Consider the following 112,425-nt stretch of genomic DNA (forward strand, 5'->3'; position numbering starts at 1 on the left):
CGCGACGGCGTAACCGGACGATCCATCACCTGACACTGAGAAGGCACCAGCTCAGCAATCTCCTCCTGCGTCATCGGGCGCGTACGAGACTCAGTGGTCACAACCCGGTCACCGACGACCCACTCGAGCTTGTCAGCATCCCACACGAACTCCGTGGTGGTCACCGTCCGCTCCTGATTGAAGGTGCGATCCTCGATGTTAGGAGTCGTGTCCTTCCACTCGGAATACTCGACCTTCACCTCAGGCTGGGCCGGGCGCTCCAACTCAAACTCCCACGAGGTCTCAGCGTCCGCTGCGAGGACATAGCCATCCGCAGCTACGGCAGTTACCGTCACGGTCTGACCAGGCTTCACCTCAACAGTTCCGGTGACCTCCCGATCGCCGACCTTGTAAACCACACCCTCAACGGTCGGGATCGTGATGACACCAGAGTCCTGATCAAAAGCCGGATCCTCCGGAGTGACCTGCGTCGGCAACGCCGGCATCGAGAACTCCCACGAAGCCGGAGCGCCCTCGGCCAGGACATAACCCTCCTTGGCCACAGCAGTCACCGTGATCGTCTGACCCGGCTCCACGTTCACCGAATCCTGGACAACGTCCTCACCAACCTTGTAATCCACGCCCGTAACGGACGGGATCGTCACAACACCGGTCGCCATATCGAGAACTGGCACCTCCGGAGTCACTTCCTTCGGCTCAGGTGCGGCCTTCTCCTGGACGAGCACCACTGCCGAGCGGGCGGGAATCGTCACCGTACCTGTCTCGGAATCCCACGTCGTACCCTGAAGGACCGGATCATCATCCTGGCCGTCGGTGAGAACGGGCGAGAGCGAGAGCGTCAGGCCCTTCATCTCGTCGATGCCCTGGCTCAACTCCACCGGAGAAGCGTTGATCGCCACGAGCAGGCCGTCCGAGTCCGGATCGACGTCGGCGCCGACCGTGTCGTCCACGCGCATGAGGATGAGGCCCGCCTGCTGATCCTTGCCCGCACCCGGGAAGGTCACCTTCTCCTTGACGAGTTCAGCAGAGCCGAGCGTCAAGAGCGGGTGAGCGTGCCGCAGGCGAAGCAGCTCGAGCGCTTGGGCATGCGCCTTGGCGAGGTCCTGCGGGGAGGCCACGTTCGCAGTATTCTCCAGGAACGGCTTCATGGCATTCCACTGCACGTCGTTGTCCCGAGCCGGAGGAAGACCCACACCGAAGTTGTGCTTCTGGCCGGTCCAGTCGATTGCGTTGAAGTAGTCTCCCGAGTTGTAGGAGTTGCGATCCATCGACTTTGAGCGCAGCAGGTCAGTGCCCGCGTGCCAGAAGGACGGGGACTGGCCGAATGTGACCGTCGCGAGCGAGACGGTATTCATCCGCACGCGCGTATCCATGGTCGAATCGGCCGGTAGCTTCCACATGTTCGTGTCAAAGAGCGTCTCGTTGTCATGCGCGTCGACGTAGTTGACGTTCTCCTCCGGCGAGATGGCGTAACCTGCCTTCTGCCCGTTGTAGTCCAACTGATCGCCGCGCTTCTCCTCGCCCGAGCTGGTGACGAACGTGAAGTCCTTGAGGTTGCCCGCCATGCCAAGACGGATGAGGTCCTGGTTATGCCTCAGGCTTGCCAGCTGATCGTCGCTCGCCGAATTGAGCGCGTTCGGGTCCGTGTATTGGCCGTTGCCAAAGCCCTGGCCTTGCGACTTGTTCGAATCGAACCCGCTTCCACCATGCACGGCGTCGCGCAGCCGGTCGTTGAACGAGCCGATCCCGGTCCCGTCCAGCTGCCCCTGCGTGGCCTGCTCGAAGCGCTTGTTGTTCTGAACGTCGTCGCCGAAGTTCCAGCCCTCGCCGTACATGTAGATGTTCTTGCCGTCAACCCCGTCCTTCTCCGGCGTCAGCTGCGCAAGCCCGGCCTGGATGGCCTCCATGTTCGCCCGCGAGTGATGTCCCATGAGGTCGAAGCGGAACGCGTCAATCTTGTAGTCGCGCGCGAGCGTGACCACCGAGTCAACCATGAGCTGTTCTGCCATCGCGTTCTCGGTGGCGAGGTTCTCACAGCAGGTGGAATTTGCCACCGTGCCGTCCGCGTTCAGGCGGTGGTAGTAACCCGGCACCACCTTGTCGAGCACCGACTTCTCGCCCTGGCCAGACTGGGCCGTGTGGTTGAACACCTGATCGAGGATCACCTGGTAGCCCATCGAGTGAAGGGCGCCGACCATCTCACGGTAGGCCATCGTGCGGTTCGCACCCGACTGGTTCTCCTCCGCCGCGTACGAGCCCTCCGGGGTCATGTAGTGGTAGGGGTCGTAACCCCAGTTGAACCCGTCCTCATCGGCCACAGCCATGACCGCCGCCTGCTGTTCCGACGACGCCGCCCCGGCATCCGGCACTGACGCCACCTTCTGTTCGGCGCGCTTTTCGGGAATCGTGGCGATGTCGAAAGTGGGCAGGATGTGAACCATGTTCATGCCCGCCGCCGCCAGCTCGCGCAGCTGCTTGACACCGGCGGAGTCCTCGAGGGCGAACGCCTCGTAGGTTCCCCGGAGCTTCTCTGGGACGGTCGTGTCCCCGATCGAGAAGTCGCGCACGTGCAACTCGTAGATGCTTCGCGCCGAGTCATTCGTGATGACGGGCGCTTCGCTGGTTTGCCAAAGCGTTGGCATATAGTCCGGATCCGACAGGTCAACGAGCACCGAGTGTGTCGAGTCCACCGTCAGGCCCACCGAATACGGGTCGGTCACCACGTTGTGCTCAACCTGGTTGGTCGAGGGCACAAAGACCTCCACGTTGTAGCGGTAGGCGCGGTTCTTCCAGGCACTTTCGCCCGTGATCGTCCACGTGCCATCCGCCTGATGCTCCATCGGCAACGACGCCGGATCGCCCGTCGCGTCCTCAGAGTCGAAGAGCTGCAGCGCGACCGACTTTGCCGTGGGAGCCCACAGTTTGAGGGTAGGAACGCCGTCGTTGAAGTGCACACCGAGCCCGCCAGCCTCACGCGCCGCGGAGGCGTAGAGAGCGTCGAGTACGCCCGGAATCTGCAACCCTGTGAAGGCGACCGGCGTCCCACTGGCGTCCTTGGCGAGGATCGCAAGGTTGCCTCGCAGGGCCTCCTCAACCGCGGAGCGCTCCATGGCGGCCGTCAGCGTCTCATACCCGCGCAGATGCCCGCGATTCTTCAGCTGCTCCGAGGACAGTCCCGAGCTCGAGTGTGTCATCTTCGCCAGCTTGGTCGCGCCATCTCCGGCCACCGCCCCATTCGCCACGGACAGCGCACCTGTGCCGCCCCACAGTTCGAACGTGAGGTCGGTGCGCCCGCCGGTGAGCGCGCCCGGCCAGGCGAAAGTGGACTCATCCACCCAGTAAGCCGTGCGCTCGCCCTGGCCCGCGACCGGGACGTCACCTTCCGAAATCTCCAAGACGTGGTCCGAGATGCGGTAAGTGAAGGTGATGAGCTTGTTCGCGCCGACGGTGAAGTGATAATTATCAGCGCTATTGGGGGTGCCGCCAGGACCGTAGTTCTCTGCCCATCCTCGCCCATGAGCGACCTTCACCTGGTAGTCCCCCTGCGCGATCTTGGACGTGGAGAAGGTATAGGTGCCATCCCCGTTCGGGAACATGAGCGTGGCCAAGCACGCCGGGTTCCAATCCGCGCCGAAATCGCCAGACGGCTGACAGCCGAGCGTGGCATTGAAGTTGCCCGGGAGCGTCACGATCGGATCCGTGGCGGTGTTGAAGAACTTGTGGCTGACGGGGTTGTAGAAGAAGGTGACGTCCGTCTCCTCATCAAGGGTGTAGGCGACGTTCTGCCCCTTAGGCACGCCTCCTGCTCCGTAGTCCACGTCCCACGATCCGCCGATCGCCACCTTGTACTGGTATGAGCCCTTGGGCAGCTTCCACGTGCCCATGTAGAGCCCCGAGGCCTCGTCGAGGGTGAGGCGCGCGTCCACGCACGCAGGGTCCCAGTTTCCGCCGCACCCCATGGCCTGCTGGTGCGTGCCAGGGAGGACGACGTCGTTCGCGCCGATTCCCGCCGGTGCGGGCGCGGCAGAACCCAGGTCGGTACCGACGACCAGAAGGCCGGAGCCGGCCACCTTGCTGCCGTCCGCGTCAACCGAGACCGCGCGCACCTCGACGAGCGTGCCCGCCGGAAGTCCGAGATCGGCAAAGACACGCGGCTGGTCACCCTCGGCCACACCGAGCGGCGCGTATTCTTCGGTCCCCACCGGCCGGTAGGAGAAGGAGGTCTCCGCCCAGCGGTGGTCGGCGATATCCGCGGTCACCGAGGTAAGCCCGTTTTCGGGAGCCCCGGTCGACACCGCGATCGTCTGGCTCTGTCCTGCGTCAGCCACCTGCGTGTTCGCCTTGAACACGACCGCCGACAGCGCCGGCACCGTGAGGTTCACGGTATCCGTGGCAGTGACCGAATCCTGCGTCCCGTACAGCGGCGAGTAGGTTGCACCCGGGGTGAGGGTGGCAAACGTGGCCTCCTTCGCAGAGTCGGAGTTGTTGATGGCCACGAGGTATTCGACTTTCTCCTGGCGATCCACGCGGGCGAAGGCGAAGACGCCCTGGCCGTCGTCGTAGTGGAGAGTGGTCTGCGAGCCGGTGCCCAGCGCCTTGTGCTCGCTGCGCAGGTTAGCGAGCGCGGCGATGTGCGTGCTCATCTCCGTCTCGCCGAAGCGGTCCTGCGAACCCGCGGGCGTGCCGTCGAGCAGCTTGTAGTTCTGGTATTCGCCGGTCTGCGTGGCGAACAGGGATTCGCGAGCGCCCTTGTCCGCGCCGTCGCCCACCAGGCCCTGCTCGTCGCCGTAGTAGAGCACGGGCTGGCCGCGCGTGAGGTACATCAGCGTGTGGGCGAGCTTGGTGCGGCCCATCGGGTCGGAGCTACCACGTAGGAGCCAGCCGATGCGACCCTTGTCGTGGTTGCCCAGGAAGGTGGGCATCGCGGCCGCCGACGAGTGTGGGGTGGTGTAGTAGGAATCAGCCGCGAAAGCCGAGGCGAGCGCCTTGGCCGAGCCGCCACCCGCGTAGCCCTCCGCCCAGGACTGGAAGGCGAAGTCGAGCACCGCATTCATGCGGGTGTCGCGCAGGTAGGGGGCGAGCAGGTGGGTCTGGGCGTCGTAGACCTCGCCGAACATGAAGAAGTCGTCGTTCCCTTGCTTGGCCGCGTAGTCGCGGATGACGTCGGTGAACTCCTGCCAAAACTCGAAGTTGACGTGCTTGACCGTGTCGATGCGGAAACCGTCCACACCGAAGTCCACCCATGCCTTGTAGATGTCGATCATGCCGTCACGCACGGTCTTGTGCTCGGTCATGAGGTCGTCAAGATCGCCGAAGTCCATGTAGGTGGCCGGTTCACCCGCCGGCCACGACGAATCATGCCCGCGGTTATGGTAGAGCGTCGGATCGTTGAGCCACTGTGGGTACTTCGCGCTCTCCATGCCATCCGGGATGAGGGGCTTGTACGGGAACGACGTGGCGGCGTCCATCACCGGGAACGTGTCCGACGTCGCGTAGTCGGCCGGGTCGAACGCCGCGCCGCTCGCGTCCTTGTACGGGGTGTCCTTCTTATAGATATAAGGAGGGTTCTGCCCCTCATGGCCTTCGTAATAGATGACGTCCGCCGTGTGGTTGGCGATGATGTCGAAGTAGACCTTCATCCCCTTCTCATGAGCCGCCGCGATGAGGTCCTTCAGCTCCTGATTCGTGCCGAAGTGGGGGTCGATCTGCGTGAAGTCCGTAACCCAGTAGCCGTGGTAGCCCGCCGACGCATCCGCGCCCGTGCCCTGCACGGGGCGGTTGACGAATGACGGGGTTAGCCAAATCGCGTTCTGGCCCAGACCCTTGATGTAGTCAAGCTTGTCGTGGATGCCCTTGATGTCGCCGCCATGGAAGAAGGCACGGTCGGCCGGGTCGAAACCGGTCTCCATCCGGTCTGTCTTCGTGCAGTCGACCGGTAAAGCGCCGTCGGCACCGGCGTGACCCGTGGCGATACACCGATCATTATCCGGATTGCCGTTGTTGAAGCGGTCGGTCAGCAGGAAGTACATGTTGCGGTCGGCCGCCGGGTCCCTGTAGGGCGCGGCAATCAGCGACGCGTCGGAATCGGCGTACTCCCCCGGCAGGCCCGGGTCGGAGACGAAGACCTTCTTATTGACGTCGTCGAACGAGAAGCGCAGCGTCCGCGCATCGTCCAGGACCAATGGATAGTTGCCGTCCTTATGGCCATCCATCCCGTAGGCGCCGTCCCACGAGTTGTTGATGGTCACCTTGAAGGCGTGCTCCCCCGCCGGGATCGTCAGATCGGCTGTCCAGATCCGATCCCCATCCGGATCCTTCAGTGAGGTGGCGCCACAGGCCTCATCCCAGTTCTTTGGGCAGCCGAGGGCATCTTGGAACGTGCCGGCAACGGTCACGTTCGACGTCGCTGCAACAGCGGGCGTGGCAAAGCCAACAAATACCGGCAGTCCCACCGCCATGGCCAAGAGTAGGCCGAGGGCGCGGATCAGCCGCGAATCCTGTGTGCGTTTCACGGGCAGACTTCCTTGTCTCTTCAACAGTGTGCGTGTTGGAAGACAAGTGTAGAGGGTGGCTCCGACAAAACTACCCGCCGCCTGCAAATTGCAAGCAAGAAACTGCAAGGATATGCACCGCAACGCTGTGACCAGCAAAAACGCCCTCCATGCACGTGCAAGAAGGGCGTTTTTTGTAAGCGTGGACCCTACCGGGCTCGAACCGATGACACACGCGGTGTAAACGCGTTGCTCTACCAACTGAGCTAAGGGTCCGCAGGTTAGTGTAACCGGCAAGCACCCAGTTGGGAAATCTCCCTAGAAGGTACGGCCGTGCGCCACCTGGAACGCGTTCCACCCAGAATCGAGGTGGCGCGTGGTCGTCACCGAAAGTCCGGCCGTGCCCGCGGCGTCATTCACATCCTCCATCGGCACGCTCAGATCGGCCCGCTGATCGGGCACGAGGAGCCAGATGGGCGCGTCGTCGTCGGCAATCCCGCCCGTGCAGTCAACGAAAAGGTCAGTCAGGTCGTCAACATCACCGTCGTCCGCACGCCACCACAGGATCACGCCATCCACGCTCCCGCGGTAGTCCTCATCCTCAAGCTGTTCGCCCGTAACCTGGACGATGCTGGCGCGAAGAGCCATGTCGACGTCGTCGTCGTAGCCGAATTCCTGGATCAGTTGCCCCAACCGGAATCCCAACTCCTTACCGGATAGACCGGACACTGTTACCGCCTTCCCTGAAACAATAGTCACATTCTAAGGTGCCGACGGCGAAAGTACAGCTTTAAACCGTGGCCGCGTCTTACCACGTGGCGCGTGTGAGCAGTCACCCAGTTCTGTCTTCCGTTAACTAGTGGGGTCTTAAGGCCTAAACCGGTACCCTTGAGGTATCGCATGACGCAATCGATCGTACAGAGGAGTAATCGTGAGTCAACAGCCCCTGAGGCCTCTCATTAACGGCTTGCTCAGCCAGGTTCCGGACATCAACCCCGAAGAAACCCAAGAATGGATCGACTCGGTCGATGGACTGATCGATTCCCAGGGTGGGCCGCGCACCCGTTACCTGCTGACCGCGATGGAGAACCACGCCCGCCGCAAGGGCATCTCCCTCCCGCCAAACATTGTGACCCCGTACGTCAACACGATCGGTATCGACGACGAGCCGTACTACCCCGGTGACGAGTCGCTGGAAAAGGAGATCCGCCGTTGGACCCGCTGGAACGCGGCCGTCATGGTGACCCGGCAGCAGGATCCGGACATCGCTGTCGGCGGCCACATTTCCTCCTACGCCGCTCAGGCCACCCTGTACGAGGTGGGCTTCAACCACTTCTTCCGCGGCAAGAACGCCCCGGGCGGTGGCGACCAGGTGCTCTTCCAGGGCCACTCCTCCCCCGGTAACTACGCGCGCGCCTTCCTCGAGGGCCGCCTCACGGAGAAGGACCTCGATTCGTTCCGCCAGCAGGCTTCACGCCGTTCGGGCGGCCGCGGCCTGCCGTCCTACCCGCACCCACGCCAGATGCCGGACTTTTGGGAGTTCCCCACCGTCTCGCTCGGCCTTGGCCCGATCTCCGCGATCTACCAGGCCTGGTACAACCGCTACCTGCACGAGCGCGGGCTGAAGGACACGAGCCAGCAGCACGTGTGGGCGTTCATGGGCGACGGCGAGATGGACGAGGTCGAGTCCCGCGGCGTGCTCCACCTGGCCGCCGGCCAGAACCTTGACAACCTCACGTTCGTCATCAACTGCAACCTTCAGCGCCTCGACGGCCCGGTGCGCGGCAATGGCAAGATCATCCAGGAGCTCGAGGCCCAGTTCAAGGGCGCGGGCTGGAACGTCATCAAGGTGATCTGGGGCCGCGAGTGGGACGAGCTGCTGACCGCGGATAAGGACCGCGCGCTCGTCAACATCATGAACGAGACGCTCGACGGCGACTACCAGACATTCAAGGCCAACGACGGCGCCTACGTGCGCGAGCACTTCTTTGGCCGCGATCCGCGCACCAAGGCGATGGTGGCCGACTGGTCGGATGAGAAGATTTGGGCGCTCAAGCGCGGCGGCCACGACTACCGCAAGGTGTACGCGGCTTACAAGGCTGCCACCGAGCACAAGGGCCAGCCCACGGTCATCCTCGCCCACACGATCAAGGGCTACGCGCTCGGCTCGAACTTCGCCGGTCGTAACTCCACGCATCAGATGAAGAAGCTCAACTCTGATGACCTCAAGCTCCTGCGCGACACGCTCGAGCTGGATATTGCCGACGACCAGCTTGACGATCCGTTCGTGGCGCCGTACTTCAAGCCGTCGCCGAAGAACCCGGCTCTGGAGTACATGCACGAACAACGCCGCAAGCTCGGCGGCTACCTGCCCGAACGCCGCGTGGTGGAGCAGGGCGTGACCCTGCCGGCTGAGAAGCATTGGGGCATCCTCAAGGGTGGTTCGGGCAAGCAGAAGGTGGCCACCACGATGGCCTTCGTCCGCCTGCTCAAGGACCTGCTGCGAGACAAGGACTTCGGCTACCGCTTCGTGCCGATCATCCCCGACGAAGCCCGCACCTTCGGCCTGGACGCTATCTTCCCCTCGGCGAAGATCTTCAACGTCCTCGGCCAGAACTACACCGCGGTCGATTCGGACCTGCTGCTCAACTACAAGGAGTCCCAGCAGGGCCAGATCATGCACACGGGCATCACGGAGGCTGGCTCGAACGCGGCGTTCACCGCGGTGGGCACCTCGTACGCCACCCACGGTCTGCCGATGGTTCCGATCTACATCTTCTACTCGATGTTCGGTTTCCAGCGCACGGGCGACCAGTTCTGGCACGCCGCCGATCAGCTCACGCGCGGCTTCATCGTGGGCGCCACCGCCGGCCGCACCACGCTGACGGGCGAGGGCCTGCAGCACATGGACGGCCACAGCCACGTGATCGCTTCGACGAACCCGGCTGTCATCCAGTACGACCCGGCCTACGCCTACGAGGTCAGCCACATCTTCCGTGATGGCCTAGTGCGCATGTATGGCGACGGCTCGGATGGGCGCGACCAGAACGTCATGTACTACATCACGATCTACAACGAGCCGATCCACCAGCCGGCCGAGCCGGAGAACGTGGACGTTGAGGGCATCGTCAAGGGCATGTACAAGCTTGACGAGGTCGAAGGCGAGGGCCCGAAGGTCCAGCTCTTCGCCTCCGGCGTGGGTGTGCCGTGGGCGCGTGAGGCCCGCCAGATGCTGCGCGACGACTGGGGCGTGGCCGCGTCCGTGTGGTCGATCACGTCGTGGTACGAGCTTCGCCGCGACGGCCTCGCGGTCGACGAGTACAACTACCTGCACCCCACCGAGGAACCTAAGAAGGCCTACGTCACCCGCAAGCTTGAGGGCGAGTACGGTCCGATCATCGCCACCTCGGATTGGGAGAAGCAGGTCCAGGATTCGATCCGCCCGTGGGTCCCGGAGGCCTACTACACACTCGGCGCGAACGGCTTCGGCATCGCCGATACCCGCGCCGCCGCGCGTCGTCACTTCCGCATCGACTCCGCGTCCATGGTGGTACGCGCCCTCCAGGCGTTGGCCGACCGTGGCGAGGTCGACCGTTCCACGGTCCAGGCGGCGATCGACAAGTACCAGCTCCTTGATCCGGAGGCCGGCGACGACGGTCAGCCGGTGGCGAACGAGCCGGCTGTCTAAGCCCTGATTTCCCCGGTGCCTCGCGGTTAATCGCCGCGGGGCACCATTTTTTGTGTGGCACAGTTGGATTTATTAATCCAGCAAAGTTGTCGGACCGTGGTTGTAGTCTGACATGGACGGTACGAGCTAAGGAGAGCTGTGACTCTAATCCACATCAGCTGGGAGTTTCTCAAGCGAAAGAAGGCGGCGTTCTTCTTTATTTTTCTGCTGCAAGTAGTGCAGATCCTCCTCAGCCTCGTCCTGCCCGCCTTGAACGCGCAGATTATTGACGACGGCATTTTGGGCAACGATCAGGCCCTCATTTGGCGCGTGGGCGGGGTGATGCTCGCGATCGCTATCGTGCAGATCATCTCAATGGCCGGAGCGATCTACCTAGGCGCGCGCACCGCCATGGAGCTCGGTCGGGAGCTGCGCGGGCGGGCGTTCCGCCACGTGCAGTCGTATTCCGCCACCGACCAGCACAAGTTTGGCGCGCCCACGCTCATCACCCGCGTGTCGAACGACGTGACACAGGTGCAAAACGTCGTGCTCCTCACCTTCACTGTCATGATCATGTCCCCGCTCATGGGCTTTGGCGGCGTGTTCATGGCGATCCAACAAAATGCCCGGCTTTCCCTTCTGCTCGTGGTCATCGTGCCGCTACTTGGCCTGCTCATTTTCTTCGTTATGCAGGCGCTCGCGCCGCGCTACACGGTCCAGCAGGAACGCATCGACCGGATCAACACCTTGTTGCGTGAGCAGTTGACGGGCGTGCGCGTGATCCGCGCCTTCGTCCGTCAGGATACGATCCGTGCCAAGTTCGACGACGCCAACCACAAGCTTCGCAAGATCTGGCTGGAGATCGGTGTGCTGTGGGCGTTCCTCATGCCGGCGGCGTCAATCATCATCGGCATCTCGTCCGCGGCCGTGGTCTGGTTCGCCGCCCACCTCATTTCGCAGGGCGCCATGCAGGTCGGCGCGCTGACCGCCTATATCTCCTACCTTATGATGATCATGATGTCGGTGATGTTGTCGGGCATGATGGTCATGCTGTTCCCGCGCGGCGAGGTCTCGGCCAAGCGTCTCCAGCAGATCTTCGACGTCGTGCCCGCTATCCAGGCCCCGGCCGATCCCGTGGCGTTGCCCGAGGGCCCGCTCACGTTCGAACTTGACCACGCCGGTCTGCGCTACCCCGGCGCCGAGGAGCCGGTCCTCTCCGACATCTCGATGACCTTCGCCCCCGGCACACAGGTGGCGCTCATCGGCTCCACCGGTTCGGGCAAGTCCTCGATCATCAAGCTCCTCCCCCGGCTCATTGACGCCACTTCGGGCGAGGTCCGTGCCGGCGGCGTGTCTGTTACCGACGTCGACCCGCAGGAGTTGCGCGCCCGCATCGCGCTCGTCCCCCAGCATGCCTTCCTTTTCTCCGGCACAATCGCCACGAATGTGGCCGGTTCGCCCGACGAGCACGCGCCCTACGACGCCGACCGGGTGGTCCTTGCCCTGCGCGCGGCTCAGGCGTGGGACTTTGTGAGCGAGCTGGAGGGCGGGATTGAGTCCAGTGTCGAATCGGGCGGTAAAAACTTCTCCGGCGGCCAGCGCCAGCGCCTGACGATCGCTCGTGCGATCTACCGGTGCCTGCCGGACGCACAGGGCCGCCGGCAGGCTGACCTGCTGATCTTCGACGATTCCTTCTCAGCGCTCGACTACCAGACCGACGCGCGGCTGCGGCGCGGCTTGCGCGCCTTCATTGGTGACGTTGCGGTGTTCATCATTGCCCAGCGCGTGTCGACCATCCGCCAGGCCACCCACATCCACGTGCTCGACCACGGCCACATCGTCGGAGTGGGCACCCACCATGAGCTACTTGATTCCTGCGAAACGTACCAAGAGATCGTCGCGTCGCAGCTGACCGCGGAGGAGGCACGATGAGGGGCGGACCTCACGGGGCGAACCCGTATTCGACCGAGACTCGCGACACGAAGGGAGCGCTGAAGCGCCTGCTCCGCATGCTGCGGACCGAGCGGCTGCGCGTGTTCGGCATCGCCGTCCTCATGTTGTTCGCGGCGGGCGGCAGCGTGCTCGCGCCGAAGTTCTTGGGCGACGCCACGAACGTGGTCGTCGATGGCATCTCCGGAAGCGGCGTGGACTTTTCCAAGCTTGCGCGGGTGTTGCTTTTCGTCGTCGGGCTGTACGCGGTCTCAGGCATCACGAACTTCGCCGCGGGCTACATTATCCGCTACACGGTCCAGGACCTGGGCTACAAGCTCCGCCACGACGCACAGGCCAAGATCGACGCGCTATCCCTGTCATGGCTGGATAAGCAGCAGCGCGGCGACCTCCTCTCCCGCGTCACGAACGACATCGACAACATCACCCAAACCCTCATGCAGACCCTCAACCAGGTGATCCAGTCGGTCTACCTGCTGATCGGCATCGTGGCGATGATGATTTGGGTTTCGCCGCGGCTGACCGTGGCCGCCCTGTTCGTCATGCCGCTTGGCGTCGTCGCTCTGCTCGTCATCCTCAAGAAGGCCCGGCCAGAGTTCCGCGCCCAGTGGGCGAAGACGGGCGAGGTATCGGCCATCGTGGAGGAATCCTTCACGGGCTTCGACGTGGTGAACGCCTATGGCCTCCAGGACGACTTCGAGCGCATCTTCGACAAGGCCAACCACGGCCTGTACGAGGCGGGCTACAAGGGCCAGTTTCTTTCCCAACTCTCCCAGCCGATCATGGGTTTCGTGTCCAACCTCGGCTTTGTCATCATCGCGGTGTGGGGCGGGTTCCAGGTGATCAACGGCCAGCTAACGATCGGCGGCCTGCAGGCGTTCATCCAGTACAGCCGCCAGCTCAGTCAGCCGGTCTCTACGCTCGCGTCCATGACGGCGATGCTGCAGTCGGGTGCCGCCTCGGGCGAGCGCATCTTCGACTTCCTCGACAGCGAGGAGATGGACCATGACGCCGCCGTCGATTTCCACGACCTCATTCCTGCTGACAAATTCCATGGCCACATCACGTTCGAGAGCGTGGAGTTCTCCTACGAGGAGGGCATCCCAGTGATCAACGGCCTGTCGCTGGACGTGCATCGCGGGGATCAGGTGGCGATCGTGGGTCCCACGGGCGCGGGCAAGACCACGCTGGTCAACCTGCTCATGCGCTTCTATGAAATCAACGGGGGCCGGATCGCGCTCGACGGCGTGTCCACCCGCGACTTTTCCAAGGATTCGCTGCGCTCCCAAATCGGCATGGTATTGCAGGACACGTGGCTGTTCGAGGGCACGATTGAGGAAAACATCGCGTTTGGCAAGGAGGGCGCCACCCACGACGAGGTCGTCGCGGCGGCGAAGGCCACGGGCGTGGACCGCCTGGTGCGCCAGCTACCTGAGGGCTATGACACGATCATCGACGACGAGGGCGGCAACATCTCCGCTGGCGAGAAGCAGCTCATCACGATCGCCCGCGCCTATCTTTCCGACCCGGCCGTGCTCATCCTTGACGAGGCCACATCGTCGGTGGACACCCGCACAGAGATGCTGGTCCAGCGCGCCATGGGCGAGCTGCGCGAGGGGCGCACGTCGTTCGTCATCGCCCACCGTCTATCCACAATTCGCGACGCCGACCTCATCATCGTCATGGTTGACGGCGACGTGGTGGAGCAGGGCACACACGAGGAACTGCTCGCGCACCACGGCGCCTACTACGATCTGTACCAGTCGCAGTTCAGCGGGCCGGAGGAGTAGGGCGGCCTAGAAGCCGTTCGCCCGGGTATCGAGGATTAGTTCGCGTAGCTCGTGCGGGGTGGAGACCGTGGCCCAGGCGAGCTCGCGCTCCTCGGGCCACGAGTCGGCCCATTCGACCAGGATGGTCCGCACGCCGTGGACGCCCGCGCCCTCGATGTCGTAGATGCGGTCGCCCACCATGATGACGTCGTCGCGCCACGGGCCCGACGTGGGCGAGCTCGCTGGCACTTCGGCCGAGCCCGTGAGCTGCCCGGCACCGGCGGCGAGGACGCCCTTGGCGCGTAGCTCGTTGAGCGCGGATTGGACCACCTCGGCCTTGCCGAAGAGGTTCTTTTCGGTGGTATCCCCGCACACCGCGGTGAAGAGGTGGGCGATGCCGAGGTGCTCGCACACGCCACGGGCGCTGCGCTGGAACTTGGAGGTGGCAAGGCCGAGCGCAAAGCCGTCGTCGTGAAGGCGCTCGAGTAGTTCGCGCGTGCCGGCGAAGAGGTCGACGTCGTTGCCTACGGCCGAGTAGCGGCGCCGGTATTCGTCGATGTAGTCCTGAACCTGGTCGGCGGGCACGCCGAGGTCGCCGAAGCTGGCCTTGAGCGGCGGGCCGAGGTACTTGCGGAACGCCTCGAGCGGGAGGTCGACGCCAGCGAGCGCCTTCATTGTGGCGGCGAGGGTGGAGGTGACGACGGGCGCGGAGTCGGTCAGCGTTCCGTCGAGGTCGAAGAGAACGGCTTTGATCATGAGACGTCAAACATCGACAGGTCGCCGGCGCCTTCGCGCGCGATGACGGCTTCACCGCTGGACAGGTCCACCACTGTAGTGGGGCCGCGGCCGACCGGGCCGTCCACCACGACGTCGACCGCGTTGCCCAGGCGGTCATCGACCACCCAGCCCTCCTCGAGGGGCTCCTCCTCGCCCGGCACGATGAGGGTGGAGGACAGCAGCGGTTCACCGAGTTCGGACAGGATCGCCTGGACGATCCGGTGGTCTGGGATGCGCACGCCCACCGTGTGCTTCTTCGGGTTCAACGTCATGCGCGGCACGTCCTTCGTGCCCTTGAGGATGAAGGTATACGGGCCGGGCGTGAGCGACTTGACCAGCCGGAAGAAAACGTTGTCAATGATGACGAAGTGCCCCAGCTGGGCGAAGTTCGCGCACAGCAGCGTGAAGTGGTGCTTGGAGCCGACCTGGCGGATTGTACGGATGCGGTCGAGGCCCTCCTTGTTGGCCAGGGTGCAGGCGATCGCGTACCCCGAGTCGGTGGGCAGGGCGATCACCTCGCCGCGCCGGAGCCGGTCAACCACCTTCGCCACGAGCCGGGGCTGTGGGTCTTGCGGGTGAAGTTCAACGTACGTCGCCATTTTTCGCCTTCCTCGTTGCAATCGCGATTTCCAGATCGTCCACGAGTTCGCCGACCTGGCCCGATTCTTTGAGAATCCGGACGTAAGAGCGGGCCTCATCGATCTTGTTGGCTGCGAGCGCCGCGCTCACGAGTTCCTCGGCCACGCCCAGCACCTGCTCGGCGGGCTTCCAACGGCCGAGTCCGAGCTGGATCGCCGCCTCGTTCTGGCCGGTTTCGCGTAGGAGCTTGATGCCTTCAGCGAGCGCGATTCCGGTTTCTTCCCGGTCCGCCGCCGTCTCAAGGTAACGCTGGGCCGCCTCCGGGTCCTCGGGACCGGAGAGCCGGGCGAGCTGAATGAGCGGGTACCAGGCCCGCGAATCCGAGCCGATCTCCTCGCTTAGTGCCCAGAGCACCAACTCCGGGTCCGCCTCGCTCGAGTCGCCCGTGAGCGGATCGGCGGGTTCTTCGGAGACCGCGAAGCCCTTGATGAGGTCTGCGAGCTCGTCGAACGAAACCACATCGTTGGGATCCTCCGCCAGTTTGTCGCGCAATTCGAGCGCTTCGGCAATGATGCCCGGTTCCTCGTCCTCGTGGGACGCGTTGACGAACCTACGCATGAGATCTAGAAATGCCATACTCTTAGCCTAGCTGATTCTGTTACCGATCGGCTGTCGGCTTCATCCAAGGAGTGAACATGGTGTCCCGCGAAGACCTTGCGCTCGCACGCGCCCGCGTGGTGTTGGCCGACGTCGCCCCCGAAATCCCAACATCTGAGATCGCCCCGGGCGCGCGCCTTTCCGAGGACCTCGAACTCGACCAGGTCTCCATTTGGGCGCTTGCCGCCGGGCTCGAGAAGCTGGCGAAGGTCCAGATTAACGACGCCGACATCTGCGCCTCCACGACGCTCGACGACCTGCTGGCTCACGTGCTGACGGACTTGCCGGCCGATTACGCCGAGGAGGTCGGGCTTGCGGGCGGAGCCGAGCCGGACGAAACCGAGGCCGGCGGTGGTGCGGGCGCGGACGGCGTCGTCGAAAACGCGCAGGAGGACGCGGCCGACGACGCCGAGGACCTCGCCGCCGCCATGGAGGACCTGGCCAACCTTTTCAAGTAAAGCCGGAGCAGGCCCACGGCAGGGGCGGCGGGCCTAACCGACCCGGTGCAGCCAGCGCACGGGAGCGCCCGCGCCGGCGTAACGGAAGACTTCGAGCTCGTCGTCCCAGGCCTGACCGAGGGCGACGTCGAGGAGGCGGCGCAGCTCGTCGGCGTCGCCGTTCGAGTCCTCAATCGCCGCGCGGATGCGGTTCTCAGGGACGACGACGTTGCCGAGCAGGTCGGTCTGAGCGTAGAAGATGCCGAGTCCGGGCGTGCAGGACCACCGGCCGCCGTCGCTGACCGACGTCGGCTCCTCGGTCACCTCAAAGCGCAGGTGCTCCCAGCCGCCAAGGGCCGAAGCGAGCTGCGCGCCCGTGCCGGACTCCCCTGCCCACGACACCTCGCCGCGGTTCATGTTGGGCAGAGCCGGCTGCTTGGTCCACTCGAAATGCACAGGGTATCCAAGCACGCTTGTGACCGCCCATTCAACGTGAGGTTGAACAGCCGGTGTCACTGAATGAATAAATATGACGCCACGTGTGGCTTTGTTGTTCACCGTAACCTCCTGCTTGGGTGAAATTCCCCTTGACACGCAAGCGAGGTTCGTTAGTTCAAGGATGCCACACGACCGGGCGAAAGTCACTCCAGTGGAAGCTCGCGGGCGAAGATCTCCTCAATGGTTGGCGCGAGGAAGGTAAAGCCGTGGTCGGTGAGCTCCTGAGGGTAGACGCGCTGGGAAGCGAGCACCGCCTCGCGCGCCATCTCCCCCGCAAGCCGGAGCGCCGGCGTCGGGACTGAAAGGAAGCCCGGCCGGTGGAAGTGGCGGGCGAGAGCCTCGTGCCAGTGCGCGTTACGGACCGGCTCGGGCCCGACCATGTTGACTGGCCCGGACACGTCGCGGGTAAGGAGGAAAAGGAGCGCGCGGACGTAGTCGTCGCGGGCGATGGCCGACATCCACGCCGAGCCATCCCCCAGCCGCGCGCCCATGCCCGCCCGGTACAGATGTTGCAGGATCCCGAGCATGCCGCCGTCCGCGCCCATGACCAGGCCTGTGCGCAACTGTACCGTCCGCACGCCCAGGTTTTCCGCCGCCGACGACGCCGCCTCCCAGGCCTCGCACAGCTCCGCGAGGAAACCCGACCCGGCCGCCGAGCTCTCCGTGAGGACCTCATCCCCGCGGTCCGGGCCGTAGTATCCGATCGCCGAACCGGCGAGGAAGACCTGCGGCCGGTGGGAGCCCATGGCACTCACCAGGGTCTCGACCGAACCCAGCCGCGATTCCCACAGCGCCCGCTTGTACGAATCGGTCCACGGGCGCGAGAGCAGTCCCGCACCGTTGAGGCAGATGATGCCGTAGGCACCGGCGAGGGCGGCGTCATCGATCGTGCCGGCCGCCGGGTCCCACGTAAACTGCGTGACGCCGGCTGGAGCTTGACGGCCCGGCGTGCGCAACAGTTGGCGCACCTCATACCCGCTCGCGACGGCGGCATCCACCAGGCGCGAACCGATGAAACCGGACGCGCCCGCGAGCACAAGGGCTCTTCTCATTGCATTTCCCTGAGCTTGCGGAAGGCCTCACGGCGCAGGTGGCGCTCGAGCCGGTCGATGAAAAGGTGGCCGTCGAGGTGGTCGATCTCGTGCTGGATGAGGCGCGCCCAGATCTCGCGGCCCTCCACCACCACTTTCTTCCCATCCAGGTCCGTGCCTTCCGCTCGGGCGTACATGGCACGCTTGGCGTGGAACCACAGGTCGGGGACGGAAAGGCAGCCCTCGTCACCGTCCTGGATCTCCTCGGACAGCTTCACGATCGTCGGGTTAAGGATGTACCCCAGCTCGCCCTCGATGTTCCAGGAGAAGGCGCGGAAGGACACGCCGATCTGGTTCGCGGCCAGGCCAGCGCGGCCGTCCTCGTTCACATTCTCCAGCAGGTCCTCCACCAGCTGCTTGATGCCAGGGGTGACCTCCCGGATCGGTTCGCACGGGGTGCGCAGGACGGGGTCGCCAACTACACGGATGTCTCGGTACGTCATGGACGTATTGTCTCACTTTCGCCTGGCGCGCGAGGGGACGGCTGGGTGGCAGCCGCCGGCGGCGTCGAGGGCGAGCACGAGGGCGAGCCGGGCGTCACTAAAGGCGGCACACATGTTTTCTTATTCCACGCCTATTCCACGGCGGGGAAAGAAAGAACCCCGGTTTCTCACTTTTCGTTGAGATTCCGGGGTTTTGTATGGCTCCCGCGGTTGGACTCGAACCAACAACCCTTCGATTATTCGTTGCCGCTGGTTAACGGCATGAAATTAGCTATCGTGGCCTAATGATTAACGAGTTCATCCAGCACCTTCGCGCCGCCCGGCGTGGAGAAGGAACGATCAAGCTACGACGGTACTACCTCGAGCGGGCCCGCGCCGACGGTGTTAACCTAGCCAGTTGCACGGCCGCGAATCTCGAGGACTGGCTAAGTCAGCCGGGGTGGAGTATCGAGACGGCGCGCTCGGCGCGCTCGTCCCTTGTTGTGTTCTTCGCTTGGGCGGCCAAGGCCGGCAAGCGGCTGGACAATCCGGCCGTTGACCTACCGATCATCTCAGAGCGCCCGCCATGCCCGCGCCCGCTACCCGAGTCCGCCTATCGGAACGTGGTGGCTACGGCGCCCGCGCTTGAACGTCTCGCGATACGGCTTGCCGGTGAGGTCGGCTTGCGCCGCGCGGAGGTCGCGTGTATCCACGCCCGTGACATTGAGCGTGACTTGCTCGGCTACTCCCTGCGTGTCCACGGCAAGGGCGGCAAGACGCGGCTTGTTCCCCTATCAGATAACCTCGCGGCCGTCCTGCGCCGCGCCGTCGATGACGGGGGCGGGTGGGCGTTCCCCTCCCCCGTCACGTCGTCCCACCTCACGGCGGGCTGTATCGGTAAGCGCGTCGCGGACTTACTCCCGGCCGGCTACTCGATGCACTCCCTACGTCACCGATTCGCGACGGTCGCTTATGCGAGGTCGAACGATATCCGGGCAGTCCAAGAGCTTTTGGGTCATGTGTCCTTGGCAACCACTCAGCGCTACGTTGCTACGAGCGCCGAGCGGTTGCGCAAGGTTGCCGGGCTCGCCGCTTAATTGCGACGGCGGCGTCGAAGGTCTCTAAACTCTCGATCGTGCCCGTCGAGCCGCTTCGAGAGCAGATCGTGGGTTGTCGCCGACGCGCGTGTAAGGTGATCGACCTGCCGGGCGAGCTCGTCAATCTTATGCGTCAGCGAGCCCGGCCCCGCCGAGATTTGTACCGTATCGCGCTTCACATTCCGGAAACCGGCGAACGCGGTCACGAGTGCGGCCAGTCCGGCAAGGCCGCCGAAGGCGTTAATCAGTTCTGCCACTCTCGCCGCCCTTCCGAGGTGTCGTGAAGCCCTCGAGCCAGTCCAATAGCCCGGTTGGCTTTAGGATGGTGAATGCAATTTGCCCGGCGCCGGCGAGGGCGGCGAACTGGACAGCGACCGTCTCGAACGTGGCGGGGTAGACCTTCGAGAGGAACACGCCAAGAGTTACCGCGCCATAGATGGCGAGCGCGGCGGCGCGCTTCTGTCTTGAACTCCACCCGGCCCGCGTCATGAACGCTGTCAAGAGTGCCGCGGCGGTGCCCAGCACGGCCGTTAGTGTCGCTTCCATCACTCCCCCTTCTCGTAGCGTGCGGCCACATCGGCTTGATTGGTGCCGGTCATGCACGCGCGCTCGATGTGCTCCCAAAAGCTCTCACTGACTTCAAGGGCGGCGACGTCACGGGCCGCGATTTGCCGGATGAGGTTATTCGCGGCGGACTGGCCAGTGAATACAAGGAACATGCCCGGCGCACACACCGCGTAGAGTGCTTTGCCGTCCTTCTGTCGCTTCCAGATCATAAACATTGGATTTTCTCCTAACTGTGGTGGTGTGGTGGCCGTGGTCGCGGCCGTGGTTGTGGTGGTGGCGCGGCGGTAGATCTCGGGGATCTGCCTAATGCGCGTGTCGTAAGGGCAAGTCTTGCCCCGCGCGTTGCTCCACACTTGGCCGGTCTGTGCCCGGCTCCACGTGGTGAGGTCGTCTAGGCTGAACGGGCCGAAGTTTCCACTACAGCCGAGCCGGTGCCATGCGAGGCCCCGTGTGTCGGTTGGTGAGGCCATGCGGCACGGAATGGTGGGGTGGGCGCGGGTTGCCCAGTCGAAGAGACGGGCGAGCGCGCTCATCTGCGCGGGCGTCCACGGCCGTTCGCGGCCGCCGTCCCATGTCTCCACGCTAATAGTCCCGTAATTGCCCTCGAGGTCAGCGCGGGCGGCTTGGGCGGTGTCACGGTACTGGTAGACGTGGCCGTGTTCGTTCACGTAGAAGTGGGCATAAGTCCCGTTGGGGGCGGCGCGGCCCTTGTAGAGGTCGATCGCGCCAGATACGGCCGTGTGTAGGGTGAGCCGTACCGGGGTGTGATAGCGGCCGGGGTCGGTGGTGATGAGCTTGACGGCGTAAGCGCCAGGGTAGATAGCCAAGGTCAGCCCTCCCGAATGAGTGTCCACGCGATATACGTGCCCAAGGTGGCGCCGGATGAGCCGATCTGCAAGATACGTAGCGTGTCAGTGGTGCTTTTAGTGGTGCTCTCGCCGGTGGAGAGGAATGTTAGGCCGTTGGTCTGCTGGATCGAGTAGTTAAACTTCCAGCCGGGCGGCGGGGTGTAGGGGCGGTTGACGTAAGCGGTGCGATAATAAACGCCGTTTGTCGCGGTCGTGAAAGCGCCCGCCGGGTAGGCCATGGTGCCGGATTGCTGATACCACGTTCCATCGATGCGGATCTCACCGTTATTGATATGCTTTAGAGTTTCTTCAATGAGGTCGTTCGCGGCTTCCTTAAGGGCCGCGTTGAGGGCGTCCGCGGTGAGGGTCTCGCCCTCGTAGAACACTTTCATGTGTGTGCCTTTCTAGTAGAGGTCGATGTGTGTTGTGATGGTGGTGGGCGTGATGGTGTAGCGGATGCCGGAGACGGTTACGGGGGTTGTCTCGCCGCGAAAGCTGACGCGGTGCGTTTGGCCCAGGTCGAGCGTGCCGAGTAGCTCAAGCGTTTGTGTGTCGCGGTGGGCGGCCGTCTTTTTCCAAGGTGTTATCGCTACTGATTGCACGATTTGGCGGGGCTTATATTCCGCGACGCGCTCGGCGAGCAGTGCGTGGAGCTGGTCACGGGAGTAGGCGCACGTGTCGATCGAGACGCGGCTCATACCGTAGGACGCCGCGAGTGTGTCGTTCGTGGCGCGCACGGTCTCGGTTGTGTCTTGCCACTGTCCATCTTCTTTTGCGCCGGTGTGGTTGGTGGCTTCCAGGGTGGAGATGAATTGCTCTGTGTCGATCGCGGCGTGAGCGTCATGAATGTGGACTAGGGCGCCTTGTGGGTTGCCGGTGCCGCTGGTGAACTCTAGAAGTTCCGGTGGGGTCTCGCCGCGCTGGTCGATGAAGCGGAGCGTGCCGTCGGCCGTGGCCCACCATGTGACCCCGGCCGTTGCACACACTACATCTAGGTACTCGGTGAGAGTGGCGTCCATGACGAGCGAGCCAAGCGCGGGGCACTTGCGGCCGGGGGTGACTGCCGTCGTGTAGGGGAAGTCTTTCAGTAGTGTGTCGATAAAGGTTACCCAGTGGCGGGGATTGTCCGAGGTCTCTTGATACTTCTGGACGGCCGACAGCTTCCCTATTGTGTCGACGGCTTCTATTGTGACTTCGTAGGTGCCGACTTTGTGGGGCGTGGTGATCGTTTTACGGATGGTGCCGGTGAATAGGCGTCGGCGTGTGGTGAGGTCGATCAGGATTAGCGGGGTGCCGCGAATGAGGCCAGTCGCGCGCGGCTCGAGGGCGTTATAGATGCGGGCGGAGAGGGTGCCTATCTCGCCTTTGCCGGTGAAGCCGTTCCAGTGGTAGCCGCGCCACGTAGTGATTCGGGTTGCCGGGCCGGTGATGTCTTGCCACCACTTGAGCGAAGGTGTTTCGCGGAGAATGCCGCGCCCTAGTCGGCTCTTGCCGAGAATGAAGTACTCGGTGACGTAGGACAGATCGGGGAGCACGAGCGAGCCTAGTCGGGCTTCCCCGAGTTTTGCGGAGCGTGTTTCGGGGCGTGGCGCCCATGCAAGCAGAGCGAATCGTTCCGGGCCGTCGAGCTCGGCATCGAGGTGAATATCGAGCCGGATTGAGATTCGACTGTAGCCGGGTGCGAGCTCGCCGGCGAACTCGACGAGCGGGGGCCGTGTGGGGTCGAGCTTGAACTCTTTCCAGACGCCGGCGACAGTTGATCCAGCCGGGAACGCATAAATGGTGCCTTGGACGCGGATGTATGTGGCGCCGCTTGAGCGTTTGGCCGAGTTGGTGAAGGCAAGGCGGAGCCGGTACGGGCGCGCCGGGGATAGGTTGCGTGGCTCGAGCCGTCCGCGGGTCGGTGTGGTCAGCGGGGCGGTAATGGTGTTCCCGGCGAACGTCCAGCCGTCGCCTTCGAGCGTGTCCGCGAGATTAGCGGGGGCAATGATCATGCGAGCCGCCTTCCAGATGTGTTTTCGTATTCGCGAATGGCGTTCACAATTTGCCGCCCGGTTTCGGGGGTCGTGGCGAGCTGGTGAACGTGAATCTCGTACACGGCGGCGCGGCCGGCGCGGGCGTCGGTCGTGGTGAAGGCGGTGGAGAGGGTGCCGGAGGTGCTCACCATTCCAGGGATAGCGGAGGTCAGCCCGCCAAGGGTGCGGCGGACTTTCCCGAAGCGTGATTCTAGGCCGGTCACGAAGCCGTCGATCACGAGTTGGCCGTTCTTGGTGAGGAGTTTCGCGTCGCGCGGGGCGGGCCCCTTCCAGTCCGGGAGCCAGGATGTCAGCGTCGATAAGGTGTCTTTGACCTTGCTAAAACCGGACGTGATGCCGGAGATAAAGCCCGAGATGATTTTTCCGCCGGCGTCCCACAGTAGGCGGCCAGTGTTGCCGAGCGCGGAGACGATTTTGGAGGGCAGGGAGCGAATGGTAGCTAGCACGCCACTGACACCACTCGAGATAGCGGACTTGACATTGCTCCACGCGGTCGAGACAGTGGACTTGAAGATGTCCCACGCGCCGCGCCAGTTGCCAGAGATAAGGGCGCGAATGGCGTTAAAGATACCGGAGACATAGCCCGAGATACCTCGGATGATGCCAGACACGATCGCCCACGCGGTCGAGACGGCCGTGTAGAAGATGTTCCACGCAACTGACCACACGGCGGAGGCAACTTGACTGACAGCGCTAAAGATTCCCGAGATGAATCCAATAATCGGGGCGAGTACAGCGCTAATGGCGCCGACGGCGATACTGACCGCTGTTGAAATGTTATTCCAGATCACGGTGAAGATGTCGGCAAGCAGTCCAAGGCCGGCCGTGATAGCTTCCCAGACCGCGGACAATGTGGGGCCGACATAGGTGGCAACCCAGTTCACGACGGCGCCGACACAGGTCTGGATCGCGGATAGCACCGCTTGGACAACAGTCCGAAAAGTCTCGCTAGAGTTGTAGGCCGCTACGAGGCCCACGACTAGGGCCGCAATCGCCGTTACGAGCAAGAAAATAGGATTGACGGCCATTGTTGTAGTGAGCAGTTTTTGAGCGAGCGTGAAAGCGGTAGTGAGCGCCTTGGCAGTGTTTATCGCGGCGTAGTAGCCCTTCAAAGCAACAACGATGGTGCCGACGGCGGCCGCGATAGGCAAAATGATGTCACGGTTCTCCCACAGTGCCTTTGTCAGGCTCACGACGCCGGGGACGAGCGTGGAGGTAACCCACGTGCCGGCGGACTGTAGGGCGGGTAGCACGTTGGTCTTGATTTGCGCGCCGAGCTCGCTTAGAGCGGGTAGCACGTTGGTCTTCACTTGTGCCCAGAGCCGGGAGAGCGCGGGCATCACACGTGTTTCTATCCACGTCTTGATGTTCTCGAGCGCGGGCCCGAGCCGGGCGGAGACGGCTCCCACGACGGCAGAGACGGCGGGCAGTAGATATGTGCCTATCGTGGCCTTCACGTTTTCAAACTGCGCGGCTAGCACTTGTTGCTTGTGTGCCAGCGTGTCGGCTTCACGCCCGAATTTGCCGTGCATGTCTGTTGTCTGTTCCATGATCAGCGCCAAGGTAGCGGCGTTTGACGCTTCTTGTGTCAGGGAGCCGCCTACCTTGGTAAATCCCAGCTCGGCGGCCTTGGCATCGATCGCGGCTTGGCGAAGACTCACGCCGTACTTTTCAATGGGATCGCGCTCGCCTTTGAGGGCAGATGAAATAGCTTCCACGGCTTCTTGGGTCGAGCCACCAAAACCGGCGGCAAGATCAGAGCCGAGCGTGATAAGCTCGTTCGTCTTTTGCCCAAGCTGGTCGATCGCGGTTCCACCGTTCTTGAGCTGTGTCCCGATGATGAGAGCGAGCTCGTTATAGGAGTTGCGGGACAGTCCCACAGCGTTCGCCGCTTCCTTCGCGAGCCCGTGCATCTGCCCCGCCGCGCCCTTAAAGACATCATCGATCGCGCCGATACTCTGCTCGAGGTCGCTCGCGGCGCTGACGGCCTTCGTACCGAAAGCGACGGCGAGCGCGGTCGCGGCGGCGGTGGTGGCCACGATCGCTTGGCCGAGCTTCTTCACTCCCCCGGCAAGCTTGGTTAGCCCTGATTCGCGGCCAGCTTCTCGCATGGCAGATTTGAATTTGCGTGTGTCTGCCAATACAGAGATGATGACTTTTTGATTAGCCACGGTTCACCTTTCGATAAGCGTCAGCGATGGCGTTGCGGGCGGAGACGGTCAGCTCCCAGTAGTCGATGGGCCGCCAGTGGAGCACGGAGACAAATTCCGCCATGTCCTCGAGCTCGGCGGCGCTCATTTTGAGATGCGTTCGAGCAGGGGGGTTAGGACTTCGGGAGTGGTCGGGTTGACGCGGGCGGCGGCGTCGATCAGGGCGGCGAGCTTCTTCACGGGCAGGTTGCCGAGGTCGTCGCGGGTGAGGTGTCCAAAGCCGAGCCGGTTGGCGGAGATAACGGCGATGTTCATGAGCGTGGCCGTCTCGTCGTCTTCATCGGCGGCGAGGACGGCGAGCTCGGCCGTAGTAATGGAGTTCATGAACTCGGCGAGCGTGTCGGGGTCAAGGTCCATCCCGTAATCGCCAAGGGTGGGCGTGGTCTGGTTCATGGTTGGTGTCTCTTTCTATATCAGATCGTTTTTCTTAAGGATCTCGTCAAGGCCGGTCACGAGCCGGTTGTAGACGGCGGGCTGTGTGCCCTTAAACGCCTTGAGTAGCCAATGATTCTTTTTGATATTGAGCGGGCGGCCGTTCGAGCGTTTCCAGCCCGGCGCGGCCCCGTAGTGCACAACGGGCGCATAGGGCGCGGGCGAGCCGCCGGCTATGACAACGGCTTTTGTCTTGCGGCGGCCCGAGCGTAGCGAGTTGCGCGTGGCTCGGCTTTTCGCGGGGGCGAGAGGGCGGGCGGCGCGAACAACGATCATGCCCAATTCATGCATGAGTTGGCGCATGTCGTCCGCGTCCGCGCCGGCCTTGTCAAGCTTGCGGGCGAGCTTTCCCCAGTCCTGCACGACGAGCTTAACGTCGCCCTCCCGGATCGTAATATCGCCGTAGCTCATTAGAGTGCGGCGGTCTTAAATGCCGGCTTCTCAGTGAGTTCACACTTGACAGAAGACGTGTAGGGGGTCTTGCCGGCCGCACCGCCCATCTCAGGGGCGCGCGGGATAATCAGCTTTCCCGTAATGTGGGGCTGTTCCTTCGTCGGCTTGTCGTTACCGTGGGGAGCAAGCACGAATTCACATTCCTTGCCCTCGTTTTCCCACAGCTTCATGAACAGTGAAGCAGAATCGGTGGACTGGACAAAACCTAGCTCGAGATAGTGCTGTGCAGAGTTGCCAGCTTCCATGTCCTCGAAGGTGGTAACGTCGGAGTCCTTATCGTCGTTGCTGAACTTGTATTCAGTAACGTCACCTTTGTATTCGGTGGCGTCGATCTTGAGAGAGAGCTTGGAGCCGGTCAGTCGCTTGGAGCCCATCGTAGTTGTCCTTTCAGTCGGTGGTGAATAGAGAAGTGATGGTGAAGGGGAAGGCGGGGAAAATTCTGCCCGCGCCGTCGGTGAGGTTGATCAGGGCGCCGGCGGTCTCAATGTCGCCCGCGTCGGAGTTGGCCAGCGCGTCCCAGATAGCCGCTACGGCGTCGGCGTGAGCGGCGTTAGCTGATTCAGCGTCGAAGGCATCGAGCACGACGTGCCCGGCGTAGGTGGCCTTGACGTGCTCGAAGATGTCGGCCCACTCGTAGGAAACATCGTCGATAAGGATCGTTCCGCGGTCGATGATTTCCGGTTGGGTATCGTCGACGGTGTAGCCGGTGGTGTTGAGCGCGTCAATGAGGGCGGCGCGGTCTTTCCTGTAAGGGTTCATTAGGCGAATCCTCCCGGCAAGTAGGGGCGCATGAGCGGATAAGCAAGAGTCATAGGGTCGCGGGCAAGTCGGATAGCGCCGTCGTGCTCGCCGAAAGCGGCGAAGATACCGCCGGGTGACTTCTCGCGGGTCTCAAGCTCACGGGCGACGGTGGTCAGTACTTGATTCTGGACGCTGGTCGGGATGTGATCCCACCACTTGCCGGCGTAGTTGATGACGAGCTCGCTCGCGGTTGTGACGAGGGTGGTTAGAGCTTGGCGGCGCTCGGTGCTTAGCTCGGTCTTCGAGCTGTGTGTCGAGGTGACGAGCGCCGCCAAGCGCTCTTGGTCTAGCTTGGCTAGCACGGTGCTTACCCCTTTAGCCCGCGAACTTCACGGGGACGATCGCATCGGGCGCCGTGGCGATATGGGCGGCGTAACCGTAGACGCTGAAAACGTTCGTCAAGTCGGTGACGTTTTCGTCAGAGAGTCGGAGGGGCGCGCCGCCACCTTCGAGAATCTCGAGGGCTTGCGATGAGTACCCGGCGAGGAGTCCGGTCGGGACGGTGGCCGCGTTCCCGGCCCTGTAGACCGCGATGCCACCAATGTCGCCACGAGGGCGGTTGATCGTGAGCGTTCCGAGCTTGTCGTCCGGGGCGGCCGTGAACTGGAGCGCCTTGGGCATCTCGTCGAGCTTGGCCAGGGCCTTAAACACGTCGGTGGAGACGATCAGGCCGTCGAACGGGTAGACGATGTTGTCGGCGTAGTAGTCGACAAGATCGATCAGGAGGTCGGCAAGCGTTTCGGCGGTCAGATTGGCAAGGGTCGCCGTGGTGGTGATATTGGCCTTGGCAAGCTGTTGCTTGTAGGTGTTGGCAAAGAGGGTGACCGTGGCGTCTTCGATGGCGCCCGCGTACTGGATGGACTGCGCCCGGTGGACGGTGGAGAGGTAGGACGCCGGGGCGCGGTCGATGGTCTGCCGGGAGATAAGGGAGTAGCCGCCGTAGGTCTTGACCTGTCCCGTACCGTTCTCAACTTCCAGACGGCCTTTAGGGAGCGTGGCGCCCTCGTTCTTCTGCTCGCCAACCTTGACCGTGTTGGCCTTGATTTTGGGATACTCGATACTCATTCCCTGTGCCGGGAGGGTCTTGGAGTGCTCGAAAAGATTTGTCAGCGTCTGCTTGGCATCCATAAGCGCGAGCGTCTTATCTACCCACGCCGGGCGGGTGCCCGATTCCTTGGTGGTGATGTCCTCACTTGCGGAGAAAGCACGGAGAGCGTTGTCGTCGCCAGCGGCCAGCGCCTTGACGTATTCGCCGCTGGTGCGGAACTCGGCGAGCGGGTCGGCCGGGGCGGGCGGGGCGGTGCTCAACAGTGCGACGGATCGCTCAATTTCGGACAGCGCGGCGCGCATTTCCGCGAGCTCGCTCACATCTTGCGCGGAGACGGTGCTGGTTGCCATGTTGGTTGTTTCCTTTCGGTTGCGGACTTCTTCAACGGTTGCGGACTTGTAGGCGGGGAAGGTGACTAGACTTACTTCGATCAGCTCGGCGGCGCGGCGCGTGATGTAGGTGTTGCCGTTGTCGTCGTAGGTGATCTCTGTTCCGTCTTTGGTGGGGATAAACCCGATTGACATGGAGGACAGCGCGCCGTCTCGTGCGAGGGTCAGCGCATCGTTGCCGGCTCTCGTTTCGGAGATACGGGCGACGATCTCGAGCCCGGTATCGGTCTCGGCCAGCGAGTCGATCGTGCCGATGGTTTCGGAGTGCTCGAGCCGGAGCTTGACGCCTTGCTCGCTCGCGGTCAGCGCGCCGCGAGTGAATTGTTCAAACACGCCGGGGTAGAGCTCTGTCCACTCGTCGAAGGGGACGGCTCGGGCCTTGATGGTTCGTTCGGTGTCGAGTTGCTCGTCAAGGCGAGTGGCGAGCCGGGCGGCTCTGATTTCAAGATTCATGCGTCTACCTTTTCGCTGGTGATGGTGGTGGGCATCGGGCCAAGCCCTTCAATTTCTCGCACTTCGTCGACGGTGAGAAAACCGGCGTTAAGACCGATCTGGTGGGCTTCATAGCGCGTCTTCGTGTCAGCGCGGAGCAGACCGTCAACGTTAAAGCGGACGTGAGTCCCACGCGGTGCGAGGTAGGTTAGGGCTTCTTCAATTTCGCGCAAGTACCCCATGAGGGTTTCGCGGTAAAATTGCTGGTTTTCCTGTTCGGCGTTCGAATAGGTGTCGGACGATCCTTCGAGGGAGACGAGGAGCTTTTTAGCGGGGATGCCAAACATGCGGGCGATAGCGGCGGTGTTCTCCCGTTGAGTTTCAATGAACTCGAGTTCTGCCGGCGTAAAATAGAGCTTTTCGTACTTCAACCCGTTACCCAAGACCGCGATACCGTTCTGGTATTGCATTGTTGCGTTCGCTTGTGCCTTGTACTCGTCGGCTTGCGCCTTGGATAGCGATTGGTCGGTGATCAGTAGGCCGGGCGGGGCGCCGCCGGTCTTTGTCCACGTGTTGCCGTAGTGTGCGGTCTCGAGCGCGCCCGTGATCTTCGCCGCGCACGCTTGAAGCGGGCCGAGCCCGTCGAGCGTTCCGGGCTGTCGGAGTAACCGCAAGTGAACAATATCGTTGGTGGGAATGCGGCGCCCTTCATAGACGTAGTTTGCCGTGCCGTCCTCGAGGTAGGCCGCCATGTGTAGCGGGTTGAGGTTGACCACATCCACGACGTCATAGCCCGCGCGTTTTACGTGCCAGTACGCGTTTCCCCGTTGCGCCATTGATGAGACTGTTTCGGCAACGAAAGCGCCGAAAGAGTATAGCGCGAGGTTGGGCAAGTTCAAGAATGATGGACGGTCTTTCACGCCGAGCAACTGCCCTCCCCTCCAAACATCGATGGAGAGTTGGCGGGCGGCGGTCTGGATAATGAAAATCGAGCGATAGACGGCATCGAGTGAGGTCGGGGCGGTGGTGTAGGGTGCCCGCGCCGGGAGACTCAAGACCGGCGCGGGCGGTGTAAGTTCCTCAGTAGGGCTACTCTCGCGCGCTACTACCAAACCTAGCGAGGTAGCTAGCCGAATGAAATTCGATCCTGTGGAACTCATGGCTATGAGCATGACCGATAAGCTCGAGCACGGTCTAGACGTTTAACACGCGCCGTATGATTTTTGCACAGCTAGTAGAGTTGGAACACTTGCGAGTTAAGTCGGGTAATCGCGGCATCTTGAGCGATAGCGAGAGCGCGGAGAGCATCGACGGGCCCGGCGGACTTGCGCGCGTCAATGATTCGCACCTTGCCAGAATCGCGTAAAGCGGACGCCCTAATCTGGTCATAGATGATGGGGTTACCGTCGTGTTCAATACGGCCGGTGCGAACACGATCGAGAAATGTCTGGCACGCGGTGGAGTAGGCCGTGAACGTGATCAGTTCGGTGCGGACGTTCTCGGTTTGCAGTGTTTGGTAGACGGTGCGGTTGGGCCCGGCATCGTCGGCGAGGATAGAGCGGTAGCCGAGCCGGTCGAGCTCGTCGAGCTTGCCCGGTAGCCACTGGTAGCCCGGCGCGGCGGCGACGAGGGCGACCGCGGGCTCGTTCGTGGTCTGTTGGAGCCATGCGGCATAGATCGCGGCTTGGCTCCCGTCGGCGGCGATATCCCACGTGATCACGATGTCTTCGGGGCGGGCGGGGCGGTAGCGCTCACTGGTGCCGGGCTGGTAGTTCCAACGTAGGGAGTCCCACGCGGCTAGATCAATAATGGTCTCTTGCGTTTGGGTTGCCAGATTCAAGAATGAGCGACGCCATTCGCCCAGCGGAATATCCTTGCCAAGATCACGTATGCGGCGCGCGGATTGAGTGAAGCCAATGGCGGGGTGAAATGCGAGCGTGGCGTCGGAATAGGGGTCGGACTCGGCGAGCTGTTCGTCGGCTGACCACTCAAAATAGAATCGCCGCGCGCCGGGATCTTTTGTTGCGAGCCGACCGGCCTCAACATTCCGGTTCATATATTCAGAATTGGCCGTGCCCATCGTTGACACGCGGATGAGCTGTGAGAATGGGACAGTGAGCATGGTCGGCTTAGCCGCGGTCTCCAGGGCGATACCCTCGGCGAGGGTGAAGGCCCATTGCTCATCGATACTAATCATGTTGCGGTGGTCGCCGTGCAAGGCGTCCTCAACGGGCGGGAATGGGCTTATGGATGCGTTTTGCGGTAGGTAGATCGCGTTTTCAGCACCTTTGCCCCTGTTGACTTTCCAGTCCCCCGAGCGGGTTCCGCGGGGCAGGTCGAGGGAGTCGACGAGCGCGGCCCATCTCGCCCCGGCGGCCTTGCCAGTTTGTGCGGTCATGGATGATGTCCAATTCTTAAACATCATTGCCCCGGCGATATGGAGATTCTCGAGCAGATCAGACTTGCCCGATTGGCGCGGAACAGAGATATCACCCTCGTGATAGTAGAGCTCGCCGGGGTGGTCGGGGTCGAGTTCCCACGCAACATTTACGACGTACTTTTGCCACGGCATGAGTTTATATCCACGTACCGCTTCTGAAATGCGGGCGACTACCGGGCCGAGAGTCGGGCGGGCGGGATTGCGCGGGGTGAAGTATTTGGGCCGGGCCGGGCTAGTATTCGGGGGCGTCATCGTCCAACCTTCCCGTGATTGCGTCATCGGATAGTTGCCCGATAATCGCCGTTAGCGTGTCGTAGGCGTCGCCAGAATTGGAACGCCTGATCTCTGGAAGCTCTGCTAGGCCCTCGTGCAGGGTCTTCGTTAGCGTTGTCGTCGCAATTGATACCTTGGGGGCGTTCATCCCCCGATCCACAGCGTCAGCGATAGAGCGGAGCGAGTTACCCAAGACGGCGGCCTTGCCGGTTAGTAGCCCGTGCTCTTCGAGCTCGGCTAGATAGACCTCGAGGGCTTGCCGATTCGGGCCGGGCTCATGGTTGGCGGCCGGGGCGGGGATGGAGAATATTTCCCCTTGCAGTTCATGGGCTTCCATCGGTTCTTGTTCCTCGTTTTTTTCTTGGGCGTAGCGACTTTTCGGCGGTTTTCCGGGCGTTTCTAGCTCGTTTTGTGGGGAATTGGGGAGGGGAAAAAGTGGGCGGCGGGGGTTCCTGTGGTCGGTGTCAGAAGAAACTGGCATCGATGAACGCCGCCCGCGGTGGTTGGCGTATCGTGTCTTGCGCTTTGACGTTGCAGTCGAGGTGTTCGGGCCGTAGGTTTCCTATCTCGTCGCTTCCACCCTTGGCTTGCGGTAGCTGGTGGCCGATGCTCCCGCTCTTCTTGTCGGGGTAGCGTAGTCGCGGGTCAATGGGCAGACCACACTTCGCGCACCTCGTACCGTAGATAGAGTAGAGAACTTGGAGTGTCCGCTGTACGTTCCTCCCGGTGATTGCCATGTCTACTGCCCGAGTTCGATGTCCATGACAAGGTTGTTCACGGTGCTTAGGAGCGTGCGCACGTAGTCGCCGTACTCCCTACTGTGGTCATGCCAGATCGTGCCTGACAGTTCCCGCTCAAGTGCGTTGGTGGCACCGATAAGGCACTGATGAAGTGACCATATTTGTTGCCCTTCGCGTGTCACTGGTCGGCCGGTGGATAGGTGGCGTGCTCGCGTGTGTGCCTGGTGTGTCATGGTCGCCTTCCGTAGGTGTTGAGTAGGTTAGTGATGATTGCTTGTGTTCGGTTCATTCCGGTTGCTTCTAGGTGGTCTATCTGTGCTAGCCGCGCCTTGTCCTTCTCACGTAACGCGGACGCTTCACGCTCGCGTCGAGCGCGTTCCTTCTCACGCCATGCGGCGCGCCGCGCCGCGAACGCCATAGGGGATAAGTCTTCTTTTCGGGGTGACTCCCTAGAGGAGTCCCCCGAAGGGGAGAGAAGGCTATAAGACTGTTCCGCATGGTCTGACCTGCGATTACTCTGACGGCTGTTTTTAATGGTGACTCCCTGATTCACTTTCGCGAGCCGGGCGGCGGTACGAGCGCGCCGAGCGGCTCTGATCTCGTCGATAGTTGCCCGCGCTGTCTTAATCAAGCCCACTAGCGCGCGCTTTGACACCTCAATGAATGAGGGCACGGGGCGGCCGGCTTGGATACCTCCCCGGTTCCACCTGATAATTCCAAGATCCTCGAGCCGGTTCAGACAGTCCCGTGTCCATCTCTCAGACAGCGCTGTCACATCGGCCAGTTGCGGGGCGGTGACGAGGGCACGCCCAGTACGATCGTCAAGCAGATCGGCAAGCCCACGTAGGACAAGACGCACGCCGGGCACCTCAGCGGCTAGCGGCCCCCATCCCGATCGAGATAGAGAGCGCACTAGTGAGGGTAGTGGCCAGTGAGCGGAAGGGGCTTTAGCGCTCATGACGGTTGTCTTTCCCCGCGTGGTTAGCGGTGTAGAGAGCCGCGCCGATCCCGATACCGATCAGGCCGCCCGCGCCGAGCCAGGCTAGAGCTTGAAGCATGGACACGGTGCCCTCGTCATTGATGAGCGCGCCGAGCAGGACGCCACACGTGAAGATCACGGCACTGATCGCGCCAGCCGTGAACAGTACGGGCCAATTCACCTTGTATTCAGTCATTTGATCTCACCTTCGTTGCAATTCGCGGACAATCGCGATTCGATTCGGTTAACGGGGATACGCGGAATGCTCACGCCGAGCGCGCCCAGCGCGAGCAGGTCGTCTAGTGACCACGTGCGGGGGTTAGAGAGAGCCATTTTCGCGTTCACAGCGGACACAGATAGGCCCATCCGGGCGGCGAGCCACTTCGCCGTTACGCGCCGCTCGGCCAGATACCGCTTGACAGCGAGTGTGATCATTGCTTGGTAGTAATTCACGGCCGTGCGCTCTCGAGCGTCTCGAACAGAGCTGTCGCGGTGTCGATCGCATAGCCAAGAGCGTCGAGCACGTCGCAGAGGGTATCGACAAGGTCAGTGGCGGTGCCATAGTCTTCGCCGGTCAGCTCGGCGAACTCTTCACCAAAACACTCACCACCCGTCAACACCATCCATGCTTCGCTGACCCGTGTGTTCGACTCGTACAAGTCGCTCAAAATGCGAATAACGGCGTCGTAGGAGTCGTTATTGTTCTCGTTCATCGGTGAAATGCCTTTCGGTTGTGGTAGTTGCGGGGCGTTCCTCGGCGTGTCTCATCTCTATTAAGATGGCTATGAACTCAGATATGGAGGGGAACATATGAACGCTCTCGAGATGATGAAATACGGCCTTAATGCCGTTCGCGAGATGACAACTAAGCACGATGAGAAGCGTCGACAGAAGTGGGCCGTCGAGCAGTGGGATTTGACTGGCTACCCGGATATTTCCGAGTTCCAAAGCTCGAAAGCTCTCAAGGTAGTCGGCATCACGCGCCATAAGAAAGAAATCAAGCGAGTTTGTAAGTCTCTTGGCTTCAGGCCGAGCATGAAGAATGATCGGCGCTCTATCACGGTAATTCTTCGCCAAGAGGACAATTCGAAAGCTACCGGCGGCATCGCGGTCGGCGTCTGGTACTACGGTTTGCAACGCGGTTATGTTGCAGAAAGAGACTTGCGTCGGGTAAAGCAACGGATGAAGAAGCTCAGTGAGGGGAAGGACGTTAGAGCAGACGCGCGGCTTATCTACTTCGACAAGATCGACGCGCCGATTAACGTCTGGATATCCTTCGATGCCTAAACTACGGCACGCTTTCAGCCGGTTGCGATTCAACACGCAACCGGCTGAACTGATAAGCGCCGACAACTCCATCACGCGAGCCACAATATCGCGTTTTGCGATGCCCTAGAGTGATTCCCGATTCATGGCGTGTCTTTAACGCTATCGGGAATCCCAATCTGCAAATGCGATTTACGATTCGCGATAATCTCGCTAGAATTGCGCTATGACTACTACCGCAATCAAAAGGACAACCGCCAGCGATTTCGCTCTGCTCGTCGCCGAGAACATTCGTGCTCTTGCGGCGCGACGCGGGATTACTCAAACACTTCTAGCCCGTGAGCTCGGCGTTGCCCAGAGCATTATCTCAATGCGCTGGAACGGCAAGCGCCAGTGGCAACTCGAAGATATGGAGCGTGTCGCCGAGGTGCTCGGCACGACGCCGTGGGCACTGTGCCAGCCGACTGACGAATACGAAAGTGGCCAGTCTAAGCGACTGGCCACCGTGTCCCAGCTCCCGCGGTTGGACTCGAACCAACAACCCTTCGATTAACAGTCGAATGCTCTGCCATTGAGCTACGCGGGAAAGCAACGTGAATACTTTAACCACAACCACCTGCGAAAGTGAAATCCGAAAGGGCCGTTTTCGAGCATTGTGTGTTTCTGCACAAGCGCAGGCTAGGCGGGTGGGCCGGCGTCGTTGGCACGACGCCGGAGCGGCCGCGGCACGCCCAGGAATCGCGGGCGCTAGTCGATGCCGACGGCCTCGCGCAGCTCGGTGTCGAACACGTCGAGGGCGAGGCGGTCAGCCTCGGTGATGTCGGAGTCGACGATGATCTGAGTGAAAAGCGAGTCGTCCGGGTTGCGCCGCACCTGACCGCGTGCCACGGCGCCGCTCGGCAGCTCGGCGACCTGTGTGAAGACGATCGAGCGGTCGATGCGTTCGCGGATCATCATGATGGCGAGCCCGTCGGCCTCGCGCGGAATGAGGAAGGACAGGGGCGGCGTGCGGGGGTCGACGAAGGTGAGGGTGAGCGTGTTCGTGTCATCATCCCAAGTGCCGGTTTCGAAGTCCGACCACACGAAGGTGGCCCGCTCCCCCTCGGCCGGGATCACGCCGAGGTAGCCGTCCCAACCGCCGATCCACGTGCCCTCGACTTCCGGCTCGACGGGCGTGGCGGCTGCCGGCATGCCGTTCTCATCCGCTAGGTAGCGGGGTAGCTTAGAGCGGCCAAACATTCATGGCCTCCCACGCTGCCGCGCCGCCGCTGATGTTCTGCGCGGCGAAATACCCCATGACCGCGAGGACGATCCCGCCCACGATCGCGAGCGCAAAATAGCGCTTGCGGGCGCGCATGAGCGTGGCCATGTCCTCGTCACTGAGCCCGTATTTGTTCGTGGGCTCCTGGGTTTGGTCTTCGGATCGCTCGTCGTTCGACATCGGCTTCCTTCCGCTGGGGTTTGTGCCCAGCCTACTGGAGAGACGCCGCGGCTAGCGATTCGCCGTGAGCACCGCCTCTGCCTCCACGGCCGTGAGCGGCTCGGAGGTCACGGCGGTGAGCGCCTGGCCGGGAACCGGGTACCATCCCGGCGAGCCCGCCACGCGGATCAGCACCTCCCACCCCACGCGCACGCTCGGCGTATACGCGCCCGGCTGGGTGTAGGTGTAGGTGACGCCGCCGTCCGGGTACGTCCCGCCCGGGTCGGAGGTCACGAAGCTGGACTCATCGCCCGGCAGCCACTCATACGACGACGGCGTGAACGCCAGCTCCACCTGCGTGCCCAGCACGGTCACCGACGTCGTGTAGTGCGCCGCCGACGAGGCAAAGTAAACCGGCTTGTTGATGACCACCTGGCCCGACGCCGGCTGCAAGGACATAACGCCGCCATCGATAATCGTCTGCGCGTTGGCCTGAATGTAATAGCCCAGGTCAGCCACGGTCATCTGCGGGGCCGGCGCCGCCGCATCAGACTCCCCCGCCTCGCCCGGCTCCTTCGGCGTGCGATACAGGCAGTACTCCGCCAGGGGGCCCGACATCCGCCCCGACTCAAAGTACGACGCCCCCGTATTCGACCAGTATCCCTGGTCGCACATCTCGTCCACCGTTAGCGCCTGCAGCTTGCTCGTGTCACCGCCGGAGCCGTGCCCGACGCCGGTGGCCGGCACGCCCGACTGTCCGCCGTTAGACCCAACGGTTCCATCCCATCGCGTGTTCGAGGCATCGATATTGATCGCCCCACCACCAGCGTCAATACCCCAGTCAACTGTGGTGCCGTCGGGTGTAACGACGCCGGTTAGCAGGATCGATGCCAGTGCCAAGACGTTCACGTTCACGGCAATTGCTCCTCACCGAAGTAAGAAGAACCAATGATGTCGAAGGAACGAACGAGCAGTGAATCGCCTTCCGCCTTAAGGCCAATTACTAACGTATTCTGGCCCGGATCGACCTTTTTGGCTTCGTCATCCGTGTAGTAAGTGATTTCACCACGTTCAATCAGGAAGTCAATCCTGAAGTCGATATCCCCAGTGGAATAGAAACGTTCAGAGTTCAGGATCCCAAAGTGGACGTCAGACCATGCCCCAATTTCGTTATCTTTCTCGGCATTAGCCTGAACCTTGGCACAGTAGTCGCATTCTGGATGAGCATACTTCTGCCAGTTAGTCGTGTCCCCCGTAGCTACAACGTACTGATAAAGCTCGAAGTAATACTTCGCAAGAACGTATGCATTTTCTATGTCGACGCCGGTCAACTCCGGCTCCGCCGGTGCCTCCATCGCCGGGCGCGGCGGGATCGTGTAGGTGCTAGAGGGCTCGGCGGTGGCAGTGCCAGTGGAGGTGCCAGTGGAAGTTGTTTCGGCCGGCGCCGTCTCCTTGGTGGTACACCCGGCCAGCCCGCTGGCCAGCACGGCGGCAGTCATAGCCATCGCAAAAATTCGCTTCTTCATGAAGCCAACTTATCCCCGGGGCCGACGGCCGTGCTTTCGTTATCCACAGGCAGACGTGGGTACCGGGCATACCCGGCTCGACGCCGCGCTTCGCCTTGCATGCCACGACGACGTCCGCCCGGCACACTGGTGCCCCCACCAGGACTTGAACCCGGGACCAAAGAATTATGAGTTCCCTGCTCTAACCATCTGAGCTATGGGGGCTTGCCCCGTAAGTGTACCAGCGGCCACCGCCAAAATGACATTTCCGCCGGTCACCCCGGCACCGGCGACTCCGGCTATGCAGGCCCGAGCCTCCCCGCCTGCTCGGGAGCCGCCTGCCCGGGAACCGCATGACCCGGCGGCATCATCGAGCCGAAGGGGTTCGCCGCTCGATAGGCGCACACTTGGCACAGCTCGCCTTCCTCGGCCGGGTGGGCGGCCCCGCACCGGGCGCAGCGTGCGCTGGCTACTGCGGCGAGCCGGCGTTCGGGTTCGTCGAGCAGGTCGCCGAGCCGCATCGGGCCCTGCACCCACACGGCGCGCACCGGGCACAGGCTCACGCACTGCTGCTCACCCCGGCACAGTTCGGAGTGCTGCCACAGCTCGGATCCACCCGCGCGGTGGCGCAGTTCGAGGGCGCCCGTGGGGCACGCCTGCACGCACACGCCACACGCCGTGCATCCGGTCACCCCCAGCCGCACGCCGCCCAGCTGTGCCTGGAGTCCTTCTCCCCTGCCGATCTGCCCGCGTTCGGTGAGTAGCTCGATCGCGGCGAGTGTGCGCGTGGTGTCGTCTGCCTTGAGGGGGATCGGTTGGGCGTCGCGCAGGCCGAGGCCCAGCAGCACGCGCCGCGGCATCGCGATCTTCCCAAGGTGCAAAGGTTCGGGTCCGGGCCAGATCGCCCGCTTGACCTCTGCCTCGCCCACGAGCCCCGGTGTCAGCGACTGCCACCTCGCCACTTGCGCGCCCACGCCCGCCGGGTCGACCGGGCAGGGCAGTACGCTGACCTTCGCAATCCCCAGCGCCAGCAACTGGGCCGGCACTCCAATTGAGGAATCCTTCAGGCACCCGTCCCACACCACCAGCTGGCGGCCCCGCCCCAGCTTGGGCGCCACCGTGTGCTCGCACACCACCACGACCTCCTTGGGCAGGTCGTGGGCGTGCAGCCAACGCAGCAACGCGCCGACGTTGTCAGCCATCGGCACCCGTCAGCTCCTCCACGCCGGCCAGAGCGGCGCGGGTCAGGGCGACGACGCCGCGGTACGTCGCGGTCGTCGCCTGTGCCTCGAGCTCCTCGAGGAGCTCGGGAACAAACCTGTCGAGGTGCTCGCCGCGGAACCGACGAATTTCCGCGTCCTTCTCGCGATCGGCCGAGCCGATCACGAGGTGGGCGAGGAAGGCCAGTTCCACGGCCACGTGGTCACGCGGATAGCTCTCGGTCTTCTGCGAGGCATACCCCGCCGCACGGTACTGCTCGGCAAGCTCCTGCACGAGCGGCAGCGGGTCCTCGCCCGTGAACTCCGACTCCGCCATCCGCAAAGAACCCGACGGCCCAATCAGCGAGTTGAACTCGGCGTTGAGCACGTAGACGCTCTCGCCGGCCTGCCCTATCTCAGCCAGCGCCACTAGCGATTGCGGGTCGCGAAGTGGCCACGTCTGCGCCATCGCTGGGTCCGAAAACCGGCCCACCACGTCGTGATTCGGCGCCTCCACATAGAAGCGCGCTAACGAATACAAGGCTGTTGCGAGCTGCACCGAACGCATCTTGCGCTCTGGTAGCGAGTCCTGCCACGGCGTCGTCATCCTACCTCCTGATGTTACTGGCTCACTCTACAACGACGCCGTCCCCCGCGCCCACGCCGACCCGGACAATCGCCGAACGAGACGATAGGATCGGGGCATGGAGTTTTTCGGGATCTCTGGAGGGGAGTTCCTCATCATCCTCGTGGTGGCCGTGATCGTGCTCGGGCCCGAGGCGATCATCAGCGCCCTGCGCGGCCTGCGCAAAGCCATCGACGCGGCCAAGGGCTTCTCGGCGCGGGTGCGCGAGGAGACCTCGGCGGACCTAAAGTCGGCGGGGCTATCCGACCTTGACCTGTCCGCCTTCGACATGCGCGACCTCGACCCTCGCCAGATGATCCGCGAAGCCGTCCACGAAGAAATGCAAGCGTGGATGCAGCAAACCAACTCGCTCAATCAGAAAAAGAACTAAAGACCATTCGCTACACTGGTGTCCCTGGTCATCGGAAAGGAAGCTCTATGAAGCCGACCCACATCCTCATCCTCGTCATCGTCTTGCTCATCATTTTCGGAACCGCGAAGCTGCCTGACATCGCGCGCTCGCTCGGCCAGTCGGCCAAGGTGATGAAGAAGGAACTGCGCGAGCTGCAAGACGACGAGCCGAAGCAGATCCCGCCGCAGGGCCAGCCCTACCAGCAGCCCTACCAGGGCCAGCAACCGTATCAGGGCCAGCAGTACCAGCAGCCCGGCCAGCCGCCCTACCCCCAGCCTGGTCAGGCACCGCAGCCCGGCCAGGCACCGCAGCAGGACGGTTACGCGCCCGGCGAGCAGATCCCGGGCCAGGCGCTACCCCAGCAGCCCTACCCGCAGAACCCGCCCTTCCCCACGGGCCTTGAGGGCCAGGCGGATAGCCAGCAAAATCAGTGAGCGCCCGTAGACGCAAGAATCCCGAAGGGATCATGCCGATCCGCGAACACCTGCGCGAGCTGCGCAAACGGCTCATGTGGGCACTGCTCGGCATCGGGATCGGTTCGATTGCCGGCTGGTACCTGTACGGGCCGGTCATGGACTACATCACGGCGCCGCTCGCCGAAATCACGAAGCAGCAGGCCCTGCTCAACTTCGACACGATCGGCGCGGCCTTTGACCTGAAGCTGAAGGTGTCGATCTGGATTGGCACGATCATCACGAGCCCGTGGTGGGTCTACCAGATCTTCGCCTTCATTTCCCCCGGCCTCAAGCGCCGCGAGAAGATCCACGTGCTCGCCTTCGGGTTCGCGGGCGTCATCCTGTTCGCCGCGGGCGTCGTCTCCGGCATGCGGATGGCGCCCCTTGCGGTGGATATCCTCACCAGCTTCAACCCCGAAAACTCCGCCAGTCTGCTCCGGGCCACCACGTACGTGACGTTCTACATGCGTCTGGTCATGGCCTTCGGCCTGTCCTTCCTGGCACCGGAGGTGCTGGTGGCGCTCAACTTTCTTGGAATCCTCGGGTGGAAGCCGATGCTACGGCACTGGCGCTGGGCCGTGGTGCTCTGCTTTGTCTTCGCCGCGATCGCCAACCCGCTACCCTCCCCCTGGCCGATGACAATCCAGGCGTTCGTGCTCATCGGGCTCTACCTCCTGGCCGTCCTCGTCTCCTTTATCCATGACAAGCACCGCGAGAAGAAAACGAAAGAAAGGATCAGTCATGACTGATGAAGCAACCAAGATGGCGATCATGGGCAAGTGGCTCGACGCCGTCGCCACCGAGGTCGACGCCGACCCCGCCCTCATCAACACCCACCGCGACGAGCTGCTCGACCTGGTGAGCACGATCGCGCACGGCCCCTCCCGCCCCGGCGCGCCGATGACCCTGTTCCTGCTCGGCATGCGTGCCGGCCAGGGCGCCGACGTCAGCGAGCTTGTGGCCAAGGTCGAGGCCCTCGCCAAGAACTACGAGGAGCGCTAACCGCCTAGGTGTCGGTTTCGTCGAAGGCCCGCCTCTGATTCTCCAGTTCGATCAGGCGCGCGAACAGCACGTCCTGATCGGGGGAATCGGGGGCGGTTCTGCGCATCTGGCCGCGCACCTCCGCGATCTGCCGCGTAATGCCCTGCCGGATGAGCGACATCATGATCCCTCGCACGTACGGCCACTGATCCCCCGCCTCGGGTAGCGGTTCCACGGACAGCTGGGTGACCGCCTGGGCGACGACGCCGTCCGCGTGCTCCATCACCTGGTCCACGTACCACGCGGCCGCCCGCTCCTCGGGTGCCGCATCGCCCTGCTCGCGTAGCTGGGCTAGGCGTTCGTCGTAGATAAAGACGCCGCCTGCCGCCCGGATCGCGTCGTGAACCGCCTGGTGGGTGGGGACGGTGAAAGTGCGCGCGGGGAGCTCCTGGGCGTTGGCTGCGCGGGCGAGCCCGGGCAGTTGCAGCATGACCTCGAGGGCCTGGCGCTCGATCCGCTCGAGCGGGTCGCGGATCCGGTGGCGCGGGGGGAGCGCGCTCGGCATCGGCGGGAGCACCTCCTCGTATTCGGGCACCGGCGCATGCGGCGCAGAACGCACACCCTGAGCTACGATCCGCTCGTCCATCCCCAGGTAGCCGGCGAGCTCCCGCACGTACTCCGCACGCAACACCCTGTCCCGGATCGAGGCGACCACGGGCGCGGTAGTGCGCAGTCCGGCCGTGCGGCCCTCGGCGGTATTGAGCGGCAGGCCGGCAAGTAGCGAGCGCAACACGAAGGCGAAGAGCGGCTCGCGCGCGTCGATCATGTACCGCAGGGCTTCGTCCCCGTAGGCAAGGCGGTAATCGCACGGGTCGAGCCCGTTCGGGGAGACGGCCACGAAGGTTTGCGCACCGAAGCTCTGGTCTTCGTGGAAGGCGCGTAGCGCCGCTTTCTGGCCCGCCTCGTCGCCGTCGAAGGTGAAGATGACCTCCCCACCGAACGCCCGGCCCGAGGACAGGATGACGCCCGCGGCCGGATTCGCCGAGTCCCCCAGCAACCGGCGCACGATCTTCACGTGCTCCTCGCCAAAGGCCGTGCCGCATGTGGCCACAGCGTGCGGAACGCCGGCGAGGTGGGCGGCCATGACGTCCGTATACCCCTCGACCACCACGATCCGCCGGTCCTTCGCAACGTCCTTCTTCGCCAGGTCCAGCCCGTAGAGCACCTGGGACTTCTTGTAGATCATCGTTTCGGGGGTGTTGAGGTACTTGGGCCCCTCCTCGTCCCCCAGCTTGCGGGCGCCGAACCCGATTGGCTCGCCCGTGATCGAGTGGATCGGCCACATCACCCGGTTGCGGAAGCGGTCGTAGTGCCCGCGGCTTCCAGCCGTGACCAGTCCCGACGCCGCGATCTCCTTTTCCGTAAAGCCCTTGCGACGCAGCTCGGACAGCATCGCGTCCCACGAATTGGGCGAGTAGCCCACGCGGAAGTACGCGATCGCCTCCGCGTCAAAGCCGCGCCCCTCGAGCAGCTCGCGCGCCTGCGCGCCCTCGGGCGTGTGGAGCTGCTTGACATAGAAGTCCTCGGCCACGCGGTGGGCGTCGATGAGCCGGGCCCGCGTCACGTCGCGCGGACCGCGCTGAACCGGTGCGCCCTCCTCATATTGCAGGGCCACCCCAAACTTCTCCGCGAGGTGCTCGACAGCCTCCACAAACGAAATGTGTTCGATCTTCTCGATGAACGAGATCGCGTCCCCGCCCTCGCCGCACCCGAAGCAGTGCCAACGGCCCACGTGCGGGCGCACGTTAAACGAGGGCGTCTTTTCGTCATGGAACGGGCACAGCCCCTTCATCGAGCCCACCCCGGCGCTCTTGAGCGTCACATACTGGCCGACCACGTCCTCGATGCGCGCGCGATAGCGCACCTCATCGATACTCTCCCGTTTGATCAGCCCAGCCACGCCCCCATCTTAGCGGCAAGCGACCGCCCCTGCGCGCCCGAGTGCCCCGGCTCGCGGGTTTCGCCCCCGCGAGCGCGCCCGGTGGATAACTAATTCCTCAGCATCCCGCAGAACCGGGCGTGCCACAGGCGGGCCGACTGGTCGGTGAGGGAGGCAATCTGGTCGACGACCACCCGCAGCTTCGCGTCCTCCCCCGCCGCCTCGCACCACTGGTCGAGGAACTGCCGCTCGAGGCGCTCCTGCGGATTTTCCGTGATCGCGTCCACGAGGTCCATGAGCAAGGTGCGCTGCTCGTAGTAGACCGGTTCGAACTCGCGCGGGGCCATGACGTAGTGGACGGCCAGGCCCTTGAGGAACGTGATCTCGGCCAGGGTCTCGCGCGGCACGGTGAGGCCCGCAGCGTGGCGGTAGATCGGCTCCCCGCCGCTCGCCTCCAGGCTCACGCTACACACAGCCGACACGAAGCGCCCGATCAAATCCGAGGTAAGATCCTTGAGGCGGGCCAGGTCGCGTAGCGTGCCCTCGTAGCTCGCGGGCCAGGATTTCATGGCAAACAAGCGTTGGGAGGCGGCCACCAGCTCGTCAGCCGGAATCGCCGTGCCGTACCACAGGGTGGTTGCGGCGACGACGTCGTCGACCTGCCGCGTCCGGTCCGCCTGCAACGCCGAAGGGTCGAGCTTACCGCGCACGATCGCATCCTCGATGTCGTGGACGGAGTAGGCGATGTCGTCGGACAGGTCCATCATCTGCGCCTCGGCACACCGGCCCTCCTCGCCCCCGCGCACCCACGCGAACACGGGCTCGTCGTCGGCGTAGTAGCCGAACTTGGGGCTCAGGCTCCCAGCGGGCCCGCCGAAGAGCGGCCAGGGGTACTTGATCGTGGCGTCGATCGTGGCGCGCGTGAGGTTAAGGCCGGCCGGGCGGTCGTCGTCGTGAAAACGCTTCGGCTCGAGCCGCGTAATGACGCGCAAGGTCTGGGCGTTGCCCTCGAAACCGCCGATGCCGGCGCAGATGTCGTTGAGCGTGTGCTCGCCGTTGTGGCCGAAGGGCGGGTGGCCGATGTCGTGGCACAGGCAGGCGGCCTCCACCAGGTCCTGGTCCGCGCCGAGGTTCTTCGCCAGGCTCCGCCCCACCTGGGCCACCTCGAGAGAATGGGTGAGGCGGGTGCGGATGAAGTCGTCTGACTCAGGGCCGAGCACCTGGGTCTTCGCACCCAGCCGCCGCAGCGCCGAGGAATGCAGCACCCGGGCCCGATCGCGCTCGAAGTCGGTGCGGGACGGATTCTTCGAGGGTTCGTGCGCCCAGCGCTGGGTATCGATAGAAGAATAACTCACGCCCTCACCTTACCCGCTGTGGCACAATGGAACACGTGATTGCATCCAACCAGGGTTCTCCAACGGCCTCGCCGCTGTACCGCGCGCCGCGCGTTCCCGGCCCCTGGGCGCGACATCACCTGTGGTACCAGGCCACCCCTCAGGAAGTCCACACCACCAACGTCGCCCTCGGGCTCATCTCCGAATGCGCGCGCTTCGGCATGAACGTCATGTCCCTGCCCGCCCTGATTGCCGACGCCGAACCGGACTACATCGAGAAGGTCACCCGCGCAGCCTCGCGGCGGGGTGTCCGCCTCTTGCCGCACGTCGGCGCCGACGTCGTCGCCCGCGCCCCCGCACTCGCCGCGGAACGCTATGCCATCCTTAACCAATGGTTCGACCACGGCGCCTACGGCGTAGAACTCGGCACGATCGACCTCACCGACCCCGAAGAGCTCACCGACTCCGGCGCGCACATCCACGCCGGCTGGGACACCCGCGAACTCCTCGCCTACGTCGAATCCCACCAGGACGCGATCGTGTCCGCCAACGTGCGCTCCACCTCCTTTGCCGAGGCCAGCACCCACGCCCTCGAAGACTTCTTCGACGTGGTGCGCTTCCAGATCGCCACCCCACACGCCTTCACCCCGGACACCTTCCCCGGCGAGGTCGCCAACATCCTGCAATTCTTCGAAATCGCCGGCGCAATCCCCTCCTGGAACTGCTCCTTCGACGCGCTCGAAAACCGCGCCGGAAACCTGAGCGAGGGCGCGATCCTCCTCGCCTCGTGCTTCTTCCCCGGCTTCCTCCACTTCGAGCAGAACATCCCGGGCCGCTCGCCGTCAGTGCGCCACGCGCTGCGCCTGCGCAACTCGCTCTCGCTCCATCACTCCTCGATCCTCATCTCCACCGACAAGGCGGCCGACGGCTTCATCTGGCTCGTCACCGACAAGGTGAGCATGCTACTCAACTTCGGCCCCTACCCCTACCTGGTGCCCAACGACGGCCGAGTGCTCGTCTCCTCCCTCATCGAACTCCCCGAGGAGGGCACCAACCTTGTGATCCCACCCGGGGAAGCCGCCTGGCTGCGGCGCTAGGGTTGCCCCCGAATTGAGCGCTGCCCCCGAATTGTGCGCGGGCCTCACAGCGGGCGTCAGCCGCCCGAGATCCCGAGCTCGGCCTCGTGCAGGCGCGCCTTCTGCTCGGCGGTAAGCTCGTGGGAGTCGAGCCAGAATTCGGGCAGGTGTGGCTGCTTTTCCCCGCCGGCCCGGCCGCGCGGCCCGCTGGCCGCCTCCGGGTAAGGCTGGTCAAGGTCGAGCTGGCCGAGGCGGGCGCGCAGGTCCTCCAGCGTCTCCACCAGCCCCAGGTCGCGCCGCAGCTGCCCGCCCACGGCGAAGCCGCGCATATACCAGCCCACGTGCTTGCGCATCTCGCGCATCGCCCGGCGCTCATCCCCAAAGTGCTCCACCGCGAACTCGGCGTGGCGCATGATGATCTCGCACACACGAGCCAGGTTCGGCCGCATACGCCGATCCGAGCCATGCATAGCGGCCACGAGGTCGTAGAACAGCCAGGGCCGGCCCTGGCATCCGCGCCCCACCACGGCTCCGACCGCTCCCGTTAGCTCCATCATCGCTGCCGCATCCTCGGCCTCAAACACGTCGCCGTTGCCGAAGACCGGCAGGGACGATTCGCGCACCAGATCGCCAATGACCTCCCAACGGGCCGTACCCGCATAGTGCTGGGCGGTGGTGCGGGCGTGCAGGGTGAGGGCCGCGATCCCGGCATCCTCGCAGATCCGGGCCACGTCGCGGAAGGTCTCGTGGTCGTCGTCGATACCGATACGGAACTTGGCCGTGACCGGCACGCGCCCGCCCGAGGCCTCGTTGGCCGCGCGCACGGCCTCGCTCACGATCGCCTCGAACAGGTCGTGCTTCCACGGCAGCGCAGAGCCGCCGCCCTTGCGGGTCACCTTGGGCACAGGGCAGCCGAAGTTGAGGTCGATGTGGTCGGCGTACCCGTTCCCGACCACCAGCCGCACCGACTCCCCCACCGCCGCTGGGCCCACGCCGTAAATCTGGATTGAGCGCACCGGGTCGCCCATGTCGGGCTGGATCATCCGCATCGTCTCTGGCGTGCGCTCCACCAGCGCCCGCGACGTGATCATCTCGCACACGTACAGCCCCGCCGGCGCAAACGTTCCCTCCGCGTGATCAGGATTCACGACGCCGTCCGGCCCGGCCGCGCCCGAATCGCCGGCGACGTCGGCCAGGGCCTGCTCGCCAAACTGCCGGCACAGCTGGCGGAAGGGCGGGTTGGTCACGCCCGCCATCGGGGCGAGCATGAGCGGGGTGCCGAGCCCGAGGGAGCCGATGCGCACGGCAGGGACGCCGCGCTGCGGCGTCGTGAGGCGAGCGGACGCGGACGGGAAGCTCATGCGTCCGCCTTCCGCGAGGGCGCAATGGGCGCAAGCAGGGTGGCGATCGCCGTGGTCATCGGGATGGCGAGCACCAGGCCGATCGAGGCAACGAGCGTACGGACGATCTCCTCAGCGATCTGGCCCACCGTGAACAGGTCGAGCACCCCGCGGTTGACCAGCGCCGCGCTCATGAGGAGCGGCAGCGAGGTGCCCACGTAGGCGAAGGCGAGGGTGTAGACAGTGGAGGCAATGTGGTCGCGGCCGATCACCATCGCCTGGCTGAACACCTTCGCACGGCTCGCCGCCGCGTTCGCCGCCTGCAACTCCCACACGGTGGAGACCTGCGTGATCGTCACGTCGTTAAGCGCGCCCAGGCCAGCCAGGATGATCCCGCACAGGAGGATGTCGCTCATGTTGAGGTAGGTCAGCTGCCCGGCCAGCGAAATCGCGTCGTCCGACAGCGTGCCCGTGAGGTTATTCGCCCGCACCGACACCGCCGCCAGAACACCCGTAATGAGCAGGCCGGCAAAGGTGCCAAGCACCGCCGTCGTGGTACGGATCGAGACACCGTGGGCGAAGTAAATGGAGGCGAACATCATCGCCGATGCCCCCACCACGATGACGGCCAGCGGGGCAGTACCCACCATGAGAGCCGGCAACATGAAGGTGCCCACCACCGCGAGCGAGGCGGTCAGGCCTAACAGCGCCGCGAGCCCCTTCCAGCGGGCCACCGCCACCACGACGATGACGTAAAGCGCCACCAGCGCCGACAACGGCACGTCGCGCACGAAGTCCACAAAGATATAGGGAGAGCCAAACTCCACCGCGCCGGGATTGAACAGGGCCTTAATCTTATCGCCCACGTCCAGCCCGTTGCCCACCACCTCGAACGGCACGTGGACCGGCACCTCCACCCCGTCCACCACCATCGTGACCGGGTACTGGCCCACCTCGTCCATTGCGCCGATCGACGTGACCGTGCCGATCGCAGTCGACGAACCGGAATAGTTGAGCTCCACCGAACCCACCGGGGTCTCACCCCGCGGCCACAACCACACCAGGCCAACGAGGGTGGCCACCGCGAGCGGCACCACGATCGCCGCAAGGATCAGCCGTACCTTCCGGCGCTGCTGCGGGCCCATGGAAAGGTGGGCCGCGTGCGAGTGCACGTGGCCCACCCCGTCGTGAGAGCTACCCACTAACAGCCCGCCAGCTTCTCAGACAGGAAGGACTTGACCTCATCCATTGGGATGCGGACCTGCTCCATCGTGTCGCGGTCGCGGATCGTCACCGCCTTGTCATCCAGGGAGTCGAAGTCGATCGTCACGCAGTACGGCGTGCCGATCTCGTCCTGGCGGCGGTAGCGGCGGCCCACGGCCCCGGCGTCGTCGTACTCGATGTTCCAGTACTTGCGCAGGTCAGCCGCGAGGTCTTTCGCCACCGACGTCAGCTCCTCCTTACGCGAGAGCGGAAGCACGGCCACCTTGACGGGGGCCAGGCGCGGGTCGAGCTTGAGTACAACGCGCTTATCCACGCCGCCCTTCGTGTTGGGCGCCTCGTCCTCCGCGTAGGCCTCCACGAGGAAGGCCATAAGCGAGCGGGTCAAGCCCGCCGACGGCTCGATGACGTACGGCGTGTAGCGCTCGCCGGACTGCTGGTCGAAGTACTCCAGTTTCTTGCCCGAGGCCTCCGAGTGGGCCGAGAGGTCGAAGTCCGTACGGTTCGCAATCCCCTCGAGCTCGCCGAACTCGGAGTTCGGGAAGCCGAAGCGGTACTCGATGTCCACCGTCCGCTTGGAGTAATGCGAGAGTTTCTCCTGCGGGTGCTCGTAGAGGCGCAGGTTGTCCGGATCAATGCCGAGGTCGGTGTAGAAGGCCAGGCGCTCATCAATCCACGCCTGGTGCCATTCCTCGTCCTCGCCCGGCTTGACGAAGAACTCGATCTCCATCTGCTCGAACTCGCGGGTGCGGAAGATGAAGTTGCCCGGCGTGATCTCGTTGCGGAAGGACTTGCCCGTCTGGGCGATGCCGAACGGGGGCTTCACGCGCGCCGACGTCATGACGTTGGCGAAATTAACAAAAATGCCCTGGGCGGTCTCCGGGCGCAGGTAGTGCAACCCCGCCTCGTCGTCGACCGGCCCGAGGAAGGTCTTGAGCATGCCGGAAAACGCGCGCGGTTCAGTCCACTTGCCGCGGTTGCCACAGTTGGGGCAGGCCACGTCCGCCATCGTCACGTCCGCCTCGTCCACGCCGTTCTTGGCGGCGTACTGCTCGATGAGCTCGTCCTCACGCAGGCGCTTGTGGCACTCGAGGCACTCCACCAGCGGGTCCGAGAACGTGTCCACGTGCCCGGACGCGTGCCAGACCTGGCGCGGCAGAATGATGGAGGAATCCAGGCCGACGACGTCGGCGCGCCCCTGCACGTTCCGCTTCCACCACTGGCGCTTGATGTTTTCCTTGAGCTCGACGCCGAGCGGCCCGTAATCCCACGCGGAGCGCGTGCCGCCATAGATTTCACCCGAGGGGAAGACGAAGCCGCGCCGCTTGGCGAGGGAAATTGCTTGATCGAGACGCGAAGGTGCCTGCTTGGCCACTGTTTCGCTCCTTTCTTTGCCGCACCTGGATGGTGCGGAATACCACCCCGCAGCTGGCTGCTGCGGGTCACCGGAAACCCGGTGGCCAGACGAAGGTCCACTTTTATTCTATGGTGAACGCCCCCTTTCCACGGCCTCGCCCCATGTGGAAGGCATCACCGGAGATTGACTGTCATTCTCAAATACTCCGATAATAGTTCCCATGAAGATGTTAAAAACTGCTTCAGTGTTCTTCGCCAGCGCCCTCGCGCTGAGTGCCTGTTCCTCCGCGCCCGATGCCGGCAGCACCGATAGCGCCGACTCCTCGGCCCTCAAGGTCACCACCTCCTTCTACCCGCTGACCTACCTGGCCGAGCGCATCGGCGGCGAGCACGTAGCTGTCACCGACCTCACCCCGCCCGGGGCCGACGCCCACGGCGTCGAGCTGTCCCCCAAGGAGGTCTCCGAGCTGTCGGACGCCGACCTCGTGCTCTACATCACCAAGCTCTCCCCCGCCATCGACGACGCGATCGATGCCTCCGACGTCTCGGCCGTCAACATCGGCGATTCGGTCAACCTCCTGCCCTTCGCCGAGCTCGGCACCGACCCGCACGAGGGCCACGATCACGACGCCGAGGCCGAAGATCACGATCACGACCATGACCACGACGCCGAGGCCGAAGGTCACGATCACGACCATGACCACGAGGACGGCGACGGCCACGACCACGGCACGCACGATCCGCACTTCTGGACCGATCCGGCCCGCATGATGCTCGCCGCGGACACGATCGCCCAGCAGCTCATCAACCTGGACGAGGCGAACAAGGCCACCTACGAGGCGAACGCCGAGGCCGTCAAGGCCGACCTGCAGGGCCTGTTGGACGAGCTCGAGGGGATCGACGCTACGCAGTGCCGCACGGATTCCTTCCTCGTGTCGCACAAGGCCTTCTCTTACCTCGCGCTTGAGGCCGGGCTCAACCAGATCGGCATCGCCGGTTTCGACCCGGAGATTGAGCCCTCGCCGGCCCGCATCCGCGAGATCCAGGAGCTCGTGACCGAGCACCAGATTGACACGGTCTTCGCCACCTCGGATGGCGAGACGAAGACCGCGAAGGCGATCGGCGATGACCTCAACCTCACGGCCGACGTCCTCGACCCGGCCGCCACCCAGCGTGACCCGAACATGGATTACCTCGACGTGATGAAGCACGACATCGAACTGCTGCGCACGTCCATGGGGTGCTAATGACGCCCGCAGTTACTGCGAGTGGCCTGCACGTCCAGCTCGGATCGGCCCACATCCTGTTAGGGATCGACTTCGAGCTGGCCCAGGGCCGCACCCTCGCCGTGCTTGGTGCGAATGGCTCCGGCAAGTCCACGCTTGTGCGTGCGCTTGTCGGGGCCATCCCCACGTCTGCGGGCACGATCACGCTGTTCGGCACGGACCTCACCGCGCGCCGCAAGGTGGACTGGGCCCGCATCGGATTTGCTCCCCAGCGCACGACGGCGACCTCCGGCGTTCCCGCTACCGCGCTCGAGACCGTCATGGGCGGCCTTGTGTACGGCAATCTCCTGCGCCCCCGGCGCGGCGGACGGGAAGCCGCGATGGCCGCGCTCGAAACAGTCGGGCTGGCCGATCGCGCGAACGAGTCTGTGCAGACCTTCTCCGGCGGCCAACAGCAGCGCATCCTCACCGCCCGCGCCCTCGTCCGCGACCCGGACCTGCTCATCCTCGACGAGCCCTTTGCCGGCGTCGACAGCTCTTCGCGCGAAACCATCCTCGCCACGCTCGCGGCTGAGAAGGCCAAGGGCAAGACGATCATCCTCGTCTTGCACGAGGTCCACGAATACCGCGAGCTGGTGGACGAGGCGCTCATCCTCGACGCCGGCCGTGTACTCGAGCACACCACCGACATCGCTGACCTCCACGGCTCTGGCCACCACGCCCTGCCCGGGCACGACCACGTCCACGAGCACGGCGACAACGCCCCGCACTACCGATCCCCCTGGCTTGGAGGCCCTCTGTGATTGTCGACATGCTCTCCTCCACCTTCATGCAGCGCGCCCTCATCGTCGCGGTCCTGGTGGGGCTCGCCGCCCCGGTGGTCGGCACCTACCTCGTCCAGCGACGCCTCACCCTACTCGGGGACGGGATCGGCCACGTGGCTCTGACCGGTGTGGCCCTCGGCTGGCTCGCGGCCAGCGCCGCCGGCGCCATCGACAAAGATGCCTGGGCCGTCCCCGGCGCGATCATCGCCTCGGTGGTCGGCGTCCTCCTCATCGAGTGGATGCGCACCCACGGCCACGCCTCGGGCGACGTCGCCCTCGCCATGCTCTTCTACGGCGGCATCGCCGGCGGCGTGCTCCTTATCGGCATCGCCGGGGGCACGACGTCGAACCTCAACGCCTACCTCTTCGGCTCCATCTCCACCGTCACCAGGACCGACACCTACCTCACGATCGGACTGACCATCGTCATCCTCGCCGTCGGGATCGGGTTGCGCCCCGCGCTCTTCGCGTTGTGCCACGACGAGGAGTTCGCTCGCGCGTCGGGCCTGCCCACCGGCCTGCTGTCGATCCTCATCTCCGTCACGGCGGCTCTCACCGTGGCCCTGGCCATGCGGATCGTGGGAGCGCTCCTCGTCTCGGCACTCATGGTGATCCCGGTGGCGATCGCCCAGACGCTCTCCCGCTCGTTCAAAACCACGATGCGGGCCGCTATGGCCATTGGGGTGGTCGTGGCAGTCGCCGGCCTCGTCATCACCTACGTCAAGCCCTGGTCCCCCGGCGCCACCATCGTCGTGCTCGCGGTGGGCCTGTACGCGATCGTCGTCGCGTTGCGCCCCCTCGTCATGCGGGCCCTCAAGCGCGATGTGCACCGCCACCCGCACCCCCACCACGCTCCCGACGTCAAGGTCAACGTTGACTGCGACACCGCGCCGCTACGCTAGGATAGAGGCGGAGGTTCCCCATGAGAATGACTAGGCAGCGCAACGCGATCGCCACCTTGCTGGAAGAGACGGAAGAATTCCTGCCCGCCCAGCGCATCCATGAGCTGTTGCTCGAACGCGGCGAGAAGGTGGGGCTGGCCACCGTCTACCGCAACCTTCAGGCACTCGCCGAGCAGGGAAGCGTGGACGTGCTACGCCAGGAAGGCACCGACGTCCAGCTCTTCCGCCACTGCAAGGACGACGGCCACCACCATCACCTCCTGTGCCGCAGCTGCGGGCGCACGGTTGAGCTTTTCATCCCCCAGCTCGAGGACCTAACCAAGGGTGTCGCTAAGGAACACGGCTTCACCGACATTTCGCATGACATCGAAATCTATGGCCTATGCGCTAATTGCGCGGAAGACGCTGCCAGCTAACACTTTCCTTTTTCCCTGAGTGTCGCGTAGTGTAGGCCTGGTGGGACTTATTGACGCGATCGCCGAATTCGTCCGGAGCGGGCCGGTGGCTTTCGTGTACCTCTTTTTCCTTTTCGGCGCGTTTTCCCGCTCGCAGGCGATCTACTGGCTCGGCCGCTACATGGGGTCCTTCATCATGAAGCGGGGCCGGCCGCACGGCGGCTGGCGCGTGCGGATGTACAACCGCATCCACGCCGATTCCACCCAGAACGCGATCGCGGCACTTCGCCGGCGCGGGTGGCCGATGATCCCGTTCTCCTTCGTCACGGTAGGCCTCCAGACTCTCATCCAGCTCTCCGCCGGGGTCATCGCCATGCCCTGGCTGCGCTACTCCATTGCGAGCATCCCGGGCGCGATCGCCTGGGCCCTCATCTACACCACGATCGGCTGGGCCGTGTGGTCCGCCGCCTTCCGCGCGGCCACGGGCTCACCCTGGGCCCTGCTCGCCCTCCTCGTCGCCGCCCTCGCCCTCGTGTGGCGGCGCACCCGCAACACGCCCACCGCGGCGTAGCCCTGGCCGGCTTCGGGCCGTGCCCGTGAGACAATAGAGTCATGGAAGAAATACCCGTACGCCTGCCGATTAAGCTCAGCCAGTTCCTCAAGCTCGCCAACCTTGCCGAAACCGGCGGGCACGCCAGCGAACTCATCGCCGCCGGCGAGGTTGCAGTCAACGGACAGGTGGAGACCCGCCGCGCCCACAAGCTCGCCGCTGGCGACGTGGTCGAGGCCGGCGGCTACCGCGCCAAGGTGATCGAAGGCTAACTACACCACGCAGTCCCGCCCGAGTAGCACCTTGAGCTCCGTGTAGAGCGACGGCTCCGGGGAGACCCAGAAGTTGCTCGCAACCTCGGCCACCACGGTCTTGTTCGGCGCGGCACACCACACGTGTAGACGCACCGGCGACTGGCCCGGATAGCGGGCAAGGATCTCCGCCAGCTGATCCATTTTCACCGCGCTACACGCCCGCTCGTCGATCTTGATGTCGATCGGGTGGTCCAGCTCGATTTCGCCCGCCGGCGGCAAGGTCATCGTCCTGGCAGACAGCTTGACCGGCCCCTCATCTTCGATCTGGGCCCGGGCCTCTACGATGACTACCGCGTCCGGGATCAGGATCGAAGACACCTGCTGATAGGTGGCCGGGAAGAAGTTGACGTCGATCGGGCCGGTGCGGTCCTCGATCGTGGCGATCGCCCACGCCTTGCCCGACTTCTTCGTGATCTTCGTTTGAACGGCGGATATGAGGCCCGCGATCGTCACCATCTGCCCGTCACGCACGTTGTCTGATTCGAGCAGGTCAACCACCGTGGTGTCCGCGGCGCGGTTGAGGAAGTTCTCCATGCCCGATAGCGGGTGGTCCGAGACATACAGGCCGAGCATCTCCCGCTCGAAGTTGAGCTTTTCGCGCTTGTCCCATTCGGGGATGTCAGGGATCGCCACGTCGAACCCGTCGCTACCGCCAACCCCCAGGTCTCCGAAGAGATCGAACTGGCCGGCCGCCTCGTTGCGCTTGACCGGGATGACCGCATCGATCGCCTCCTCCACGATCGCCACGAGCGCCCGGCGGCACTCCCCCAGCGAGTCAAAGCCACCCGCCTTGATCAGGCACTCGATCGAGCGCTTGTTGCAGGCCGACAGCGGGATCTTGTCCAGGAAGTCCTGGAACGAGGTGAAGGGCCCCTTCTCCTCGCGCGCCTTGATGATGCCGTCCACTACGTTCGCGCCCACGTTGCGTACGGCCCGCAGGCCCACGCGGATCTCATCGCCGACCGCCGTGTAGTCGGCCAGCGAACTGTTGACGTCCGGCACCTGCACCTTGATGCCCATGCGCCGGCATTCAGCGAGATACGTGGCCACCTTCGTCTTATCCGACATCTTCGAGGTGAGCAGGGCCGCCATGAATTCGGCCGGGAAATGGGACTTGAGGTAGGCCGTCTGGTAGGACACCAGCGCATAGGCCTCCGAATGCGACTTGTTGAAGGCGTAGGAGGAGAAGGGCAACAGGATGTCCCACAGGGTGTCGATCGACTCCTGAGAGAACCCGTTGTCCCGCATACCTTGGGAGAAGCTGGCGAACTGCTGCTGGAGCACCTCGGCCTTCTTCTTGCCCATCGCCTTACGCAAAATATCTGCCTGGCCCAGCGTGAAGCCCGCCAGCTTCTGGGCGATACGCATCACCTGCTCCTGGAACACGATGAGGCCGTGGGTAACGCCCAGGATGTCTTCGAGGGCCTCCTCCAGCTCCGGGTGGATCGGCGTCTTTTCCTGCAGCCCGTTCTTGCGCAGGGCGTAGTTCGTGTGCGAGTTCGCGCCCATCGGGCCCGGGCGGTAGAGGGCGGAGACGGCCGAGATGTCGGCGAAGCTGTCCATCTTCATCTGGCGAAGCAGCGTGCGCATGCCGGCGCCATCGAGCTGGAAAATGCCGAGCGTGTCGCCGCGAGCCAGCAGCTCGTACGTCTTCGGATCATCCAGCGGGATCGCGTCAATATCCGGGGCATCCTTTCCGTTGACCCGGATGTTTGCCAGGGCCGCCTCGATCACCGTGAGGTTCGACAGGCCGAGGAAGTCCATCTTGATCAGGCCCAGTTCCTCGCACTCAGGGTATTCGAACTGGGTGAGGATCGCGCCGTCCTGCTGGCGCATCATGACCGGAATGACATCGGTCAGGGGCTTGGAGGACATGATGACGGCGCAGGCGTGCATGCCCGTCTGCCTAGTCATTCCCTCCAGGCCACAGGCCAGGTCATAGACCTTCTTGCAGTCCGGATCGTTGTCAATCAGTTCGCGGATCTCCCCCGCCTCCGCATACCGCGGGTGATCCTTGTTGAACAAGTCATTGACCGGGATGTCCTTGCCCATCACCGACGGCGGCATCGCCTTGGTGAGCCGATCGCCCATCTCGAACGGGTAGCCGAGCACGCGAGAGGCATCCTTGAGCGACTGCTTGGCCTTGATCGTGCCGAACGTGACCACCTGGGAGACCTTGTCCTTGCCGTACTTGTCCTCCACGTACTCGATCACCTCGTCCCGCCGGCTATCGTCGAAGTCGATATCGAGATCGGGCATGGAGATGCGCTCCGGGTTCAAGAACCTCTCAAAGAGCAGATCGTGCTTGATCGGATCGAGCTGGGTGATTTCGAGTGCGTAGGCCACCATCGATCCCGCACCCGATCCGCGCCCCGGGCCCACGCGGATCCCGTGCCGCCGCGCCCAGCGGATGTAATCCGAGACCACCAAGAAGTAGCCGGGGAAGTCCATCTGCAAGATGACGTCCATTTCGTAGTCCGCGCGCTTGCGCACGTCATCCGGGATGACATCCCCGTAGCGGCGGTGCAGCCCGTCATTGACCTCCCGCACGAACCACGACTTCTCATCTTCCCCGCTCGGCACCGGGAACTTGGGCATGTAGTTCACGCCGTCGGCCGTGGTGTCGAAGTGGACGTTGCAGCGCTCCACGATCTCCAGCGTGTTCTCGCACGCGCCCTCGAGGTGGCCGAAAGAATTCCACATGTCCTCCGAGCTACGGATGTAGTAGCCCGTACCCTCGAAGCGGAAGCGGTCCGGATCCATGAGCGTGGAGCCCGAGTTCAGGGCGAGCATCGCGTCCTGCACCGTGGACTGATCCTGGGTGACGTAGTGCGAATCGTTCGTGGCCAGCAGGGGCGCCCCGATCTGGCGCGCGATCGCCAGCAGATCGTCCTTAACCCGGCGTTCGATATCCAGGCCGTGGTCCATGAGCTCGAAGTAGAAGTTCTCCTTGCCGAAGATGTCCTGGAACTCGCCCGCAGCCTTCAGCGCCTCGTCAAACTGGCCCAGCCTCAGCCTGGTCTGGATCTCCCCCGACGGGCATCCCGCCGTGCCGATGAGCCCGTGATGGTATTTCTCCAGCAGCTCCCTATCGATGCGCGCAGCCTTGCCGAGCGTGCCCTCGATCGAGGCGAGGGACTGCATGCGGAACAGGTTGTGCATGCCCTCCGTGGTCTCCGCCAGCAGCGTCATGTGCGTGTAGGAGCCACGCGCCGACACGTCGTCCTTCCGCTGGGCTTCCGTGCCCCAAAATACGCGTGTCTTATCGTGGCGGGAGGTGCCCGGCGTCATGTAAGCCTCCAGCCCGATGATTGGCTTGATCCCCGCACCGTTTGCCGCCTTGTACAGTTCGTAGGCGCCGTGCAGATTCCCGTGGTCGGTAATCGCCACGGCAGGCTGGCCAAGCGCCGCCACTTCCTTGACCAGGCGCCCGATCTTCGCCGCTCCATCGAGTAGCGAGTAATCGGTGTGGACGTGAAGGTGCGCGAAGTTCTTAGCCATGGGATTCAGTCTAGCGAGGGCCTCCGGCAAAGTTCTCGGAGCCCGATGTGATCCCACCTAACCGCACCGCCGCCCGCAATTCTACTGGGCCTCGGCGCGTCGCAGTGTGAGGACCATGTCCTGGTGCCAGATCCCCTCGTCCAGGTAGCGCTCCCGGTTCACGACGCCGTAGCCCAGGCTTGCGTAGAAACCCATCGCGCTCTCCTGGGCCGACAGCTCCACGCGAACGTCGTCACCCGCCACATCAAGCGCCAGCTCGTGCATCGCGTTCATCAGCGCACGGCCCACCCCGGTGCCGCGGGCCCAAGAATGGACCGCCACGCGGCCCACGTGCACGTGCCCGGCCTCGTCGATCAAGAGCCGGGCAGTGCCGGCGTCGTGCCCGCCCACCTCAGCCAGGACGTGGCGGGTGGGCGGAGCGAAATCGAGCGCGTCGATCTCGTTGGCCGCCTCCACGTGCTGCTCGTCGACGAACACGGCCATCCGGATCGCGAAGCAGCGCTCGAGCTCCTCGCGGGTGGTCACCTGCCAGACCCTCACGGCAGGCCGTATCCCTCACGCACGGTCGTGAGCGCCCGGGCCAGATCCTCCGCGTACGGCGACTCGAACTCGATGTAATGCCCTGTGGTTGGATGCTCGAAGCCGAGCTTGACGGCGTGCAGCCACTGCCGCTCCAACCCGAGCCGCTCGGCCTGCACCGGATCCGCGCCGTACATGACATCGCCCAGGCACGGGTGCTTGATGGCGGACATGTGCACGCGGATCTGGTGCGTGCGCCCCGTCTCCAGGTGAACCTCCACGAGCGAGGCCCCGGGCATCGCCTCGATCACGTCGTAGTGCGTGATCGCATGCTTGCCGTCCGCGCGCACGCCCATCTTCCACTGATGGCGCATGTCGCGCCCGATCGGCGCCTCCACCGTGCCCGACATGGGATCGGGGTGGCCTTGGATGAGCGCGTGGTAAACCTTCGTGACCGTCCGCTCCCGGAACGCGTGCTTGAGCCCCGAATAGGCCCGCTCGGACTTGGCCACCACCATGGCCCCCGACGTGCCTACGTCCAGCCGGTGCACGATCCCCTGGCGCTCTTGTGGGCCCGACGTCGTCAGCCGCACCCCCGAGGCGAGCAGTGCGCCCAGCACGTTGGGCCCCTCGAAGTTCTGGGAGGCATGGGCGGCCACCCCCGCGGGCTTGTCCACTACGATGATGTCCTCGTCCTCGAAGATCACGCCCATGCCCGCCACCGGCGTCTCGCGCACGAGCGGCTCCTCAACCGGCAGTTCCACCTCGAGCACACTACCCGGGCCCACCTTGGTCGAGTTCTTAGGGCGGGCACCGTCGAGCAACACGTCCCCGCGCTCCACGAGCTCTGCGCACTTGGCCCGCGAGAGCCCGGTCATCGTGGCAAGGGTGGCATCGACGCGGCCGCCGGCCAGCCCGTCGGGAACGAGGTAGGTGTTCACTGGGTTTTCTCCGGGGTGCGTCCGAATTCGTAGGCGAGGAGGGCCACCACGCCCACCACCAGCGCGATGTCGGCCACGTTGCCCACGAAGTAGCCGTTGTAATCGATCATGTCCACCACGTGCCCGCTGGGGAATCCTGGCTCCCGGAAGAGCCGGTCGATCAAGTTGCCCACGGCGCCGCCCCAGACAAAGCCGAGGATGATCGCCGGCACCTGCGCCGAGCGCGCGATGACCACGGGCAGGCCCACGCTCACCACCGCGGCGATCGCCGTGATCACCCACGTCATCGAGTTGCCAAGCGAGAACGCGGCTCCTGAATTGAACACGAGGCGCAGCGACAGGAAGGAGCCGAGGAGCTCAATGCGTTCCCCGCCGCCGAGTGCGCCGAGTGCCCACTGCTTGACCAGCTGGTCGATCGCAATGGTGAGAAGGCCAAGAATAAAGGGAAGGGATTTCTTCATCTCACAAACAAGAAGAGGAGGACACAGCCGCGCCCTCCTCCCCCGAAAAACGAGTTACTGGTTACCCTGCATCTCAACGTTCTGCAGCAGCGACTCGAGGTAGCTGCGCAGGCGCGTGCGGTAGTCACGCTCGAACTCACGCAGCTCGGAGATCTTGCGCTCGAGCAGGGAGCGCTCCTCCTCCAGCTTGGTGAGCGTGCGGTTGTGGATGTCCTCCGCTTCGGTGATGATGCGGGTGCGCTCGGCGTTCGCCTCGGAGATGATGCGCTCCTCCTCGGCCTTGCCGTTAGCCACGTGCTCGTCGTGAAGACGCTGGGCCAGAGCGAGCATCGAGGTGGCGTCCGTGACCTCGTTCACCGGCTGGTCAACCTGGGCGAACTGGGCGGTGGAGGTGGCGTCCGACGGCGCGGCCTGATCGGACTGCGGGGTGGCAAGGCCAAGCTGGTTCTCGAGCTCCGTGATGCGAGCCTTCGCTGTCTGCAGCTGGGCCTCGAGCTCAGCCTTCTCCTTCGTCAGGGCCGCGATCGTTTCGGCGACCTCGTCGAGGAAGAAATCGACCTGATCCTTATCGAAGCCATCCTCGGCGCGCTGGGGTTCATTGAAGCGCATATTGACGACATCGTGCTCGGTTAGCTGAGCCATGTTCTTCACCTCGTGATCAATAAAGAATTGTTGCGGAGGGCATACCCGCGGTATAAACCCTCGTCTCGGCTTAGACTACTAGACCTGCGCCCCTTATACATAACGATTAATCGACTACCCGCGCGCCTCAACCGTTTAACACGTCACAGTTTTCGGCCCTAGCACCCGAGCGAAAGCCCACGTCCCACTCTCGCTACCGCGCGGATCCTAGAGCAGGTAGGCGAAGCGCTGGATCACCTGGACAGCAATGAACAGCACGATGAAGCCCAGGTCGAGGCTGACCCCGCCGAGGTTGAGCGGGGGAATGAACTTCGCCAGGAGCTTCAGCGGAGGGTCAGTCAGCTTGTAGATAAGGTTGGCGAGGACCACCAACGCTCCCGAGGGATACCAATCCCGCGAGAGAATCTGGACGAAATCCAGCACAACACGCCCGATGAGGACGAGGATGTAGAGCTGGCACGCCCAGAACAGGACTAGCCCAAAGATCGTCATCAGGAGAAGGCGCGCGGGGCTTCAGTGCCGTAGGAGTCGATCTTGACCGACTTCGGGGTCAGAAGGAAGACGTCCTCGGAGATGGAGTTGAAGGAGCCCTCGAGGCCGAAGGTGAGGCCGTAGGCGAAGTCCACGATGCGCTTGCGCTCGTCATCGGCGGCCTCGGACAGGTTGAGCACCACCGGCAGACCGTTGCGGAACTCGAGCGCGAAATCGGCGGCGTCGCGGAAGCTAGAGACCCACACGGTGACGATGCGCGCTACTTCGGGAGCCTGGGAGACCGGGCGGATCGGGCTCACGCTTTCGTAGTCCTCATCCTCCGGGTAGTCTTCGTACTCGTCGTAATCGACGTCGTCGTACTCGTCCTCCGGCATGGCCTTCGCTGCAATCTTGTCAAACAGACCCATGGGTGCACCTCTCTCGCATTGGCTGACTCTAAACTATTAGAGAAAACCGGGATTTCCGTGAGCGTCACGGGCGTGTCGCAAGATCTGAAGCACACCGGCGAAGCGGCCCGTCTGGGTTCCGGCGTGCGTGGCGCGGCGGTGTGAAAAATGGTCGGCGGATTCGTACGTGCACACGTCCGAGCGGTAAATCTGGCGTACACCGCACGCGCGCAGCTGGGCCTCCAGGCCCGCGGGGATGTCGAGCGAGGGTGTTCCCGACGACGTCGTGGCGAGACTTTCCGGCCACCTCCCACCGACCTCCTCGGCCAGTTCCTCCGAGACCTCGTAGCAGCGCCCGCAGATCGACGGGCCGAGGATCGCGATGACCTCCCCCTCGAGGTCGGCAACTGCGGACGGGCCGACGCCGAGGTCGAGCCCCGCGCGCCCCACGTGCACCACGGCGCCGCGTTGTCCGCTTTCCTCGACGAGGATGAGCGGCACGCAGTCGGCCACCATGACGGCGCCCACCTGCCCCTTGCCAAGGGCGATCGCGTCGGCCTCACCCACCTCGAGCCAACCGAAGCGCAACCGCGCGTCGAGGGCGTCGACGATGCGGGACCCGTGGACCTGGTCCATCCACGTGATCTCCTGGCCGATGTAATGGCCCAGTGCCAGGCGGTTGGCGTGGACATGAACCGGGTTGTCCCCCACGTGTATTCCCAAGTTGAGCGAGGCGTACTCGCCCGTCGACGACCCGCCGTGAACCGTGGTGAAACCGGCCCTCACGCCAGGCGGCAGCGGGCCCTCGAACCAGTCAATCATGGAAGAAGACACCCTCTCATTTTGCCAAAAAATCCCCGGCGCACATTCGCGCGCCGGGGAATAGGTTGGAGGAAGAAACTATTCGTCGCCGAACAGGAAGGGCGGGATGTCGAGGTCCGGGCGCTGGCGCTTCGGCTCCTCAACCACGGGCACCTCAAGCGGGGTGCCGCTGACCGCCGGGCGGTGGGCCGTCTGCACCGGCTCCTCCTGCTGGTAGGCCTGGCCCGGGGTGCGCTCCTCGGTGGCGGGCGGCACGGTCGGGACAGCCGGGGCGGACGTGGCGGCCTGCTGAACGGGAGCCGCCGGGGCGGCCGGGGTGTCGAGTAGCACGTCGTCGGCCTCGTCGAAACCAGCGGCGATCACGGTCACGCGCACGTCGTCGCCCAGCGACTCGTCCACGATGATGCCGATGATGATGTTCGCGTTCGGGTCCACGGCCTCCTTGACCATCTGCGCCGCCTCGGACTGCTCGCGCAGGCCCAGGTCGGTAGAGGAGGTGAAGGCGAGGAGCACGCCGTGAGCGCCGTCGATACGGGCCTCCAGCAGTGGGGAGGAGATTGCGTTCTCGGTGGCGCGCAGCGCGCGGTCCGGGCCATTGGCGGTGCCGATGCCCATGATCGCGGTGCCGGCGTCCTTCATGATGGTCTTCACGTCCGCAAAATCGACGTTGACCACGCCCGGCATGGTGATGAGGTCGGAGATGCCCTTCACGCCGTTCTGGAGCACCTCGTCCGCCAGGCGGTAGGCCTCGATGATCGACAGGTCCTCCTCGGTCACCTCAAGCAGGCGATCGTTGGGGATGACGATCAGGGTGTCGACGGCGTCGCGAAGCTCTCGGATGCCGTCGTTAGCGTTGCGGGAGCGCTGGAGGCCCTCAAAGGAGAACGGGCGGGTGACCACGCCCACGGTGAGCGCGCCCTGCTCGCGGGCGGCACGCGCGATGACGGGAGCGGCGCCGGTGCCGGTTCCGCCGCCCTCGCCGGCGGTGACGAAGACCATATCCGCGCCCTCAAGGGTGGAGACGACGACGTCGAGGTTCTCCTCGGCAGCGCGCTTTCCCACCGTGGGGTCAGCGCCGGCACCCAGGCCGTTCGACACGTCGCGGCCGATATCAATCTTGGTTTCGGCCTCGGACTTGGCCAGGGACTGGCTGTCGGTGTTGACGGCGATGAAATCGACGCCGGCAAGGCCGTCCTGGATCATGCGATCGACAGCGTTGACGCCGCCTCCGCCGACCCCGACAACCTTGATGCTTGCAGAGTTGTTCAGAGCGTACATGTATCTTCCTTCCGAACTTCAAGTTCTACTTGAAGTTTTCTGTCTCCAACCTCGCGAAAAAGGTAGAGATCTCGGAAGGCAAATTCAATGACCTCGCCGGTGTGTTGCGAGATTCATCGGCTCACAGGCGCGTCCGGCACGGACACGTCGAAGAAGCTCGCCTGCTGGGTGAGCAGAACGGCCAGCACCTGGGCCTTGAACTCCCCGCGCTCGAGGCTACCCCAGTAGACCTGGCGCCCCTCGGTAAGGTTGAGCGTAACCAGGTTGCCCTTGGCCACCGACACCTCGGTCACCTGCGCGAGCACGGCCTGATCGAGCGCGCTCAAGACCTCGAGCCCGACCGAGATGGCCTCGGCCGGGTCCAGCCCGTCGCTCGCCCCGATGCGCGGCAGTCCGGCCGCAACCTCGGGCGGCACCGTGAGCTTCGTCCCGTCCGCCGTCACGGCGCTACACGAATCCTTCGGGCCCAGGCATGCCACCGGCACCGACTCGGTGATCTCGATGCTCAGCGCGTGGCGGTAGTCCTTGGTCACCGTGGCCGAGGCGACCTCCGGGATGTCCCGGATATCTCCGGCGAGGGCCTCGGCGTCGAGAAGTACGAGGTTCTGACCGTCGTGTGCAGCCACGAGCTGTTCGAGCTGCGTTCGGTTGACGATCGAGGTTTCTGCGTATCCCGAGATCTGGTCTGTTGAGTACTGGTAGCGCAGGAGCGGGGAGGCGAGCACGATCCAGGCGAGCAGGGCGAGAAGGCCGACGACGCCTGCGCCGAGCCCAGCCCGCCGCAGGCGCACCCGCCGCGCCTCACGCTTGCGCTCCACGCGCCGGGCATCCAGCTCCCCCTCGTCCGCGCGCCTCGACGCCAGACGGCCGCGAAGCTCACCCCCGGCTGCCCGGGCCGACTGCATGAGGCGGCTGAACGCCCCGGGGCGCGCGAGCGCGCCGGGGTCCTCCGCACGGCCTCGCTCCCGCCGCATCTCCACGGGCTCGAGGTCTTCAGCCTCGGGATCCTCAGAGGCGGCGGAGTCCCCCGCCTCCGCGCTGTCCCAGTCGCCGCTCGCCCAATCCTCGGCCTCCCACTCGTCGGCGTCCCACTCGTCGTCGAGCGGCACCATCGGTGCCGTGGGGATGTAGTCCTCAGCGCTCGGACGCGGCCGGCGCAGCTCACCCCCGCCGTCACGATCGGTGGGACCGGTGAGCTTGCGCGGCTTCTTCGGTTGCCGGGGAGCCCTCATAGCGCCTCGAGTACGACGTCGGCTAGCTCGGTCACGTCGCCGGCGCCCATCGTGATGATGATGTCTCCAGGCGCCGACAGCTCGGCAATCCGGCGCGCGGCCTCAACGCGATCAGGCACCAGCTCCGCACCCGGCAGCTGGTCGGCGATGACATTCGACTCCGCGCCATCCTCCGGCACCTCGCGCGCGGCGTACACCGAGGTGAGGACCACCGAGTCCGCCAGCGCGAGCGCCTCGGCAAACTGCGTGGCGAAGATCTGCGTGCGCGAGTACAGGTGGGGCTGGAAGAGCACCCGCACGCCCGCGGCGCTCTGCTGGCGAGCAGTCTCGAGCGTGGCGCGCACCTCCGTGGGGTGGTGGGCGTAGTCATCGATGACGCGCCGGCTCGCGACCTCGCCGCGCAGCTCGAAGCGCCGCCCGGTGCCGTGGAAGGTAGCAAGGGCCGCGGCCATCTGCGCCGGATCCTCGCCCAGCTCGATGCCCACCAGCAACGCGCCGGTGGCGTTCAAAACGTTGTGCTGGCCCGGAACGGACAGCGCCAGGTCGATCGGCTTGCCGCGGAAGCTCACGCGTGCCCCATCGCCCGTGTCCTCGATCCGGGCGTGGTTCTCCAGCCCGTCCCCGCGCCCGTATGTCCACACGCGGATCCCCTCGGAGCGCGCACGCTCCCCCAGCTCAAGCGCGTCCTCACTGTCCGCACAGCACACGATCAGGCCGCCAAACTCGATCCGGCGGGCAAACTCCACGAAGGCCTCGAAGAAGGCCTCCTTCGAACCGTAGTGGTCGAGGTGGTCAGGCTCCACGTTCGTCACCAGCGCCACGCGCGGGCGGTAATTGAGGAAGGAGCCGTCCGATTCGTCAGCCTCCGCAATGAACATCTTGCCCGTGCCCAGGTGCGCGCCGGAGGCACCGCCGGCCAGGCGTCCCCCGATCGCGCGGGAGGGATCGCGCCCCAGGGATGCGAGAGCGACCGCGAGCATACCCGACGTCGTCGTCTTCCCGTGTGCCCCGGCCACCGCCACGAAGTCTTTGTCCGCCGCCGCGATGGCGAGGGCCTGGCTGCGGTGGATGATCTCCTGGCCGCGTTCGGTGGCAACCATCAGCTCGGGGTTGTCGGCCTTGATCGCGGTGGAGACCACCACGGTGGCAGCCGGATCCACGTGCGCCGCGTCATGGCCCACAAAAACCGTGGCGCCCGCAGCCTTCAACCGCTGCAAGTTCGCCGAATCCTGCCGGTCAGAGCCTGTGACGGCCTCGCCGCGCTCGAGCAACAGCTCACCCACAACGCTCATGCCCGCGCCGCCCGCTCCAATGAGGTGGTACATCATCGCTCCTCCGCCAGGCGCATCGCGATACTGGCCAGGCGGCTGGCCGCGTTTAGCGGCGAGACGCCCTTGGAGCGCTCGGCCATCGTCTCCAGCTGATCGCCCTCGAAGAGGGGAAGGATCGCGGAGCGCACCTTCTCGGCCGTCAGCGCCTTGTTTTCGATGAGAATCGCTCCCCCGGCGCTCACCACGTCGCGCGCGTTGAGCGCCTGCTCGCCATTGCCCACCGACAGCGGCACGAAAACGGCCGGGATGCCGAGCGCAGACAGCTCCGCCACCATGCCCGCCCCCGAACGGGAGACCGCCAGGTCCGCCACCGCGTAGGCGCTCTCCATGTCGGACAGGTAGTCGAGAACAACGTAGCCCGGGTCGGGCGCGGCCGCGCGGACGGCGTCGTCCTTGTCCTTGCCCGTGATGTGGAGGACCTGGACACCGGCGGCCCGGATGTCGGCGGCGGCCTGGGCGAACACCTCGTTCATGTGGAGGGCACCGGACGAACCGCCCGTGACCAGCATGATCGGCGACGCCGGGTCGAGCCCGAAGCGCGCGGCGGCCTCCTCACGCAGGCTCTTCCTCCCACCCGGGCGCGCCGAGAGCTGCTCGATCGCACGCTTGAGGGGAAGGCCCACGCTCACCGTGATGCCCTTCGCAGCGCGCAGCGGAGTGGAGGGGAAAGTGAGGGCCACCGTGGCCGCGAAGCGCGCTCCAAGCTTGTTCGCCATGCCCGGGCGGGCGTTGCCCTCATGCACAATCACCGGGATCTTGCGCTTGCGTGCCGCGAGGTAGACCGGGGTGGACACGTAGCCACCGAAACCAATGACCACCTCGGCGTCGTGGCGCTCAAGGATCTCCCCCGCCGCCGCGATCGCACCACGGAAAATCATGGGAAAGCGCACCACATCCAGGGAGGGCTTGCGCGGCAACGGCACCCGCGGGATGGTCTCTAGCCGAACGTCGGCCGCAGGAACCAGGGTGCTCTCAAGTCCGGCGGCAGTGCCCACGGCCACTACCTGCGTGCCCGGGTATTCCTCCGTAATGGCGTTGGCCGTGGCCAACAGAGGGTTGACGTGGCCGGCCGTTCCCCCTCCCGCAAGTATGATTGCCATTATCGATTGCTCCTCACTACGGTCCGGATTCGTTGCACAAGCCTACCGCGAACCCGCCAGCTCTCCCGAACCCCCGGCACGGCCAGTGCGGCGGACATGACGCACCCCACCATCGCCAGCGTGGCGAGCATGGACGATCCGCCCATGGAGATGAAGGGCAGCGGCACGCCGAACACGGGAGCGAGGCCGGTGACCACGTACATGTTGGCCAGCGCCTGCCCGCACAGCCACAGCGCCGCACCCGCGGTCATGAGCTGGGCGTACCTGTTGGGGTGCTTGCGGCAGATCTCCACCAGGCTCCAGCCAAGCGCGAGGAAGAGGACGATGACGGTCACCGTGCCGAGCAGGCCAAGCTCCTCGCCGATGACCGCGAAGATGAAGTCGGTGTGGGCCTCGGACAGGTCGCGCCACTTCTCCTTGCCCGCGCCGATCCCGGCGCCCGTCAGCCCGCCCGTGCCGAAGGCGAACTGGGCGAAGTCGGACTGCTTGGGCAGGTGGGTGTCGGGCAGGGTAAACAGGTCAGAGACGAACTCGCCGATGCGGCGCAGACGCGAGGGGTTGGCCGCCACCATGGCACCCACGCCCAAGCCGCCGAAGAACGCCACGATCCCCAAATGCTTGAGCCGCAGGCCCGCGAGGAAGAACAGGCCGCCGGCGATGAGAATATAGATGAGGCCCGTTCCCACGTCTCCGCCAGCGAGCACCAGGCCCACCGCCACGAGGAAGCCGAGGGCTGGGATCCACAGCGTGCGCAGGTCCTCGACTTCCTTCAGCTGAAGGCGGGCGAGCATGTGGGCGAGCCACAAAACGAGCGCGAGCTTGATGAACTCCGAGGGCTGGACCGTGATCGGGCCGAGCGAAAGCCAGTTGTTGTTGCCGGCCACGCCCCCACCCTGGGCGAGCACGCCAATCTGGAGCAGGCAACCGATGGCAAGGAAGAGGTGCACGAAGCGCCTGGTCACCTGGTACGGGATGAGCGCCATGACGATGAGGCCCACGATCCCGATGAGGGTGGTGAGCGCCTGGCGGGTCGCCACAGAAAATAGCGTGAGGTCCGGGTTGGCGTCCACCGCCCGGATCGAGCTAGGGGCCGTGGCCGAATACACCATGACCACGCCAAAGATCGTGAGGAGGAACGTGGAAGCGACGACCACCACGAGCGCCCGCTGAATGTCATCGCGGCGGGTGAGCTCGCGCTCCGAGAGCGCCGGACTATCAATGCTCGTCATCGTCACCGCCCAGCCTCGCCGCCGCCGCAGCGAACTTCTCCCCGCGCTCGGCGTAGGAGGCGAACTGATCCTGGGAGGCGCAGGCCGGCGCCAAAATGACCGTGTCGCCCGGCTGGGCAAGGTCGGTGGCCGCCCCGACCGCGTCATCCATCGGCGCGTCAGCATCCTCGGCCACGTAGTGGACCGGTACCTCGAGGCCGGCAAGCGCCGAGCGCCACGGCTCCTGATCACGCCCGATCACGACGACGGCGCGCAGGTTCGCGGCCACCTTCGCCACGAGCGCCTCGAAGCGGGCACCCTTGGCCAGCCCGCCCACGATCCACACGGCGTTTTCGAGCGCGCGCAGGGAGGCCTCGGCGGCATGGGCGTTGGTGGCCTTCGAGTCATCGACGTAGCGCACGCCGCCCACGTGGGCCACGGTCTCGATGCGGTGGTGGCCGCCCGTGAACTCTCGTAGCCCCTGGCGCACCGCCTCCGGCTCCACCCCGACCGCGCGCGCGAGTGCCGCGGCGGCCAGTGCGTCCTTGGCGATGTGCACGGGCAACGCCGTGCCCTCGGGGGCGAGGTGAGCGATGTCGGCAACATCGAAAAGCACCTCGGCGTGCGTGTGGCGGCGGGGAATGAAGGCGCGGTCCACGGCGTGCTCGTCCACGAAACCCAGCTGGCCCACGGACGGCACTCCCATCGACAGCCCGATCGCACGGGCTCCCTCCACTACATCGGCGCCATCCACCATCGCCTGCACCGTCTCATCCCCCACCGGGTAGAGGCACGCCGCGTGCGTGTTGGTGTAAATCCGGGCCTTCGCATCCCGGTAGTCGGCGAAAGTGCCGTGCCACTCGAGGTGGTCGTCGGCGATGTTGAGGCACACGGCCGCGGCCGGCTCCATTGAGTAGGTGGCGGCCAGCTGGAAGGAGGACAGCTCGAAGGCGAAGACCTCCGGCGCGTCCTCACTCGTCTCGCTCACGGCCGTCACGGCCGGGGTGCCGACGTTTCCGACGGCGAGCGCCCGGCGCCCGCCCGCTCGGAGGATTGCCTCGGTCATGGTCACGGTGGTCGTCTTGCCGTTTGTGCCGGTGATGCAGAGCCAAGGCGCGAAGACACCGTCGTGCGCGGCACGCAGGTGCCAGGCAAGCTCGATCTCGGACCACACGGGCACGCCGGCTGCGCGTAGCGCCTGCCACTCGGGGCCGACCTGCCGGAAGCCCGGGGCGATAATCACTAGGTCCGGGCCCCAGGAGAGCAGCGCCTCAAGCAGGGCGGCCGGATCCGCCTCCGAGCCACCGTCCAGGTGGGCGTAGGGTTCGCGGGCCGACGGATTCGCGTCCCACGCCGACAGCACGGCCTGCGTGTGCCGCGCGAGCGCGTCAAGGGAGGCCCGGCCGGAAATCCCCAGGCCGAGCACCGCCACGCGCATGGAGGAAAACTGCGCCGCGCCGGGAATCGAACGCGTCATTGCCGCGCCAACCATTCTGCGTAGAACAGGCCAATACCGGCGGCCGCCATGAGAGCCTGGATGAGCCAGAAGCGCACCACGATCGTCACTTCCTTCCAGCCCTTGAGCTCGAAGTGGTGGTGCAGCGGCGCCATCCGGAACACGCGCTTGCCCGTGGCCTTAAACACACCGATCTGGATGACGTCCGACATGACGATGATGACGAACAGGCCGCCCAGCATGACGCCGAGGATCTCGGTGCGGGTGAGGATGGTGAGCCCGGCGAACGCGCCGCCGAGCGCGAGCGAACCGGTGTCCCCCATGAAGATCGCGGCCGGGGAGGTGTTGTGCCACAGGAAGCCCAGGCACGCGCCCACAATCGCGGCGGCCACGATCGCCAGGTCGCGCGGGTCGCGCACGTCGTAGCAGCCCGGAGCGGGGTTCACCACTGACGAGCACGTCTGGTAGGACTGCCAGATCGTGACGAAGGCGTACCCGGCGAACGCGATCGCGGATGCGCCAGAGGCAAGGCCGTCCAGGCCGTCGGTGAGGTTGACCGCGTTCGACCAGGCCGTGATGAGGAAGTTGGCCCAGATGATAAAGAGGATCAGACCCACCACGATCCCGAAGTGGGCAAGATTAATGTTCGTGTCGCGCACGAAAGAGATCCGGGTGCTTCCGGGCGTGCGGTTGTAATCGTTGCGGAACTGCAACACTGCCGCGGCGAACGAAATGCCCACCACCGCCTGCCCGATGATCTTCGCGATCGGGGTCAGGCCGAGCGAGCGTTCGTTGCGGATCTTGGCAAAATCGTCGAAGAAGCCAATGAGGCCCATGCCCACCATGAGGCCGAGCAGCAAGACGCCCGAGGCGTTCGGGCCGCGCCCGGTGGCGATGTTCGCCATCGTGTAGCCAACGATTGTGGCGAAGATGATGACGATGCCGCCCATCGTGGGCGTACCACGCTTAACGAGGTGCGTGGTCGGTCCGTCCTCGCGGATGAACTGGCCATAGGAGCGTTTCCGCAAGAAACGCACAAGCACCGGCGTGCCGAGCAGCGCCACGAGCAGCGATGCCGCCACCGAGATGAGAATTGCGAGCATTTAGTCCTCTCTCACCAGCGCGTCAGCCACGCGCCACACGCCCGAACCGTTCGAACCTTTTAGCAAGACTACGTCACCTTTGGCCAGGATCGTGGTAGCCACGTCGAGCGCTGTTTCAGATGAGGCGGTCTGTGTGGCGAGCCCGGCCGCGGCCGCGGCGTGCGTCAGGGGCCGTGTTTCTTCGCCGACGCCGATCACGACGTCGACCCCGCGGGCGGCGGCATAGTGCCCGATCGCCTCGTGCTCGGCATCCGCGTCCGCACCGAGCTCGAGCATGGCGCCAAGGATTGCGACCTTGCGCCGGCCCTCCCCAAGCCGCTCGAGGGCGTCGAGCCCGGCCCGCATGGAATCGGGGTTGGCATTGTACGAATCGTCGATGATGAGGATGCCGCCGCGCTCGGAGACAGACATGCGGTGCGGGCTAGCCGCGCCCGTCTCGCTCAGCACGCGCGCGACCTCCTCCACGCCAATCCCGTAGTAGTCGGCCACGGTTGCGGCGGCCAGTGCGTTGGACACGTGGTGCTCGCCCACGAGCGCCAACGTCACCGGCGCACGGCCGGTGGAGGTGACGAGCACGAAGGTGGCCCGACCGGCGTCGTTAACGCTCACGTCCTCGGCATGAACGCCGGGAAGGGCCGGGTCGCCGAAGAAGAGCAGGTCGCGATCGGTGAGCTTGGCCATGGCCCGCACTCGCTCGTCAAGGGCATTGAGGATGACGGTGCCGCCCTCGCGCACGCCTGTCACCATCTCCGACTTGGCCTTGGCCACGTTCTCGATCCCACCGAAGTGGCCCAGGTGCGCGCGGGCCACGATGAGGACCACGCCCACGTCGGGCGGCGCGATCGAGGTCAGGTAGTCGATGTTGCCCATGTGGTCGGCGCCCATCTCGAGGACGAGGGTGGCGGTATCGGCGCCGGCGCGCAGGACGGTGAGCGGCAGGCCGAGCTCGTTATTGAAGGAGCCGGGCGGGGCGATGATCGGCCCGCGGATCGCCAGCAACGCGGCGAGTAGGTCTTTCGTGGTGGTCTTGCCCACCGAGCCGGTCACAGCCACCACCTGCAGGCGCGGGTTCGCCTCGCGCGCCCGACGCAGGCTTTCGCGGGCCAGACGGCCGAGGGCCGCGAGCACGTCGTCGACCACGATGAGGCGATTGGCCGGCGCCCCGGAGGCGAGGGCCACCTCGCGGCCGGCGGTCATGACGGCGCTGGCCCCGGCCTCAATGGCCTGGCCCGCCAGCGTGGAGCCGTCCACGCGCTCGCCTGCGATCGCCACGAAAAGCTCCCCGCCGCGGATCTGACGCGTGTCGGAGACAACCGCCACCACCTCGCCGGTGGCCGGCGCCTCGATGCGGCCACCGGCGTCCGCCGCCGCCTGTTCGATCGAGATCGGAATCATTCGCCCTCCCTGAGCCTCAGCGCCGTGCGTGCCACCACGCGGTCATCGATGTCGATGGCGCGGCCCGCGACGTCCTGAACCGTCTCGTGCCCGCGCCCTGCAATAAGGATAGTGTCATCCTCCCCCGCGCCCATGATCGCCGAGGTGATGGCCCGCTCACGGTCGCCGATCTCGGCGTAGTCAAAGCCCGCCGGAATCCCCTCGATCATCTCAGCCCGGATTCGAGCCGGGTCCTCGGTGTGCGGGTCGTCGTCGGTGATAATCAGGTAGTCGGCGTGCTCGGCCACGGCAGCAGCCATCATCGGGCGCTTGCCCCGATCCCGATCACCCGCCGATCCCGTCACGACGACGAGGCGCCCGCCACGCGCGGCGCGCAGCGACGTCATCGCCTTGACCAGGGCGTCGGTGTTGTGCGCGAAGTCCACCACGGTGTAGGGACGCTCCCCCACCAGCTCCATGCGACCCGGGATCGCCGGGCTGATCCCGCGCTCGCCGAGGGCTGCCGCCAGTTCCTGCGGGGCCACCCCCGATTCCATCACCATGACGGCGGCCAGCGCGGCGTTGGCCACGTTAAAGTCGCCAGGCAAGCGGGTGAGCGTCTCCAAGCTTCCGAGCGGGCCGGTCAGGCTGATCGTCTGCACGCCCGTCTCGAACGCCGAGGTGCCCTGCCAGTCGGCGTCGTTACCCCGAACGGAGAGGGAGACAACCGCGCCCGGCCTGCGCCCCGATACCTCGCGAAAGAGCCGGCGCCCCCACTCGTCGTCGACCATGATGACGCCGCGCGCCGAGTGCTCCTCGTCGAAGAGCAGCGCCTTGGCCTGGAAGTACTCCTCGAAAGTCTTGTGGTAGTCGAGGTGGTCCTGGGTGAGGTTCGTAAAGCCCGCCACGTCGAAGCGGATGGGGTTCGTGCGGCCCTGGGCGAGGGCGTGGGAGGAGGTCTCCATGACGAGGTCGGTGCCCCCACGGGCCACGAGGTCGGCCAGCATGCGTTGGAGGTCCACCGGCTGGGGCGTGGTCAGCTGCGCCGGCATCGCCTCCCCCGCGATCCGCACCTCGACCGTGCCGATGAGGCCGGTGGTGCGGCCCAGGCGGGCGAGCGCGTCCTCGATCATGTAGGCCGTGGAGGTCTTGCCGTTCGTGCCGGTCACGGCGAAGGTGGTGAGCCGCTCGTCCGGGCGGCCGAAGCAGAAGGAGGCCACGAGCCCGGCCACGCGCGCCGGGTCGGCCACAACGAGCACGGGCACACCGACGTCGCCCGCAATCTCCGCGCCCTCGGCGTCGGTGAGCACCGCGGCGGCACCCGCATCGACAGCGGCGCGCGCAAAGCGGGCGGCGTGCACAGTGGCGCCACGGACTGCCACGAAGAGGTCACCCGGGCGGACCTGGCGGTTGTCGGCGCACACCCCCGTGACCGATCCGACCGCGGGGGCGATGTGCAAAAGCTCGGCGAGGTCGGCGAGCTCAGTGAGCGATGGAGGCATCATTTTTCCCTACTGCTGCGACTGCTGGGATTCGATCAGTTCCGCCTCGGTCCACGGCAGGCGCACGAGCGGCACCTGGGACGGGGCCACCTTCATCTGGCGCATGGCGAACTCGGCGGTGCCGCTGAAGACGGCCGCGCCGGTGTCGCCACCGTAGCCCGCGCCCGCGGCGTTGTAGATGATGGAGGCGAAGATGATCTTCGGGTCCTCGGCCGGGATCGTCCCCACGAACGTTCCGGCTCGCTTGGTGAGCGCGCCCGAAGCATCCGGCACCTGCGCCGTGCCCGTCTTGCCCGCCACGTTGTAGCCCTCCACGCGCGCCCGCCAGCCGGTGGAGTGCGGGTCGGTGACCGCCTGCATCATCTCGAGCATCGTGTGGGCGGACTGCTCGGTGATGACCTGGCGCGATTCGCCGACCGCCGTGGGCGTGTAATCACCGTCCACGCTTTCCACACCATCCACCAGATGCAACGGGATGTAGACGCCCTTATTGGCAATGACGCTCATCATCTGGCCCAGCTGGAGCGTGGTGGCGCTCCACGCCTGGCCAAACATCGTGGTGTAGTGGGTGCGTCCGGCCCAGTTTTCATACGGGTAGACGACGCCGGAGCTCTCGCCCGGCAGCTCGATGCCGGTGCGCGCGCCGAGGCCGAAGTCCATCATGTACTGGTAGCGCACCGAGTCCTCGATCGTGTCGCCGATCTGGACCAGGCCCGTGTTGTAGGACTTCGCCAGCGTGCCGGCCACCGTGAGGCGCTCGGTGGGGTGCTCGTCGTTGTCCTTGATGACCTCACCGTTCGGCATCTCCAGCCGGCTCGCCACCGTGAACATGTCGAGCGGGGTGACCGTGCCCTCGTTGATCGCGGCAGAGTACGTCACCAGCTTGCCGGTGGATCCGGGCTCGACCACCGCCGAGACCGCCCGCGAGTTCCAGTCTTTCGGATCGGAGGCAGACAGGTTCGCCGGGTCCGGCGATCGCGAATCGGCCAGGGCCAGCACTCTCCCGGTGCCCACTTCGATGACGACGGCGGCGCCCCACTCAGCGCTCTGGCCTGTCACCACCTCGTTGAGGGCGTCCTCGGTGGCCTTTTGCAGGTCGGCGTCGATCGTGAGGTGGACCGAGCCGCCGTCGACGGCGGGGGTCTCGCGGCGCTCGGAGTTGGGGAAGACGGCGCCGCCGGCCGCCACCTCGTATTGGATCATTCCCTCGGTGCCGGAGAGCAGGTCGTCATACTGCTGCTCGATGCCGGCCCGCCCGATCGGGTTGCTCGATTCTTCGGTCTCACCCAGGTAGCCCAGGATCGTGCCGGCCGTGGTACCGCCCGGGTACTGGCGCTGCATGAAGCGCTCGGGGTAGATCCCGCGGATGCCGAGCGCGTTAATCTCCCGCCACTCGTCCGGGGAGATGTCAGAGGCGATGAGCTGCCACTTCGACTTCTTCTCCCCGCCCAGCAACAGGCCGCCCAGCTCGGCCGGGTCGGCGTCGAGCAGGGGCGCGAGGATCTTGGCCGCGGCCGCCGCGCCCGACCCTGTGACGTTGCCGTCGTCGTCGCGCGTGACGAACTCGGCGATCTCGGTCTGGTCGGCGCGCACGTTGTAGCGCTCAACGGAGGTGGCGAGCACGGCGCCATTGGCGTCCACGATGTCGCCGCGCTTGGCTTCGAGGGGGTAGGTACGCCAGCGGAATTCGCGCGCGGTTTCCGACAGCGCGCCCGCCTGGATCACCTGGAGATAGAAGAGGCGAAGCCCCAGGATCGCGGCGAGGACCATGACCACCAGAGCGGTTGCCCGCATCCGGCGGTTGGTCGTCTTCCGCGCAGCGGTATCGGGCCCCTTCCCGGTTCCCAGACCTCGCCGGATGCCGGCGCGAATCGCCGAAGCAACCGATTGGTCTTGTGCCATCTCATCCCCTAGTCCTGGGCCGGAGCGGTGATCACCCCGGTTTCAAGGTCGACGTGCAGCGCGTTAGTGGCGGGAACCAGGCCGAGTCCCTCCGCGCGCGCACGTAGCTGTTGCGGAGTCGCAACGGCGATGACGTCCTTCTTCAAGGTCGCCTCGCGCGCCGCGGCTTCATTCAGTTCCACACTAATGTTTTTGATCTCGTATGCACCCTGCACCATCCGCGTGTTGAGGTGAAATGCGACGCTGAAAGAGCCGATGAGCAGCAGCGCACACATGAGCACCGCCCCCCAGAAGCCGCGCGCGGGCGCGGGAGTGGGCACCACAGACAGCCCCGGCATCTCGATAACGGGACGGGAGGTGGGCGCGTTCCATGCGCGCTGGCGATCGACAGCGATGCTCATAGGTGATCTCTCCGGTGGTCGGGGTTGGACAGGTGGGATGGGGTGGGTGCGATGCGCTCCACGGCGCGCAGGCGCACGGAGGCACTTCGGGGGTTGGCGGCGATCTCCGCCTCGGTGGCTTTGATCGCACCACGGGTGAGCGCCTTGAGATAGGGTCCATGGCCCTCAAGTTCGAGCGGAAGGCCGGCCGGGGTGGTGGACCTGGTACCCGCGGCGAAGGCGTCCTTGACGATGCGGTCCTCCAGTGACTGGTAGGACTCCACCGCGAGCCGCCCGCCCACCTTGAGCGACTCGATCGCGCGGGGCACGGCCAGTCGCAACGAATCGAGCTCGCCATTGACGGCGATCCGCAGGGCCTGGAAAGTGCGCTTGGCGGGGTTGCCGCCCGTGCGTCGTGCCGGGGCCGGGATCGACTCGCGCACAATCTCCACCAGCTCGCCCGTGCGGGTCAGCGGCTCCTTGTCACGACGACGAACCACCGCCTCCGAGATCCGGCCGGCGAACTTCTCCTCGCCGTACACGCGCAGGATCCGCGCGATCTCGGCCTTGGGTTCGGTTGCCAGGATGTCGGCGGCCGTGCGCGGGCTGGTGGTGTCCATCCGCATGTCGAGCGGGGCGTCAGCGGCGTAGGAAAACCCGCGCTCCTCCTCGTCCAGCTGGAGGGAGGACACGCCCAGGTCCATGAGGATCGCCTCGACCTTCCCGCCCTCGCCGAAGCGGGCGGCGACCTGGTCGACGTCGTCGTACGTGGTGTGCACGGCGGTGAAGCGCTCGCCGAAACGCGCTAGGCGCTCGGAGGCGAGCCGGATGGCCGCCGGGTCGCGGTCGATGCCGACCACGCGGATGTTCGGGAAATCGGTGAGGAACGCCTCGGAGTGCCCGCCCATGCCGAGCGTACAGTCGATGAGTACGCCGCTCTCCAGCGCGGGCGCCAGCAGATCAAGGCAGGTGCGGGCAAGGACCGGCACGTGCAGTGCGTTGTTCGAAGCGTCTGCCACGGCCGCTCCTTTCTTGTTGTGGCCCTCCACCGCTGGCCTGAAGCTGGGGAATTGCCGCAGGACACCGGTGGAGGACCGGCCGTTAGAAGAGCCCGGGGATGAGCTCGTCCTCCCGATCCGCAAACTCGGATTCGTTCGATTCGAGGTACGAATTCCACTTGGCCAGGTCCCACACCTCGACGCGCGTACCAGATCCGATCACGGCTACCTCACGGCCGAGGTCGGCGTATTGACGCAGCGAGGCCGGGATGGTGACCCGGCCCTGCTTGTCAGGAATCTGATCGTTGGCCCCGGAGAGGAAGACGCGGGTGTAGGTGCGTGCATCCTTCGAGGTCATGGGCGCCTGGCGCAGGTTGTCCAGAATGCTTTCGAACTCCGACATGGGAAAGATGTACAGGCAGTGCTCCTGCCCGCGCGTCATCACGAGGCCGCCCTGAAGCTGGTCACGAAACTTCGCAGGGAGGATCAGACGACCCTTGTCGTCCAAACGTGGTTCGTACGTGCCAAGGAACATCTACACCCCCTTTTTTCCCGTTGCCACCACTTTACCCCACTTTGCTCCCCTGGCAAGCATTAGACGCGCCAATTTCACGATCTTTTCCGGAATTATCAATGAAAGATCGGGTGGAGGGATTTTCTCACAACGGGCCGGCGGACAGGCCCGCGGGCGGGCCCAATATCCGACAACTCACATATTTCGGGCGAGCGCGGGCAAAGAAAATGCGGCCGAAGCCGCATGTGGTGGAAAGTGGAGGGCTAGCCTTCCTGACGCTTACGCCACTGCTCGCGCTGCCTCTCCATGAAGTCCGACTGGCCAGCCTGCTTGCGCGGCGCCGCCGGCGCGCTGACCTTCGTCATCCCCGCCGACAGGTACCACAGGCCACCGAACACGACGACCACGCCCGCCACGCCCACGATCACCACTTCGCTCGCCACGCCACCGAGCACCACGAGCAGGCCCAGCACGGCCACGATGAGGCCAATCACCAGGTGCTTGGGCGAGAAGCTGGTCTGAACCGCGCCCCTTTCCTCGGACTTCAAGGATTGCGCGAGATGCGGATCGTCGTCGGTCAACTGCGCCTCGAGCTGCTCGAGCATCCTGCGTTCGTAGTCGGAAAGAGCCATGGTTTCTCCCTTGGTCGGTCCGCACATTCTATCAAATGCCCTGACCCGGACGCTCGGCGCTTTCGCCGCGCGGATAACCGCCGCCCTCTCCGGCCCGTTCCACCAACGACGCCGGCCCGAGCACCCCGGCCCCAAACCGGGAGCGGACCTGGTCCATCGCCGCCTCGGCCCGCCCGCGCCGGCCGTCGTCGCCGATCGAAAGCTGGATCCCCTCCTCGATCCCCGCGAGGTTCTCGGCCCGCACCCCGAGCAGACGGATCCCGCCATCAGGCACGCCAGCCGAGTCGAAGAGGCGGCGCGCGGCGTCGAAGATCTCAGCGGCGAGCGCGGTGGGAGCCCCGAGGGTGACCGTGCGGGAGATCGTGGAAAAGTCCGCCGCGGAGCGCAGCTTGATCCCGATCGTCCAAGATACGAAGCCGGCGGCGCGGAGCTTGCGGGCGACGTCGTGGGACAGCTCGAGCAGGGCCCGCTCTCCCTCGGCGCGCGCAGTGAGGGGTTCGAAGTAGGTCTGCTCGCGGCTGATCGACTTTTCCTTGCGGTGCGGGGTGACGGCGCGCGGATCGTGGCCCATCGCGAGCGTGTAGAGCTGGGAGCCGGCCGCCTCCCCGAGCAGGCCGCGCAGGCGGTGCTCGCCGAGGGCGGCGAGGTCGGCCACGGTGTAGATGCCCTTGCGGTCGAGCTTTTCGCGGGTCTTGTCTCCCACGCCCCACAGCGCGCCGACAGGCAGGCCGTGGAGGAAAGGCACGGTTTGGTCGTAGGGAATGAGGAGGAGGCCGTCGGGTTTGGCCTGGGCCGAGGCGATTTTGGCCACGTGCTTGGTGGCGGCAACCCCGATGGAGGCGGTGAGGTGCTCTTGGGCGTAGATGCGGCGACGGATCTCGGTGGCGATGGCCACCGGCGAGCCGAAGATCTTCCGGGCGCCGGCCACGTCGAGGAAGGCCTCGTCCACCGACAGCGGCTCGACCCGCGGGGTGAACTCGTGGAAGATCGCCATGATGCGGGCCGAGACTTCGCCGTACAGGCCCTTCGAGTGGGGCAGGATGATGAGGTTCGGGCACAGGCGTTTCGCGCGGGCCACCGGCATCGCCGAGTTCACCCCGTAGCGGCGGGCTTCGTATGAGGCGGCGGAGATGACGCCGCGATCCTGCCCGCCCACTGCCACCGGCTTACCCACCAGCTCCGGCTTGGTCAGCAGCTCCACGGAGACGAAGAAGGCATCCATGTCCACGTGCAAGATGGGGGTGCGTGAATCGTCACTCCCCCAGTCTCGCTTGGCGTTACGCGAACGCGGTGCCCGGGACATGGTGCCCTCCTTTCCTTTCCTCTTGAGTTTAGACTGTGGCCATGGCCCGCAAATCGAATGCAGGAATCACGCGCGTCCAGACCGCCATGTCCACCGTGGATCTCGTGGAGCTCGACGGTCTGCTCACCTTGTACGTGGACGGCGTGGAGTCCTCCGCGATCGACCCGAAGGATCCCGCCCACCTCGAGTTCGAGTACATGCAGCACATCCGAATCGCGCTCGACGCGATGATCGAGGGCCCCGTACGCGCCCTACATCTGGGCGGGGCCGGGTGCGCGCTGGCACGGGCGATCGACGCCGAACGGCCCGGCTCGCGCCAGCTGGCCATCGAGATCGACCCCGAGCTCGCCACGCTGGTGCGCGAGTGGATCGACCTGCCCTCCGCGCCGCGCCTGCGCATCCGCGCCGAGGACGCCCGCGTCACGCTCGAAACGAACCAGGGCTCGTGGAACCTCATCGTGCGCGACACCTTCGCCTCCGGCCGCATCCCCCGCTACCTCACCACCGTGGAGGCCCACGCTCACGCCGCACGCCTGCTCGCCGACGGCGGGCTGTACGCACTCAACATCGCCGGCGAGGCGGGCCTGGCCCCGGTCTACCGGGAGGTGCGCGCGTTGCGGGCCAGCTTCGCTCACATCGCCGCGATCGCCGACCCCGCCATCGTCAAGGGCCACCGCTTCGGCAACGTCATCCTGCTCGCCTCCCAGGCGCCGCTCCCGCTCGAGACCATCTCGCGCGCCGTGCGTCGCCTGCCGCTACCCACGGTGGTCGTGGGCCAGGCGCGCCTGGAGGAGTCGGCCGTGGGGGCCACCCTTCTCCACGACGCCGATGTGGGATGGCCGCCGCAGGCCCAGGCAGCGCAGAGCTAACTATTCGCCTTTAGGTGCCTCAGGATCGTCGTCGTCGCGCGAACGCCGGCCGAGCCCCACGCGGAAGCCCTTGCCGATCCGGCGCAGGTCCGAGGTGAAGCCGCGCTCGGTCTTGGTCTTGTGCACGCGGTCGAGCGGCGAGGTCTCCTGCGAGGCGAGGAACTGCTCCACGGCCTGGCCGATCTCATCCGAGGACGGGATGACGGGCGCCGATTCCTCGTTCGTGACGAAGCCGATGTCGGAGGAGTCGTAGTCCTTCTCCAGTGAAGCGACGAGCTCGTCAAACTCGGAGCCCTCCGTGCGCATCTGTTCGATGGCCGCGCGCTGGGAATCCTCCAGCTGCTCCAGGTCACCGAGCGGGAAGGTGGGACCACCGCGGGCCGCCAGCATCTTGATCGCCGCGAGCGCGCCCGCGAAGAACGGGCTCTCCCCGCGCACCAGGTAGAACGGCACGCGCACCCGGATGTTGATCACGGGAACCGAGCGCTGGGCGGCGGCGTGCTCGAAGATGTCGGATAGTTCGGCAAAGTGCTCGGCGAAGCCCTCCACCACCGGGTGCTTCCCCGCCGATTCGGTGGTGCGAATAAGCATGTCCACCGGGCGAGTGTGCGGCACGGGCGCGGGCATCGCGGCGAAGGAGTAGACGGTCTGAACCCCGAAGTGCTCCACGATCTCCAGAACGTCCTCCGCCAGGGCGTTCCACCGGAAATCGGGCTCGGCGCCGCCGAGGTAGAGGAAAGATTCGCCGTGGACGTCGGTGACGAGCATGAGCTCGATGCCCGGCATGGTCATCCCCACAATGTGGCCATCGGAATAGCTGACGATGGGGCGCTGGGCGCGGTAGTCAAACAGCGGGTCCGGGTCGAAGGTGCCGATCCGTTCGGCGTCGAGGGTCTTGATGGTCGCGTCGATGGCGTGGGCCGTGTTGCCGGCATCTACCAGCGGGTCGACCAGGTTGAGCACGAGCGTGCTGACACGCAGGTCATCCGTGCCCGGCTCAAGTGTGTAGAAATGTGCCACGTTCAATCCTCCTCGTTCTACATTCTCACAACGTGTCCGCCGCCGTGAAATATTCCGCGCGTCGGCTTTGCTCACGGCCGAACGTGCATCCGCCGGCAAAAAGGAGGATAATTGAAGCCTTAAAAAGTTTGGGGGTCACCATTGCACACATCCGCCATCGAACGTGCCATTGCCGAGGAGCAGGAGTTTGTTGACGTCGCTTACGCGGCGCTCGACCGCCAGCGCGAGTACTACCGCGACCAGCTCACCCGGGTGCGGGCGGCCGGCGGGCGCGGCACCCCGGGCGCCGTCTCCGAGCGCGACTCCTTCGCCACGCACTACGAGGACAACCTGCTGCGCCTGCGCAACTTGGAGAACCGCCTCGTCATGGGGCGCCTCGACCACAACGACGGGGCGGTGACCCACATCGGGCGCATGACGTTGCGCGACGAGGACCAGCGCATCCTTCTCACCGACTGGCGGGCCCCGCAATCCGAGCCCTTCTACCAGGCCACCGCTGCCCAGCCGGGCACCGTGGTGCGCCGCCGCCACATCCAGACCCGTATGCGGGACGTGACCGGGGTGGAGGACGAGCTGCTCGATAAGGCCACCTCCTCCGACCTCAACCTCACGGGCGAGGGCGCGCTCATGGCCGCCATGGCCCAGGCGCGCGATGGGAAGATGGGCGACATCGTGGGCACCATCCAGGCCGAACAGGACCGGGTGATCCGCTCCGAGGACGCGGGCGTCCTCGTCGTCCAGGGCGGGCCGGGCACGGGCAAGACGGCCGTGGCCCTCCACCGGGCCGCCTACCTGCTCTACACCCACCGCGAGCGCCTGGCCCGCTCCGGTGTGCTCATCATCGGCCCCTCCCCGCTCTTCCTGCGCTACATCGACCAGGTGTTGCCCTCGCTCGGCGAGTCCGACGTCGTGTCCACCACCATCGACGAGCTGCTGCCCGGGATCAGCCCCACGGCGAGCGAGCCGGTGGAGGTGGCCGAGATCAAGGGCCGGGCGGTATGGGCAGACATCGCCAAACGGGCGGTGCGACAGATCGTGCAAAAGCCGCTTCCCGCGCCCGTGTCCTTCAAGGTGGACGGCAAGACGCTCACGCTCACCCCGGACATGGTCGAGGACGCCCAGCGTCGCGCCCGCCGCTCGGGCAAGCCACACAACCAGGCGCGCGAGGTCTACGCCCGCCGCCTCGTCACGGCCCTCGCCGAACAGCTCGCCGCAGCGCTGGAGACCACCGTGGAGGACTCGGACTGGCTCATTTCCGACGTCGCCGAGTCGATCGATGCCCGGCGCGAGATCAACCTTCGCTGGCTGCCCTCCTCCTCGGTCACCCTACTCGAGCGCCTCTACCATTTCCCCGAGCTCCTCGAGCGGGTGGCCCCGCAGCTGAGCCCGGCCGAGCGCGCCGCCCTACGCCGCGAACGCGGCAGCGGCCTAACCCCGGCCGACATCCCCATCCTCGACGAATTGTCCGAGCACCTGGGCGCCTTCGCCTCCGACACCGAGCGCCACGCCAAGACCGCCAAGGAGGCCGAGGAGCGCCAGCTGGGCGAATACGTCAGCTCCACCATGTCCGCCATGGGCCTCGGCGGCGGTATCGTCAATTCCGACATAATGACGCGAAGGGTAGCCGACTCCGACTCCGACTCCGGGGTCACGCTCGCCGAGCGCGCGATGAACGACCGCACGTGGACGTACGGACACGTGGTGATCGACGAGGCCCAAGAGCTGTCCCCCATGCAGTGGCGAATGATCGAGCGACGCAATCCCTCGCGCTCCATGACGATCGTGGGAGACCTGGACCAGCGCCCGGCCGGCGCTCCCGAGGGCGGCTGGGCCAGCGCACTCGGCCCGCTCGCCCAATACCACCGGGTTGAAAGGCTCACCATCTCCTACCGCACGCCCGCCACCGTCCTCACCAAGGCCGCCGAAGTCATGGGCGCTCACGGCCACCCCGTGGGCTTCATGCGCGCCGCGCGCGACTTGGAGGGCTCCCTCGCCTACCACAAGGGTGGGGATGACCAGCTGATCGAGCTGGTTGCCAAGGCATGCGCCGAGCTCGACGCCGACTTCGGCGCTGGGCGCGGGTCGATCGGCGTCGTCGTCGCGAAAGCGGACCACGAGCGCGCCGGGGAGCTCCTCAAATCCTCCCCGCGTCTCAAAGACTGGACGTTGGACCGGCACGGTTTCGATATTTCGGCGAGAATACATGTGTTGACCGCGGGGATGTCGAAGGGGCTGGAGTACGACGTCGTCGTGCTGGTGGAACCTGAGGCCATCCTTGCGGACGGGCCGGGTGACCTGTACGTCGCAATGACTCGCCCCACCAGGCGACTCGACGTCCTGACGCGCGGCCCACGCCCAACTGGTTTCTAGCGAAAGAGTAGACGGTGGCACGGGTCCTGCTTCTTGAAAACCCACACGAGGTCGCAAACGAGGTCTTCGGACAGTACGGGATCGAGGTGGAACGCGTACCCGGCTCCCTGGACACCGACGAACTCATCGCCCGCCTCCAGGGCTTCGACATGGTTGGTATACGCTCCAAGACCAACATCACCCGCGACGTCATCGAAGCCTGCCCGCAGCTGACCGCGATCGGCGCCTACTGCATCGGCACCAACCAGATCGACCTCGAGGCCGCCTCCGACCACGGGGTGGCCGTCTTCAACGCCCCCTACTCCAACACGCGCTCCGTGGTGGAGATGGCGATCGGCGAGCTCATTGCACTCGTGCGCCGCATCCCGCAAAAGAACGCCGCCCTCCACAAGGGCGTGTGGCAAAAGACCGCCGAGGGCGCCCACGAGGTGCGCGGCAAGACGCTCGGCATCATCGGCTACGGCTCGATCGGTTCCCAACTGTCCGTGGTGGCCGAGGCCCTGGGCATGAAGGTCATCTTCCACGACATCGCCGAGCGCCTGGCCCTCGGCAACGCCACCCGGGTCTCACTCGACGAGCTGCTCGCCACCGCCGACGTCGTCTCCCTCCACATCGATGGCCGCCCCGCCAACACGGGCTACTTCGACGCGGAGATGTTTGCAAAGCTCAAGCACGGGGTCATCCTGCTCAACCTCGCCCGCGGGCACGTCATGGATCTTGACGCCCTGCGCGAGGCCCTCCTGTCCGGCCAAGTGGCCGGCGCCGCAGTGGACGTCTTCCCTAGCGAGCCCCTGAAGAACGGTGACCCGTTCTCCTCCGTGCTCATCGGCTTCGACAACGTCATCCTCACCCCGCACATCGGCGGCTCCACCCTCGAGGCCCAAGAGTCGATCGGCAGCTTCGTTAGCGCCAAGCTCCTCAACTACTGGCGCAAGGGCTCCACCGAACTGTCGGTCAACACGCCCAACATCGCCACGGCCCCCGCCGCCGAATCCCTCCACCGCGTGGCCTGGTACCACTGGAACACGCCAGGCGCCCTGGCAGACGTCAACCGCCTGTTCGCCGACGAGGGCGTCAACGTCACCTTCCAGTCCTTGGCCACCCAGGGCGAGTACGGCTACATGGTCACCGACACCGCGGCCGAGGTCCCGGAGGTTATCCTCGAGCGTCTGCAGGAGGCCAAGGCCCACATCCGCCTGCGCCTGCTGACCCGAGAATAGGCTTGCGCACCTCTCCGGGTGCCTCCACGCGGTACTCTTATCCCTAAGTGGGAAGGAGCCCCTATGGACCACATGACACTCGCGCACTCGTACTACGCCGATGGCGTGGCGACCACGATCGAGCCTGTCTCGACCACGATCGACCAGCTGCTTGTCGACGCCACGCGCGATTTTCCCGACCGGGTGGCCATCGACTTCCTCGCTCGCGAGTTCACCTACGCCGAGGTCTTTGACGAGGTGCGCCGGGCCGCCCAGGTGCTCACGATGTGCGGCGTGCGCAAGGGCGATGTCATCTCGGTGATCCTGCCCAACTGCCCCCAGCACTACGTGTCCTTCTACGCTGCCCAGTTCCTCGGGGTGACCGTGGCCGAGCACAACCCACTCGCCCCACCCTCTCAGATCGACGCCCAGATCGACCTGGTGGGATCGACCGTGGTGATCGGCTGGGAGCAGACACTGGAAAAACTGCTGGCAGGCGGCGATTTCAAGGACCGCACCTACCTGGCCGTCAACCTCACCAAGGCCCTGCCCGCCAAGTCCCAGTTCCTGCTCAAAATGCCACTCAAGGCCGCGAAGGCCCAACGCAACAAGCTACGCGGGCGGGTGCCGGACGGGGTGCACTCGTGGGACAACCAAGTCAAGCACAACGCCCCGCTCGACCTCAGCCGGGCGGAGGGCCCCGCGCTCGATGACGTCGCCGCCCTCCTCATGACGGGCGGCACCACGGGCACCCCGAAGGCCGTGGCGCTCAGCCACCGCTCCCTCCTGTCGAACACCAAGCAGATCGAACTGTGGCTGTCCGACCTGGTCTATGGCGAAGAGACCGTGGGCGCCGTGCTGCCCTTCTTCCACGCGTTCGGCCTGCAGCTATCCATGCTCACCTGCGTGGGCCTCGCCGCCACACAGGTGATGACTCCCTCCTTCGACGTCGACATCCTCTTCGCTGCCCACAAGCGCCACCCGCTCACCTTTTTCGGCGGCGTGCCGCCCATGTTTACGAAGATGCTCGACGCAATCGACGCCGGCAAGGTCGCAGACCTTTCGACCATCCGGTATTCGGTGTGCGGCGCGATGGCGCTCGACCCGGAGCTCGCCCGGCGTTGGGAGGAAAAGTCGGGGTTGATGATCGAGGGCTACGGCATGACCGAGGCCTCCCCCGTCATCGCCGGCTCGCCCCTCACCGAACGACGCCGCCCCTCCACCCTCGGCCTGCCCTTCCCATCCACCGAGGTGAGGATCGTCGACCCCGAAAACCGCTCGGTGGAGGTTGCCGACGGGGAAATCGGCGAGCTTGCCGTGCGCGGGCCGCAGGTCTTCCAGGGCTACTACAAAAACCCCGAGGAGACCGAGAATACCCTCAAGGACGGGTGGCTGTACACGGGAGACCTGGGGCGCTGGGATGACGGCTTCCTCGTCATGGCCGACCGGCGCAAGGAAATGATCATCAACTCTGGCTTCAACGTCTACCCCTCCGAGGTGGAGTCCGCCGTGCGCGACATGCCGGGTGTGGTGGACGTGGCCGTGGTGGGCATACCCACAGACACGTTCTCCGAGTCCGTGGTGGCCGCGCTCGTGCTCGAGCCCGGGGCCACGGTGGACCTGGAGGCGGTGCGGGCGTGGACGGAGGACAAGCTCTCCCACTACGCCATGCCCAAGTCGATCGCCATCTTCGACGAGCTGCCCCGCTCCCAGCTGGGCAAGGTCATGCGCAAGAACGTGACCGAGCGGCTGGCGAACCTCGAGCTGGTCTCCGGCCAGTGGCGCGAGCGCGTCTCGGAGGCCACCGCGAAGCGCGCCGAGCGCCTCGACGAGTACGTGGCCTCCGTCAAGGAGCGGGCCGCGCGGATGACTGGTAGCGCGCCCGAAGAACCCCAGACGACCGAGGAGCCTGGGGCGAGCAACGCGCCTGAGAAGCACGAGGCAACCGAGGCGCCTAAGGCGGCCACGGACGGCGAGACCTCACCCGCTGACGAGTAGACAAGTAGGAGACCGTCTCACCCGTGCGAGCCTCCGCCCGCGGCGAGCGATCACGACGAGCAGGTACGGCTAGTTCTTCAGCGCGGCGATCGCCTGCTCGAAGTCCTCGAGCGATTCGAAGTTGGAATAGACGGAGGCAAAGCGCAGGTAGGCCACCTTGTCGAGATCGCGCAGGGGCTCGAGGATCGCCAGGCCCACGTCCTGTGAGTCGATTTGGGCAACGCCGGAGGCGCGGATCGCCTCCTCCACCTTTTGGGCGAGGACCGCGAGCTGGTCGGACGTCACGGGCCTGCCCTGGCAGGCCCTCCCAACGCCCTTGATCACCTTGTCCCGTGAGAAGGGCTCGGTGGCACCCGAGCGCTTGGTCACCATGAGGGTCGCTGTCTCCGTGGTGGAGAATCGGCGCCAGCACTGCGGGCATTCACGGCGCCGGCGGATGAGTTGGCCGTCGTCAGAGGTGCGCGTGTCGATCACGCGCGAATCTTCATAGTGACAAAAGGGACAGAACATGGTCATAAAGCTACCGCCCGCACTGAAGGATCGGCAAGACAGCGCCCCATGTCCGCGCTGATCCACCGCTGCCCGCGCGATGACCCCAACCATGCGCCGGCCCTCGATCAGTACGCCGGCAGGAGCAGCTGGGCGCCGGCTTCGATGTGCGTACCATCGAGCGCGTTGAGCGACATGATGTCACGCACCACCTGCTCAGTGGGCAGGCCGCTTCCCATGGCACTGGCGATCGACCACAGCGAGTCCCCCGCCATCACCGTGGTGACCGCGCCTGCCTGGGGGCCGACGCCGAGGGCGGCGTAGAGGAAGATGGCCAGGGCGAAGGCGAAAATTGCGACCGCCGCAACGGCGAGCCCCGCGAGCACATTGCGCTGGCGAGCGTTCATCCTGGAACGCTGCTGTGCCACCGATCGTGCAGGCGCCGCGCCCCGAACCGCGCGCGCCGCGCCCGCCCGCTGCGCCCGAGCAACCACGGGTACCGTGGCCACGCGCTCCACGGGCCGCGAAGCTACCACCCGCCGGGCCGGCGCAGTATCGGCAGAACCGGGCGTGGGAACAGCACGCAGGATTCGAGCTGAGCGATCGGGCCGCACGGCCACCTTGCGCTCGCCGGCGCGCACCGCGCGCAACGTGGGCCGCGACGCAGGCCGGACCTCAATGGTGGCATCGCTTCGAAGTGCAGTCATGTCTCCTCCTCGAACATACGTTCGTCGAACATCTGTTTGAATCTTACCGGAGGAGCTCCACGGTGTCTAGAACCTGTGTTCGACACACATTAGAACAGATGTTTGAACTCGCTTTGCTCACCCGATAACCTGTAGGAGAAAGTCAATCAGGCCGCTCCGACAACTTTTTCTGGAGCCGTGAGGGGGAGCCATGAGCATCTCGGATCGCCAACTCGCTATCCTGCGCGCTATCTGTTCGGCGATCGCCGAACGGGGCTTCCCTCCCACCGTGCGCGAAATCGGCCTAAGCGTTGGCCTCAAGTCCTCGTCCTCGGTCAAGTACCAGCTAGATCTGCTCGAGCGCGAAGGGTACCTCGCGCGTGATCCACGCCGCCCCCGCACGATTGAGGTCACAGAGCGCGGCCTCGAAATCGCCGGCTTCGAGCTGCAAATCCCCGCAATCCCCACCAGCTTCCATGTGGAGGGCACCGCCGTCTACCGGCTCAACGATACCGATATCGCCATCAACGCCCCCGTCAACGTCCCGGCGGTCGGCCGCATCGCGGCCGGCGGCCCGATCCTGGCCGAGCAGCACGTGGAGGACGTGTTCCCGCTCCCCCGCCAACTCACGGGAGACGGGGATCTGTTCATGCTCTTGGTCTCAGGCGATTCGATGATCGACGCCGCGATCTGTGACGGGGACTGGGTGGTGGTGCGCCGCCAGCCCGTGGCCGAGAACGGGGAGATCGTGGCCGCGATGATCGATGGGGAGGCCACGGTCAAGACCCTCTCGCGCAAGGACGGGCACGTGTGGCTCCTGCCCCGCAATTCGAATTACGCGCCCATCCCGGGCGACGAGGCCCAGATCCTAGGCAAGGTCGTTACCGTTCTTCGAGCCCTGTAGCCAGCCGCTCCAGCGCTGTGAGCACCACGGCCCGGTCGGTCGTGCGCCACATGTCCGGCAACGACGCCAATAGAAAGCCCGAGTAGCGCGCCTTACGCAGGCGCGAGTCCAGCACGGCCACCACGCCCCGGTCGTCGATCCGGCGCAGCAGCCGGCCGGCCCCTTGGGCAAGCAGGAGCGCCGCGTGCGTGGCAGAGACGGTCATGAACGGATTCCGCCCTGACTCGCCTGCGGCCTGGGTGCGCGCCTGAATGAGCGGGTCGTCCGGGCGCGGGAACGGGATGCGATCGATGACGACCAGCCGGCACGTGGGCCCGGGTACGTCCACGCCCTGCCACAGCGAGAGCGTGCCGAACAGGCTCGCGCTCGGGTCGGCCGCGAACTGTTCGAGCAGAGTCGGCAGCTGGTCATCCCCCTGGCATGCCACCGGAAGGTCGATCCGCTCGCGCACGTACTCGGCTGCCCGGGTCGCACCGGCACGCGAGGTGAACAGGCACAACGCCCCGCCCCGCGAGGCCTCGATGAGGTCCACGATCTCCTGCAGGTGCTCATCCCCGTAGCCCTCCCGGCCGGGGGCGGACAGGTGCTCGGCCACGTAAAGGATGCCCTGGCGCCGCTCGTCGAATGGCGTGCCGACGTCGAGCCCGCTCCACTCCCCCTGGCTGGGGAAGGTGAAGCCCACCCGGCCGGCCATCGCGTCGAAGCTCCCACCCAGTTGTAGCGTGGCCGAGGTCAGCACCACCGGTGTGTCCTCGAACAGGCCCGAGGCGATCGCGCCCGACACGTCGAGCGGGGCCAGGTAGAGCGCGCGGTTGTCGTTGTACTCACTGACCCACGCCACGAGCCGCCCTTCACTCACCGCCCCCGAGATCAGGTCAGCACACAGGTTCACCAGCTCCGTCAGCCGAGAGCGCAGAACGTTCTTGGTGGCGTTCGCCTCCTCGTTCGAGCTCGAGAGCGAGGCGACTTCGCCGCCCGCGGTCTGCGCTTTGCCCATGATGCGCGCGATCGTATCGGAAAGCGCGTCGCCGATCCGGATGAGCCGACCCTCGTTGACGGCGCCGAGCGCGTCGGCCAGCTCGTCGGCGACGTCGCCCAACCCCTCGTCGTCGAGCCCAGCCTGGCGCAGCATTCGCGCGATGCTACGCAGCTCGTAGCCGGTGAGCGAGCGCGTGAGCTGGCCGGTTACGCGGTCGACCAGGTCGTGGGCCTCGTCCACGATGTAGGCGTCCGACTCGGGCAGCACGGGCGTGCCGGCGGCCTGGATGCCGAGGAGGGCGTGGTTTGTTACCACGATGTCGGCCTCCTCCGCCTGCGCGCGGGCCATGCGCGGGAAGCACTCGTGGCGCAGCGAGCAGTGCTCGCCGATACACTCGCGCTTTTGGATGGAGATCTGGTTCCATGCCCGGTCGGACACGCCGGGGACCAGGTCGTCGCGGTCGCCGGTATCGGTGGCGAGGGCCCACTCGCGGGCGCGCACCACCTCCTCGCCTGTGGCGGTCGCCCCCACCTCACCCTCGGCGCGCGAAAGCAGCGCGTCTTCCTCGGGAAACCCGCCATCGGCCTTGCGCAGGCAGGCGTAGTTGTTCCACCCCTTAAGCAACGCGACTTCCACGTGCGAGCCCATCGTCTCCCGGATCGCGTCGGCCACCGCCGGCGCGTCCTGCGTGATGATCTGGCGCTGGAGCGGCAAGGTGGCCGTGGAGATCGTGGCGCGCTTGCCTGTGGCTGCCGACCACACCATCGCCGGCACGAGGTATCCAAACGACTTGCCCGTGCCCGTGCCCGCCTCCACCATGAGGTGGGATTCCTCCGTCAGCGCCTCGTAGACGGCGTCGACCATCCGTTCCTGGCCCTCGCGCGGCTTGCCGCCGATTCCTGCCACGAGGTGGGCGAGCACCTCGCGCGGTGTCGCCTCGCTCACGCCTGCCCGCCCAGGGCCTCTACCGCCGCGGCCACGTCCGGGTTGACCCGCGCCACCATATGCGTGCCGGCCTCCTCGTGGGATTCGTGCAGGATCTCCCCGTCCTCGTGGATGCGGCTGACGAGGTCACCCCGGTCGTACGGGATGACGACGTCGACCGCCACCTGCGGGTGCGGCAGCAGCTCCTCGATGCGGGTGCGCAGCTCCTCGATGCCCTCCCCTGTTACCGCCGAGACGACCATCGCGTCCGGGAACCGGCTCCGCAAGGTTGCCACGGTCACCGGGTCAGCAATATCGACCTTGGACAGCACGATGAGCTCGGGCACGTCAAGCGCGCCGTCGACGTCGGCAAGCACCTCGTGGACGGCGTCGACCTGGGCCACCGGGTCGTCGTGAGCGGCGTCGACCACGTGAAGCAGCACGTCGGCGTCGGCGGCCTCCTCCAGCGTGGAGCGGAACGCCTCGACGAGCTGGGTGGGCAGGTTGCGCACAAAACCCACTGTGTCGGTCAGCGTGTACTCGCGCCCGTCGCGCGTGAGCGCCCGCCGCACCGTGGGGTCGAGCGTGGCGAACAGTGCGTTCTCCACGAGCACCCCGGCGTCCGTCAGCACGTTCATGAGCGAGGACTTGCCCGCGTTCGTATATCCCACGACCACGACCGACGGCGTGCGATTCTTGCGCCGGGCGGCACGCTTGGTCTGGCGCGCGTTGCCCATGTGGGCGATGTCCTTGCGCAGCTTGGCCATGCGCCGGTGGATGCGCCGGCGGTCGAGCTCGATCTTCGTCTCACCCGGGCCGCGAGAGCCGATGCCCTCGCCACTGGCAACGCGGCCGCCGGCCTGCCGGGACATCGATTCTCCCCAGCCGCGCAGGCGCGGTAGCAAGTATTCGAGCTGGGCGAGCTCCACCTGGGCCTTGCCCTCGCGCGACTTGGCGTGCTGGGCGAAGATGTCGAGGATGAGGGCCGTGCGGTCGACGACCTTGACCTTGACGATGTCCTCCAGGGCGCGGCGCTGGGACGGGCTCAGCTCGGAGTCCGCGATGACCGTGTCCGCGCCCGTGGCCGCCACAAGCTCGGCCAGCTCGCGGGCCTTACCCGAGCCGAAGTAGGTGGCCGGGTCGGGGTGCGGGCGGCGCTGGAGAGCGCCGTCGAGAACCTGGGAACCCGCCGTCGTGGCCAGCGCCGCGAGCTCGCGCAACGACTCCTCGCCGGCCTTCATGTCATCATCCACCACGCCGATGAGGACCACGCGCTCGAGGCGCAACTGGCGGTATTCAACCTCGGTAACGTCGGTCAGTTCGGTGGACAGCCCCTCCACGCGCCGCAACGAGGAGCGCTCCTCGCGATCCAGCGAATCGCCCGCCCAGTGGCCCCCGTAGGCCGGGTCTTCCTGAAGCGCCGTGCCCTCGCGGGATGTGAAGTTGCTGTTAATGAGTCTCTCCTCGTCTTTCCTCTATTGTCTATCAGCGGGGAAAAAATGGGAAACGCGCCGCCGCCGCGGTATCGTTAGGCCGTGAGCGAGCACTACTTTTCTTCCCATCCCACCTCTGATTCGGCGGTGCGCCAGATCGACGTCCGCCTTCTGGGTGAAGACTACCGCGTGAGCACCACCGCCGGGATTTTTTCACCACAGGGCCTGGATAAGGGCACCGCGGTCCTCCTCCACAAGACGCCTTTGCCCGAACTACCCGCCGGCTCCACCATCGTCGACCTCGGCTGCGGCTGGGGCCCGCTCACCCTCGCCCTCGCCCGCCACTACCCGGCTTCCACCGTGATCGGCATCGACGTCAACGAGCGCGCCCGCGCGCTCACCGCCAAGAATGCCGACGACGCCGGCCTTGCCAACGTCCGCGTGGCCGAAGGGCCCGACAACGCCACCGCGCACATCGACCTGCTGTGGTCTAACCCGCCGATCCGGATCGGCAAGGAGGCCCTCCACGAGCTGCTCACCACCTGGCTCGTACGCCTCGCCCCCACCGGGGTGGCCTACCTCGTGGTCCAGCGCAACCTCGGCGCCGACTCCCTCGCCTCCTGGCTCACCGAGCAGGGGTTTGCCACGTCGAAGCTGCGATCACAGAAGGGCTACCGGGTGCTCGAGGTGCGCCCGAGCGCGCCGTAGGCGGCTCGCGCCACCTCGCTCAGATCGCCTTCCACGTCGATCCACGTGATGCGCGGGTCGCGCCCGAACCACGTGCGCTGCTTCTTGGCCAGGCGCCGGGTAGCCTGAGCGACCGACTCGACCGCCTCGTCCACGCCCATCTCGCCGTCGATGACGGCGATGGCCTCCGCATACCCCGTAGCCTTGCGTGCCGTCTCCCCCTCGCGTAGCCCACACTCAAGCAGGGCGCGAGTCTCCTCGAGCAGCCCGCCAGCGAACATTTTCGCCGCCCGCTGCCCGATCGCCTCGTTCAGCACCTCGCGCTCGCGCCGGACCCCGAGCATGACGACGTCGTCGTAATGGCTGGTGTGGCGCGGAAAGACGGGGGTGTAAGACCGGCCCGTCAGGCGCACCACCTCAAGCGCGCGGATGACTCGCCGCGGGTTTTTCAGGTTGATGGTCTGCGCGCTCACCGGGTCGAGGTCGCGCAACTCCTCGATGAGCGGGCTCAGGCCGCTCTCGGCATGGACGCGCTCGAGCTCGGCGCGGATCTTTGGGTCGGTGCCCGGGAAGTCGAGCTCATCGAGCAGGCCGGAGACGTACAGGCCCGAGCCGCCCACCACCATCGGGATCTTGCCCCGGCCCAGGATCGCCTCGAGTTCGGCCCGCGCGTGGCGCTGGTAGCCGGCAACGGACGCCACGTCGGTCACGTCGAGCACGTCGAGCTGGTGGTGTGCGATACCGCGCCGCTCTTCTACGGGTAGCTTGGCGGTGCCGATGTCCATGCCGCGGTAGAGCTGCATGGCGTCAGCCGAGATGATCTCCACCTCGCCGGGCCCACCCAGCAACTCGGCTAGCTCGAGCGAGAGCGCGCTCTTGCCTGCCGCCGTGGACCCCACCACCGCGATGATCACGATCGCGGGCGGATGGTCGGCAGTCCAAGTCTGACGGGCGCGATGCCCGCGGCCTCATTGGCCAGCTCGGCGCGGCGCTTGACTCCGCGCTCCCAGGCATCCCCGGCGCGCGTGCGGCGAATCGAGAACGTGCCGCCCTCGAGGGCCGAGTCGGCCAGCAGGTGGTGGGGAGCACCATACGTGACGGTGGCCCGCACGCAGTCGCCCGGGCGCGGGCGCTCCGATTCCAGCAGACCCTCCGGCAGGGCCACGTGGACCAGGCGGTTGTCCTCGGCGCGGCCCGTCACGCGCTCGGTCGCCCCATCCTTGCGACCCTCACCCTCGGAGATGAGGACCTCCACCGTGGTGCCTTCGAGCGCCTTCGCGTCCTCGGCGCTGATGCGCTCCTGGAGGGCGACCAGCCTGTTGAGCCGGTCCTTCGCCACCTCCTCCGGCACCTGGTCGGCCATGTCGGCCGCCGGGGTGCCCGGGCGCGGCGAATAGATGAAGGTAAAGGCCGAGCTGAAGCGCGAGGCCTCCACCACGTCGAGCGTGGCCTGGAAGTCCTCCTCGGTCTCTCCGGGGAAGCCCACGATGATATCGGTGGTGATCGCGGCGTTCGGGATCTTCGCCCGCACGCGGTCCAGGATCCCAAGGAAGCGCTCGGAACGGTACGAACGGCGCATGGCCCGCAGGATCCGATCCGAGCCGGACTGCAGGGGCATGTGAAGGGAGGGCATGACGTTCGGGGTCTTAGCCATCGCGGCGATCACATCGTCAGTGAAGGCGGCCGGGTGCGGTGAGGTGAAGCGCACGCGCTCCAGGCCCTCGATCTCACCCGTGGCCCGCAGCAACTTGGCGAACGCGCCGCGGTCACCAAAACCAACGCCATATGAATTGACGTTCTGGCCGAGCAGAGTCACCTCGATGGCACCCTCAGCCACCACGGCCTCGACTTCGGACAGGACCTCCCCCGGCCGCCGGTCCCGTTCCTTGCCGCGCAGGTGCGGCACGATGCAAAACGTGCACGTGTTGTTACAGCCCACCGAGATGGAGACCCACGCAGCGTAAACCGACTCGCGATGCGTGGGCAGGGTGGAGGGGAAAACCTTGAGCGACTCCTCAATCTCCACCGCCGCCTCATCATTGTGCCGGGCGCGCTCGAGCAACGCGGGCAGCACGTCAAGGTTGTGGGTGCCCAGGACGACGTCAACCCACGGCGCCTTCTCCACGATCCCGCCACGCAGCTGCTGGGCTAGGCACCCGCCCACGGCGATCTGCATGCCGGGGCGCTGACGCTTGACGGCCGCGAGCTGGCCGAGGTTGCCGAACAGCTTGGTGGCCGCGTTCTCGCGCACGGAGCACGTGTTGATCACCAGTACATCCGCGCCCTCGTCCCCCGCGTCGGTGGCGCGCGCCGCCTTGTCGGGCACCTCGGACACGGGCACATACCCGGCCGCGTCGAGGAGGCCGGCCAGGCGCTCGGAATCGTGGACGTTCATCTGGCACCCGAGGGTGCGCACCGCGTAAGTCTTCAGCTCAGTCATCCCCGCCAGTCTACTGGCAAACGTCCGCGGCCCCACCTCCCACATCTGCGAGATGGCGCACCTAACCGAGAGCCGCCTCCATCGCCTGCCGAATGTGTTCCGGGCTAAACCCGCGCCGGCCGAGCGCGCCATAGAGGCGCCGGCGCTTCTTCTCTTCCTCCAGGCCAGCCATCGATGCCGCCTTCTTGCGAGCAAACGCGATGGCCGCCGCCAGCTCATCCTCCACCGTTATCTGCTCCAGCGCCCGCTGGGCCAGCTCACCCTCCACGCCCTTGGCGCGCAGTTCCTGGGCAAGCACGCGCCGTGTGGTCACCTTCCCCTCGAACTTCGAACGCACGTACATGTACGCAAAGCGCTCGTCATCCACAAGTCCCGCGTCCACGAACGCCTGGAGCGTTGCCTGCGCGATCTCATCGGGCACGAGGTTGCGTTCCATCGCATCACGGAGCTGCCGGCGCGAGCGCTCCTGCGCCGCGAGCAGCCGGTAGCACAGGTTGCGGGCGTAGACGTGCCAGTCCTCTTCGTTGCGGGCCGCCGCCCGCGCAGCCCGGCGCTCCACGAAGTCGCGCCGGCGCCGCGGGCGGGGGTCCTCAGAGTAGTCGACCACTACTCATCAACCTCAGCCATCTCCTCCTCGGTGGCCGCGCCTTCGCCCACCCCGAGCTGGGCCTTGACCTTAACCTCGATCTCCTCGGATATCTCCGGATTGTCCTTGAGAAACTGGCGCACCTTCTCCTTGCCCTGGCCCAACTGGTCACCCTCATAGGTGTACCAGGAACCGGACTTGCGGATGACGCCGGCATCCACCGCCATGTCGATGATGCCGCCCTCCTTCGAGATGCCCTGGCCGTAGAGGATGTCGAACTCGGCCTGCTTGAATGGCGGGGCCATCTTGTTCTTCACCACCTTCACGCGCGTGCGGTTGCCCACCGGCATCGAGCCTTCCTTCAAGGTCTCAATGCGGCGCACGTCCAGGCGCACCGAGGAGTAGAACTTGAGGGCGCGCCCGCCCGTGGTGGTTTCCGGGTTGCCGTAGAAGACGCCGATCTTCTCACGCAGTTGGTTGATGAAGATCGCGGTGGTGCCCGAGGCGGACAGAGCGCCCGTAAGCTTACGTAGCGCCTGGGACATGAGCCGGGCCTGGAGGCCGACGTGCGAATCGCCCATGTCGCCCTCAATCTCGGCCTTCGGCACGAGCGCCGCCACCGAGTCAACCACGATGATGTCCAGCGCACCTGAACGGATCAGCATGTCCGCGATCTCAAGCGCCTGTTCGCCCGTATCGGGCTGGGAGACGATGAGCGCGTCCGTATCCACGCCGAGCTTCTTGGCATATTCCGGATCTAGCGCGTGTTCGGCGTCGATAAAGGCGGCAATACCGCCAGCCGCCTGCGCGGAGGCAACCGCGTGCAGGGCCACGGTGGTTTTACCCGAGGACTCCGGGCCGTAGATCTCAACGATTCGACCCCGCGGGAGGCCGCCGATGCCGAGTGCGACATCGAGTGCGAGCGAGCCGGTGGGGATCACCTTCACGCGCACCTCCGGCGCGTCCCCGAGGCGCATTGCCGATCCCTTACCAAATTGACGATCGATCTGCCCGAGCGCGGTTGCCAGTGCCTTTTCGCGATCGGCGGTTTCCTTCTTTGCCATGTTTCTCCTCACGTATTGGGGCCGTGTGGGCCGGTTGATAGAACAGGTCTTTTTTGGTGTGCGCCCTCCCCGAGCGCCATACCAGCAACGATATGCCCGACCTCCGACATTCTTTTTCTGCACCCCCTGAAATTGGGGTTAGGTGTGCGAAACGAGTTGCCGTGGATAACTTTAGCCGAACATTCGTTCGAGATGGCAAGCTCCCCCGCGTGTCGCGCACAACAAAAGGGGCGACCCCGCAGGATCGCCCCTCTCATTGCTATTTGCTTTTCCTATGCAGGTATTCGTAGGATTCCGGCAGGTCCATCGCCACGCGCAAGGCGTGCCACACCTCCTGCGGATCGGTGTCCGCGATCGCCTCCGCCGCCGGCCGCGACCCCAGTTCCGGGATCACGAGGTCATGTGCGAGGGCGAGGCCACGCACATTCGGAAACGCCCGCTCAACAACCTCCCAAAATTCGGAGTGCCTCATCGAGTGGGCGCGAGCTCACCGGCGAGGAGGGCCTCGGCAGTATCCGGGATGCGAACCCCGGCCGCGCGCGCCGCCTGCATCTTGCGCACCATCGGCGGGGTGCGGCCCTCGGCCACGTCGATGCGGTCAGCAACGAGGCGCAGCACGTGGCTCATGGGGACATTCAACGCGCGGCAGATCGAGTGCAGCAGCTCCGAAGATGCTTCCTTCTGCCCACGCTCAACTTCCGACAGGTAACCGAGGGAGACTCGCGCGCCTGACGACACCTCGCGCAGGGTGCGCCCCTGACGCTGGCGGTAATCCCGCAGGACATCCCCCAGTTCGCGGCGGAACAGGACGGTCTCAGTGCGGGTGGCTTCATTCATCATGTCTACTCTCATTCTGCTAGTAGCCTTCACTCATGGCTAACTTCGCGTCTTGAGAAGATATTCCCATTCGAAGCTGAAAGTTCCCTGAGAGGCTCGTTGGAGTTTACCGCTACTTTGCACTTGCGCGTTCGATTATCCCCAGGGCTTCCAAAACGGCGGCGTTGCGCACCTCATCGCGGTTTCCCGCGAAGTGAAACAGCTCCGACGTCGTGCCCTGCGGCGTGCGAATGCCGATCCACACGGTCCCGGCCTCGTGCCCGTCCGCGCTTCCAGGCCCGGCGACGCCCGTGGTGGCCACGGCGTAGTCGGCGTCGAAAAGTTTGGCCACGCCCGCAGCCATCTGCTCGGCGACGACGCCGTCCACCGGTCCCGTCTCCTCCAGCCGCGCCCGGCTCACCCCGAGGATGACAGCTTTCGCTTCGCTCGCATAGGCGACGACGCCGCCCTGGAAGCACGCCGAGGCCCCCGGCACGGAGACGATGGCCGACGCCACGCGCCCGCCGGTCAAGGATTCGGCCACCGCGATGGTCCTCCCCCGCTCCGTCAGCGAGGCGATGAGGGCGGGGAGGTGGGTGACGGCGTCAGTCCTCGCCAATGTTGCGCGCCTCCCGGATGTATTCGACCGCCGAGGTCAGCGCGAAGAAGAGCGCGATCGCGATGAGCCCGTAGGACATCCACATGATCGCGGTGGCGAGTGCGGAGGGGAGGAACGAGTACCACGGGATGATGAGCATACCCGCGCCCACCGACTGTGCCATCATCTTGATCTTGCCGCCGCGGCCCGCGGACATCACCTTCTTCTTCACCACCACCATGCGCATGATGGTGATGCCGGCCTCACGCACGATGAACACGATCGTCACCCACCACCACAGGATCCCGTGCGCCGAAAGCATGACGAGGGCGGAGATGATCAGGAACTTGTCCGCGATCGAGTCGGCGAGCTTGCCGAAGTTCGTGATCAGGCCGCGGCTGCGGGCCAGGTGCCCGTCGAGCTTGTCGGTGAAGGCGGCGAGTGCGAAGATCGCCCAGGACAGCCAGCTGCGAGCAGGCGTGGGGTCAAGAAACGCCCAGATGAAGACGGGCACCAGCACGAGCCGGAGTACCGTCAATGCGTTTGCGATGTTGACCAAAGGTACCTGACGTTTCTCTTCCACTCCTCTACTGTAGATCATGTCCACGTTAAATAAAGCTCACTGGAGGCCGCGTTGAAAAAGCCCGTCACACTCGCCGCACTGACGATCGTGCTCGCCCTCGGCGCGTGTAGCGACTCAACAGGCTCCGCCTCCTCGCCCACGACGCCGTCTGGCCCGTCCACGTCCAACGCTCCGGCCATGCCCACCCCGACGCCGAGCCCGACGCCGACCGCGGACCCGGAGTACTTCACGGTCAGTTCGGGCGGGGACATCCTTTTGCACCTGTCGGTCAACGAGGCGGCCCGGATCGCCGGGGAGACCTACGACTACACCCCGTACTACGCCCCGATCAAGGATTACATCGCGAACTCGGACGTGGCGATCTGCGCGCTTGAGATCCCGATCGTCGGCCCGGATCAGATGCCCTCGAACTACCCCAACTTCGGCGCGCCTTACGACCTGGCGGCGTCACTTGCCGAGATCGGCTTCGACGGTTGTGCGTTCGCCACCAACCACACGATGGACCGCGGCTTTGGCGGGGTGGAGACCACGATCGAGGCGCTGTCCGGCGCGGGGATGGGCTGGGCCGGCGCGGCCCGAACCCAGGACGAGGCCGAGCAGATTCAGTTCTACACGGTCGAGGGCGTCAACCACACGGTGAAGATTGCCCACATCTCGGCCACCACGCTCACCAACGGCATCCCGATCCCGGACGATCACCCCTATTCGTGGAACGTGGTGGGTGAGCTCGGCTCCCCCGTCGAGACGGTGGTGGAGGACGCTAAGCGGGCGCGCGAGCTCGGGGCTGACATCGTCATCGTCTCCATGCACTGGGGAACCGAGTACGTCTCCGAACCCATCGCCGAACAGGTCGATATCGCCCAGCTCCTGGCCGACTCCGGCGAGGTCGACCTCGTCTTCGGCAACCACTCTCACGTCCCCGAACCGCTCGCCAAACTCCCGGGCGGCCCCACCGGGGACGGCATGTGGGTGGTCTACTCGATGGGCAACCAGATCTCGGGCCAGACGGTGGAAAACCACGGCTACCGCGTCACCACGGGCCTCATCACCACCGCCACGATCGAGGCAAACGACGACGGGGCGGCCGTCGTCGACTTCGACTGGATGGCCGTCACCCAGGACCGGCGCGCCGGCGAAAAGCTACACCCGCTCCTGCCTCTCACGCTCGGCGAATATCCCGAGGACCTGCGCCTGTCGGCCCAGGAGATCGCTGGGCGGGCCGAAGTGACCTACCCCGTTATGGAAACCTCCGGGCCCGAGCGCACCGCTCCACCCGAGGCCACGGGGGCCACGGTCACCAGCTCACGCGAGTAGCTAGTCGCGGCCGGTGAGCTGCCAGGCGTCCTCGTCCGGGTCATCCTCTTCCGGCTCGTAGGCGAGTGGGTCGGTGGCGTAGCGGTCGTTGTTGAGGACGACCGTGCGGTCGGCTGGCACGTCCTCGCTCGCCCCGTCCTCGTCCAGGTCCACGCCCGCACCCGCCTCCCCGTTGGCATACGGGCGGGATTCGGCGTCGGGTTCGCGGGCCACGTCGGCGTCGCCGAAGTCGGCGTCGGCGTAACGGTCCTCGCCCTCGGGATCGTGAAGGGAGACGTCCTCGCCGCGGATCATCGCGAGCACAGTGGGCAGCTGTTCGGGGGTGGCGAGCACCTCGCGTGCCTTCGAGCCCTCCGAGGGGCCGACCACCTCGCGGGCCTCGAGCAGGTCCATCATGCGGCCCGCCTTGGCAAAGCCGATGCGGAGCTTGCGCTGGAGCATGGAGGTCGAGCCGAACTGGGTGGTGACCACGAGCTCGGCGGCCTGGAGAAGGATGTCGAGGTCGTCACCGATCTCCTCGTCGATCACGCGCTTTTCAGCCTTGGGGATCACGTCCTCGCGGTAGACCGGCTGCATCTGGACCTTGACGTGCTTGACCACGGCCGCGATCTCGTCCTCCGTGACCCACGCGCCCTGCACGCGCATCGGTTTCGACGCGCCCGACGGCATGAAGAGCGCGTCACCCATGCCGATAAGCTTCTCGGCGCCCGAGGAGTCGAGGATCACGCGGGAGTCAGCGAGCGAGGACGTCATGAACGCCAGGCGCGAGGGGATGTTCGCCTTGATCAGGCCCGTCACCACGTCCACCGACGGGCGCTGGGTGGCCAGCACCAGGTGGATGCCCGCGGCGCGCGCGAGCTGGGTGATGCGCTGAATCGAGGCCTCCACGTCGCGCGGGGCCACCATCATCATGTCCGCCAGCTCGTCAACCACCACCAGCAGGTAGGGGTAGGGCTGTAGCTTGCGCTCGGAGCCCGGGGGCGCGGTGACTTTGCCGGAGCGGACGGCGTCGTTGAAGTCGTCGATGTGCTTAAAACCGTAGTGGGACAGGTCGTCGTAGCGCTGGTCCATCTCCCGCACCACCCACTCGAGGGCCTCGGCGGCCTTCTTGGGGTTGGTGATGATCGGGGTGATGAGGTGCGGGATACCGGCGTAGATCGTGAGCTCCACGCGCTTGGGGTCCACGAGGATCATGCGCACCTCCTCCGGGGTGGCGCGCATCATGATCGAGGTGATCATCGAGTTGATGAACGACGACTTACCGGCACCCGTGGCGCCCGCCACCAGCAGGTGCGGCATCTTGGCTAAGTTCGCGACCACGAACTGCCCGCCCACGTTCTTGCCCACGGCGACGACGAGCGGGTGGGTCTGCTTGCGGGCCACAGGGCTGCGCAGCACGTCGCCCACCATGACGGTCTCCCGGTCCGTATTCGGGATCTCGATGCCGATAGCGGACTTGCCGGGGATCGGCGACAGGATGCGAACGTCCGCCGACGCCACCGCATAGGCGATATTCTTCGACAGCGAGGTGATGCGATCGACCTTGACGCCCGGGCCGAGCTCCACCTCATACTGGGTGACCGTGGGGCCGCGCGAGAAGCCGACCACCTCGGCGTCCACGGAGAACTCGCTGAAGACACGGGTGAGGGCCTCGACCACCGTGTCGTTCGCGGCGGAGCGTTCCACACCCGGAGGGCCCTCGACCAGCAGGTCGGCGGCCGGCAGGGTGTAGGTGATGTTGGACGATAGCTCTAACTGCTCGACGCGCGGCGGCAGCGGCTCGGGCTTCGGGGCCTTCTTCACTATCTTCCGGGCCGGGCGCGACGGCGTGGGCTCGGGCTCGGGCTCGGGGGCACTGCCCTCAGCGGCCACGACGGTCTCTGCCTCCGAGGCATCGTCGGCGGCGGATTCGATGGTGGCCACCTTCGTCGCCTCGACCTCGGCGGCCGGCTTCTTTCCTCGCCGCACGCGCGAACGCACCGGCTCGGTCAGGGCGACGGTGGGGGCGTCGTCGTCGGCACGGTCCAGGCGAGCCTCGCGGCGGCCCTTGACCCAGTCGATGATGTCGCGCACCGAGGTGTTGAGCGAGAACAGCATGGCGTACACGCCGAGCAACACGAGGAGCGGGACGGCACCCCAGACCGACACGAGCAGGGCGAGTAGCCCGCCGGAGACCAGGCCGACGATGCCGCCCGCGCTCTCCAGGCCTCCAAATCCATCCGAGATCGCCGGCTGGCCCATCGACACGTGAAGAATACCCGTGATCGAGATAGTGAGCAGGGCAAGGCCGATGACGAAGCGCCGGTTCGTGTTGCCCACCGATCGGCGGAAGAGCTTGACCGCGACGCCGATCAGCATGATGGGCACGAAGATGGACAACGCGCCGACCACGCCGGCTGTGGCGTGATGGATGATGTCGCCGAGCAGGCCAGACAGGGAGAACCACTCGCGAAGCGCCACGATGATCGCGAGCGCGAGCATGATGAAGGCAAGCCCCTCGTAGCTGCGCTGCGCCTCTTCCGCGGGCTTGGGTTGCCGTGAATTGACGGGCTTATTCGTCCGAGCCATGTCCCCTCTTTCGTGCATGAATCATCTTGAGCCTAACGGCCCTACCCGAGCGGTGCCCACAGGCGCGCGCAAACGTGGCGTAAATGTGACTTGTTGCCACCCCCGTGATCGGATTGACTAGACTCGAAGCCATGACTGTCTCTGTGAGCATCCCCCAGCCCGAGTTCCGCGCCCTCGTGGAGAGCTACCCCGGGGAGGTGGAGATTGTCGAGTGGAATATCAAGAGCCCCGCGCCGCAGCGCCACATCGACATGGTCCTCACCCCGTTCGTCACGTACAAGCCCGACTTCCGCTTCCTTGAGGGGATGGACGCCTCCCTCATTCAGACCACGTCGATCGGTTTTGACCAGGTGATTGGCCACGTGGGCGACATCCCGCTGGCGAACGCCGCCACGGTTCATGAGACCGCCACCGCGGAGCTCACGCTCGGCCTGCTGCTCGTCATGCAGCGCCAGCTCCAGCGGGCCGTGCGCTCCCAGGACGCCGGCCACTGGGACCTCTTCTTCGCTCCCGGCCTGGCCGACAAGAAGGTCCTCCTCATCGGCTACGGCGGGGTGGGCAAGGCGATCGCCTCGCGCCTGGAGCCGTTCGAGGTGGAGCTGGTCCGGGCGGCGTCGTCGCGCCGCGAGGACGAGCTCGGCACGATCTACGGCCCCGAGGACCTGCCGGGCCTGCTGCCCCAGATGGACATCGTCATCGTCATCGTCCCCGGCGCGGCCTCCACGAATAACATGGTGGACGAGGCGTTCCTCGCCTCGATGAAGGACGGCGCCCTGCTGGTCAACATGGCGCGCGGGGCGGTGGCCGACACCGACGCGCTAGTGCGCCACGCGGACCGGCTGCGGATCGCGTTCGACGTCGTCAACCCCGAGCCACTGCCGGAGGGGCACCCGCTCTACACGCACCCGAACGTGTTCTTCACCCCGCACGTGGGCGGGTACTCGGACGCGCTGTGGCCGCGCCTGGAGGCGCTTCTCCACCGGCAGATCGCCCACTTGGAGAAGGGCGAGCCGGTGGAGAACCGCGTGAACTAGGCTTCGATGACGGTGGGGATGATCATCGGCTTGCGGCGCAACTTGCGAGCCACCCACCGTCCCACCACGCGGCGCATCGCCTGCTGCATCTGGTAGGTGGTGGCCGACGCGTTCGCGATCGACTCGTCGAGCGCCGTGCGCACGTCGGGCAGGATCTCCTCGAACACCGAATCGTCCTCGGCCATGCCGCGCGCCTGGATGTGCGGGCCAGTGAGGACCTTGCGCTCCTGGGCGTCAATGACGGCGAAGATCGCGATGAAGCCTTCCTCGCCCAGCGTGCGGCGGTCAGTCAGCTCGGCCTCCCCGATCTCGCCCACCGAGGAGCCGTCCACGTACACGTACCCGCACGGCACTTCGCCCACGATCGAGCAGTGCCCGTCGATCATGTCGATCACCGAGCCGTCCTCGGCCAGGATCACGTTCTCCGCCGGCACGCCCGTCTTGACCGCGATGGCGCCGTTGGCCACGAGGTGGCGGACCTCACCGTGGACCGGCATGGCGTACTCGGGCTCGAGGATGTTGTAGCAGTACAGCAGCTCGCCCTCGGCAGCGTGCCCGGACACGTGCACTTTCGCATTGCCCTGGTGGACCACCTTCGCTCCCAGCTTGGTCAGGCCGTTGATGAGGCGGAACACCGAGTTCTCGTTGCCCGGGATGAGCGAGGAGGCGAAGATGACCGTGTCGCTCGGGCCCACCGTGATCGACTTGTGGTTTCCGGAGGCGATGCGCGAGAGCACGGCCATCGGCTCACCCTGGGATCCGGTGGACATGTAGACGATCTCGTCGTCGGGAAGCGAATCGGCGTGCTTGAGGTCGATCAGCGTGTCCTCGGGGACGGACAGGTAGCCCAGCTCCTCGGCGATCCCCATGTTGCGCACCATCGAGCGCCCCACGAAGCACACCTTGCGCTCGTACTTGTAGGCGGCGTCGAGCACCTGCTGAACGCGGTGGACGTGCGAGGAGAAGGAAGCCACCACGATCTTGCCGCGCGCCTGGGCGAACACGGACTCGATGACCGGGCCGATGTTCGCCTCCGACGGCACGAAGCCGGGGACCTCGGCGTTCGTGGAGTCGCACATGAACAGGTCCACGCCCTCCTCGCCAACGCGGGCGAAGGAACGCAGGTCGGTGATCCGCCCATCGAGCGGCAGCTGGTCCATCTTGAAGTCGCCCGTGTGAAGGACCGTGCCCGCGTTCGTGCGGATAAACACGGCCAGCGCGTCCGGGATCGAGTGGTTGACCGCGATGAACTCGCACTCGAAGTTGCCGAGGTTTTCGATGTCACCCTCCTCGACCACATGCGTGTAGGGCTTGATGCGGTGCTCAGCCAGCTTGGCCTCGACCAGTGCGATGGTCAGCTGCGAGCCGATAATCGGGATGTCCTCGCGCAGGCGCAGCAGGTAGGGCACGCCGCCGATGTGATCCTCGTGTCCGTGGGTGAGGATGATCGCGTCGATCTGGTGGAGGCGATCCTTGATGTAGTCGAAATCCGGCAGGATCAGGTCCACGCCCGGCTGGGACTCTTCGGGGAAGAGCACGCCACAGTCGACCACGATCATGCGCCCGTCAATCTCGAAGACGGTCATGTTGCGCCCGATCTCGCCAATCCCGCCCAGCGGGACGATGCGGAGGGTGCCGTTCTTAATGGATGGGGGAAGCTTCGTCTTAGTCACCCCACCATTGTCGCATGTTTGGGCGCGGCTTGCTTTCACAGGTGGCGACGCGCTGCGTCACGACGCCGTCCACCCGGCTTGCGGTCCGAGCACCCGGTTTGCACGGGGCCGGGTAGGCTGCCCGACCTGCCGCTTCTGGTTGGCGGCCGGCTACTCGATGAAGCCCTCGGCGCGCAGGGCAGTGCGGAGATTGGCAAGCTCGGCATCGGAGGCACCCACGAGCGGCAGGCGCACGGTGGCCGAGTCCAGCACGCCGATCATCTTGAGGGCCTCCTTGGCCATGACGGCCCCCTGGCCCCCGCCCATGATCGCGTCGATGATGGTGGACTGCTTGGAGAACTCGGCACGCGCGGCCGGCAGATCCCCGGCATCGACTTCGGTGACGAGCGCACGGAGCCCGGAGGCGATGAGGTGGCCGGCCACCGACACCACGCCGGAGGCTCCGTGGGCGAGCCAGGCGAAGTTGAGCGAGTCGTCGCCCGAGTAGTACTCGAGGCCCGTGCGGGTGATGCGCTCAAAACCCTGGGGCACGTTGCCGGTGGCGTCCTTGACCGCCTTGATCTGCGGGTGCTCCGCCAGACGGTCGAGCGTGGCATCCGAGATCGCCACGCCGGTGCGGCCGGGAATGTCATAGACCATGACAGGCAGGTCGGTGGCCTCGGCCACCGCCACGATGTGCTGGTAGACCCCGTCCTGAGAGGGACGGTTGTAGTAAGGGGAGACGACGAGCAGGCCGTCCGCGCCCGATTCCTGGGCGCCCTTCGCGATGCGCACGGCGTGTGCCGTGTCGTTCGAGCCCGCTCCCGCCACGATCATCGCCCGGCCCGCAACCGCAACCTTGACCTCGCGCACCAGCTCGTTCTTCTCCGGCTGGTGGGTGGTGGGCGATTCGCCCGTGGTACCGGACAGGACGAGGGCGTCGCACCCGTCGTCAACCAGCTTGCACGCCACCTTGCACGCGCTGTCGATGTCAATCGAGCCGTCCGGGTGAAACGGCGTGACCATGGCGACGGAGACGGAACCGAAGGAACGCGAAGGAGTATTCATGGCACTACCCTATACGGCGCTCCCCCATTCCGGCTCAGCTTTCGTCATCTGGACGTTTCCCTGACACAATGGCGGGGTGAACGTTGTGAAATCCGTGCGCCCCGCCCGACCCTCCGACGCGCTCGCCATCGCCCAGGTCCAGCGCGAGGCCATGTTGGAGGCAATCTCAGCCGGCCTCGACCACCGTGCTGGCCCCATGGTCGGCGCACAGCTCGAGATCGGCTCGCTTGCCGCCGCTTGGCAGGCCACGATCGAGGACCTGCCCTCCGATCGTCACCACGTGCTCGTGGCCGTAGCCGGAGACGAGGTGGAGGGCTTCGCCGCTGTCGCCCCCTCCCCCGCCGTTATCCTCAAGGGCGACGACGAATCCGGGCGCGACGCCGAAAGCGGGCGGCCGCGGGTCGCCTATGAGATCACGAACTTCTCCGTGCCGTTGCGCATGGCAAGCGCCGGCCACGATGCCCGCCTGCTCGCCGCCATCACAGACATCTGCACGGATGCCACCGAGCTCCACACATGGGCGATCGCCGGCCATGACCAGTTCACCCACTTCCTAGACGCCTCCGGCTTCGCCCCGCGCCCCCTGCGCCGGCACGCAGAGGTGGACGGGGAGGAAATCCGCGAGCACCTGTGGTGGACCACCCTCGAACGAGACGCCGACTAGTGCGCTAGTCGAGCAGGGCCCGCAGCTCGGCGGCGGACAGCTTGCCGTCCGCCGCGCCGTCCTCGCTCAGCACCCCGAGCAGCCGGCGCTTTTGATCCTGGAGGTCCACCACCTTTTCCTCGATCGTGCCCTCCGCCACCAGACGGTAGACGTGGACTGGGCGGGTCTGGCCGATGCGGTGCGCGCGGTCCACGGCCTGTTCCTCGGCCGCTGGGTTCCACCACGGGTCGGTGAGGATCGCGTAGTCCGCCATCGTGAGGTTTAGCCCCGTGCCGCCCGCCTTGAGCGAGATAAGGAAGACCGGCGCCTCCCCCGCGGCGAAACGTTTGATGAGGCCCGGGCGCCCGCGCGTGGACCCGTCCAGGTACAGGTAGGGGATCCCCGCCTCATCCAGCCGCTCGGCCACCAGTTTGAGGAAGCGCGTGAACTGGGAAAACACCAGTGCCGAGTGATGCTCGGCCACCAGGCTCTCCAGCAGGGGAAGCAGCTCATCCAGCTTGGAGGCCGGCGCGGCCGAGTCCCCGTCCGCCAGGCGCGGGTCGATCGCCAGCTGGCGCAGGCGCGTCAGCGACGACAGGATCTCGATCCGGTCCTCCTCCGACAGCCCGAGCACCCGCTGGCGCTCCTTTTCCAACTGCACATCATACATTCGCCGGTGGGATCCCTTGAGCTCCACGCGCAACACCTGCTCCTGCTTGGGCGGCAGGTCCAGGCTCACGGACTGCTTCGTGCGCCGCAGAAGGAACGGGCCGATGCGCCGGCGCAGCGTCGCTATGAGCTCCTCGCCCCCGCCGTCCGGGCTGGAGGCGGCCTTCTCGATCGGCTTGCGGTAGGCATCATTGAACTTTTCCGCCGAGCCCAGCAGGCCCGGGGCGGTGAGGGAGAACATCGCCCACAGCTCCCCCAAGTTGTTCTCGATCGGCGTGCCCGTCACGGCGAAGACCGTGGCCGCCCCCAGGCTTGCCGCCACCGCAAACCCCTTCGACTTGGCGTTCTTCACGTTCTGCGCCTCGTCCAGCACCAGGCCCGTGATCCCAAGCGCCCGGTAATCGTCCGCCTCCAGCCGCATGAGGGTGTAGGAAGTCACCACGACGTCCGCGCCGCTCACCTCATCGGCCAGGCGGGTGCCCCGAATACATTCGGTCGAATCGATGCCCACCACCTTCAGCGTCGGTGCGAAGCGCTCGGCCTCACTCACCCAGTTGCCCACCACCGAGGTGGGAGCCACCACCAGCCACGGCGAGCCGGGGTTACGCTCGCGGTCACGCAAAATCATCGCCAGGACCTGGACTGTCTTGCCCAGGCCCATGTCGTCGGCCAGCACGCCGCCCAGCCCCGCGTCACGCAGCTGGCTCAGCCAGCCAAAGCCCACCTCCTGGTAGGGGCGCAGTGTGGCATTCAGCGTATCTGGCACGGTGGCCGGCTCCGGTTCGGGGGCATTGCGCACTGCCTCCAGCCAGCGGTTCGCGGAAGCATTCACGATCCCCAGGTCGAGCAGGTCTTGCCACCAGGACTGCCGGATCTTCGGCACTCGCAGCTCCGAGCGCCGAGCGTCGCCCAGCAGACGCGCCTCCTCGATGAGCGCGCGCAACCTTGCAAGATCCGGGCTGTCGAGGTCCACGTACGAGCCGCCCACATAGGTGAAGCGTTGCCCCACGGCCAGCGCGCCCAGCAGCTCGCGTAGCTCGACCGGCTGCCCATCCACGAGCACCCGCATCCGCAGGTCCAGCCAGTCACGCGATTCGTCCACGTCCAGGTCTACCTGAACATCCTCGGCCCGGCGGAACGTGGGGGTATCCTGGACGACCTCCACGCCGATCGCGGCCAGTTCGCTGGCCAGCTCATCCAGGGCCAGGAGCTGCTCGCCCCGGAGTTTGATCCAGCCCAGCCGCTCGCCCATCATCGCCGGGCACACCCGCGCCACCACGTCGCTCGCCTCGCTCCGAATCGCCTGCTCGGCCTCCGCGTTCCGCCCGGGCCCGGGCGGACTCCACAGCGGATACGTGCTGATCACGTGCCCACGCTTGTCCTGGTAGGCCCACTCCCAGTTCGCGGTCACCACGGGCAACCGCTCGCCCGAGGAGGTGAGGGTGAGGCGCAAAACCGGCTCGGGCGGCAAGGGCAGCTCGTACCCGTCCGTCTTGATCATCCCAGTCACGCGCAACGCCGGGAGGAAATCCCGCTCGAAGTCATCCTGTTCGGAGGTGGGGACGCGGACGTCCTTGCGGCGCAGGTAACTCCATTCCTCGCTTGCCACCGGCTCGAGGAAGGCCATGTGGAGCTTGCCGTCATCCCAAAACACCAGTTGGCTCGGCTTGCCGATAAGTAGGAAGTCCTTCGGATCGCTTGGATGGTTGAGCGCCGCCGTGACGTCGATGAAATCGCCCGTGTCCGTCAGATTAATCGTGGGAACGGCCGGCTCCGGCTCGATAATAATCGGCAGCTTCGTCACCGTGTCGACGAGTTCAACACCAGCGTCGATGCAGCCCTTGAGGTAGTACCCAAGGAGCGGAGAGTGCAGCATCGTCATTGACAGCGGCTCGCGCATCCCGAACAGGCCGCCCGAGCCCAGCTCACACGCCATGAGGAAGTCGCGCACCGCCCGCACCTGGCGCGGATCAAATTCGCGCCCGATCCCCTCCCGGAGGTTGGACAGCGAAATGCCCGTCTTGATCCACGTGTCCCGCTTGCCCTTCCGCATCGAATGCATCTCGAGCCTGCCGGTGGTCTGCTGCTTCCATATGGGAAGGCTCGACATAGGAACACGCGGCGCCGTGAAGGTAAACCCGAGCGCGATGGGATCTTGCCCCGTGGCTTCGAGACCCAGCATGTTGGTCAGCGCCCTGCGCCAGCCCGAGTTCGCGTCAGTGCTAGGACGGCTCACCTGCGAGGCGGTCATGAGCGACGGCGGCACGAGCTTAAGCGCCGTGAGCGTGGCGCTCACGCAGTGCTTACAGTTGTACCCCACCGGGCAGGTACACCGGCCGGAGAAATGGACGAATTCCTCCCCCTCCAGCTCGTATTCGATCCATTCGGTGTAGATCTCCCCGTTCGAGCCGCTAGAGATCGCCTCGATGTCCTCATCACTTGCCGACGTGACGGACGATTGACCGCGCAGGGCATACACGAGGCCCCGCGCGAACGAGCCCGAGTCAACGAAACGTTCGAGCCCGCCGTAGTTCATAGATTCAACAGCGACTCAAGGCCGTACGTCAGCCCCGGGCGGCCCGCCACCTCGCGCACCGCGAGCAGCACGCCGGGCATGAAGGACTCTCGCCCGAACGAATCCTGGCGGATCGTCAGCTGCTCGCCCGGGTTACCCAGCAAGATCTCCTCATGGGCGTACAGGCCGCGCAGGCGGACGGCGTGAACATGCACCCCGTCGATCTGTCCGCCGCGGGTGCCGAGCGGATCGGATTGCGTGGCATCCGGACTTGCCAGCCCCGCCTCCTTGCGCACAGCCCCAATGCGCTGCGCGCTGGTGGTGGCCGTGCCCGACGGCGCATCCACCTTGTCCGGGTGGTGCAGCTCGATCACCTCTACCGACTCGAACATTGCCGCCGCCTTCTCCGCAAACGACATAGCCAACACCGCCGACAGCGCGTAATTGGGCGCAATGATCGCGTTCTTCCCCACACGCACCGCGTGTTCGCGCACCGCCTCTAGGCGCTCCTCCGTCCACCCCGTGGTGCCCACCACCACGTGCGATCCCGCATCGAGGATCGCGTGCACGTTCGCGTCCGTAGCGCTCGGCACCGTAAATTCAACGACGACGTCCGCCCCCGCCAGCGATTCGGCCGTGATCGGATCGCCCGCGTCCAGGCGCGCCACGAGATCGTGGCCGGCCCCTTCGACAGCCTCGCACACTGACCTACCCATGCGCCCTGCGGCGCCAACAACTGCAACCTTCATCTTATCCTCCTCTCCCCCCAAGTCTAAGACCCGGGTCCGACAATCATGAGCGATCTCGGCGAGCGGGCGATATCGCGGGCCAGCTCCTGGATCTGCTCCGCAGTGACGGCGCGCGCCTGGGCAAGTACTTCGTCGAGCGAACGCAGACGCCCGAACAGTTCGGACGTGCCGAGCCGGGAGCGCCGAAACGAGTTGCTCTCCGCGGAAAAGACGAGGCGGGCCCGGCGTTGGCGGAAGGCGATATCGACCTCGCGCTCGCTCACACCGCTGTCCGCGATGTCATGCAGGCACTCGGTCATGATCTCTGCCACCGCCTGCGTGTGGGAGGGCGAGCACAGCGCCTCCATCGCAACCAGGCCACCCTCAAGGTAGCCGGCCTGCCAGGCATAGGTGGCATAGGCCAGCCCGCGCCGCTCGCGCACTTCCTGGAAGAGCCGCGAGGACTGGCCGCCGCCCAGGATCGTCTCGAGCGCAGTGAGGATCTCCTCCCGCTCGTCCAGGAGCGGCAGCCCGGGGTATCCGACCACCACGGAGGACTGGCGCCCTGGGCGCTCCGCGAAGCCCTCACCCCCGGCCGTATACCGAATGTCCGCTCCGCGGCGGCGCGGTTCCGGCGCCCGCTCGGCCAGGTCCCACCCCGCCTCGCGCAGCTCCTTGGTCAGCAGGGCAACAAGCCGATCGTGGTCCACCTCCCCCGCGGCGGTCACGATGAGCTCTCCGGCATGGTAGTTGTCCCGGTAGTGGCCCACCATGTGCTCATGGTCGAGCGCCTCCACCGTCTCGAACGTTCCACCGATCGGCCGCGCCAGCGGGTGGGTGCCCATGACGAGCTCCAGGATGGCATCGGACGCGACGTCGGACACGTCGTCGTCGGCAGCGGCGAGCTCCTCGAGGATGACGCCGCGCTCGAGCTCCATGTCGGATCGGTCGAGGCGCGAGTTGCAGAACATGTCCACGAGGAGATTCAGCAATTCAGGCAGGTCGCCGGCGAAGACGTGGCCGTAGTAGCAGGTATACAGGCGGGCCGTGGCGGCGTTCATCGTACCGCCCAGCGCGTCGCCCAGGGCCGAGATCTCCGCGGCCGACCTTGTGTGCGTGCCCTTGAAGAGCAAGTGCTCAAGGAAGTGTGTGGATCCTTCAGCGTCCCGGGCCTCGTCGCGCGACCCGGCTCCTACCAAGAAACCGAGCGCCACCGACTTCTGCCCCGGCACGTGCTGGGTAAGCACGCGGATGCCGCTGGGGAGGAGGGTGCGCTGGGTGGGGATGCCGTCGTCGTCGAATGCGAGAGTGCCCGGAAGATCCAGTGGTAGTTGTAGCGCCATAAGATAGCCCATCTTACTTTTTTCGTCTCAACCACACCACCTGTCGCAACGGGCTTGCCCACGCGTTGGTGAGCTCTCTGGTCACAGATTTACAATCCGTAACGAAAGCATCTACTGAGGATTACGCATGCACGCACATTTTATTCCCTGGCCCACGCTTCCCCAGACCCCGCAGGGTCGGCCGCGCGCCGGAGCCCTCGTCACCACGTTCGCCGACGCAAGCACATCCATCCAGTGGTTCGACCCGGACATCCTGTTCTATTTCCAAGTCTGGGACCGCCTCGATGGCGCTGGCGGCAGCCGCCTCGAACCCGACATCTGCTTAAACGACAACGGCGATATATCTGTCGCAACCCTGCATACGCCGTGGGTCGAAGATAACATCCTGGGCCGATATTCAGTTCGCGACGGTCGATGGATCGACGAGCCAGATGGCCCGTGGGCCGAGTTCACTCGCCGCGCCTGTTCTGCCTTGGCCGAAGGCTTGCGTGCACCCAAAGTGGACCTGCCAGAAGGTAGAGTGTCCATCGTCGCAGTGCACAACTACCTCACGATTCATGTCAACTCTGGCGGAACGATGTATCGTCTGCTCGAGCGCGAGGTTCCCCGCGATGACGAATACGAGCCAATCTATCGACTCTTCGGCGTGCTGAGCGACGATTATCCCGTTCTCAGCCACGCCACCGCGGTCCTCCGGGATGACCGGTGGACCTACTGGGCACCCGGCACCGACGCCTACACCAACC

General features: G+C 65.5%; 108 protein-coding genes and 3 tRNA genes (1 of these 111 only partly in view). 28 read left to right on the top strand and 83 right to left on the bottom strand.

The window, feature by feature from the left end:
* From HMPREF3167_RS02400 to HMPREF3167_RS02410, 3 genes are all read right to left on the bottom strand, one after another.
* Positions 1-6,512 (bottom strand): alpha-1,6-glucosidase domain-containing protein (locus HMPREF3167_RS02400; protein ID WP_070445286.1); only part of this gene is annotated, 6,512 nt, incomplete at its 3' end.
* A gap of 182 nt (positions 6,513-6,694) precedes the next feature.
* Positions 6,695-6,767: transfer RNA gene (locus HMPREF3167_RS02405), tRNA-Val, on the bottom strand.
* A gap of 42 nt (positions 6,768-6,809) precedes the next feature.
* A complete protein-coding gene (locus tag HMPREF3167_RS02410) occupies positions 6,810-7,250 on the bottom strand; it encodes a DUF3052 family protein (RefSeq protein ID WP_101923434.1) in 441 nt (146 codons plus the stop codon).
* A gap of 172 nt (positions 7,251-7,422) precedes the next feature.
* Between HMPREF3167_RS02410 and aceE the strand changes: the two genes are divergently transcribed.
* The 3 genes from aceE (at position 7,423) to HMPREF3167_RS02425 (ending at position 13,898) form a co-directional block, all read left to right on the top strand.
* A complete protein-coding gene (gene aceE / locus HMPREF3167_RS02415; protein ID WP_070445289.1) occupies positions 7,423-10,179 on the top strand; it encodes a pyruvate dehydrogenase (acetyl-transferring), homodimeric type in 2,757 nt (918 codons plus the stop codon).
* A 138-nt stretch (positions 10,180-10,317) separates the two neighbouring features.
* Positions 10,318-12,090, top strand: coding sequence for an ABC transporter ATP-binding protein (locus tag HMPREF3167_RS02420; RefSeq protein WP_083281043.1), 1,773 nt, complete (start codon positions 10,318-10,320; stop codon positions 12,088-12,090).
* Positions 12,087-13,898 (top strand): ABC transporter ATP-binding protein, encoded by a 1,812-nt coding sequence (locus tag HMPREF3167_RS02425; RefSeq protein WP_070445292.1) that lies wholly within the window; start codon positions 12,087-12,089, stop codon positions 13,896-13,898. The genes HMPREF3167_RS02420 and HMPREF3167_RS02425 overlap by 4 nt, the downstream gene beginning before the upstream one ends.
* 6 nt (positions 13,899-13,904) lie before the next feature.
* On the opposite strand, the gene HMPREF3167_RS02430 is transcribed toward HMPREF3167_RS02425, so the two are convergent.
* From HMPREF3167_RS02430 to HMPREF3167_RS02440, 3 genes are read right to left on the bottom strand one after another with little or no spacing between them, the layout of a single operon-like run.
* The gene (locus HMPREF3167_RS02430; RefSeq protein ID WP_070445295.1) at positions 13,905-14,633 is read right to left on the bottom strand and encodes an HAD hydrolase-like protein; all 729 of its coding nucleotides are present in this window, start codon (positions 14,631-14,633) and stop codon (positions 13,905-13,907) included.
* Complete coding sequence (locus HMPREF3167_RS02435) at positions 14,630-15,253, bottom strand: L-threonylcarbamoyladenylate synthase (protein ID WP_062612243.1); 624 nt, start codon at positions 15,251-15,253, stop codon at positions 14,630-14,632. The genes HMPREF3167_RS02430 and HMPREF3167_RS02435 overlap by 4 nt, the downstream gene beginning before the upstream one ends.
* Positions 15,237-15,869, bottom strand: a complete 633-nt coding sequence (locus HMPREF3167_RS02440) for a hypothetical protein (protein WP_083200501.1) — start codon at positions 15,867-15,869, stop codon at positions 15,237-15,239. Before HMPREF3167_RS02440 ends, HMPREF3167_RS02435 begins: the two co-directional genes overlap by 17 nt.
* A 59-nt stretch (positions 15,870-15,928) precedes the next feature.
* On the opposite strand from HMPREF3167_RS02440, the gene HMPREF3167_RS02445 reads away from it, so the two are divergent.
* Positions 15,929-16,348 (top strand): phosphopantetheine-binding protein, encoded by a 420-nt coding sequence (locus HMPREF3167_RS02445; RefSeq protein WP_062612240.1) that lies wholly within the window; start codon positions 15,929-15,931, stop codon positions 16,346-16,348.
* Between the two features lie 33 nt (positions 16,349-16,381).
* Here the strand turns inward: HMPREF3167_RS02445 and HMPREF3167_RS02450 are convergent, their stop codons facing one another.
* The 3 genes from HMPREF3167_RS02450 to def form a co-directional block, all read right to left on the bottom strand.
* Positions 16,382-16,885 (bottom strand): DUF3145 domain-containing protein, encoded by a 504-nt coding sequence (locus HMPREF3167_RS02450; RefSeq protein WP_068538373.1) that lies wholly within the window; start codon positions 16,883-16,885, stop codon positions 16,382-16,384.
* Positions 16,886-16,968: 83 nt separating this feature from the next.
* Complete coding sequence (locus HMPREF3167_RS02455) at positions 16,969-17,877, bottom strand: TIGR01777 family oxidoreductase (RefSeq protein WP_068538374.1); 909 nt, start codon at positions 17,875-17,877, stop codon at positions 16,969-16,971.
* A complete protein-coding gene (def, locus tag HMPREF3167_RS02460; protein ID WP_062612235.1) occupies positions 17,874-18,359 on the bottom strand; it encodes a peptide deformylase in 486 nt (161 codons plus the stop codon). Before def ends, HMPREF3167_RS02455 begins: the two co-directional genes overlap by 4 nt.
* Before the next feature lie 284 nt (positions 18,360-18,643).
* Here def and HMPREF3167_RS02465 point away from each other — a divergent pair, with 284 nt between their 5' ends.
* Complete coding sequence (locus HMPREF3167_RS02465) at positions 18,644-19,435, top strand: tyrosine-type recombinase/integrase (RefSeq protein WP_070445298.1); 792 nt, start codon at positions 18,644-18,646, stop codon at positions 19,433-19,435.
* Here the strand turns inward: HMPREF3167_RS02465 and HMPREF3167_RS02470 are convergent.
* The 19 genes from HMPREF3167_RS02470 to HMPREF3167_RS02555 all read right to left on the bottom strand — a co-directional run bounded on the left by HMPREF3167_RS02470 (position 19,432) and on the right by HMPREF3167_RS02555 (position 33,796).
* Positions 19,432-19,692 (bottom strand): hypothetical protein, encoded by a 261-nt coding sequence (locus HMPREF3167_RS02470; protein WP_070445301.1) that lies wholly within the window; start codon positions 19,690-19,692, stop codon positions 19,432-19,434. The genes HMPREF3167_RS02465 and HMPREF3167_RS02470 overlap by 4 nt on opposite strands.
* Entirely contained in the window at positions 19,676-19,981 is a 306-nt protein-coding gene (locus HMPREF3167_RS02475) for a hypothetical protein (protein WP_148132369.1), read from the bottom strand. The genes HMPREF3167_RS02470 and HMPREF3167_RS02475 overlap by 17 nt, the downstream gene beginning before the upstream one ends.
* Positions 19,981-20,829, bottom strand: coding sequence for an N-acetylmuramoyl-L-alanine amidase (locus HMPREF3167_RS02480; RefSeq protein WP_070445307.1), 849 nt, complete (start codon positions 20,827-20,829; stop codon positions 19,981-19,983). Before HMPREF3167_RS02480 ends, HMPREF3167_RS02475 begins: the two co-directional genes overlap by 1 nt.
* 2 nt (positions 20,830-20,831) lie before the next feature.
* On the bottom strand, positions 20,832-21,242 hold the full coding sequence (locus HMPREF3167_RS02485; protein ID WP_070445310.1) for a hypothetical protein: 411 nt from the start codon (positions 21,240-21,242) through the stop codon (positions 20,832-20,834).
* 12 nt (positions 21,243-21,254) lie between these two features.
* Positions 21,255-22,844 (bottom strand): hypothetical protein, encoded by a 1,590-nt coding sequence (locus HMPREF3167_RS02490; protein ID WP_070445312.1) that lies wholly within the window; start codon positions 22,842-22,844, stop codon positions 21,255-21,257.
* Complete coding sequence (locus tag HMPREF3167_RS02495; protein WP_070445315.1) at positions 22,841-24,997, bottom strand: phage tail protein; 2,157 nt, start codon at positions 24,995-24,997, stop codon at positions 22,841-22,843. The genes HMPREF3167_RS02490 and HMPREF3167_RS02495 overlap by 4 nt, the downstream gene beginning before the upstream one ends.
* A 52-nt stretch (positions 24,998-25,049) precedes the next feature.
* Positions 25,050-25,184, bottom strand: a complete 135-nt coding sequence (locus HMPREF3167_RS10100; RefSeq protein WP_256359269.1) for a hypothetical protein — start codon at positions 25,182-25,184, stop codon at positions 25,050-25,052.
* Entirely contained in the window at positions 25,181-25,489 is a 309-nt protein-coding gene (locus HMPREF3167_RS02500; protein ID WP_070445318.1) for a hypothetical protein, read from the bottom strand. Before HMPREF3167_RS02500 ends, HMPREF3167_RS10100 begins: the two co-directional genes overlap by 4 nt.
* A gap of 15 nt (positions 25,490-25,504) precedes the next feature.
* Positions 25,505-25,939 (bottom strand): HK97 gp10 family phage protein, encoded by a 435-nt coding sequence (locus tag HMPREF3167_RS02505; protein ID WP_070445321.1) that lies wholly within the window; start codon positions 25,937-25,939, stop codon positions 25,505-25,507.
* Positions 25,939-26,355: a hypothetical protein gene (locus HMPREF3167_RS02510; protein WP_070445322.1), complete on the bottom strand. Its 417-nt coding sequence runs from the start codon at positions 26,353-26,355 to the stop codon at positions 25,939-25,941. The genes HMPREF3167_RS02505 and HMPREF3167_RS02510 overlap by 1 nt, the downstream gene beginning before the upstream one ends.
* A gap of 13 nt (positions 26,356-26,368) precedes the next feature.
* Positions 26,369-26,740: a hypothetical protein gene (locus HMPREF3167_RS02515; protein ID WP_070445325.1), complete on the bottom strand. Its 372-nt coding sequence runs from the start codon at positions 26,738-26,740 to the stop codon at positions 26,369-26,371.
* Complete coding sequence (locus HMPREF3167_RS02520; RefSeq protein ID WP_070445328.1) at positions 26,740-27,084, bottom strand: hypothetical protein; 345 nt, start codon at positions 27,082-27,084, stop codon at positions 26,740-26,742. The genes HMPREF3167_RS02515 and HMPREF3167_RS02520 overlap by 1 nt, the downstream gene beginning before the upstream one ends.
* 13 nt (positions 27,085-27,097) lie before the next feature.
* The gene (locus HMPREF3167_RS02525) at positions 27,098-28,672 is read right to left on the bottom strand and encodes an HK97 family phage prohead protease (RefSeq protein WP_070445331.1); all 1,575 of its coding nucleotides are present in this window, start codon (positions 28,670-28,672) and stop codon (positions 27,098-27,100) included.
* The gene (locus HMPREF3167_RS02530) at positions 28,669-29,823 is read right to left on the bottom strand and encodes a phage portal protein (RefSeq protein WP_083281047.1); all 1,155 of its coding nucleotides are present in this window, start codon (positions 29,821-29,823) and stop codon (positions 28,669-28,671) included. Before HMPREF3167_RS02530 ends, HMPREF3167_RS02525 begins: the two co-directional genes overlap by 4 nt.
* Positions 29,824-29,882: 59 nt before the next feature.
* Positions 29,883-31,343: a hypothetical protein gene (locus HMPREF3167_RS02535; protein WP_148132370.1), complete on the bottom strand. Its 1,461-nt coding sequence runs from the start codon at positions 31,341-31,343 to the stop codon at positions 29,883-29,885.
* A complete protein-coding gene (locus tag HMPREF3167_RS02540; RefSeq protein WP_070445337.1) occupies positions 31,324-31,701 on the bottom strand; it encodes a hypothetical protein in 378 nt (125 codons plus the stop codon). The genes HMPREF3167_RS02535 and HMPREF3167_RS02540 overlap by 20 nt, the downstream gene beginning before the upstream one ends.
* 1,350 nt (positions 31,702-33,051) lie before the next feature.
* The gene (locus HMPREF3167_RS02545; protein WP_070445340.1) at positions 33,052-33,279 is read right to left on the bottom strand and encodes a hypothetical protein; all 228 of its coding nucleotides are present in this window, start codon (positions 33,277-33,279) and stop codon (positions 33,052-33,054) included.
* Positions 33,276-33,518: a hypothetical protein gene (locus HMPREF3167_RS02550; RefSeq protein ID WP_070445343.1), complete on the bottom strand. Its 243-nt coding sequence runs from the start codon at positions 33,516-33,518 to the stop codon at positions 33,276-33,278. Before HMPREF3167_RS02550 ends, HMPREF3167_RS02545 begins: the two co-directional genes overlap by 4 nt.
* A 14-nt stretch (positions 33,519-33,532) precedes the next feature.
* The gene (locus tag HMPREF3167_RS02555; RefSeq protein WP_070445346.1) at positions 33,533-33,796 is read right to left on the bottom strand and encodes a hypothetical protein; all 264 of its coding nucleotides are present in this window, start codon (positions 33,794-33,796) and stop codon (positions 33,533-33,535) included.
* Between the two features lie 97 nt (positions 33,797-33,893).
* Here HMPREF3167_RS02555 and HMPREF3167_RS02560 point away from each other — a divergent pair, with 97 nt between their 5' ends.
* Together HMPREF3167_RS02560 and HMPREF3167_RS10160 are read left to right on the top strand one after the other, a co-directional pair.
* Entirely contained in the window at positions 33,894-34,370 is a 477-nt protein-coding gene (locus tag HMPREF3167_RS02560; protein ID WP_070445349.1) for a hypothetical protein, read from the top strand.
* Positions 34,371-34,575: 205 nt separating this feature from the next.
* The gene (locus HMPREF3167_RS10160; protein WP_083281061.1) at positions 34,576-34,902 is read left to right on the top strand and encodes a helix-turn-helix domain-containing protein; all 327 of its coding nucleotides are present in this window, start codon (positions 34,576-34,578) and stop codon (positions 34,900-34,902) included.
* Here HMPREF3167_RS10160 and HMPREF3167_RS02565 read toward each other — a convergent pair.
* The 8 genes from HMPREF3167_RS02565 to HMPREF3167_RS02600 all read right to left on the bottom strand — a co-directional run bounded on the left by HMPREF3167_RS02565 (position 34,864) and on the right by HMPREF3167_RS02600 (position 39,080).
* Positions 34,864-34,935 (bottom strand) — tRNA-Asn (locus HMPREF3167_RS02565). The two genes, HMPREF3167_RS10160 and HMPREF3167_RS02565, sit on opposite strands and share 39 nt — an antisense overlap.
* A gap of 161 nt (positions 34,936-35,096) precedes the next feature.
* The gene (locus HMPREF3167_RS02570; RefSeq protein ID WP_148132196.1) at positions 35,097-35,588 is read right to left on the bottom strand and encodes a hypothetical protein; all 492 of its coding nucleotides are present in this window, start codon (positions 35,586-35,588) and stop codon (positions 35,097-35,099) included.
* Positions 35,572-35,790 (bottom strand): hypothetical protein, encoded by a 219-nt coding sequence (locus tag HMPREF3167_RS02575; RefSeq protein ID WP_062612231.1) that lies wholly within the window; start codon positions 35,788-35,790, stop codon positions 35,572-35,574. The genes HMPREF3167_RS02570 and HMPREF3167_RS02575 overlap by 17 nt, the downstream gene beginning before the upstream one ends.
* Before the next feature lie 51 nt (positions 35,791-35,841).
* Complete coding sequence (locus HMPREF3167_RS02580; protein WP_070445352.1) at positions 35,842-36,684, bottom strand: hypothetical protein; 843 nt, start codon at positions 36,682-36,684, stop codon at positions 35,842-35,844.
* Positions 36,681-37,295 carry a DUF6318 family protein gene (locus tag HMPREF3167_RS02585; protein WP_148132371.1) on the bottom strand — a complete coding sequence of 205 codons (615 nt, stop codon included), beginning with the start codon at positions 37,293-37,295 and terminating at the stop codon, positions 36,681-36,683. Before HMPREF3167_RS02585 ends, HMPREF3167_RS02580 begins: the two co-directional genes overlap by 4 nt.
* Positions 37,296-37,422: 127 nt before the next feature.
* Positions 37,423-37,499 (bottom strand) — tRNA-Ile (locus HMPREF3167_RS02590).
* 74 nt (positions 37,500-37,573) lie between these two features.
* Complete coding sequence (locus tag HMPREF3167_RS02595; protein ID WP_148132372.1) at positions 37,574-38,476, bottom strand: 4Fe-4S dicluster domain-containing protein; 903 nt, start codon at positions 38,474-38,476, stop codon at positions 37,574-37,576.
* Positions 38,469-39,080 (bottom strand): TorD/DmsD family molecular chaperone, encoded by a 612-nt coding sequence (locus HMPREF3167_RS02600; RefSeq protein ID WP_070445359.1) that lies wholly within the window; start codon positions 39,078-39,080, stop codon positions 38,469-38,471. Before HMPREF3167_RS02600 ends, HMPREF3167_RS02595 begins: the two co-directional genes overlap by 8 nt.
* A gap of 97 nt (positions 39,081-39,177) precedes the next feature.
* Here HMPREF3167_RS02600 and HMPREF3167_RS02605 point away from each other — a divergent pair, with 97 nt between their 5' ends.
* Genes HMPREF3167_RS02605 through HMPREF3167_RS02620 form a run of 4 tightly spaced genes read left to right on the top strand, consistent with a single transcriptional unit; the run spans position 39,178 to position 40,967 of the window.
* Positions 39,178-39,489, top strand: a complete 312-nt coding sequence (locus HMPREF3167_RS02605) for a twin-arginine translocase TatA/TatE family subunit (protein ID WP_068538379.1) — start codon at positions 39,178-39,180, stop codon at positions 39,487-39,489.
* A gap of 47 nt (positions 39,490-39,536) precedes the next feature.
* Positions 39,537-39,944 carry a Sec-independent protein translocase subunit TatA gene (tatA, locus tag HMPREF3167_RS10165; protein WP_068538380.1) on the top strand — a complete coding sequence of 136 codons (408 nt, stop codon included), beginning with the start codon at positions 39,537-39,539 and terminating at the stop codon, positions 39,942-39,944.
* Between the two features lie 32 nt (positions 39,945-39,976).
* A complete protein-coding gene (gene tatC, locus HMPREF3167_RS02615) occupies positions 39,977-40,714 on the top strand; it encodes a twin-arginine translocase subunit TatC (RefSeq protein ID WP_062612223.1) in 738 nt (245 codons plus the stop codon).
* On the top strand, positions 40,707-40,967 hold the full coding sequence (locus tag HMPREF3167_RS02620) for a DUF6457 domain-containing protein (RefSeq protein ID WP_062612221.1): 261 nt from the start codon (positions 40,707-40,709) through the stop codon (positions 40,965-40,967). The genes tatC and HMPREF3167_RS02620 overlap by 8 nt, the downstream gene beginning before the upstream one ends.
* Positions 40,968-40,971: 4 nt before the next feature.
* Here HMPREF3167_RS02620 and dnaG read toward each other — a convergent pair whose 3' ends face one another.
* A complete protein-coding gene (gene dnaG / locus HMPREF3167_RS02625; protein WP_062612219.1) occupies positions 40,972-42,906 on the bottom strand; it encodes a DNA primase in 1,935 nt (644 codons plus the stop codon).
* A gap of 89 nt (positions 42,907-42,995) precedes the next feature.
* Positions 42,996-44,240 (bottom strand): deoxyguanosinetriphosphate triphosphohydrolase, encoded by a 1,245-nt coding sequence (locus tag HMPREF3167_RS02630; RefSeq protein ID WP_070445361.1) that lies wholly within the window; start codon positions 44,238-44,240, stop codon positions 42,996-42,998.
* Positions 44,241-44,275: 35 nt separating this feature from the next.
* Here HMPREF3167_RS02630 and HMPREF3167_RS02635 point away from each other — a divergent pair, with 35 nt between their 5' ends.
* The gene (locus tag HMPREF3167_RS02635; RefSeq protein ID WP_145989839.1) at positions 44,276-45,316 is read left to right on the top strand and encodes a hypothetical protein; all 1,041 of its coding nucleotides are present in this window, start codon (positions 44,276-44,278) and stop codon (positions 45,314-45,316) included.
* A 56-nt stretch (positions 45,317-45,372) separates the two neighbouring features.
* Here HMPREF3167_RS02635 and dusB read toward each other — a convergent pair whose 3' ends face one another.
* From dusB to HMPREF3167_RS02650, 3 genes are read right to left on the bottom strand one after another with little or no spacing between them, the layout of a single operon-like run.
* On the bottom strand, positions 45,373-46,656 hold the full coding sequence (gene dusB / locus HMPREF3167_RS02640; RefSeq protein ID WP_168160818.1) for a tRNA dihydrouridine synthase DusB: 1,284 nt from the start codon (positions 46,654-46,656) through the stop codon (positions 45,373-45,375).
* The gene (locus tag HMPREF3167_RS02645) at positions 46,653-47,837 is read right to left on the bottom strand and encodes a YibE/F family protein (RefSeq protein WP_236698625.1); all 1,185 of its coding nucleotides are present in this window, start codon (positions 47,835-47,837) and stop codon (positions 46,653-46,655) included. The genes dusB and HMPREF3167_RS02645 overlap by 4 nt, the downstream gene beginning before the upstream one ends.
* Positions 47,837-49,231: a glycine--tRNA ligase gene (locus HMPREF3167_RS02650; RefSeq protein WP_068538384.1), complete on the bottom strand. Its 1,395-nt coding sequence runs from the start codon at positions 49,229-49,231 to the stop codon at positions 47,837-47,839. The genes HMPREF3167_RS02645 and HMPREF3167_RS02650 overlap by 1 nt, the downstream gene beginning before the upstream one ends.
* Before the next feature lie 202 nt (positions 49,232-49,433).
* Here HMPREF3167_RS02650 and HMPREF3167_RS02655 point away from each other — a divergent pair, with 202 nt between their 5' ends.
* From HMPREF3167_RS02655 to HMPREF3167_RS02680, 6 genes are read left to right on the top strand one after another with little or no spacing between them, the layout of a single operon-like run.
* On the top strand, positions 49,434-50,459 hold the full coding sequence (locus HMPREF3167_RS02655) for a metal ABC transporter substrate-binding protein (RefSeq protein ID WP_083281049.1): 1,026 nt from the start codon (positions 49,434-49,436) through the stop codon (positions 50,457-50,459).
* Positions 50,459-51,241: a metal ABC transporter ATP-binding protein gene (locus HMPREF3167_RS02660; RefSeq protein ID WP_068538386.1), complete on the top strand. Its 783-nt coding sequence runs from the start codon at positions 50,459-50,461 to the stop codon at positions 51,239-51,241. Before HMPREF3167_RS02655 ends, HMPREF3167_RS02660 begins: the two co-directional genes overlap by 1 nt.
* A gap of 8 nt (positions 51,242-51,249) precedes the next feature.
* A complete protein-coding gene (locus HMPREF3167_RS02665) occupies positions 51,250-52,164 on the top strand; it encodes a metal ABC transporter permease (RefSeq protein WP_062612683.1) in 915 nt (304 codons plus the stop codon).
* A 26-nt stretch (positions 52,165-52,190) separates the two neighbouring features.
* The gene (locus tag HMPREF3167_RS02670; protein WP_306467460.1) at positions 52,191-52,580 is read left to right on the top strand and encodes a Fur family transcriptional regulator; all 390 of its coding nucleotides are present in this window, start codon (positions 52,191-52,193) and stop codon (positions 52,578-52,580) included.
* 19 nt (positions 52,581-52,599) lie between these two features.
* Positions 52,600-53,130, top strand: coding sequence for a DedA family protein (locus HMPREF3167_RS02675; protein WP_083200503.1), 531 nt, complete (start codon positions 52,600-52,602; stop codon positions 53,128-53,130).
* 41 nt (positions 53,131-53,171) lie between these two features.
* The gene (locus HMPREF3167_RS02680; RefSeq protein ID WP_068538387.1) at positions 53,172-53,381 is read left to right on the top strand and encodes an RNA-binding S4 domain-containing protein; all 210 of its coding nucleotides are present in this window, start codon (positions 53,172-53,174) and stop codon (positions 53,379-53,381) included.
* Here HMPREF3167_RS02680 and dnaE read toward each other — a convergent pair whose 3' ends face one another.
* The 23 genes from dnaE to dinB all read right to left on the bottom strand — a co-directional run bounded on the left by dnaE (position 53,382) and on the right by dinB (position 78,500).
* Positions 53,382-56,924: a DNA polymerase III subunit alpha gene (dnaE, locus tag HMPREF3167_RS02685; protein ID WP_068538388.1), complete on the bottom strand. Its 3,543-nt coding sequence runs from the start codon at positions 56,922-56,924 to the stop codon at positions 53,382-53,384.
* An 81-nt stretch (positions 56,925-57,005) separates the two neighbouring features.
* Complete coding sequence (locus HMPREF3167_RS02690; RefSeq protein WP_201783125.1) at positions 57,006-57,464, bottom strand: GNAT family N-acetyltransferase; 459 nt, start codon at positions 57,462-57,464, stop codon at positions 57,006-57,008.
* Positions 57,461-58,321 carry an RluA family pseudouridine synthase gene (locus HMPREF3167_RS02695; RefSeq protein WP_371258051.1) on the bottom strand — a complete coding sequence of 287 codons (861 nt, stop codon included), beginning with the start codon at positions 58,319-58,321 and terminating at the stop codon, positions 57,461-57,463. Before HMPREF3167_RS02695 ends, HMPREF3167_RS02690 begins: the two co-directional genes overlap by 4 nt.
* Positions 58,322-58,380: 59 nt before the next feature.
* Positions 58,381-58,845: a signal peptidase II gene (lspA, locus tag HMPREF3167_RS02700; RefSeq protein ID WP_062612195.1), complete on the bottom strand. Its 465-nt coding sequence runs from the start codon at positions 58,843-58,845 to the stop codon at positions 58,381-58,383.
* A 54-nt stretch (positions 58,846-58,899) separates the two neighbouring features.
* Positions 58,900-59,487 (bottom strand): DivIVA domain-containing protein, encoded by a 588-nt coding sequence (locus HMPREF3167_RS02705; protein ID WP_062612681.1) that lies wholly within the window; start codon positions 59,485-59,487, stop codon positions 58,900-58,902.
* Between the two features lie 207 nt (positions 59,488-59,694).
* Positions 59,695-59,979 (bottom strand): YggT family protein, encoded by a 285-nt coding sequence (locus tag HMPREF3167_RS02710; protein WP_070445370.1) that lies wholly within the window; start codon positions 59,977-59,979, stop codon positions 59,695-59,697.
* Complete coding sequence (locus HMPREF3167_RS02715; protein ID WP_062612191.1) at positions 59,979-60,386, bottom strand: cell division protein SepF; 408 nt, start codon at positions 60,384-60,386, stop codon at positions 59,979-59,981. Before HMPREF3167_RS02715 ends, HMPREF3167_RS02710 begins: the two co-directional genes overlap by 1 nt.
* Positions 60,387-60,422: 36 nt before the next feature.
* Entirely contained in the window at positions 60,423-61,199 is a 777-nt protein-coding gene (locus HMPREF3167_RS02720) for a purine nucleoside phosphorylase YfiH/LACC1 family protein (RefSeq protein WP_143601938.1), read from the bottom strand.
* Positions 61,200-61,265: 66 nt separating this feature from the next.
* A complete protein-coding gene (gene ftsZ / locus HMPREF3167_RS02725) occupies positions 61,266-62,465 on the bottom strand; it encodes a cell division protein FtsZ (protein ID WP_062612188.1) in 1,200 nt (399 codons plus the stop codon).
* A gap of 113 nt (positions 62,466-62,578) precedes the next feature.
* Complete coding sequence (locus HMPREF3167_RS02730) at positions 62,579-63,697, bottom strand: cell division protein FtsQ/DivIB (protein WP_070445373.1); 1,119 nt, start codon at positions 63,695-63,697, stop codon at positions 62,579-62,581.
* Complete coding sequence (murC, locus tag HMPREF3167_RS02735) at positions 63,694-65,025, bottom strand: UDP-N-acetylmuramate--L-alanine ligase (RefSeq protein WP_070445376.1); 1,332 nt, start codon at positions 65,023-65,025, stop codon at positions 63,694-63,696. Before murC ends, HMPREF3167_RS02730 begins: the two co-directional genes overlap by 4 nt.
* The gene (murG, locus tag HMPREF3167_RS02740; RefSeq protein ID WP_148132373.1) at positions 65,022-66,128 is read right to left on the bottom strand and encodes an undecaprenyldiphospho-muramoylpentapeptide beta-N-acetylglucosaminyltransferase; all 1,107 of its coding nucleotides are present in this window, start codon (positions 66,126-66,128) and stop codon (positions 65,022-65,024) included. Before murG ends, murC begins: the two co-directional genes overlap by 4 nt.
* Positions 66,128-67,357 carry an FtsW/RodA/SpoVE family cell cycle protein gene (locus HMPREF3167_RS02745; RefSeq protein ID WP_062612179.1) on the bottom strand — a complete coding sequence of 410 codons (1,230 nt, stop codon included), beginning with the start codon at positions 67,355-67,357 and terminating at the stop codon, positions 66,128-66,130. Before HMPREF3167_RS02745 ends, murG begins: the two co-directional genes overlap by 1 nt.
* The gene (murD, locus tag HMPREF3167_RS02750; RefSeq protein ID WP_210382942.1) at positions 67,344-68,813 is read right to left on the bottom strand and encodes a UDP-N-acetylmuramoyl-L-alanine--D-glutamate ligase; all 1,470 of its coding nucleotides are present in this window, start codon (positions 68,811-68,813) and stop codon (positions 67,344-67,346) included. The genes HMPREF3167_RS02745 and murD overlap by 14 nt, the downstream gene beginning before the upstream one ends.
* Positions 68,810-69,895, bottom strand: a complete 1,086-nt coding sequence (gene mraY, locus HMPREF3167_RS02755) for a phospho-N-acetylmuramoyl-pentapeptide-transferase (protein ID WP_062612175.1) — start codon at positions 69,893-69,895, stop codon at positions 68,810-68,812. The genes murD and mraY overlap by 4 nt, the downstream gene beginning before the upstream one ends.
* Entirely contained in the window at positions 69,896-71,290 is a 1,395-nt protein-coding gene (gene murF, locus HMPREF3167_RS02760) for a UDP-N-acetylmuramoyl-tripeptide--D-alanyl-D-alanine ligase (protein ID WP_070445381.1), read from the bottom strand.
* Complete coding sequence (locus HMPREF3167_RS02765; protein ID WP_070445384.1) at positions 71,287-72,774, bottom strand: UDP-N-acetylmuramoyl-L-alanyl-D-glutamate--2,6-diaminopimelate ligase; 1,488 nt, start codon at positions 72,772-72,774, stop codon at positions 71,287-71,289. Before HMPREF3167_RS02765 ends, murF begins: the two co-directional genes overlap by 4 nt.
* Before the next feature lie 6 nt (positions 72,775-72,780).
* Positions 72,781-74,673, bottom strand: coding sequence for a peptidoglycan D,D-transpeptidase FtsI family protein (locus HMPREF3167_RS02770; RefSeq protein ID WP_070445387.1), 1,893 nt, complete (start codon positions 74,671-74,673; stop codon positions 72,781-72,783).
* Positions 74,674-74,681: 8 nt separating this feature from the next.
* On the bottom strand, positions 74,682-75,074 hold the full coding sequence (locus HMPREF3167_RS02775) for a cell division protein FtsL (RefSeq protein ID WP_062612169.1): 393 nt from the start codon (positions 75,072-75,074) through the stop codon (positions 74,682-74,684).
* Positions 75,071-76,072, bottom strand: coding sequence for a 16S rRNA (cytosine(1402)-N(4))-methyltransferase RsmH (gene rsmH, locus HMPREF3167_RS02780; protein WP_148132375.1), 1,002 nt, complete (start codon positions 76,070-76,072; stop codon positions 75,071-75,073). The genes HMPREF3167_RS02775 and rsmH overlap by 4 nt, the downstream gene beginning before the upstream one ends.
* 82 nt (positions 76,073-76,154) lie before the next feature.
* On the bottom strand, positions 76,155-76,586 hold the full coding sequence (gene mraZ / locus HMPREF3167_RS02785; protein ID WP_062612165.1) for a division/cell wall cluster transcriptional repressor MraZ: 432 nt from the start codon (positions 76,584-76,586) through the stop codon (positions 76,155-76,157).
* Between the two features lie 242 nt (positions 76,587-76,828).
* Positions 76,829-77,197, bottom strand: a complete 369-nt coding sequence (locus HMPREF3167_RS02790) for a DUF3040 domain-containing protein (protein WP_062612163.1) — start codon at positions 77,195-77,197, stop codon at positions 76,829-76,831.
* A 31-nt stretch (positions 77,198-77,228) separates the two neighbouring features.
* The gene (gene dinB, locus HMPREF3167_RS02795; protein ID WP_070445391.1) at positions 77,229-78,500 is read right to left on the bottom strand and encodes a DNA polymerase IV; all 1,272 of its coding nucleotides are present in this window, start codon (positions 78,498-78,500) and stop codon (positions 77,229-77,231) included.
* Between the two features lie 41 nt (positions 78,501-78,541).
* On the opposite strand from dinB, the gene HMPREF3167_RS02800 reads away from it, so the two are divergent.
* Positions 78,542-79,369, top strand: coding sequence for a spermidine synthase (locus HMPREF3167_RS02800; protein ID WP_068538398.1), 828 nt, complete (start codon positions 78,542-78,544; stop codon positions 79,367-79,369).
* Here the strand turns inward: HMPREF3167_RS02800 and HMPREF3167_RS02805 are convergent, their stop codons facing one another.
* Positions 79,370-80,389: a PAC2 family protein gene (locus HMPREF3167_RS02805; protein WP_070445393.1), complete on the bottom strand. Its 1,020-nt coding sequence runs from the start codon at positions 80,387-80,389 to the stop codon at positions 79,370-79,372.
* Positions 80,390-80,530: 141 nt separating this feature from the next.
* Here HMPREF3167_RS02805 and HMPREF3167_RS02810 point away from each other — a divergent pair, with 141 nt between their 5' ends.
* The 3 genes from HMPREF3167_RS02810 to HMPREF3167_RS02820 all read left to right on the top strand — a co-directional run bounded on the left by HMPREF3167_RS02810 (position 80,531) and on the right by HMPREF3167_RS02820 (position 85,956).
* Positions 80,531-82,759, top strand: a complete 2,229-nt coding sequence (locus HMPREF3167_RS02810; protein WP_070445395.1) for a HelD family protein — start codon at positions 80,531-80,533, stop codon at positions 82,757-82,759.
* Positions 82,760-82,773: 14 nt separating this feature from the next.
* Positions 82,774-83,979, top strand: a complete 1,206-nt coding sequence (gene serA / locus HMPREF3167_RS02815) for a phosphoglycerate dehydrogenase (RefSeq protein WP_062612153.1) — start codon at positions 82,774-82,776, stop codon at positions 83,977-83,979.
* Positions 83,980-84,042: 63 nt separating this feature from the next.
* Positions 84,043-85,956, top strand: a complete 1,914-nt coding sequence (locus HMPREF3167_RS02820; RefSeq protein ID WP_070445398.1) for an AMP-binding protein — start codon at positions 84,043-84,045, stop codon at positions 85,954-85,956.
* A gap of 69 nt (positions 85,957-86,025) precedes the next feature.
* On the opposite strand, the gene nrdR is transcribed toward HMPREF3167_RS02820, so the two are convergent.
* Both nrdR and HMPREF3167_RS09360 read right to left on the bottom strand, forming a co-directional pair.
* Positions 86,026-86,466: a transcriptional regulator NrdR gene (gene nrdR / locus HMPREF3167_RS02825; RefSeq protein WP_068538523.1), complete on the bottom strand. Its 441-nt coding sequence runs from the start codon at positions 86,464-86,466 to the stop codon at positions 86,026-86,028.
* Between the two features lie 107 nt (positions 86,467-86,573).
* The gene (locus HMPREF3167_RS09360) at positions 86,574-87,152 is read right to left on the bottom strand and encodes a LysM peptidoglycan-binding domain-containing protein (RefSeq protein ID WP_082661053.1); all 579 of its coding nucleotides are present in this window, start codon (positions 87,150-87,152) and stop codon (positions 86,574-86,576) included.
* Between the two features lie 190 nt (positions 87,153-87,342).
* Between HMPREF3167_RS09360 and lexA the strand changes: the two genes are divergently transcribed.
* Entirely contained in the window at positions 87,343-88,035 is a 693-nt protein-coding gene (gene lexA / locus HMPREF3167_RS02835) for a transcriptional repressor LexA (protein WP_068538404.1), read from the top strand.
* Here lexA and HMPREF3167_RS02840 read toward each other — a convergent pair.
* Both HMPREF3167_RS02840 and hflX read right to left on the bottom strand, forming a co-directional pair.
* Positions 88,013-89,959 carry an ATP-dependent DNA helicase gene (locus HMPREF3167_RS02840; RefSeq protein ID WP_062612145.1) on the bottom strand — a complete coding sequence of 649 codons (1,947 nt, stop codon included), beginning with the start codon at positions 89,957-89,959 and terminating at the stop codon, positions 88,013-88,015. The genes lexA and HMPREF3167_RS02840 overlap by 23 nt on opposite strands.
* Positions 89,956-91,392, bottom strand: coding sequence for a GTPase HflX (gene hflX / locus HMPREF3167_RS02845; RefSeq protein ID WP_083200507.1), 1,437 nt, complete (start codon positions 91,390-91,392; stop codon positions 89,956-89,958). Before hflX ends, HMPREF3167_RS02840 begins: the two co-directional genes overlap by 4 nt.
* 81 nt (positions 91,393-91,473) lie before the next feature.
* On the opposite strand from hflX, the gene HMPREF3167_RS02850 reads away from it, so the two are divergent.
* Complete coding sequence (locus HMPREF3167_RS02850) at positions 91,474-92,079, top strand: class I SAM-dependent methyltransferase (protein WP_062612143.1); 606 nt, start codon at positions 91,474-91,476, stop codon at positions 92,077-92,079.
* Here the strand turns inward: HMPREF3167_RS02850 and miaA are convergent.
* The 8 genes from miaA to pgsA all read right to left on the bottom strand — a co-directional run bounded on the left by miaA (position 92,043) and on the right by pgsA (position 98,145).
* On the bottom strand, positions 92,043-92,972 hold the full coding sequence (miaA, locus tag HMPREF3167_RS02855) for a tRNA (adenosine(37)-N6)-dimethylallyltransferase MiaA (protein WP_068538405.1): 930 nt from the start codon (positions 92,970-92,972) through the stop codon (positions 92,043-92,045). The genes HMPREF3167_RS02850 and miaA overlap by 37 nt on opposite strands.
* Positions 92,969-94,498, bottom strand: a complete 1,530-nt coding sequence (miaB, locus tag HMPREF3167_RS02860) for a tRNA (N6-isopentenyl adenosine(37)-C2)-methylthiotransferase MiaB (protein WP_143601944.1) — start codon at positions 94,496-94,498, stop codon at positions 92,969-92,971. The genes miaA and miaB overlap by 4 nt, the downstream gene beginning before the upstream one ends.
* A gap of 61 nt (positions 94,499-94,559) precedes the next feature.
* The gene (locus tag HMPREF3167_RS02865; RefSeq protein WP_083200508.1) at positions 94,560-95,105 is read right to left on the bottom strand and encodes a regulatory protein RecX; all 546 of its coding nucleotides are present in this window, start codon (positions 95,103-95,105) and stop codon (positions 94,560-94,562) included.
* Positions 95,105-96,148 carry a recombinase RecA gene (gene recA / locus HMPREF3167_RS02870; protein ID WP_062612136.1) on the bottom strand — a complete coding sequence of 348 codons (1,044 nt, stop codon included), beginning with the start codon at positions 96,146-96,148 and terminating at the stop codon, positions 95,105-95,107. The genes HMPREF3167_RS02865 and recA overlap by 1 nt, the downstream gene beginning before the upstream one ends.
* A 259-nt stretch (positions 96,149-96,407) precedes the next feature.
* On the bottom strand, positions 96,408-96,620 hold the full coding sequence (locus tag HMPREF3167_RS02875) for a DUF3046 domain-containing protein (RefSeq protein ID WP_070445401.1): 213 nt from the start codon (positions 96,618-96,620) through the stop codon (positions 96,408-96,410).
* Positions 96,617-96,988: a helix-turn-helix domain-containing protein gene (locus tag HMPREF3167_RS02880; RefSeq protein WP_276786553.1), complete on the bottom strand. Its 372-nt coding sequence runs from the start codon at positions 96,986-96,988 to the stop codon at positions 96,617-96,619. Before HMPREF3167_RS02880 ends, HMPREF3167_RS02875 begins: the two co-directional genes overlap by 4 nt.
* A gap of 109 nt (positions 96,989-97,097) precedes the next feature.
* The gene (locus tag HMPREF3167_RS02885; protein ID WP_070445404.1) at positions 97,098-97,583 is read right to left on the bottom strand and encodes a CinA family protein; all 486 of its coding nucleotides are present in this window, start codon (positions 97,581-97,583) and stop codon (positions 97,098-97,100) included.
* Positions 97,570-98,145, bottom strand: a complete 576-nt coding sequence (gene pgsA / locus HMPREF3167_RS02890; RefSeq protein ID WP_236698624.1) for a CDP-diacylglycerol--glycerol-3-phosphate 3-phosphatidyltransferase — start codon at positions 98,143-98,145, stop codon at positions 97,570-97,572. Before pgsA ends, HMPREF3167_RS02885 begins: the two co-directional genes overlap by 14 nt.
* A gap of 51 nt (positions 98,146-98,196) precedes the next feature.
* Between pgsA and HMPREF3167_RS02900 the strand changes: the two genes are divergently transcribed.
* Positions 98,197-99,459 (top strand): CapA family protein, encoded by a 1,263-nt coding sequence (locus HMPREF3167_RS02900; protein WP_148132193.1) that lies wholly within the window; start codon positions 98,197-98,199, stop codon positions 99,457-99,459.
* On the opposite strand, the gene HMPREF3167_RS02905 is transcribed toward HMPREF3167_RS02900, so the two are convergent.
* Entirely contained in the window at positions 99,460-102,027 is a 2,568-nt protein-coding gene (locus tag HMPREF3167_RS02905; RefSeq protein ID WP_068538409.1) for an FtsK/SpoIIIE family DNA translocase, read from the bottom strand. It lies immediately after the preceding gene.
* A gap of 131 nt (positions 102,028-102,158) precedes the next feature.
* Here HMPREF3167_RS02905 and HMPREF3167_RS02910 point away from each other — a divergent pair, with 131 nt between their 5' ends.
* Entirely contained in the window at positions 102,159-103,061 is a 903-nt protein-coding gene (locus HMPREF3167_RS02910) for a 2-hydroxyacid dehydrogenase (protein ID WP_062612124.1), read from the top strand.
* On the opposite strand, the gene HMPREF3167_RS02915 is transcribed toward HMPREF3167_RS02910, so the two are convergent.
* Complete coding sequence (locus HMPREF3167_RS02915; protein WP_062612122.1) at positions 103,058-104,734, bottom strand: ribonuclease J; 1,677 nt, start codon at positions 104,732-104,734, stop codon at positions 103,058-103,060. The two genes, HMPREF3167_RS02910 and HMPREF3167_RS02915, sit on opposite strands and share 4 nt — an antisense overlap.
* Positions 104,735-104,884: 150 nt before the next feature.
* On the bottom strand, positions 104,885-105,781 hold the full coding sequence (gene dapA / locus HMPREF3167_RS02920) for a 4-hydroxy-tetrahydrodipicolinate synthase (RefSeq protein ID WP_068538411.1): 897 nt from the start codon (positions 105,779-105,781) through the stop codon (positions 104,885-104,887).
* A 76-nt stretch (positions 105,782-105,857) separates the two neighbouring features.
* Here dapA and HMPREF3167_RS02925 point away from each other — a divergent pair, with 76 nt between their 5' ends.
* Entirely contained in the window at positions 105,858-106,445 is a 588-nt protein-coding gene (locus tag HMPREF3167_RS02925) for a GNAT family N-acetyltransferase (RefSeq protein WP_068538412.1), read from the top strand.
* Between the two features lie 4 nt (positions 106,446-106,449).
* Here the strand turns inward: HMPREF3167_RS02925 and HMPREF3167_RS02930 are convergent, their stop codons facing one another.
* From HMPREF3167_RS02930 to HMPREF3167_RS02940, 3 genes are read right to left on the bottom strand one after another with little or no spacing between them, the layout of a single operon-like run.
* Positions 106,450-109,629 (bottom strand): SNF2-related protein, encoded by a 3,180-nt coding sequence (locus HMPREF3167_RS02930; RefSeq protein WP_070445411.1) that lies wholly within the window; start codon positions 109,627-109,629, stop codon positions 106,450-106,452.
* Positions 109,626-110,357, bottom strand: coding sequence for a 4-hydroxy-tetrahydrodipicolinate reductase (dapB, locus tag HMPREF3167_RS02935; protein WP_068538414.1), 732 nt, complete (start codon positions 110,355-110,357; stop codon positions 109,626-109,628). Before dapB ends, HMPREF3167_RS02930 begins: the two co-directional genes overlap by 4 nt.
* A gap of 23 nt (positions 110,358-110,380) precedes the next feature.
* Complete coding sequence (locus HMPREF3167_RS02940) at positions 110,381-111,679, bottom strand: M16 family metallopeptidase (protein WP_082661080.1); 1,299 nt, start codon at positions 111,677-111,679, stop codon at positions 110,381-110,383.
* A gap of 127 nt (positions 111,680-111,806) precedes the next feature.
* On the opposite strand from HMPREF3167_RS02940, the gene HMPREF3167_RS02945 reads away from it, so the two are divergent.
* A protein-coding gene (locus tag HMPREF3167_RS02945) for a hypothetical protein (protein WP_062612111.1) crosses the window boundary here: on the top strand, positions 111,807-112,425 show its 5' portion. Its footprint extends 74 nt past the window's final position; the window shows 619 of its 693 coding nt (coding positions 1-619); it begins with the start codon at positions 111,807-111,809; its stop codon lies beyond the right edge, outside the window.

The organism is Trueperella sp. HMSC08B05, assembly GCF_001808405.1.
Lineage (GTDB): Bacteria > Actinomycetota > Actinomycetes > Actinomycetales > Actinomycetaceae > Trueperella > Trueperella bernardiae.

Excerpts from the sequence above, each read along its gene's own strand:
- HMPREF3167_RS02425 (WP_070445292.1), top strand. The coding sequence starts at position 12,087 with ATGAGGGGCGGACCTCACGGGGCGAACCCGTATTCGACCGAGACTCGC.
- HMPREF3167_RS02430 (WP_070445295.1), bottom strand. The coding sequence starts at position 14,633 with ATGATCAAAGCCGTTCTCTTCGACCTCGACGGAACGCTGACCGACTCC.
- HMPREF3167_RS02435 (WP_062612243.1), bottom strand. The coding sequence starts at position 15,253 with ATGGCGACGTACGTTGAACTTCACCCGCAAGACCCACAGCCCCGGCTC.
- HMPREF3167_RS02440 (WP_083200501.1), bottom strand. The coding sequence starts at position 15,869 with ATGGCATTTCTAGATCTCATGCGTAGGTTCGTCAACGCGTCCCACGAG.
- HMPREF3167_RS02445 (WP_062612240.1), top strand. The coding sequence starts at position 15,929 with ATGGTGTCCCGCGAAGACCTTGCGCTCGCACGCGCCCGCGTGGTGTTG.
- HMPREF3167_RS02455 (WP_068538374.1), bottom strand. The coding sequence starts at position 17,877 with ATGAGAAGAGCCCTTGTGCTCGCGGGCGCGTCCGGTTTCATCGGTTCG.
- def (WP_062612235.1), bottom strand. The coding sequence starts at position 18,359 with ATGACGTACCGAGACATCCGTGTAGTTGGCGACCCCGTCCTGCGCACC.
- HMPREF3167_RS02465 (WP_070445298.1), top strand. The coding sequence starts at position 18,644 with ATGATTAACGAGTTCATCCAGCACCTTCGCGCCGCCCGGCGTGGAGAA.
- HMPREF3167_RS02475 (WP_148132369.1), bottom strand. The coding sequence starts at position 19,981 with ATGGAAGCGACACTAACGGCCGTGCTGGGCACCGCCGCGGCACTCTTG.
- HMPREF3167_RS02485 (WP_070445310.1), bottom strand. The coding sequence starts at position 21,242 with ATGAAAGTGTTCTACGAGGGCGAGACCCTCACCGCGGACGCCCTCAAC.
- HMPREF3167_RS02490 (WP_070445312.1), bottom strand. The coding sequence starts at position 22,844 with ATGATCATTGCCCCCGCTAATCTCGCGGACACGCTCGAAGGCGACGGC.
- HMPREF3167_RS02495 (WP_070445315.1), bottom strand. The coding sequence starts at position 24,997 with ATGCGAGAAGCTGGCCGCGAATCAGGGCTAACCAAGCTTGCCGGGGGA.
- HMPREF3167_RS10100 (WP_256359269.1), bottom strand. The coding sequence starts at position 25,184 with ATGAGCGCCGCCGAGCTCGAGGACATGGCGGAATTTGTCTCCGTGCTC.
- HMPREF3167_RS02500 (WP_070445318.1), bottom strand. The coding sequence starts at position 25,489 with ATGAACCAGACCACGCCCACCCTTGGCGATTACGGGATGGACCTTGAC.
- HMPREF3167_RS02505 (WP_070445321.1), bottom strand. The coding sequence starts at position 25,939 with ATGAGCTACGGCGATATTACGATCCGGGAGGGCGACGTTAAGCTCGTC.
- HMPREF3167_RS02510 (WP_070445322.1), bottom strand. The coding sequence starts at position 26,355 with ATGGGCTCCAAGCGACTGACCGGCTCCAAGCTCTCTCTCAAGATCGAC.
- HMPREF3167_RS02515 (WP_070445325.1), bottom strand. The coding sequence starts at position 26,740 with ATGAACCCTTACAGGAAAGACCGCGCCGCCCTCATTGACGCGCTCAAC.
- HMPREF3167_RS02525 (WP_070445331.1), bottom strand. The coding sequence starts at position 28,672 with ATGAATCTTGAAATCAGAGCCGCCCGGCTCGCCACTCGCCTTGACGAG.
- HMPREF3167_RS02530 (WP_083281047.1), bottom strand. The coding sequence starts at position 29,823 with ATGCTCATAGCCATGAGTTCCACAGGATCGAATTTCATTCGGCTAGCT.
- HMPREF3167_RS02535 (WP_148132370.1), bottom strand. The coding sequence starts at position 31,343 with ATGACGCCCCCGAATACTAGCCCGGCCCGGCCCAAATACTTCACCCCG.
- HMPREF3167_RS02540 (WP_070445337.1), bottom strand. The coding sequence starts at position 31,701 with ATGGAAGCCCATGAACTGCAAGGGGAAATATTCTCCATCCCCGCCCCG.
- HMPREF3167_RS02545 (WP_070445340.1), bottom strand. The coding sequence starts at position 33,279 with ATGACTGAATACAAGGTGAATTGGCCCGTACTGTTCACGGCTGGCGCG.
- HMPREF3167_RS02550 (WP_070445343.1), bottom strand. The coding sequence starts at position 33,518 with ATGATCACACTCGCTGTCAAGCGGTATCTGGCCGAGCGGCGCGTAACG.
- HMPREF3167_RS02555 (WP_070445346.1), bottom strand. The coding sequence starts at position 33,796 with ATGAACGAGAACAATAACGACTCCTACGACGCCGTTATTCGCATTTTG.
- HMPREF3167_RS02560 (WP_070445349.1), top strand. The coding sequence starts at position 33,894 with ATGAACGCTCTCGAGATGATGAAATACGGCCTTAATGCCGTTCGCGAG.
- HMPREF3167_RS10160 (WP_083281061.1), top strand. The coding sequence starts at position 34,576 with ATGACTACTACCGCAATCAAAAGGACAACCGCCAGCGATTTCGCTCTG.
- HMPREF3167_RS02570 (WP_148132196.1), bottom strand. The coding sequence starts at position 35,588 with ATGTTTGGCCGCTCTAAGCTACCCCGCTACCTAGCGGATGAGAACGGC.
- HMPREF3167_RS02575 (WP_062612231.1), bottom strand. The coding sequence starts at position 35,790 with ATGTCGAACGACGAGCGATCCGAAGACCAAACCCAGGAGCCCACGAAC.
- HMPREF3167_RS02585 (WP_148132371.1), bottom strand. The coding sequence starts at position 37,295 with ATGAAGAAGCGAATTTTTGCGATGGCTATGACTGCCGCCGTGCTGGCC.
- HMPREF3167_RS02595 (WP_148132372.1), bottom strand. The coding sequence starts at position 38,476 with ATGGCTGACAACGTCGGCGCGTTGCTGCGTTGGCTGCACGCCCACGAC.
- HMPREF3167_RS02600 (WP_070445359.1), bottom strand. The coding sequence starts at position 39,080 with ATGACGACGCCGTGGCAGGACTCGCTACCAGAGCGCAAGATGCGTTCG.
- HMPREF3167_RS02605 (WP_068538379.1), top strand. The coding sequence starts at position 39,178 with ATGGAGTTTTTCGGGATCTCTGGAGGGGAGTTCCTCATCATCCTCGTG.
- tatA (WP_068538380.1), top strand. The coding sequence starts at position 39,537 with ATGAAGCCGACCCACATCCTCATCCTCGTCATCGTCTTGCTCATCATT.
- tatC (WP_062612223.1), top strand. The coding sequence starts at position 39,977 with ATGCCGATCCGCGAACACCTGCGCGAGCTGCGCAAACGGCTCATGTGG.
- HMPREF3167_RS02620 (WP_062612221.1), top strand. The coding sequence starts at position 40,707 with ATGACTGATGAAGCAACCAAGATGGCGATCATGGGCAAGTGGCTCGAC.
- dusB (WP_168160818.1), bottom strand. The coding sequence starts at position 46,656 with ATGAGCTTCCCGTCCGCGTCCGCTCGCCTCACGACGCCGCAGCGCGGC.
- HMPREF3167_RS02655 (WP_083281049.1), top strand. The coding sequence starts at position 49,434 with ATGAAGATGTTAAAAACTGCTTCAGTGTTCTTCGCCAGCGCCCTCGCG.
- HMPREF3167_RS02660 (WP_068538386.1), top strand. The coding sequence starts at position 50,459 with ATGACGCCCGCAGTTACTGCGAGTGGCCTGCACGTCCAGCTCGGATCG.
- HMPREF3167_RS02665 (WP_062612683.1), top strand. The coding sequence starts at position 51,250 with ATGCTCTCCTCCACCTTCATGCAGCGCGCCCTCATCGTCGCGGTCCTG.
- HMPREF3167_RS02670 (WP_306467460.1), top strand. The coding sequence starts at position 52,191 with ATGACTAGGCAGCGCAACGCGATCGCCACCTTGCTGGAAGAGACGGAA.
- HMPREF3167_RS02680 (WP_068538387.1), top strand. The coding sequence starts at position 53,172 with ATGGAAGAAATACCCGTACGCCTGCCGATTAAGCTCAGCCAGTTCCTC.
- dnaE (WP_068538388.1), bottom strand. The coding sequence starts at position 56,924 with ATGGCTAAGAACTTCGCGCACCTTCACGTCCACACCGATTACTCGCTA.
- HMPREF3167_RS02695 (WP_371258051.1), bottom strand. The coding sequence starts at position 58,321 with ATGACCGGGCTCTCGCGGGCCAAGTGCGCAGAGCTCGTGGAGCGCGGG.
- lspA (WP_062612195.1), bottom strand. The coding sequence starts at position 58,845 with ATGAAGAAATCCCTTCCCTTTATTCTTGGCCTTCTCACCATTGCGATC.
- HMPREF3167_RS02705 (WP_062612681.1), bottom strand. The coding sequence starts at position 59,487 with ATGGCTCAGCTAACCGAGCACGATGTCGTCAATATGCGCTTCAATGAA.
- HMPREF3167_RS02710 (WP_070445370.1), bottom strand. The coding sequence starts at position 59,979 with ATGACGATCTTTGGGCTAGTCCTGTTCTGGGCGTGCCAGCTCTACATC.
- HMPREF3167_RS02715 (WP_062612191.1), bottom strand. The coding sequence starts at position 60,386 with ATGGGTCTGTTTGACAAGATTGCAGCGAAGGCCATGCCGGAGGACGAG.
- ftsZ (WP_062612188.1), bottom strand. The coding sequence starts at position 62,465 with ATGTACGCTCTGAACAACTCTGCAAGCATCAAGGTTGTCGGGGTCGGC.
- HMPREF3167_RS02730 (WP_070445373.1), bottom strand. The coding sequence starts at position 63,697 with ATGAGGGCTCCCCGGCAACCGAAGAAGCCGCGCAAGCTCACCGGTCCC.
- murC (WP_070445376.1), bottom strand. The coding sequence starts at position 65,025 with ATGATGTACCACCTCATTGGAGCGGGCGGCGCGGGCATGAGCGTTGTG.
- murG (WP_148132373.1), bottom strand. The coding sequence starts at position 66,128 with ATGGCAATCATACTTGCGGGAGGGGGAACGGCCGGCCACGTCAACCCT.
- HMPREF3167_RS02745 (WP_062612179.1), bottom strand. The coding sequence starts at position 67,357 with ATGACGAGCATTGATAGTCCGGCGCTCTCGGAGCGCGAGCTCACCCGC.
- murD (WP_210382942.1), bottom strand. The coding sequence starts at position 68,813 with ATGACGCGTTCGATTCCCGGCGCGGCGCAGTTTTCCTCCATGCGCGTG.
- mraY (WP_062612175.1), bottom strand. The coding sequence starts at position 69,895 with ATGCTCGCAATTCTCATCTCGGTGGCGGCATCGCTGCTCGTGGCGCTG.
- murF (WP_070445381.1), bottom strand. The coding sequence starts at position 71,290 with ATGATTCCGATCTCGATCGAACAGGCGGCGGCGGACGCCGGTGGCCGC.
- HMPREF3167_RS02765 (WP_070445384.1), bottom strand. The coding sequence starts at position 72,774 with ATGATGCCTCCATCGCTCACTGAGCTCGCCGACCTCGCCGAGCTTTTG.
- HMPREF3167_RS02770 (WP_070445387.1), bottom strand. The coding sequence starts at position 74,673 with ATGGCACAAGACCAATCGGTTGCTTCGGCGATTCGCGCCGGCATCCGG.
- HMPREF3167_RS02775 (WP_062612169.1), bottom strand. The coding sequence starts at position 75,074 with ATGAGCATCGCTGTCGATCGCCAGCGCGCATGGAACGCGCCCACCTCC.
- mraZ (WP_062612165.1), bottom strand. The coding sequence starts at position 76,586 with ATGTTCCTTGGCACGTACGAACCACGTTTGGACGACAAGGGTCGTCTG.
- HMPREF3167_RS02790 (WP_062612163.1), bottom strand. The coding sequence starts at position 77,197 with ATGGCTCTTTCCGACTACGAACGCAGGATGCTCGAGCAGCTCGAGGCG.
- dinB (WP_070445391.1), bottom strand. The coding sequence starts at position 78,500 with ATGTCCCGGGCACCGCGTTCGCGTAACGCCAAGCGAGACTGGGGGAGT.
- HMPREF3167_RS02800 (WP_068538398.1), top strand. The coding sequence starts at position 78,542 with ATGGCCCGCAAATCGAATGCAGGAATCACGCGCGTCCAGACCGCCATG.
- HMPREF3167_RS02820 (WP_070445398.1), top strand. The coding sequence starts at position 84,043 with ATGGACCACATGACACTCGCGCACTCGTACTACGCCGATGGCGTGGCG.
- nrdR (WP_068538523.1), bottom strand. The coding sequence starts at position 86,466 with ATGTTCTGTCCCTTTTGTCACTATGAAGATTCGCGCGTGATCGACACG.
- HMPREF3167_RS09360 (WP_082661053.1), bottom strand. The coding sequence starts at position 87,152 with ATGACTGCACTTCGAAGCGATGCCACCATTGAGGTCCGGCCTGCGTCG.
- lexA (WP_068538404.1), top strand. The coding sequence starts at position 87,343 with ATGAGCATCTCGGATCGCCAACTCGCTATCCTGCGCGCTATCTGTTCG.
- miaB (WP_143601944.1), bottom strand. The coding sequence starts at position 94,498 with ATGACTGAGCTGAAGACTTACGCGGTGCGCACCCTCGGGTGCCAGATG.
- recA (WP_062612136.1), bottom strand. The coding sequence starts at position 96,148 with ATGGCAAAGAAGGAAACCGCCGATCGCGAAAAGGCACTGGCAACCGCG.
- HMPREF3167_RS02875 (WP_070445401.1), bottom strand. The coding sequence starts at position 96,620 with ATGAGGCACTCCGAATTTTGGGAGGTTGTTGAGCGGGCGTTTCCGAAT.
- HMPREF3167_RS02880 (WP_276786553.1), bottom strand. The coding sequence starts at position 96,988 with ATGATGAATGAAGCCACCCGCACTGAGACCGTCCTGTTCCGCCGCGAA.
- HMPREF3167_RS02905 (WP_068538409.1), bottom strand. The coding sequence starts at position 102,027 with ATGGCTCGGACGAATAAGCCCGTCAATTCACGGCAACCCAAGCCCGCG.
- HMPREF3167_RS02910 (WP_062612124.1), top strand. The coding sequence starts at position 102,159 with ATGACTGTCTCTGTGAGCATCCCCCAGCCCGAGTTCCGCGCCCTCGTG.
- dapA (WP_068538411.1), bottom strand. The coding sequence starts at position 105,781 with ATGAATACTCCTTCGCGTTCCTTCGGTTCCGTCTCCGTCGCCATGGTC.
- HMPREF3167_RS02930 (WP_070445411.1), bottom strand. The coding sequence starts at position 109,629 with ATGAACTACGGCGGGCTCGAACGTTTCGTTGACTCGGGCTCGTTCGCG.
- dapB (WP_068538414.1), bottom strand. The coding sequence starts at position 110,357 with ATGAAGGTTGCAGTTGTTGGCGCCGCAGGGCGCATGGGTAGGTCAGTG.
- HMPREF3167_RS02940 (WP_082661080.1), bottom strand. The coding sequence starts at position 111,679 with ATGGCGCTACAACTACCACTGGATCTTCCGGGCACTCTCGCATTCGAC.